At 58.9% G+C, this 115,343-nt stretch carries 107 protein-coding genes and 1 tRNA gene (1 of these 108 running past the window's edge); 57 read left to right on the forward strand and 51 right to left on the reverse strand.

All coding sequences use genetic code 11. The annotated features are described in order from the left end of the window. Positions 1-26: 26 nt before the first annotated feature. Positions 27-1,421 (forward strand): M17 family metallopeptidase, encoded by a 1,395-nt coding sequence (locus M0412_RS11935; RefSeq protein ID WP_269700376.1) that lies wholly within the window; start codon positions 27-29, stop codon positions 1,419-1,421. A gap of 43 nt (positions 1,422-1,464) precedes the next feature. Here the strand turns inward: M0412_RS11935 and pncB are convergent, their stop codons facing one another. The 8 genes from pncB to M0412_RS11975 form a co-directional block, all read right to left on the reverse strand. Further along, positions 1,465-2,769, reverse strand: a complete 1,305-nt coding sequence (gene pncB / locus M0412_RS11940; protein WP_046799208.1) for a nicotinate phosphoribosyltransferase — start codon at positions 2,767-2,769, stop codon at positions 1,465-1,467. A 200-nt stretch (positions 2,770-2,969) separates the two neighbouring features. Next, positions 2,970-3,329, reverse strand: a complete 360-nt coding sequence (locus M0412_RS11945; RefSeq protein WP_142840823.1) for a hypothetical protein — start codon at positions 3,327-3,329, stop codon at positions 2,970-2,972. A 95-nt stretch (positions 3,330-3,424) separates the two neighbouring features. After that, a complete protein-coding gene (locus M0412_RS11950) occupies positions 3,425-4,276 on the reverse strand; it encodes a C40 family peptidase (protein ID WP_269700380.1) in 852 nt (283 codons plus the stop codon). 17 nt (positions 4,277-4,293) lie between these two features. Continuing rightward, entirely contained in the window at positions 4,294-4,638 is a 345-nt protein-coding gene (locus M0412_RS11955) for a helix-turn-helix domain-containing protein (protein WP_269700382.1), read from the reverse strand. A gap of 384 nt (positions 4,639-5,022) precedes the next feature. After that, the gene (locus M0412_RS11960; protein ID WP_269700384.1) at positions 5,023-6,129 is read right to left on the reverse strand and encodes a DUF475 domain-containing protein; all 1,107 of its coding nucleotides are present in this window, start codon (positions 6,127-6,129) and stop codon (positions 5,023-5,025) included. A 292-nt stretch (positions 6,130-6,421) separates the two neighbouring features. Further along, on the reverse strand, positions 6,422-7,339 hold the full coding sequence (locus tag M0412_RS11965; RefSeq protein WP_269700647.1) for a DMT family transporter: 918 nt from the start codon (positions 7,337-7,339) through the stop codon (positions 6,422-6,424). 124 nt (positions 7,340-7,463) lie between these two features. Continuing rightward, complete coding sequence (locus M0412_RS11970; RefSeq protein WP_269700386.1) at positions 7,464-8,345, reverse strand: LysR family transcriptional regulator; 882 nt, start codon at positions 8,343-8,345, stop codon at positions 7,464-7,466. Beyond that, positions 8,342-8,659, reverse strand: coding sequence for a putative quinol monooxygenase (locus tag M0412_RS11975; protein ID WP_269700650.1), 318 nt, complete (start codon positions 8,657-8,659; stop codon positions 8,342-8,344). Before M0412_RS11975 ends, M0412_RS11970 begins: the two co-directional genes overlap by 4 nt. 167 nt (positions 8,660-8,826) lie before the next feature. Between M0412_RS11975 and M0412_RS11980 the strand changes: the two genes are divergently transcribed. The 3 genes from M0412_RS11980 to M0412_RS11990 all read left to right on the forward strand — a co-directional run bounded on the left by M0412_RS11980 (position 8,827) and on the right by M0412_RS11990 (position 12,680). Beyond that, positions 8,827-10,323, forward strand: coding sequence for a CoA-acylating methylmalonate-semialdehyde dehydrogenase (locus M0412_RS11980; protein WP_269700388.1), 1,497 nt, complete (start codon positions 8,827-8,829; stop codon positions 10,321-10,323). A gap of 226 nt (positions 10,324-10,549) precedes the next feature. Next, positions 10,550-11,620, forward strand: coding sequence for a YjgN family protein (locus tag M0412_RS11985; RefSeq protein WP_269700390.1), 1,071 nt, complete (start codon positions 10,550-10,552; stop codon positions 11,618-11,620). After that, on the forward strand, positions 11,610-12,680 hold the full coding sequence (locus tag M0412_RS11990; RefSeq protein ID WP_269700392.1) for a M48 family metallopeptidase: 1,071 nt from the start codon (positions 11,610-11,612) through the stop codon (positions 12,678-12,680). Before M0412_RS11985 ends, M0412_RS11990 begins: the two co-directional genes overlap by 11 nt. Positions 12,681-12,726: 46 nt before the next feature. Here the strand turns inward: M0412_RS11990 and M0412_RS11995 are convergent, their stop codons facing one another. After that, on the reverse strand, positions 12,727-13,776 hold the full coding sequence (locus M0412_RS11995) for a Fe(3+) ABC transporter substrate-binding protein (protein WP_237681389.1): 1,050 nt from the start codon (positions 13,774-13,776) through the stop codon (positions 12,727-12,729). Positions 13,777-13,949: 173 nt separating this feature from the next. On the opposite strand from M0412_RS11995, the gene rirA reads away from it, so the two are divergent. The 7 genes from rirA (at position 13,950) to M0412_RS12030 (ending at position 20,199) form a co-directional block, all read left to right on the forward strand. Continuing rightward, entirely contained in the window at positions 13,950-14,420 is a 471-nt protein-coding gene (gene rirA, locus M0412_RS12000) for an iron-responsive transcriptional regulator RirA (RefSeq protein WP_142840815.1), read from the forward strand. A gap of 169 nt (positions 14,421-14,589) precedes the next feature. Then, positions 14,590-15,636, forward strand: coding sequence for an AbrB family transcriptional regulator (locus M0412_RS12005; RefSeq protein WP_269700396.1), 1,047 nt, complete (start codon positions 14,590-14,592; stop codon positions 15,634-15,636). 127 nt (positions 15,637-15,763) lie between these two features. Continuing rightward, on the forward strand, positions 15,764-16,675 hold the full coding sequence (locus M0412_RS12010) for an ABC transporter substrate-binding protein (RefSeq protein WP_142840813.1): 912 nt from the start codon (positions 15,764-15,766) through the stop codon (positions 16,673-16,675). 88 nt (positions 16,676-16,763) lie between these two features. Further along, complete coding sequence (locus tag M0412_RS12015) at positions 16,764-17,930, forward strand: ABC transporter permease (RefSeq protein WP_269700398.1); 1,167 nt, start codon at positions 16,764-16,766, stop codon at positions 17,928-17,930. Next, the gene (locus M0412_RS12020; protein ID WP_269700400.1) at positions 17,927-18,865 is read left to right on the forward strand and encodes an ABC transporter ATP-binding protein; all 939 of its coding nucleotides are present in this window, start codon (positions 17,927-17,929) and stop codon (positions 18,863-18,865) included. Before M0412_RS12015 ends, M0412_RS12020 begins: the two co-directional genes overlap by 4 nt. After that, a complete protein-coding gene (locus M0412_RS12025) occupies positions 18,862-19,602 on the forward strand; it encodes an ABC transporter permease (RefSeq protein ID WP_142855168.1) in 741 nt (246 codons plus the stop codon). Before M0412_RS12020 ends, M0412_RS12025 begins: the two co-directional genes overlap by 4 nt. A 108-nt stretch (positions 19,603-19,710) precedes the next feature. Further along, positions 19,711-20,199: a gluconokinase gene (locus tag M0412_RS12030; protein WP_065114584.1), complete on the forward strand. Its 489-nt coding sequence runs from the start codon at positions 19,711-19,713 to the stop codon at positions 20,197-20,199. Positions 20,200-20,258: 59 nt separating this feature from the next. Here M0412_RS12030 and M0412_RS12035 read toward each other — a convergent pair whose 3' ends face one another. From M0412_RS12035 to M0412_RS12065, 7 genes are all read right to left on the reverse strand, one after another. Next, complete coding sequence (locus M0412_RS12035) at positions 20,259-21,560, reverse strand: FAD-binding oxidoreductase (protein ID WP_269700404.1); 1,302 nt, start codon at positions 21,558-21,560, stop codon at positions 20,259-20,261. 3 nt (positions 21,561-21,563) lie between these two features. After that, positions 21,564-22,925: a glutamine synthetase family protein gene (locus M0412_RS12040; protein WP_161991293.1), complete on the reverse strand. Its 1,362-nt coding sequence runs from the start codon at positions 22,923-22,925 to the stop codon at positions 21,564-21,566. Between the two features lie 172 nt (positions 22,926-23,097). Further along, the gene (locus M0412_RS12045) at positions 23,098-24,345 is read right to left on the reverse strand and encodes an FAD-binding oxidoreductase (RefSeq protein WP_269700407.1); all 1,248 of its coding nucleotides are present in this window, start codon (positions 24,343-24,345) and stop codon (positions 23,098-23,100) included. A 100-nt stretch (positions 24,346-24,445) separates the two neighbouring features. Further along, on the reverse strand, positions 24,446-26,086 hold the full coding sequence (locus M0412_RS12050; protein WP_269700409.1) for an ABC transporter ATP-binding protein: 1,641 nt from the start codon (positions 26,084-26,086) through the stop codon (positions 24,446-24,448). 5 nt (positions 26,087-26,091) lie between these two features. Next, complete coding sequence (locus M0412_RS12055; protein ID WP_142840807.1) at positions 26,092-27,237, reverse strand: ABC transporter permease; 1,146 nt, start codon at positions 27,235-27,237, stop codon at positions 26,092-26,094. Then, the gene (locus M0412_RS12060) at positions 27,237-28,331 is read right to left on the reverse strand and encodes a microcin C ABC transporter permease YejB (protein ID WP_046799187.1); all 1,095 of its coding nucleotides are present in this window, start codon (positions 28,329-28,331) and stop codon (positions 27,237-27,239) included. The genes M0412_RS12055 and M0412_RS12060 overlap by 1 nt, the downstream gene beginning before the upstream one ends. A gap of 141 nt (positions 28,332-28,472) precedes the next feature. Next, positions 28,473-30,317 (reverse strand): extracellular solute-binding protein, encoded by a 1,845-nt coding sequence (locus tag M0412_RS12065; protein ID WP_269700413.1) that lies wholly within the window; start codon positions 30,315-30,317, stop codon positions 28,473-28,475. Positions 30,318-30,520: 203 nt separating this feature from the next. Here M0412_RS12065 and mepA point away from each other — a divergent pair, with 203 nt between their 5' ends. From mepA to dapB, 4 genes are all read left to right on the forward strand, one after another. Next, a complete protein-coding gene (mepA, locus tag M0412_RS12070) occupies positions 30,521-31,570 on the forward strand; it encodes a penicillin-insensitive murein endopeptidase (protein WP_269700415.1) in 1,050 nt (349 codons plus the stop codon). Positions 31,571-31,670: 100 nt separating this feature from the next. Beyond that, on the forward strand, positions 31,671-32,054 hold the full coding sequence (locus tag M0412_RS12075) for a methylglyoxal synthase (protein WP_092770187.1): 384 nt from the start codon (positions 31,671-31,673) through the stop codon (positions 32,052-32,054). A gap of 27 nt (positions 32,055-32,081) precedes the next feature. Further along, on the forward strand, positions 32,082-33,104 hold the full coding sequence (locus M0412_RS12080) for a glucokinase (protein ID WP_142840804.1): 1,023 nt from the start codon (positions 32,082-32,084) through the stop codon (positions 33,102-33,104). Between the two features lie 140 nt (positions 33,105-33,244). After that, the gene (gene dapB, locus M0412_RS12085) at positions 33,245-34,072 is read left to right on the forward strand and encodes a 4-hydroxy-tetrahydrodipicolinate reductase (protein WP_269700420.1); all 828 of its coding nucleotides are present in this window, start codon (positions 33,245-33,247) and stop codon (positions 34,070-34,072) included. Positions 34,073-34,081: 9 nt separating this feature from the next. On the opposite strand, the gene phnF is transcribed toward dapB, so the two are convergent. After that, positions 34,082-34,819: a phosphonate metabolism transcriptional regulator PhnF gene (gene phnF, locus M0412_RS12090; RefSeq protein ID WP_269700421.1), complete on the reverse strand. Its 738-nt coding sequence runs from the start codon at positions 34,817-34,819 to the stop codon at positions 34,082-34,084. A gap of 82 nt (positions 34,820-34,901) precedes the next feature. Here phnF and phnG point away from each other — a divergent pair, with 82 nt between their 5' ends. The 16 genes from phnG to M0412_RS12170 all read left to right on the forward strand — a co-directional run bounded on the left by phnG (position 34,902) and on the right by M0412_RS12170 (position 49,271). Continuing rightward, on the forward strand, positions 34,902-35,363 hold the full coding sequence (gene phnG, locus M0412_RS12095; RefSeq protein WP_269700423.1) for a phosphonate C-P lyase system protein PhnG: 462 nt from the start codon (positions 34,902-34,904) through the stop codon (positions 35,361-35,363). Beyond that, positions 35,363-35,971 (forward strand): phosphonate C-P lyase system protein PhnH, encoded by a 609-nt coding sequence (phnH, locus tag M0412_RS12100; RefSeq protein WP_269700425.1) that lies wholly within the window; start codon positions 35,363-35,365, stop codon positions 35,969-35,971. Before phnG ends, phnH begins: the two co-directional genes overlap by 1 nt. 1 nt (position 35,972) lies before the next feature. Further along, positions 35,973-37,082, forward strand: a complete 1,110-nt coding sequence (locus M0412_RS12105) for a carbon-phosphorus lyase complex subunit PhnI (RefSeq protein WP_269700427.1) — start codon at positions 35,973-35,975, stop codon at positions 37,080-37,082. A 133-nt stretch (positions 37,083-37,215) separates the two neighbouring features. Further along, positions 37,216-38,118 (forward strand): alpha-D-ribose 1-methylphosphonate 5-phosphate C-P-lyase PhnJ, encoded by a 903-nt coding sequence (locus M0412_RS12110; protein ID WP_065114568.1) that lies wholly within the window; start codon positions 37,216-37,218, stop codon positions 38,116-38,118. Then, on the forward strand, positions 38,115-38,891 hold the full coding sequence (gene phnK, locus M0412_RS12115) for a phosphonate C-P lyase system protein PhnK (RefSeq protein ID WP_269700431.1): 777 nt from the start codon (positions 38,115-38,117) through the stop codon (positions 38,889-38,891). Before M0412_RS12110 ends, phnK begins: the two co-directional genes overlap by 4 nt. A 4-nt stretch (positions 38,892-38,895) precedes the next feature. Continuing rightward, positions 38,896-39,603: a phosphonate C-P lyase system protein PhnL gene (gene phnL, locus M0412_RS12120; RefSeq protein WP_269700432.1), complete on the forward strand. Its 708-nt coding sequence runs from the start codon at positions 38,896-38,898 to the stop codon at positions 39,601-39,603. Then, entirely contained in the window at positions 39,600-40,217 is a 618-nt protein-coding gene (locus M0412_RS12125) for a DapH/DapD/GlmU-related protein (protein WP_142840797.1), read from the forward strand. The genes phnL and M0412_RS12125 overlap by 4 nt, the downstream gene beginning before the upstream one ends. Before the next feature lie 237 nt (positions 40,218-40,454). Continuing rightward, positions 40,455-41,315, forward strand: coding sequence for a phosphonate ABC transporter ATP-binding protein (gene phnC / locus M0412_RS12130; RefSeq protein ID WP_142840796.1), 861 nt, complete (start codon positions 40,455-40,457; stop codon positions 41,313-41,315). 85 nt (positions 41,316-41,400) lie between these two features. Then, positions 41,401-42,306, forward strand: coding sequence for a phosphonate ABC transporter substrate-binding protein (gene phnD / locus M0412_RS12135; protein WP_142840795.1), 906 nt, complete (start codon positions 41,401-41,403; stop codon positions 42,304-42,306). A 70-nt stretch (positions 42,307-42,376) separates the two neighbouring features. After that, positions 42,377-43,363: a phosphonate ABC transporter, permease protein PhnE gene (gene phnE, locus M0412_RS12140; RefSeq protein WP_142840794.1), complete on the forward strand. Its 987-nt coding sequence runs from the start codon at positions 42,377-42,379 to the stop codon at positions 43,361-43,363. Next, the gene (gene phnE, locus M0412_RS12145; RefSeq protein WP_269700437.1) at positions 43,363-44,712 is read left to right on the forward strand and encodes a phosphonate ABC transporter, permease protein PhnE; all 1,350 of its coding nucleotides are present in this window, start codon (positions 43,363-43,365) and stop codon (positions 44,710-44,712) included. Before phnE (M0412_RS12140) ends, phnE (M0412_RS12145) begins: the two co-directional genes overlap by 1 nt. A 289-nt stretch (positions 44,713-45,001) precedes the next feature. Beyond that, positions 45,002-45,700, forward strand: coding sequence for a DUF1045 domain-containing protein (locus tag M0412_RS12150; protein ID WP_269700439.1), 699 nt, complete (start codon positions 45,002-45,004; stop codon positions 45,698-45,700). After that, the gene (locus M0412_RS12155; RefSeq protein WP_269700441.1) at positions 45,697-46,833 is read left to right on the forward strand and encodes an alpha-D-ribose 1-methylphosphonate 5-triphosphate diphosphatase; all 1,137 of its coding nucleotides are present in this window, start codon (positions 45,697-45,699) and stop codon (positions 46,831-46,833) included. Before M0412_RS12150 ends, M0412_RS12155 begins: the two co-directional genes overlap by 4 nt. Next, positions 46,830-47,423 carry a phosphonate metabolism protein/1,5-bisphosphokinase (PRPP-forming) PhnN gene (gene phnN / locus M0412_RS12160; protein WP_269700443.1) on the forward strand — a complete coding sequence of 198 codons (594 nt, stop codon included), beginning with the start codon at positions 46,830-46,832 and terminating at the stop codon, positions 47,421-47,423. Before M0412_RS12155 ends, phnN begins: the two co-directional genes overlap by 4 nt. A gap of 93 nt (positions 47,424-47,516) precedes the next feature. Beyond that, positions 47,517-48,557, forward strand: a complete 1,041-nt coding sequence (locus M0412_RS12165) for an AraC family transcriptional regulator (protein WP_269700445.1) — start codon at positions 47,517-47,519, stop codon at positions 48,555-48,557. 468 nt (positions 48,558-49,025) lie between these two features. Next, positions 49,026-49,271, forward strand: coding sequence for a transcriptional regulator (locus M0412_RS12170; RefSeq protein WP_269700447.1), 246 nt, complete (start codon positions 49,026-49,028; stop codon positions 49,269-49,271). A gap of 222 nt (positions 49,272-49,493) precedes the next feature. Here M0412_RS12170 and M0412_RS12175 read toward each other — a convergent pair whose 3' ends face one another. The 8 genes from M0412_RS12175 to M0412_RS12210 form a co-directional block, all read right to left on the reverse strand. Then, a complete protein-coding gene (locus M0412_RS12175) occupies positions 49,494-50,483 on the reverse strand; it encodes an Ldh family oxidoreductase (protein WP_142840788.1) in 990 nt (329 codons plus the stop codon). Positions 50,484-50,612: 129 nt separating this feature from the next. Next, positions 50,613-51,539 (reverse strand): TonB family protein, encoded by a 927-nt coding sequence (locus tag M0412_RS12180; protein ID WP_142840787.1) that lies wholly within the window; start codon positions 51,537-51,539, stop codon positions 50,613-50,615. Beyond that, complete coding sequence (gene exbD / locus M0412_RS12185) at positions 51,536-52,021, reverse strand: TonB system transport protein ExbD (protein WP_046799164.1); 486 nt, start codon at positions 52,019-52,021, stop codon at positions 51,536-51,538. Before exbD ends, M0412_RS12180 begins: the two co-directional genes overlap by 4 nt. A gap of 6 nt (positions 52,022-52,027) precedes the next feature. Further along, positions 52,028-53,236, reverse strand: coding sequence for a tonB-system energizer ExbB (exbB, locus tag M0412_RS12190; protein WP_142840786.1), 1,209 nt, complete (start codon positions 53,234-53,236; stop codon positions 52,028-52,030). 192 nt (positions 53,237-53,428) lie between these two features. After that, the gene (hutC, locus tag M0412_RS12195; protein WP_142840785.1) at positions 53,429-54,166 is read right to left on the reverse strand and encodes a histidine utilization repressor; all 738 of its coding nucleotides are present in this window, start codon (positions 54,164-54,166) and stop codon (positions 53,429-53,431) included. A 35-nt stretch (positions 54,167-54,201) separates the two neighbouring features. Beyond that, positions 54,202-54,987 (reverse strand): ABC transporter ATP-binding protein, encoded by a 786-nt coding sequence (locus M0412_RS12200; RefSeq protein WP_142840784.1) that lies wholly within the window; start codon positions 54,985-54,987, stop codon positions 54,202-54,204. After that, positions 54,987-55,760 (reverse strand): ABC transporter permease, encoded by a 774-nt coding sequence (locus tag M0412_RS12205; RefSeq protein WP_142840783.1) that lies wholly within the window; start codon positions 55,758-55,760, stop codon positions 54,987-54,989. The genes M0412_RS12200 and M0412_RS12205 overlap by 1 nt, the downstream gene beginning before the upstream one ends. A gap of 141 nt (positions 55,761-55,901) precedes the next feature. Beyond that, positions 55,902-56,843, reverse strand: a complete 942-nt coding sequence (locus M0412_RS12210; RefSeq protein ID WP_142840782.1) for an ABC transporter substrate-binding protein — start codon at positions 56,841-56,843, stop codon at positions 55,902-55,904. A 201-nt stretch (positions 56,844-57,044) separates the two neighbouring features. Here M0412_RS12210 and M0412_RS12215 point away from each other — a divergent pair, with 201 nt between their 5' ends. Beyond that, positions 57,045-57,755 (forward strand): YoaK family protein, encoded by a 711-nt coding sequence (locus tag M0412_RS12215; RefSeq protein WP_269700449.1) that lies wholly within the window; start codon positions 57,045-57,047, stop codon positions 57,753-57,755. A gap of 12 nt (positions 57,756-57,767) precedes the next feature. On the opposite strand, the gene M0412_RS12220 is transcribed toward M0412_RS12215, so the two are convergent. Continuing rightward, complete coding sequence (locus tag M0412_RS12220) at positions 57,768-58,286, reverse strand: hypothetical protein (RefSeq protein WP_142840780.1); 519 nt, start codon at positions 58,284-58,286, stop codon at positions 57,768-57,770. Positions 58,287-58,363: 77 nt separating this feature from the next. Between M0412_RS12220 and M0412_RS12225 the strand changes: the two genes are divergently transcribed. After that, positions 58,364-59,002, forward strand: a complete 639-nt coding sequence (locus M0412_RS12225) for a trimeric intracellular cation channel family protein (RefSeq protein WP_269700451.1) — start codon at positions 58,364-58,366, stop codon at positions 59,000-59,002. Between the two features lie 70 nt (positions 59,003-59,072). Here M0412_RS12225 and irrA read toward each other — a convergent pair whose 3' ends face one another. Beyond that, complete coding sequence (gene irrA, locus M0412_RS12230) at positions 59,073-59,492, reverse strand: iron response transcriptional regulator IrrA (protein WP_046799156.1); 420 nt, start codon at positions 59,490-59,492, stop codon at positions 59,073-59,075. Between the two features lie 317 nt (positions 59,493-59,809). Here irrA and fabA point away from each other — a divergent pair, with 317 nt between their 5' ends. The 5 genes from fabA to M0412_RS12255 all read left to right on the forward strand — a co-directional run bounded on the left by fabA (position 59,810) and on the right by M0412_RS12255 (position 63,809). Then, positions 59,810-60,325 (forward strand): 3-hydroxyacyl-[acyl-carrier-protein] dehydratase FabA, encoded by a 516-nt coding sequence (fabA, locus tag M0412_RS12235; RefSeq protein WP_035219583.1) that lies wholly within the window; start codon positions 59,810-59,812, stop codon positions 60,323-60,325. A 75-nt stretch (positions 60,326-60,400) separates the two neighbouring features. Continuing rightward, positions 60,401-61,624: a beta-ketoacyl-ACP synthase I gene (gene fabB / locus M0412_RS12240; RefSeq protein WP_142840778.1), complete on the forward strand. Its 1,224-nt coding sequence runs from the start codon at positions 60,401-60,403 to the stop codon at positions 61,622-61,624. Between the two features lie 6 nt (positions 61,625-61,630). After that, positions 61,631-62,437 carry an enoyl-ACP reductase FabI gene (gene fabI, locus M0412_RS12245; RefSeq protein ID WP_142840777.1) on the forward strand — a complete coding sequence of 269 codons (807 nt, stop codon included), beginning with the start codon at positions 61,631-61,633 and terminating at the stop codon, positions 62,435-62,437. 185 nt (positions 62,438-62,622) lie between these two features. After that, entirely contained in the window at positions 62,623-63,219 is a 597-nt protein-coding gene (locus tag M0412_RS12250; RefSeq protein ID WP_142840776.1) for a TadE/TadG family type IV pilus assembly protein, read from the forward strand. Beyond that, on the forward strand, positions 63,216-63,809 hold the full coding sequence (locus M0412_RS12255; protein ID WP_142840775.1) for a TadE/TadG family type IV pilus assembly protein: 594 nt from the start codon (positions 63,216-63,218) through the stop codon (positions 63,807-63,809). The genes M0412_RS12250 and M0412_RS12255 overlap by 4 nt, the downstream gene beginning before the upstream one ends. Positions 63,810-63,849: 40 nt before the next feature. Here M0412_RS12255 and M0412_RS12260 read toward each other — a convergent pair whose 3' ends face one another. From M0412_RS12260 to M0412_RS12270, 3 genes are all read right to left on the reverse strand, one after another. Next, positions 63,850-65,616, reverse strand: a complete 1,767-nt coding sequence (locus M0412_RS12260) for a sulfite reductase flavoprotein subunit alpha (protein WP_269700457.1) — start codon at positions 65,614-65,616, stop codon at positions 63,850-63,852. Continuing rightward, the gene (locus tag M0412_RS12265) at positions 65,613-71,117 is read right to left on the reverse strand and encodes a glutamate synthase-related protein (RefSeq protein ID WP_305765253.1); all 5,505 of its coding nucleotides are present in this window, start codon (positions 71,115-71,117) and stop codon (positions 65,613-65,615) included. The genes M0412_RS12260 and M0412_RS12265 overlap by 4 nt, the downstream gene beginning before the upstream one ends. Positions 71,118-71,523: 406 nt before the next feature. Beyond that, positions 71,524-72,852 carry an MFS transporter gene (locus M0412_RS12270; RefSeq protein ID WP_269700459.1) on the reverse strand — a complete coding sequence of 443 codons (1,329 nt, stop codon included), beginning with the start codon at positions 72,850-72,852 and terminating at the stop codon, positions 71,524-71,526. 305 nt (positions 72,853-73,157) lie between these two features. Here M0412_RS12270 and cyoA point away from each other — a divergent pair, with 305 nt between their 5' ends. The 9 genes from cyoA (at position 73,158) to M0412_RS12315 (ending at position 81,961) form a co-directional block, all read left to right on the forward strand. Beyond that, a complete protein-coding gene (gene cyoA / locus M0412_RS12275; protein ID WP_142840771.1) occupies positions 73,158-74,231 on the forward strand; it encodes a ubiquinol oxidase subunit II in 1,074 nt (357 codons plus the stop codon). A 73-nt stretch (positions 74,232-74,304) separates the two neighbouring features. After that, positions 74,305-76,308, forward strand: coding sequence for a cytochrome o ubiquinol oxidase subunit I (gene cyoB, locus M0412_RS12280; protein WP_142840770.1), 2,004 nt, complete (start codon positions 74,305-74,307; stop codon positions 76,306-76,308). Positions 76,309-76,313: 5 nt separating this feature from the next. Continuing rightward, a complete protein-coding gene (gene cyoC / locus M0412_RS12285) occupies positions 76,314-76,940 on the forward strand; it encodes a cytochrome o ubiquinol oxidase subunit III (RefSeq protein WP_142840769.1) in 627 nt (208 codons plus the stop codon). After that, a complete protein-coding gene (gene cyoD, locus M0412_RS12290; protein ID WP_035219607.1) occupies positions 76,940-77,332 on the forward strand; it encodes a cytochrome o ubiquinol oxidase subunit IV in 393 nt (130 codons plus the stop codon). Before cyoC ends, cyoD begins: the two co-directional genes overlap by 1 nt. A gap of 176 nt (positions 77,333-77,508) precedes the next feature. After that, positions 77,509-78,270 carry an SURF1 family protein gene (locus M0412_RS12295; RefSeq protein ID WP_269700655.1) on the forward strand — a complete coding sequence of 254 codons (762 nt, stop codon included), beginning with the start codon at positions 77,509-77,511 and terminating at the stop codon, positions 78,268-78,270. Positions 78,271-78,383: 113 nt separating this feature from the next. Beyond that, the gene (locus M0412_RS12300; RefSeq protein ID WP_269700462.1) at positions 78,384-79,604 is read left to right on the forward strand and encodes a phosphopentomutase; all 1,221 of its coding nucleotides are present in this window, start codon (positions 78,384-78,386) and stop codon (positions 79,602-79,604) included. After that, complete coding sequence (locus M0412_RS12305) at positions 79,601-80,590, forward strand: adenosine deaminase (RefSeq protein WP_269700464.1); 990 nt, start codon at positions 79,601-79,603, stop codon at positions 80,588-80,590. Before M0412_RS12300 ends, M0412_RS12305 begins: the two co-directional genes overlap by 4 nt. Positions 80,591-80,675: 85 nt before the next feature. Further along, positions 80,676-81,305: a uracil phosphoribosyltransferase gene (gene upp, locus M0412_RS12310; protein WP_004439188.1), complete on the forward strand. Its 630-nt coding sequence runs from the start codon at positions 80,676-80,678 to the stop codon at positions 81,303-81,305. A 134-nt stretch (positions 81,306-81,439) separates the two neighbouring features. Further along, positions 81,440-81,961 (forward strand): TIGR02281 family clan AA aspartic protease, encoded by a 522-nt coding sequence (locus M0412_RS12315; protein ID WP_161991288.1) that lies wholly within the window; start codon positions 81,440-81,442, stop codon positions 81,959-81,961. Here the strand turns inward: M0412_RS12315 and deoA are convergent. The 10 genes from deoA to M0412_RS12365 all read right to left on the reverse strand — a co-directional run bounded on the left by deoA (position 81,954) and on the right by M0412_RS12365 (position 91,177). Next, positions 81,954-83,270 carry a thymidine phosphorylase gene (gene deoA / locus M0412_RS12320; protein ID WP_269700484.1) on the reverse strand — a complete coding sequence of 439 codons (1,317 nt, stop codon included), beginning with the start codon at positions 83,268-83,270 and terminating at the stop codon, positions 81,954-81,956. The genes M0412_RS12315 and deoA overlap by 8 nt on opposite strands. Further along, on the reverse strand, positions 83,267-84,040 hold the full coding sequence (gene deoC / locus M0412_RS12325) for a deoxyribose-phosphate aldolase (protein WP_269700486.1): 774 nt from the start codon (positions 84,038-84,040) through the stop codon (positions 83,267-83,269). Before deoC ends, deoA begins: the two co-directional genes overlap by 4 nt. Positions 84,041-84,042: 2 nt before the next feature. After that, positions 84,043-84,843: a purine-nucleoside phosphorylase gene (locus M0412_RS12330; RefSeq protein WP_269700488.1), complete on the reverse strand. Its 801-nt coding sequence runs from the start codon at positions 84,841-84,843 to the stop codon at positions 84,043-84,045. Beyond that, positions 84,843-85,244, reverse strand: a complete 402-nt coding sequence (locus M0412_RS12335; RefSeq protein WP_269700490.1) for a cytidine deaminase — start codon at positions 85,242-85,244, stop codon at positions 84,843-84,845. The genes M0412_RS12330 and M0412_RS12335 overlap by 1 nt, the downstream gene beginning before the upstream one ends. A gap of 4 nt (positions 85,245-85,248) precedes the next feature. Then, positions 85,249-86,220, reverse strand: a complete 972-nt coding sequence (locus tag M0412_RS12340) for an ABC transporter permease (RefSeq protein WP_046799138.1) — start codon at positions 86,218-86,220, stop codon at positions 85,249-85,251. Positions 86,221-86,226: 6 nt separating this feature from the next. Further along, entirely contained in the window at positions 86,227-87,330 is a 1,104-nt protein-coding gene (locus tag M0412_RS12345) for an ABC transporter permease (protein ID WP_269700506.1), read from the reverse strand. A 7-nt stretch (positions 87,331-87,337) separates the two neighbouring features. Further along, positions 87,338-88,843 (reverse strand): ABC transporter ATP-binding protein, encoded by a 1,506-nt coding sequence (locus M0412_RS12350; protein WP_269700657.1) that lies wholly within the window; start codon positions 88,841-88,843, stop codon positions 87,338-87,340. A gap of 82 nt (positions 88,844-88,925) precedes the next feature. Beyond that, positions 88,926-89,918, reverse strand: coding sequence for a BMP family protein (locus tag M0412_RS12355; RefSeq protein WP_142840759.1), 993 nt, complete (start codon positions 89,916-89,918; stop codon positions 88,926-88,928). 214 nt (positions 89,919-90,132) lie between these two features. After that, on the reverse strand, positions 90,133-90,783 hold the full coding sequence (gene msrA / locus M0412_RS12360; RefSeq protein ID WP_269700508.1) for a peptide-methionine (S)-S-oxide reductase MsrA: 651 nt from the start codon (positions 90,781-90,783) through the stop codon (positions 90,133-90,135). A gap of 76 nt (positions 90,784-90,859) precedes the next feature. Then, positions 90,860-91,177, reverse strand: coding sequence for a hypothetical protein (locus M0412_RS12365; protein WP_142841240.1), 318 nt, complete (start codon positions 91,175-91,177; stop codon positions 90,860-90,862). A 220-nt stretch (positions 91,178-91,397) separates the two neighbouring features. On the opposite strand from M0412_RS12365, the gene M0412_RS12370 reads away from it, so the two are divergent. The 5 genes from M0412_RS12370 to dnaJ all read left to right on the forward strand — a co-directional run bounded on the left by M0412_RS12370 (position 91,398) and on the right by dnaJ (position 96,804). After that, positions 91,398-91,487: transfer RNA gene (locus M0412_RS12370), tRNA-Ser, on the forward strand. 234 nt (positions 91,488-91,721) lie between these two features. Next, positions 91,722-92,363: a DUF2239 family protein gene (locus M0412_RS12375; RefSeq protein WP_269700511.1), complete on the forward strand. Its 642-nt coding sequence runs from the start codon at positions 91,722-91,724 to the stop codon at positions 92,361-92,363. Between the two features lie 76 nt (positions 92,364-92,439). Beyond that, the gene (locus tag M0412_RS12380) at positions 92,440-93,357 is read left to right on the forward strand and encodes an alpha/beta fold hydrolase (protein ID WP_269700513.1); all 918 of its coding nucleotides are present in this window, start codon (positions 92,440-92,442) and stop codon (positions 93,355-93,357) included. 321 nt (positions 93,358-93,678) lie between these two features. Next, positions 93,679-95,580 (forward strand): molecular chaperone DnaK, encoded by a 1,902-nt coding sequence (gene dnaK, locus M0412_RS12385; RefSeq protein ID WP_269700515.1) that lies wholly within the window; start codon positions 93,679-93,681, stop codon positions 95,578-95,580. Between the two features lie 90 nt (positions 95,581-95,670). Continuing rightward, positions 95,671-96,804, forward strand: a complete 1,134-nt coding sequence (gene dnaJ, locus M0412_RS12390) for a molecular chaperone DnaJ (protein ID WP_035219642.1) — start codon at positions 95,671-95,673, stop codon at positions 96,802-96,804. Positions 96,805-96,874: 70 nt separating this feature from the next. Here the strand turns inward: dnaJ and M0412_RS12395 are convergent, their stop codons facing one another. The 10 genes from M0412_RS12395 to polA form a co-directional block, all read right to left on the reverse strand. Next, positions 96,875-97,426 carry a DUF924 family protein gene (locus M0412_RS12395; RefSeq protein WP_142840754.1) on the reverse strand — a complete coding sequence of 184 codons (552 nt, stop codon included), beginning with the start codon at positions 97,424-97,426 and terminating at the stop codon, positions 96,875-96,877. A gap of 13 nt (positions 97,427-97,439) precedes the next feature. Then, positions 97,440-97,652 carry a SlyX family protein gene (locus M0412_RS12400; RefSeq protein ID WP_013635242.1) on the reverse strand — a complete coding sequence of 71 codons (213 nt, stop codon included), beginning with the start codon at positions 97,650-97,652 and terminating at the stop codon, positions 97,440-97,442. A 148-nt stretch (positions 97,653-97,800) separates the two neighbouring features. Beyond that, the gene (locus M0412_RS12405) at positions 97,801-99,306 is read right to left on the reverse strand and encodes a tripartite tricarboxylate transporter permease (RefSeq protein WP_142840753.1); all 1,506 of its coding nucleotides are present in this window, start codon (positions 99,304-99,306) and stop codon (positions 97,801-97,803) included. 9 nt (positions 99,307-99,315) lie between these two features. Continuing rightward, positions 99,316-99,777 (reverse strand): tripartite tricarboxylate transporter TctB family protein, encoded by a 462-nt coding sequence (locus M0412_RS12410; RefSeq protein ID WP_046799131.1) that lies wholly within the window; start codon positions 99,775-99,777, stop codon positions 99,316-99,318. 100 nt (positions 99,778-99,877) lie between these two features. Beyond that, positions 99,878-100,861 carry a tripartite tricarboxylate transporter substrate-binding protein gene (locus M0412_RS12415; RefSeq protein ID WP_142840752.1) on the reverse strand — a complete coding sequence of 328 codons (984 nt, stop codon included), beginning with the start codon at positions 100,859-100,861 and terminating at the stop codon, positions 99,878-99,880. Between the two features lie 197 nt (positions 100,862-101,058). Further along, positions 101,059-102,405, reverse strand: a complete 1,347-nt coding sequence (locus M0412_RS12420; protein WP_142840751.1) for a sigma-54 dependent transcriptional regulator — start codon at positions 102,403-102,405, stop codon at positions 101,059-101,061. Beyond that, positions 102,402-104,228 (reverse strand): sensor histidine kinase, encoded by a 1,827-nt coding sequence (locus tag M0412_RS12425; RefSeq protein ID WP_142840750.1) that lies wholly within the window; start codon positions 104,226-104,228, stop codon positions 102,402-102,404. The genes M0412_RS12420 and M0412_RS12425 overlap by 4 nt, the downstream gene beginning before the upstream one ends. A gap of 160 nt (positions 104,229-104,388) precedes the next feature. Continuing rightward, complete coding sequence (rpmF, locus tag M0412_RS12430; protein ID WP_003507205.1) at positions 104,389-104,574, reverse strand: 50S ribosomal protein L32; 186 nt, start codon at positions 104,572-104,574, stop codon at positions 104,389-104,391. A gap of 192 nt (positions 104,575-104,766) precedes the next feature. After that, the gene (locus M0412_RS12435) at positions 104,767-105,486 is read right to left on the reverse strand and encodes a DUF1868 domain-containing protein (protein WP_269700564.1); all 720 of its coding nucleotides are present in this window, start codon (positions 105,484-105,486) and stop codon (positions 104,767-104,769) included. Positions 105,487-105,563: 77 nt separating this feature from the next. Continuing rightward, positions 105,564-108,563, reverse strand: coding sequence for a DNA polymerase I (gene polA / locus M0412_RS12440; protein WP_269700567.1), 3,000 nt, complete (start codon positions 108,561-108,563; stop codon positions 105,564-105,566). Positions 108,564-108,977: 414 nt separating this feature from the next. On the opposite strand from polA, the gene M0412_RS12445 reads away from it, so the two are divergent. Both M0412_RS12445 and M0412_RS12450 read left to right on the forward strand, forming a co-directional pair. Further along, positions 108,978-109,412, forward strand: a complete 435-nt coding sequence (locus tag M0412_RS12445) for a MarR family winged helix-turn-helix transcriptional regulator (RefSeq protein ID WP_046799126.1) — start codon at positions 108,978-108,980, stop codon at positions 109,410-109,412. 241 nt (positions 109,413-109,653) lie between these two features. Beyond that, positions 109,654-111,045 carry a dipeptidase gene (locus M0412_RS12450; protein ID WP_269700569.1) on the forward strand — a complete coding sequence of 464 codons (1,392 nt, stop codon included), beginning with the start codon at positions 109,654-109,656 and terminating at the stop codon, positions 111,043-111,045. Positions 111,046-111,453: 408 nt separating this feature from the next. Here the strand turns inward: M0412_RS12450 and M0412_RS12455 are convergent, their stop codons facing one another. Then, positions 111,454-111,663: a cold-shock protein gene (locus M0412_RS12455; RefSeq protein WP_046799124.1), complete on the reverse strand. Its 210-nt coding sequence runs from the start codon at positions 111,661-111,663 to the stop codon at positions 111,454-111,456. A 478-nt stretch (positions 111,664-112,141) separates the two neighbouring features. Between M0412_RS12455 and M0412_RS12460 the strand changes: the two genes are divergently transcribed. From M0412_RS12460 to M0412_RS12470, 3 genes are all read left to right on the forward strand, one after another. After that, positions 112,142-112,600 (forward strand): YbaK/EbsC family protein, encoded by a 459-nt coding sequence (locus tag M0412_RS12460; RefSeq protein ID WP_269700571.1) that lies wholly within the window; start codon positions 112,142-112,144, stop codon positions 112,598-112,600. A 145-nt stretch (positions 112,601-112,745) separates the two neighbouring features. Further along, on the forward strand, positions 112,746-115,049 hold the full coding sequence (locus tag M0412_RS12465; RefSeq protein WP_269700573.1) for a transglycosylase domain-containing protein: 2,304 nt from the start codon (positions 112,746-112,748) through the stop codon (positions 115,047-115,049). Positions 115,050-115,338: 289 nt separating this feature from the next. Then, on the forward strand, positions 115,339-115,343 hold the beginning of the coding sequence (locus tag M0412_RS12470; RefSeq protein WP_269700575.1) for a sugar transferase. 724 nt of this gene lie beyond the right edge of the window; 5 of the gene's 729 nt are visible here — the first part of the coding sequence; it begins with the start codon at positions 115,339-115,341; its stop codon lies off the right edge, out of view.

Here is a 115,343-nt window from a genome sequence, read left to right on the forward strand (position 1 = left end):
GGCCGATGCACCAACGGAAGCATACAATGGCGCCCTATCAGTTCATCGAACGCCCCACCCCTTTCAGCTCGAAGGCCGGCAGCACCTTACCGGTTTTTGCCGTCACGCCAGCCCATATCGAACAGGGCGCCATCGATCCTGTCGCTCTGGACTGGGCGAAAAAGGCCGGGTTCAAGGCAGAAGCAGGCGCCATCCTGCTCGTGCCTTCGGCCGACGGTTCGCTGGGTGGCGCGCTTCTCGGGCTTGGCGGCAATCCCTCCGAAATTCCCTTCATAACCGGCAAACTCGCCCGTGAACTGCCGGAAGGCGAGTGGCACATCGAAACGGCGCCCCTGACCGCCAACCGCCTGGCGCTCGGCTTCGGCCTCGGCAGCTATCGCTTCGACAAATACAGAACCACCAAGACCAACGGGGCAAAGCTTCTCATTCCGCAGGATGCGGAAGACGGCGAGATCAAGCGCATTCTGGCCGGCGTTTTCCTTGCCCGCGATCTCATCAATATACCGGCCAATGACATGGGGCCGGACGAGCTTGAAATCGCCTTCCGTGCCCTTGCCGCTCATTATAAGGCAAAGGTCAGCGTCACCACCGGCGACGATCTGTTGAAGGAAAACTTCCCGCTGATCCACGCCGTTGGCCGCGCCAGCGAAAGCGCCCCGCGCCTCCTTGAGATGAACTGGGGCAAGAAGGGCAATCCGCGTCTCACCCTCGTCGGCAAGGGCGTCTGCTTTGATACAGGCGGTCTCGATATCAAACCAGCTGCCTCCATGGCTTTGATGAAGAAGGATATGGGCGGAGCGGCCAATGTTCTTGGCCTTGCACTGATGATCATGGACGCGAAGCTGCCGATCGACCTTCGCGTGCTTGTACCGGCCGTCGAAAATTCCATCTCTTCCAATGCCTTCCGCCCCGGCGACATCTACAAAAGCCGCAAGGGCCTGACGGTGCAGATCGACAATACTGACGCCGAGGGACGTCTCGTTCTGGCGGATGCACTGGCCTATGCCGATGAGGATGCGCCGGACCTGATGATCGACATGGCGACGCTGACGGGCGCCGCCCGCGTTGCCCTTGGCCCGGATCTGCCGCCTTTTTATACCGATGACGAAGATCTGGCCCACGACATCGCGGAAGCCAGCATCGATATCGACGACCCGCTGTGGCGGATGCCGCTCTATATGGGATATGACAAGGATATCCGCTCGCGGGCAGCCGATATCACCAACGCCCCGTCAGGCGGCATGGCCGGCTCGATCACCGCAGCCCTGTTTCTCAAGCGTTTCGTGACAAACACCAAGCGCTGGGCGCATTTCGACATTTACGGCTGGTCGCTGAGCGAGAGGCATCACTCGTCGATTGGCGGCGAGGCGCAGGGTATCCGTGCGCTCTTCCATTACATCGCACATCAATTCGCGAAGTAATCACTTCCACGGGCGCTTCGTTGACCGGAGCGCCCGGTCTTTCTCAAACCAGAACCTTCTGTTCCTTGTGGTCTTCCTCGCCGAAGAACTTCAGGTAGCGCTCCACTTCGGCCGGCTCGCCCGTCGCCTTTTGCGGATTGTCCGAGAGCTTGACCGCAGGCCGGCCATTGGCATCGCTGACCTTGCAGACGATCGAGATCGGCTTGAGGCTGGCGATGGTCTTCGGCGCACAGCCGGCAAAGTCGTTGGTCAGATTGGTGCCCCAGCCGAAGCTCATGCGAACCCGGCCTTCGAAATGCCGGTAGGTGTCGATGATCGCGTTGACATCGAGGCCATCGGAAAAGATCAGCATTTTCTTGCGCGGGTCGCGCCCCATCTTCTGCCACCACTCGATGATCTTTTCGCCGCCTTCGATCGGCGGCGCGCTGTCTGGACGAAAGCCAGTCCAGTCCGCCACCCATTCCGGCGCGTTGCGCAGAAACGCTGCCGTGCCGAAGGCATCAGGCAGCACGATCAGCAGGTTACCGCCATAAAGCCGGTTCCAGTCCTTCAGAACCTGATAGGGGGCGGCCGCCAGTTCCTCGTTCGTCTGCGCGAGTGCTGCAACGACCATCGGCAATTCATGCGCGTTGGTACCCACGGCTTCGAGATCGGAATCCATGGCGAGCAGAACATTGCTGGTGCCCGTGAAAGCCGGTCCAATGCCTTCCTTCAGCGCCTCGACGCACCAGCGTTGCCACAGGAAGCTGTGGCGACGGCGCGTGCCGAAATCGGAAATGCGCAGGCCCGGCAGTTCCCGCAGCCGTTCGACCTTTTCCCACATCTTGGCCTTCGCCCGGGCATAAAGGACATCCAGTGTGAAATAACCGAGCGAACGCATGGCGCTGCGCGAGCGCAACTCGTTGATGATTGCCAGCGCCGGAATTTCCCAGAGCGTCGTATCCATCCAACGGCCATGGAAGTTCAGTTCATACTGCCCGTCACGCTTGAAAAGCTCATATTCCGGCAATTGATAACTCGAAAGCCAGGAGAGGAACTCCGGCTCGAAAATCTGCGAGCGACCGTAAAAGGAGTTACCCGCGAGCCAGATGTTCTCCTTCTTGGAGAGACGCAGGGTGCGCGCGTGATCAAGCTGCTCGCGCAGTTCCATCTCGTCAATTTCCTCGGCCAGCCGCACCGTCTTGGTACGGTTGATCAGGGAAAATGTCGCGTCGACTTCCGGATAGAGCTTCCAGATCATCTGCAACATCAAGAGCTTGTAAAAATCCGTATCGATCAGGCTGCGAACGATCGGATCGAGCTTCCAGGTGTGATTGTGGACACGGGTCGCTATATCGGTCTTCGTCATGCTCGCATTCCCCAACATCGGCCGAGACCCGACGTCACCCCGCACCTCGGCAGGTCTCGACCTGTCATGGCAAAGACTTATCTGAAAAAGCGACAACAAGTCCAGAGCACCGACAGCAGAGGGCCTTAGTTTTGCGCACGCATCGGATTTTTCGAAAAGCGTACCGCACCTTTCGGGCAGAGGCACTCAGTGCCTTTGCCTCAGAAGGTCGGGTCGACGGGATTGATGCCGGGATACCAGTCCTTCGAGACCGGATTTCTGCCACCGAAGCTGGAAATGCCGTTTTCATCCGTGCAGCGATAACCCTGAACGGGAAGTCCCCGGCTGCCAAAAACGTTGCGGTAGGCACCTCTGGAATATCCGGTTCTTCCCAGTTCGCTGTGGCAGGTATAACGCACCTTGGGCTGCAGCGTGCGCGGATCCTTGACACCAGGCAGGTTCGCATAGGCATCGGGTGCCGGGGCAAAGCCATTCTGGAAAACGGTCTGCGCCTGAGCCGAGGCGCTCAATAGAACCGCCGTCAGGAATGCTGCCAATTTTGTCGCGGTTTTTGTCTTCATCGATGCCGGTCCCGTACCATCCTTCCTCAGATGTAGGCCGTTGACGACCGTCCTACAAAGGGTGGCGCGGGCACGATTTCGTGAAAACGGCTTTCTCAGCCCTCCAGACGACGAAAAGCCGTCGGCTTTTCATAAAGCCAGCCGATACGCTCGATGGCCGCATCGAGATTTTCGCGAGCGACATTCATCGTATGCCCATTGGCGTGAAGCAGCGTTTCCTCGTTTTCCATGAGGCCGACATGGCCCTTCCAGAAAACAAGGTCACCGCGGCGCAATTCGTCGCGCTCTATCTCCACGCCGAGCGACTTTACCTGCATATCGGTATCACGCAGAACCCGCCGACCCGCCATTGCCATGGAAAGCTGCACGAGGCCGGAACAATCGATGCCATGGCCGGAGCGTCCGCCCCACAGATAGGGTGTCTCGATAAAGCGCAGTGCTATCGCCACATAATCCTCTTCGAGAGTATCACCGACTGCACGGCAATGGGCGGCGATGATGCCCTCGCCTTTTTCAGTCATGAGATAGCGGGTACCACGCGTCTCGGCCTCGCCGACGATGCGAACAAGGCTGCCCATGGAAAGGGCCGCGACCGGCGGCTTGCGCAATTCAGCGGCAGGATAGAGAAAGGTGCGCGGCGCGACGACACGATGGGTGGCGGCAACGACATCGCCGATAGCGGTTTCCGGCACGTAACCGGCGTAACCATCGGCATCCGCCTGCACCCATGCCCAGCCGTTCGCTCTGTCGAAAACACGAACAGTTTCGCCAAACAAAAGCTCCGTATCGATACCGGAGGCTAAGTCTGGTGTCGGTCGCAGGCCAATGACGGGAACGGCGACTTGCGCGGGCGAACCACTGACGAAGCGGTCGGCCTGCACCACGCCTTGCAGTTTTTCATCGGCGAGGTCAGAGCGGAAGACATTCAGGCGGCGGTCGAGCATCATAGGTTTCACGTCCAGAGTTAGATCTTACGCGCCTGATCAATAATCAGATCGCCGAATTTTTCCAGATAGAGCGCACCTGTGACGGTGCGTTTTATCACAACATTGCGCCTGTCCCGTTCATCCCGCACCCTGTCGACCAGCCCCAGCGCCCCCAGACTGTCGAGTGCGCGGGTGATGACCGGCTTGGTCACGCCGAGCATTGCGGCGAGACCACGAACGGTGTGCGGTGGCGGCACGAGATAAATCTGCAGCAGGATGGCCGTCTGGCGCAAGGTCAAATCCGGCGCGTCGGCAATAACCTGCTCGATCGCGACGCGATGCCAGAGCCCCAAGGCTTCCGTGGGCGAAAGTTCTGCAGGCACGCCGATAAACCTTCCAGTCGTTATCGTGCCTTTTTCAGGCAACGAAAGGCAAAACTCAAGAACCATGGCGCACAAACAAAACCGCCGCGCTGTTGCAGACCGGATAGGTCAAACAGCGCGGCGGCGTTTCTGGACCCGTTTTCCGGGCTTCCAACGTCCCCTCTGGACTTAAAGCAAGAGAAGCAGGAAGCGTGCCAACTTTATTGCAGCGCACAAATATGAGAAAAAACAACCATTTGTCGTGCGATCCTGGCGCCACGGCCAGATTTTCTGCAAACTCAGATGAGCAATAAAAATAAGCAGACAGAAATTCAGTGCTTAAAAACTGCCTTCCGCCGCAGAGGCGGAAGGCAAGGATCGTTGTGGATCAGATTTCCGCGTTGCTCAGATTTCTGCACCGCGGGCCGTATCAGCGGCATTGGCGCCTTGCTGCCGGTTATGCCGGATCGACGACCAGAGCGAAATACCGATCAGGGTCGCACCGCCAAGACCGGTGATGACCTCCGGTATATGGAACATGGTCTGCACATACATGATGACCGACAGGATAAGGATCGCGTAAAATGCGCCGTGTTCCAGATAGCGGTATTCGGCAAGCGTTCCCTTCTCAACCAGCATGATCGTCATCGAGCGCACATACATGGCGCCGATGCCGAGGCCGATGGCGATGATGAAGAGGTTCTGGGTCAGTGCGAAAGCACCGATCACGCCGTCGAAGGAGAAGCTGGCATCCAGCACTTCGAGGTAAAGAAACGCACCGAAGCCACCTTTGGCCGCGCCTTCCAGCATTTCCTGGCTGCGATCGAGAATACCGCCGACGACTTCCACCAGCAGGAAGGTCAAAAGACCCCAGATCGCCGAATGGAAGAAGGTGTTGGCAGCGACCGGGCCGAGTTCCGGGTTGTCACTGGCACCGATGATACGGGAAAACACCAGCATGACGACAAGCACGAAGGCGATCTCGATGCCCTTGACGGAGGAATAGGTCGCAGCTTTTTCCTCGATCCAGCGCACCCAGTGCACGTCCTTTTCATGGTCGAAGAAGAAATTGAGACCGACCATCATCAGGAAGGTGCCGCCAAAAGCCGCAATCGGCAGATGGGCGTCACGCATGATTTCCGAATAACGTTCTGGCTGCGTTGCCGCCATGACGATTGCCGTCCAGGGGCCGACATTTGCGGCAACGACGACGATGAGCAGCGGGAAGACGATACGCATGCCGAAAACGGCAATCAGGATACCCCAGGTCAGGAAGCGGTGCTGCCAGACCGGCGTCATATCCTTGAGCTTGTTGGCGTTGACGATGGCGTTGTCGAAGGAAAGCGAGATTTCCAGCACCGCTAGAACGACGCAGATGAAGAAGATCGTCACCGTGCCGCCCACCGTTCCGGTCATTTCCCAGCCGAGATAACCGCCGAGGATCAGACCGACGATGGTGACGATAAATGCCCACTTGAAGTAGGAAAGCGTGGTTTTCTGGGCGGGGCTCATGTCCGGTCGCCTCCGATAACGAGGACGTTCACGGACCGACGCGGAGCGTCAGGCCGCACGCAGAAAGCACGCGCGCGAAGCACATTCAGGTTTTTCATAGTTTTTAATCCGCCGGCCAATTTTTGCAGGCGGTACCGACATCGCGAGAGCGCCGTAAAACTCTCGCCAGAGGGGCCCGGCACCTTTGTTTCCTCTGCCCATGCGAGACATATGATCGCAGGGCCTTCTCTTACTCCCTGAAGATCACGCCTTCGTCAAGTCCCGTGATTGTATCGACAGTGGTCAGGAAAGATCAAACCTGTTCTTCGACCAGTCCTTCCGCCGTTTCGCGGCGCCGCTTGAGCGTATTTTCGCGGAAGAAAATATAGAGGCCGGATAGAACAATCAGGCCCGCACCAATGACGATGCTGATATGCGGCACATCCCCGAAGAATGCCCAGCCGAAGATCACCGCCCACAGCAGCAGCGTATATTGCAGCGGCGCGACGGTCGCAGCATCGGCAAGCTTCAGAGCCCGATTGACCAGCACATGCGCCGCCATGGCGACCACGCCAAGCAGGCTGAGGAACGCCAGATCGAAGCTGGACTGGACCGGCAGCCAGCCGGATGGGGTCAGAAACACCGCAACGATGCCCGCAACACCGGCACCGATGATCTGCCAGAAGGCAAGCACCGTATCCGGCGTATTGCGCAGCTGGCGTCCGGACAACATCATGAAGGCGAAGGCAGCACTGCCGAGAATGGAAAACAGCGCAGCGGAAGTGAGGCTTGCCGAACTTGGTTTCAAGGCGATGAGAACGCCGACGAAACCGATGGCGATGGCTGTCCACCGACGCCAGCCGACCTTTTCTCCGAGCAGAAACGGCGCCAGAGCCGCCACATAAATGGGCGCTGCCAGCCAGTAGGTCATGACATCTGCCAGTGGCAGGCTCGCAACCGCGAAGTAGAAACAGAAAAGCTCGGCAGTGGAGAAGAAGACACGCGCCGCCTGCAATCCGGGCCGCTCGACCTTCACTAGACCGGAAAGGCCGGCTCGCCAGACGATGGGGACAAGGATGACGAGGGCCGCAGCACTTCGGATCAGGATAACCTGCCCCTGGCTATAGGTCGATACGAGCCATTTTCCCATGGCATCGTTCAACGCGAAAAGCAGCATTCCAAGCAGCATGACGGCCACGCCGAGGCCAGTCGGCGAAAGCTTTCGTATCATAGTCGACATGTCAGTTCCGATCTCTCCCAATGGCTGCATTGGTCGTTCAGCCAGCCACCCCTTGTCAAGCCCGGAGCGGGCTAACTTGTGCAATTAATATTACTAATGGATCGACCTATCGACCTCAGGCGAAGATTCGCCGCTCTTCGGCAACAAGTTCCTGAAGAAAATCAACTACGGTGCGGACACGGACCAATTGGCGGGCGGACTCGTGATAAGCCGTCCAGTAAGACCTGATGATGCTGATATGCGGCATGATCCGCAGAAGTTCAGGATATTGCCCGGCGATGTAATTGTGCAGAATGCCGATGCCCGCCCCCGACCGCACCGCCTCCGTCTGGCCGGTGGCACTGGAGATTTCAAAGGCGGCGTCCCAGTCGCGCATGATCTCGCCCGTAAAGTTCAGGGAGGGCGAGAAGATCAGGTCCTCCACATAACCGATGCGACGATGGCGCTTGAGCGCTTCGACATCCGCCGGCGTTCCATATTCGGCCAGATAGTCCGCTGAGGCATAAAGCCCGAGCGAATAATCAGTGAGCTTTGAGAACATCAGCCTGCCCTGCTCCGGCCGTTCGATGGTGATGGCGATATCGGCCTCGCGTTGCGACAAAGAGAAGGAACGCGGCACCGGCACGAGCTGGATTTTGAGATCAGGATAACGGGCCGTCAGCCGGCCGAGCCGTGGTGCGAGAAAGGAAACGCCAAGACCGTCCGGCGCGCCGATGCGCACCGTTCCCGCCACCGCCGTATCGACGCGGCCGAGATTGGCCTGGGCATTCAGCATTTCGGTTTCCATGCGCTCGGCGGCACCCAAAAACCGCTGACCTTCCTCGGTCATTTCGCAGCCATTCGTCCGGCGGATGAAAAGCTGGGTCTTCAGTGCCTGCTCCAGCAGCGTCAATCGCCGCGAAAGCGTTGCATGGTTCAGACCGAGCCGTTTCGAAGCGGCGAGAATCTGCCCGGAGCGGGCAACGGCAAGGAATATGCGGACGTCATCCCAATTCATGGCTTGCCACGCATCATTACGGGTTCAACTTCGATCAAAGTAAGCGATGTCACCATTCCCGCCACACGCTGTTTATATTTCAGGAAATGCGGCGTTTGCAGATGCGCCTCATATGCCGCCTGGTTCGCATAAACTTCGAGGATGCGAATCTTTTCCGGGCTGCCTTTGATCGCCACCGCATTTAATGCAAGCACGCCATTTTCAAGACGGACAGAAGCCTCGATCTCCTCTGCAAGCAATCTGCGATAGGCTTCCAGATGGGTCGGATCGATTTCTATTTCAGCCATCCTCACGACAGTTTCATCGCTTGCCATCTTTTGACTTTCTTTTTGAATGGCGAACTCGCCGTGCCGGATCAGGAAACGCCTAAGAATGCTCATCGTGCTTTAATTTACGCACAACGGTTTCTTATCCGAGTTCATTGCTTTGTACAAATTCAAGTGCAATGCTGCACCCATCAAAAAATCGCGGAGGATTACCCATGAAGGAAATCGGTCATTTCATTAACGGCAAGCATGTGCAGGGCACCAGCGGCCGCACATCGAATGTCTATAACCCGGCGACCGGCGAAGTGCAGGCAGCCGTTGCGCTTGCGAGCGACGCCGAACTGCGCGCCGCCGTTGAAAGCGCCAAGGCGGCACAGCCGAAATGGGCTGCCACCAACCCGCAGCGCCGCGCCCGCGTCTTTTTCAAATTCGTCGAACTTCTGAACCGCGACCTCAACGAGCTGGCAGTGCTGCTTTCCAGCGAGCACGGCAAGACTGTTGAGGATTCCAAGGGTGATATCATCCGTGGCCTCGAAGTCTGCGAATTCGTCTGCGGCATTCCGCATCTGCAGAAGGGTGAGTTCACCGAGGGCGCTGGCCCGGCCATCGACATGTATTCGATCCGTCAGCCGGTCGGCATCGGTGCCGGCATCACGCCGTTCAACTTCCCCGGCATGATCCCGATGTGGATGTTTGCGCCGGCGATCGCCTGCGGCAACGCCTTCATCCTCAAGCCTTCCGAGCGCGATCCGTCGCTGCCGATCCGTCTTGCCGAACTGATGATCGAAGCCGGTCTTCCGGCCGGTATCCTCAATGTCGTCAATGGTGACAAGGGCGCTGTCGACGCCATCCTGACCGATCCCGATATCGGCGCGGTCTCCTTCGTTGGCTCGACGCCGATCGCCCGCTACGTCTACGGCACTGCCGCCATGAACGGCAAGCGCGCGCAGTGCTTCGGCGGCGCGAAGAACCACATGATCATCATGCCGGATGCCGATCTCGATCAGGCGGTGAATGCACTGATGGGTGCGGGTTACGGTTCGGCCGGCGAGCGCTGCATGGCTGTTTCCGTTGCGGTTCCGGTTGGCGAAGAAACGGCCAATCGTCTCGTGGAAAAGCTCATCCCGCAGATCGAAAGCCTGAGAATCGGCCCCTATACCGATGACAAGGCCGATATGGGCCCGCTCGTCACCAAGGAAGCCCAGACACGCGTCAAGGGTCTGATCGACAGCGGTGTTGAACAGGGCGCAAAACTGCTGGTCGATGGCCGCGATTTCAAGCTGCAGGGTTACGAGGACGGTTATTTTGTCGGCGGCTGCCTGTTCGACCACGTCACACCTGACATGGACATCTACAAGACGGAAATCTTCGGACCGGTTCTGTCGGTCGTTCGCGCCAAGAACTACGAAGATGCGCTGGAACTGCCGATGAAGCATGAGTACGGCAACGGCGTTGCGATCTACACCCGTGACGGCGATGCCGCACGCGACTTCGCAAGCCGCATCAACATCGGCATGATCGGCGTCAACGTTCCGATCCCGGTTCCGCTTGCCTACCACTCCTTCGGCGGCTGGAAGGCCTCGAGCTTCGGTGACCTTAACCAGCACGGCACGGATTCGATCAAGTTCTGGACCAAGACCAAGACGATCACCTCGCGCTGGCCGTCCGGCATCAAGTCGGGTGCCGAATTCGTCATGCCGACGATGAAATAAGCCGAAAAACCGGCAACCAAAACAAAAAGCCCCGCTGCGAAAACAGCGGGGCTTTTTTGACTAAAAAGACTACTATAAAAATCAAGTTTTTTCGTCAAAATAATTCCACTTAAAGCTGTTATCGCGTAAGAGAGCCGTTGCGGCGTGGGGACGCTGCCAATCGACGATTACGGGGAAGCCTGCAAACTCAATCTGCCCGGAGAGGGGCATGTCATGAGGGACTATCATGAGTGAAATCTCAGTCAGCGCGGATCAGCGCGCGCTCGAACGTGGCTCGTTCAGTGGAAATGCCAAGGAATATTTTGGCATCTGGATCGTCAATATTCTGCTGACGATCGTCACGATCGGCATCTATTCCGCCTGGGCAAAGGTGCGCCGCAAGCGTTACTTCAATGGCAACACCGTGCTGGCCGGCCGCGCTTTCGGTTATCACGCCACCGGCGGGCAAATCTTCAAGGGTCGGCTGATTGCATTTGCATTCATCGTCGTCTCGCAGCTTGTTGGCCTCATCCATCCGTTTCTGGTCTTCGTGCCGGCGATCCTGCTGATGATCTTCTTTCCCTGGCTCATCACGCGCAGCATTCGTTTCAATGCGCGGGTGACGAGCTATCGCAATGTCCGTTTCGATTTCGTCGGCACTGCGGGAGGCGCCTTCGTCTCCATTCTGCTTGGCAGCCTCGTCGCGCTTTTCTCCTTCGGCATTCTGGCGCCACTGTCCAGCCGCTGGGCAAACCGCTACATTTTCAGCAACCTGCGTTACGGTGACCGGCCTTTCAGTGCCGACCCGAAGATCAGCGCGCTTTACCGGGTCTGGATCATTCCTGCGATCATGGTGGTGATCGGCAGCACCGTGGTCGGTTTCTTCGGCATTGCCGCCTTTGCGGCCAATAGCGCTATCCTCGAAGACGAGACGGCCGCCATGGTTACCGCGCTTGCCTCCCTCTATGTCGGCCTTTTCGGCGCATTTCTGGTTTATGGCCTCGCGGGCGTCGTTTATCGCACGGGCGTTCGCAACGTCGTTATTTCGTCCATGCTGCTGGATGGAAAGCACGACCTGCACAGCGACCTGCATCGCGGGCGCTACCTTTGGATCGTCATCTCCAACCTTGTTGTCACCGTTTTCACACTCGGCCTGATGCGGCCATGGGCAGCGGTGCGCGAGGCGCGTTATACCGTGGAACGCACGGCGATCCGCTTCAACGGCGATGTGGGCGAGGTCCTTTCTTCGATGGAAGCAACGGGTGCTGCCGTCAGCGCCGAATATATGGATATGGAAGGCTTCGAATTTGGTTTCTGATATTGGAGAAACCGTTTCGGGCGAGTGGCATGCCGCTCGCTCCAGCCTTTCCAGCGCCGCCAGGCTGAAGCTTGGCGGCACGGTCCTTCTCGTGCTCGACGCGAAGGACAACCATGTCAGAACCCAGGCCGAGATAAAAACGGTCGAGATCAGCCACCGGGTGGGCGCCATTCCCCGGGAGTTGCATTTTCCCGATGGTTCGCTGTTCGAAACACGTGACAATGACGGCGTGGACAGATTGCTGCACGCTCATATCGCCAGACGCACCGGCGTCGTGCACTGGCTGGAACAGTTCCGTCCACGATTGATCGGCATCACCGCGGCAGCCGTTCTTCTGGCCTATGGCACCTACAAGCTGGCGCTTCCCGCGCTCGTCGAACTGGCCGTCGCTGTCACGCCGCCGATCGTTCCGCAGATCATGTCGGCCAGTACCATGCAGGCCTTCGACCAGACAGTCTTCTCCGCAAGCGAACTACCACAGGAGGAGCAGGATGCCATCCGCGCGGAATTTGCCCGGATCGCCGCACATGCGGAAGGTTCGCCTGAGGACTACAAGCTGAATTTCCGCAAGGGCGGTTACATCGGCCCCAATGCCTTCGCGCTGCCGGATGGAACGCTGGTACTGACGGATGAGCTGGTGGAGCTGGCAGGTGACGACAGGCAGATGATCACCGGCGTTCTCGCGCATGAAATCGGCCATGTGGAATATGAGCACAGCCTGCGACAGCTTTATCGCGCCGCCGGTGTCGCCGGTCTCGTCATGCTGATTGCCGGTGATGTCGGTTCGGCCATGGAAGATATTCTCACCCAGGGCGGCGGTCTTCTGGCGCTATCACATTCGCGCGATGCCGAGCGGCAGGCGGACGAGCGCTCCGTGGTACTGATGCGCAAGGCTGGGCTCGACCCCACCGCCATCGAGCGCTTCTTCGCGTTGCTTGAGGAAAAGCTCGGCGACAAGGGCGGCACCAGCATCGTCTCCACCCATCCGGGAACACCAGAAAGGCGTAAAGCAATCCTCGATTACAACGCTTCACTCGATAACAAACCGGCGGGCAACTGACCCGCCGATAATCCCGGCACTCGAGTTGCAAGCCTTGAGAACGGCGTCAGTTGGTCGGACCGTCGTTGAAACCCACTTCGTCCACCAGTTCGGACGCCTGCTTGCGATGAGCGGCAATATCCGTCAACGGTAGCTTATCCGGATTGATGGGCCCGAAACCCTTGACGACATCGGACGGCTCGGCACCCGGCAGTACCGGATATTCAAAGACCTGCTTGGCGTAGATTTCCTGCGCCTCGCGGGACGCAAGGAATTCCATCAGCTTCAGCGCATTGTCCTTGTTGGGCGCATATTTCGTCAGTGCCATGCCGGAAATATTCACATGCGTGCCGCGGTCGCCGGCATTGGGGAAGATCACCCGCACCGATCCCGCCCACACTTTTTCTTCCGGTTCCTGGTCATTGGTCAGCATCAGGCCGACATAATAGGTATTGCCGAGCGCGATGTCACATTCGCCGGAAAAGATCGATTTCGCCTGGCTGCGGTCGGTCCCATCCGGCTTGCGGGCAAGATTGTTCTTCAGACCGGTCAGCCATGTGCGGGTGTAATCGACGCCATGATGAGCGATCATCGAGGCGATCAGGGCAATATTGTAGGAATGCTGGCCATCACGAATGCAGATCTTGCCCTTCCATTTCGGGTCGGCAAGCTCCTCATAGGTAATGTCCTTCTGGGTTACCCGCTCCTTCGAGGCATAGACCACCCGGCCGCGCGTCGTCAGGCCGAACCACTCGCCCTGCGGATCGCGCAGATTGGCGGGGATGTCCTTCTCGATCACTGGATCGTTCAGAACCGGCTGCGTGACGCCGCCTTCCTTCGCCTCAACGAGACGGGCGATATCAACTGTCAGCAGCAGATCGGCGGGCGAGTTGACGCCCTCGGCCTGAATGCGCTCCACCAGCCCCTTGTCGAGGAAAAGAACGTTGGCTTCTATGCCCGTTTCTTTCGTGAAGGCATCGAGCAGCGGCTGGATCAGCTCGGGCTGGCGATAGGAATAGACATTCACCTCGCCTTCCGCAAAAGCCGCGGGCGCGCCGGAAAGGATCGTCAGCCCTGAAAAAACGGCAGCGGAAAAATACGATTTCAAGCTTGCCATTACGAATGCCTCCATTACATTCAGATTCTTGACTTGTTTGTTCATGAATCATTGAAGCGGTCAACAAGGCTGTTCGAGAAATATCGAATGGCCGCCAGTTTTTTCGGTTTCTGGAATTGTTCTAAACTGAAAAAGAGACTATATAACTCCACATTGAGAGTTAGGAGACCAGCATGCGTTTGACCAAACAGACCAACTATGCCGTTCGCATGTTGATGTATTGCGCTGCGAATGAAGGCAAGCTGAGCCGCATTCCGGAGATCGCCAGGGCTTACGGCGTATCTGAGCTATTCCTTTTCAAAATCCTGCAGCCGCTCAACAAGGCGGGCCTCGTAGAAACCGTGCGCGGCCGCAATGGTGGCGTGCGGCTTGGCAAGCCTGCCGAAAAGATCAGCCTGTTCGACGTGGTGCGCGTGACCGAAGACAGCTTTGCCATGGCAGAATGCTTCGAGGACGGTGCCGTGGAGTGTCCGCTTGTGGACAGCTGCGGCTTGAACTCGGCGCTGCGCAAGGCGCTCAATGCCTTCTTTGATGTTCTTGCGGAATATTCGATCGACGATCTGGTCAAGGCGCGCCCGCAGATCAACTTCCTGCTCGGGATCGATACGGAAATGCCGAAGGCCATGACCCTTCCCGCCGCCTGATCTCGCGGATACCAGAACAGCGAAAGCCAAAGCCCGCGCCCACAGGTTGCGGGTTTTTCTTTTATAAAATACTCATGAAATACAATATTTTTGGCGATGCAGGTTGACGCCGCCTGACGAAGCGGCGCATTTGGTCACGAGCTTTTTCAAGCAACCAATCAGCGTCGCAATGATCATCAAGCCTGAATTCCATACATTTGCGCTTACCGCCCTTGTCGGCAGCATGGGCGCACTGCTCGCCAGCCTGCTGCATGTCCCCGCCCCCTTCCTTTCCGGGCCGGCGGTTGCCGTAACGATCACCGGACTGGCGGGCGTCAAGCTTGGAATTCCCGCCTTCATCCGCAATGCCTGTTTCGTCGTCGTCGGCATATCGATGGGAACGAGCGTAACGCCCTCGGTCATCGATGCGGCAAAGACATGGCCGCTGAGCTTCGTCGTGGTGCTCGTCGCCGTCGTCATCATGCTCTATGTCGCCTATTGGATCCTGCACTACGGTTTCGGATACGACCGGACGACGGCGATGCTGGGCGCTTCCCCCGGCCACCTCAGCTATATCATCAGCCTTGGGGCAGAGACGAAAAGCGACCTCGCGACCGTTAGCATCGTGCAGAGCGTCAGGGTACTGGCGCTGACGCTGTCCGTGCCGCTGATCGTTGAATATTTCGATCTGGTCAGCACCGAACCGCTGATAACCAACCCGCCAATGGGCCTGCTAACCCTGGCGCTAACCATCGCCGCCTCGCTTCTGACCGGCTGGCTTTTCCTGCGCTGGAGATTTCCGGCAGCCCTGCTGCTTGGCGGCGTGGCAATTTCCATCGGCACCCATATTACCGGCCTCACAGAGGGCGGCGTTCCCACCTGGCTCAGCCTGCCGGTCTATGTATTGATCGGCTGTCTCATTGGCACGCGTTTTTCCAACGTATCGCTGATGGAAGTGCGCAAGGGTTTTCTGGCCGGCTTCGTCGTCACCATCGCCGTGATGGTGATTGCCGGCAGCATTGCCTGGATGATTTCCAGCGTCACCGGCGTTCCGCTCAATGCCGTGATGATCGCCTATGCGCCGGGCGGTCTTGAAACCATGGCGGCCATGGCGGTGATGATGCATGCCGATACTGCCTATGTCGGCTCCCATCATGTCATAAGGCTTCTGTTCCTCTCCGTCCTCATGCCGCTCGTCATGGGCAAGGACGCCCGCAAGCCGAACGGCGAGACCTGACGGAAACGCCAGCGCTAAAAATCTGACTGGCGTGCAACCATTTTTCCTCCCACCCGTTGATATTCAGCCGCAACTGCGGCGGCGATCTCTCGCCTGTTCAGCAGGCTGACCCACCGGAGGACCATTCATGAACCGCTTGATGACGTTAACGGGCGCCGGGCTTGCGCTTGCCTTTTCTGTTTCCATCGCTCAGGCGCAGGTGGTTGTGTCGTCGAAGATCGACACTGAGGGCGGCGTTCTCGGCAACATCATCCTTGCCGTGCTGAACAAGAATAATATCGAGACGACGGACCGCATCCAGCTTGGCGCCACCCCGGTGGTGCGGAAAGCGATCACGGCGGGCGAAATCGACATCTACCCGGAATATACCGGCAATGCCGCCTTCTTTTTCTCCAAGGCCGATGATCCGCTCTGGAAGGATGCCGCCAAGGGCTACGAAGAGGCAAAAACGCTCGATTACGACGCCAACAAGATCGTCTGGCTGACGCCATCCCCGGCAAACAACACCTGGGCTATCGCGTTACGCAAGGATGTTGCCGACAAGAACAATCTGAAGTCGCTTTCGGACTTCGGTAAATATGTCGCCGATGGCGGTGAGGTGGTTCTTGCCGCATCCTCCGAATTCGTCAATTCCGCCGCCGCCTTGCCGGCGTTTCAGACGACCTATGGCTTTACCTTGAAACCGGAGCAGCTGATCACGCTGTCCGGCGGTGACACGGCGGCCACGATCGCAGCTGCCGCCAATCAGACCAACAATGCCAATGCCGCCATGGTTTACGGCACAGATGGCGGCATCGCGCCTTCGGGGCTTGTCGTGCTGGAAGACGACAAACATGTTCAGCCGGTCTATCAGCCTGCGCCGGTCATTCGCGAAGAGGTTCTGAAAAAGAACCCCAATATCGAGGAACTGTTGAAACCCGTGTTCGAAAAACTTGATCTGGCGACGCTGCAGGATCTGAATGCTCGCGTACAGGTGGGTGGCGAACAGGCCAAGACCGTGGCACTCGACTTCCTGACAAAGAACGGTTTCGTCAAATAATCACCTATGAGACAATGATGCGGGATGGCGAAAAGCAGGTGCGGTTTTCAACATCCCGCCCCAGCTTGGCGTCCAGGGGGAGCGCAATTTGACGAAATGGCCTGACAAGGTGGGTGTGCTGATTTCGTGCCTGCTGCTCTATGCACTCTCCGCCTCGCCCTTCATGATATTCCGCGCCAATCGGATTGTTCAGGGTGAAGCACGAACGATTTTCGAAGCCCTTCCCGAAATGGCCGCAGCCTTGCTTGTCGCCATTATCCTGATTGCCGCCTTCATCGCCTTCTTTCGCTTCCCGGCGCGGCTAAAACTGGTGGTGGCGCTGGGGGGGCTGGCGGCACTGGCAATCTTCGTCGGACAGGCGGCCACCGCCCTGATACCGGAGGGTAACAGTTTTGCCCGCGTTTCGCCTGCCAACGGGTTCTGGCTGATGTTTGCCGGACTGTCATTGCTTGCGACGGACTGCATTGCGCGTCTCCAGCCGAAGCCCGCCATGCGTATTTTTCTGCTGCTGCTAGCCATCGCTACCCTCGCAGCGGTCTTGACCAGCGGCCTGTGGAATGACCTCTCCATCATCAAGGAATATGACGGCCGGGCGGATATATTCTGGACCGAGGCCCTGCGGCATGTGGAGCTGGCCATCGGTTCGCTGATCGCGGCGACCGTCGTGGGTATTCCGCTGGGGATACTCTGTTACAAGGTCGAGCGGTTGCGTGCCGGCCTGCTGAACAGCCTCAACATCATTCAGACCATCCCGTCCATCGCCCTTTTTGGCCTTCTGATCGCGCCGCTCGGATGGATCGCCGCCACTGTGCCGGGCGCGGCAAAGATCGGCATTGCCGGCATCGGCATGGCGCCCGCATTCGTGGCGCTGTTTCTCTATTCGCTGCTGCCGGTCGTTTCCAACACGGTTGTCGGCCTTTCCGGCGTCTCGCAGGCGGTTCGGGAAGCGGCGCGCGGGCTCGGCATGACACCGGTGCAAAGGCTGCTGCGGGTGGAATTTCCACTGGCCATGCCGGTCATCCTCACTGGTATCCGTATCGTGCTGGTGCAGAATATCGGGCTGGCGACCATCGCCGCGCTGATCGGCGGCGGCGGTTTCGGCGTTTTCGTGTTTCAGGGCATCGGGCAGACGGCGATGGACCTCGTACTGCTCGGCACCGTGCCGACCGTTCTCCTCGGTTTTGCCGCTGCGATCACACTCGATGCCCTCATCGACAGCAATCTCTTCAGCGCAGGCGGAAGGCAACAGGCATGATCGAGATCGACACCATCACAAAACGATATGGCGATGCGGCCGTGGTGAATCAAGTGTCGCTGACCGTCGCACCGCGCACCGTGACCGTCATCGTCGGCACGTCAGGATCGGGGAAAACCACGTTGCTGCGGATGATAAACCGGCTGGTGGAACCGACCTCCGGCACAATCCGGATCGACGGCGAGGATGTCAGCACGATGCCGGGTTACAAACTGCGCCGACAGATCGGTTATGCCATTCAGGGCCATGGCCTGTTTCCACACAGGACGGTGGCGGAGAATATCGCCACCGTTCCGCAGTTGGTCGGCTGGGACCGCAAGCGTATCGAGGCGAAAATCGATGCGTTGATGCACCTCTTCCAGCTTGATCCCGCGCTTTATGCGGATCGTTTTCCGCATGAGCTTTCCGGCGGCCAGCAGCAGCGTGTCGGCGTGGCGCGGGCACTTGCCGCAGAGCCTAATATCTTGCTGATGGATGAACCCTTCGGCGCGCTGGACCCGGTGATCCGCGCCAAGGCGCAGAACGATCTTCTCGATATTCAAAAAAAGCTCGGCGTGACCATCGTCCTCGTGACGCACGATATGGACGAGGCCTTTCATCTGGCGGATCGCATTGCGGTGATGGACAAGGGCCGCATCGTGCAGGATTGCCCGCCGGCCGAACTGGTGCTGAAACCGGCAACCGATTTCGTACGCACCATGATCGGCGAAAACGAGCGCGCGCTGAAACTGCTGTCTGTTCTCTCGATTGCTGACATAGTGGAGCCGGGAAGCGCCGAGGGTGAACCGCTCACCGAACATACAAGCCAGCGCGATGCCCTGTCAGCGATGTTATGGGCGGGCTGCGATGTCCTGCCGGTCGTCAAAGATGACGGCCAGCTCGCCGGCCGGGTGCGGCGGGACGTTCTCCTCCAGCGTGCTGCCGGAGCCTCATGAAAAACGCGGCCTCTTTCCTTGCAATCGGCTTTCTGGTGCTGGTGCTGATCGTCTTTCTTGCAGCGCCGCAAATCTTCGCGCCGATATTCCGCCCTCTCGTGCAGGCCAATGCACCGGCGATCTACACGCAGGCCAATCTGCTCTCCCTCACCCTCTCGCATCTGACCACCGTGGCGATCGCCACGGGGCTGGCCACGCTGGTAGCGGGCGCGCTCGCAGTTCTCGTCACCCGGCCTTTCGGGGCGGATTTCCTGCCGCTGTCGCGCAGCATCGTCAATATCGGCCAGACCTTCCCGCCCGTGGCGGTGCTGGCGCTTGCGGTGCCGATGATCGGTTTCGGGGAGAAACCGACGCTTATTGCGCTGTTCTTATACGCGTTGCTGCCGGTATTCGAAAATACGCTGACGGGGCTTACCACCCTGCCCGCCACGGTGATGGATGCCGCCAGAGGCAGCGGCATGACCGGCTGGCAGCGGCTTGTCAAAGTGGAACTGCCGCTTGCCCTGCCCGCCATTCTTGCAGGTATCCGGTTATCGGCGGTCATCAGCCTTTCAACAGCCACAATCGGCTCCACGGTAGCGGCGCGCACGCTTGGCGAAGTGATCATCGCCGGGCTGCAATCCAACAATCTCGCCTTCATCCTGCAGGGCGGCTTGATCGTCGCCGCACTGGCAATTCTGATCCACTCTGCCTTTTCCGCGCTGGAAAGAACCGCAGCCCGCAAAACCGGGCACTGACACGGGCTGGCGCCGCATTTTTATATTCCCGATACCTGCCGCACATGTTAGGGGCTGACCGTCGAAACAGAAACATCAGAGGTTCGGGTGACACAGGCAATCGTCGTGATGGGAGTGAGCGGCTCTGGCAAGTCCACGGTCGCAGAGGAGCTTGCGGAAAAACTGGGCATCGCCTTTATTGAAGGCGACAAGCTTCACCCGAAAGCCAATGTCGATAAAATGTCCGAGGGCATTCCGCTGACGGACGAAGATCGCTGGCCCTGGCTTGACCTGATCGGCGCGGAACTGCGCAAGGGCAGCGAAGGCAACGGTGTCGTCGTCTCCTGCTCGGCACTCAAGAAAATCTACCGTGACCGGCTTCGCACGGCTACCGGCAGCCCGCTTGCTTTCGTTTATCTGGATGGCAGCCTGGAGCTTCTCAGCCGGCGCATGGGTGAACGCAAGGGCCATTTCATGCCGCTCTCGCTGCTTCAGACCCAGCTTGCGACGCTGGAAGTGCCGACCGGCGAACCGGGCGTCGTCACCGTCAGCATCGACACCACACCGGAAGAAATCGCGAAAAATGCGCTTTCCGGCCTTAAAACAGTGACGTTCTAACTCCCTGTTTCATTGCATTTCTGGACGCGAAACCGCTTCGCGCTTTTGCTGGAAATGCTCTAAAAGCCGAGCCTGTCCCGCATGCCGTACCACCAGGCGCCAAGCACGGTCAGCGGCACGCGGAAGGTCTTGCCGCCGGGGAACGGATAGTTCGGCAGCGAGCTCCAGACATCGAAACGTTCGGCGTGGCCGGCAACGGCCTCGCCCAGTATCTTGCCGAGCAGATGTGTGGTCGTGACGCCATGGCCGCTGTCGCCATGCGAAAAATAGATATTGTCCGAAAGCCTGCCCATATGCGGGATGCGCGTTAGCGTCAGCGCAAAATTGCCGCTCCAGGCGAAGTCGATCCTGGTCTTTTCCAGTTGCGGAAAAGTCTTCAGCATGTTCGGGCGGATAACGCCCGTCAGGTCGGCCGGGTCGCTGCCACCATAACCGATGCCGCCGCCGTAAAGCAGGCGGTTATCCGAGGTGCGGCGGTAATAATCGAGAATGTAATTGGCATCCTCGACGCAATAATCCGCGGGCAAAAGCGCCTCTATCAGATCGGCATCGAGCGGTTCCGTCGCCATGACCTGACTTGAGACCGGCATCATCCGCTCGCCGATTTCTGGCAGCAATGTGCCCAGATAGGCATTACCGCAGACGAGCACATATTTGGCCTTCACACTGCCCGTTGCCGTGCGCACCACGGGGCTTGCACCCTGTTCTACCGAGATCACCCGCGAATTTTCGAATATGCGGGCGCCGAGACTTTCGGCCGCCGCCGCCTCGCCCTGCACCAGATTGAGTGGATGGATGTGGCCGCCGAGGCGGTCGATCATGCCGCCGGCATAACGGTCGGACTTTACATAAGTATCGACATCCGCCCTGGAGACCATTTCCAGCCCGCCATGGCCGTGCTTTTCCCAATGGGCCTTGTGAGCTTCCATCTCGCGGATCTGTTTCGGCGTGAAGGCGGCGAAGAAGCCACCATCGACGAGATCACAGTCGATGTCATATTTGGCGATGCGCTCACGGATAATTGCGCCGCCTTCCAGCGACATTTCCCCGAGTTTAACTGCCTTGTCGTTACCATAACGGCCGGCGATGGTTTCGAGATCACGGCTGTAACCATTGACGATCTGGCCGCCATTGCGGCCCGAGGCGCCGAAGCCGACACGCACGCCTTCCAGCACGATGACGGCATAACCGCGTTCACTGAGTTCAAGCGCTGCGGAAATGCCGGTGAAACCGCCACCGATGATGCAGACATCGGCTTCCAGCGCGCCTTCGAGCGTTGGTCGCACGGATTTGACATTGGCGGAGGCCGCATACCACGAGGATGTGTGGCCAGGATTGGGGATCGTCGTTACCTCAGCCATTTCTCACACCGTCCTGATATAGGCGTCATATTCGACGTCGGTTACGCGCAGGGAAAATTCGGAAAGCTCCTGCTGTTTGCAGGCGGAAAATAAGGTGCGGTACTTCTGGCCGAGCGTCGCATAGGCAAAGCTCGATCGCGTGAAGCGCTGCAGGGCGTAATCCCAGTTGGTGGGCAGCGGTTCGTGATTGATCGCATGGCTGTCACCGGCGATCGCGCCGCCCGGCTGGCGCTTTTCCTTCATGCCGGCAAGTGCGGCACTCAGGATCATCGCCACAACCAGATAGGGGTTGGTATCGGCACCGGCCACGCGATGTTCGATGCGCGTCGCGGCCTTGCTGGCAACGATGACGCGCACCGCCGCCGAGCGGTTGTCGATGCCCCAGGAGGCGTAGGTCGGCGCATGTTCGCTCGGCGTCAGGCGACGATAAGAATTGGCGTGGGGGGCGAAGATCGCCATGCTTTCCCCCATGTTTTCCAACAGGCCGCCAACCGAATGCATCAGCGCATCCGACGGGCCGTTTTCTCCGGCGTAAATATTCCTGCCGTCCTTATCGAGAACGGAAAAATGCACATGCATGCCGTTGCCCGCCTGCAAGCCGTAAGGCTTGGCCATGAAGGTGGCGTCGAGTTCATGCCGCCGCGCCACGCCCTTGACGATACGTTTCAGGAAGACGGCGAAATCGGCGGCCTGCAAGGCGTCCGGCACATGGTTGAGGTTGATCTCATATTGCCCCGGCCCGTTTTCGCGCAGGGTCGTATCGGCAAGCACGCCCTGTGCCCGGCAGGCTGTGGCTATATCGTGGAAGACATCCTCGAAATCCTGCAATTCGGAAATCGACAGAACCTGGGTCTGGCCCGTGTGCCAGCGCCCCTCGCGGCTGTGCGGCGGGCGCACGGGATCCAGTGCGGAGCGGACTGGATCGATCAGGTAAAATTCAAGTTCGGTCGCCACGACCGGCGTGAGGCCAGCCTTTTTATAGGCGCTGAGAACCTGCGAGAGAACATGGCGCGGATCGCCATAAAAGCCGGTTCCATCCGGGTTTCTCATCGCCAGCAGAACCTGCGCTGTTGGACGGCCAAGCCATGTCACACGCGACAGTGTACCGGGAACGGGGAAACAAAAACCGTCGGGATCGCCCGTGCCTTCGGCAAGGCCTGCGGCGTGCACATCCCGACCCCAGATATCCAGCGCATAAACGGAGCGGGGAATGGCCATTCCCTTTTCGAGAACGTCGATCGCCCTCTCACGTGGAATCCATTTGCCGCGCGGAACGCCGTTCGCGTCTATGACGAAGGCTTCGAGAATTTCGATATCGGGGTTATCGGCGAAAAATTTCTTTGCTTTTTCAATATCATCCATCATGCACCAGCAGGCCGTTTCTCTTCTGTTTCGCGCGCGGAAGCGCTTCGCTAACGAAAATCATCCTGCTGCTGATAGATGAGAAACCTCGCCACCATGATGACGTTTGCCCCTTTTCCCCTTTGATAAGCCTATGTTACGTGGCCCGCCGCAGGAAGGCCAGCGGATTCGGCCATCAGGGATTGAACCTTTCCGGGCGATAGGCGTCGATGGCGATAACAGGCGTTTCGCCGGCCATGGTTTCCGCCAGCACTCGACCGGTGATCGGCCCAAGTGTGAGGCCGTGATGAGCGTGGCCGAAGGCAAACCACAAGGTTCTGTGGCGCGGTGCCCTGCCGATAATCGGCATCATGTCAGGCGTGCAGGGGCGTGCGCCCATCCACGGCTCCGCATCCAGCCGGCCGCCAAGGGGAAAGACGGTACGGGCCACCCGCTCCGCCCGCTCGATCTGCACGGGGGATTTCGGCGCGTCGCGTTCGGCAAATTCAGCACCCGTCGTCAGACGGATGCCCTTGCGCATCGGCGCCAGGAAATAACCGCGCTCGGCATCGATCAGCCAGTTGTTGAGCTTTGTTCCCTCCTGCGGCGCATAATGCATGTGGTAGCCGCGTTTCACCCCGAGCGGGAAGCGATAGCCAAGCCTTTCCGTCACGGTATCGGCCCATGGGCCAAGCGCCACGACGGCATGCTCGGCCTCAACTGCGCCGGTTTCGGTACGCACCGTCCAGCCACTTACCGTCTGGCTAAGCGTCGACGCATCGCCCCGGACAAAGGTTCCGCCGTAGCTCTCAAACAGTTTGAGATAGGCGAGCGTCAGCGCGTGCGGATCGAGCACCGACCAGGGGTCGTTCCATTTCAGGCCGCCGACGAAATCCCGGCTGAGATGCGGTTCGGCGGAGGCAAGCTCTTGCGCATCGAGTTTCGTGTGGGAAATGCCGTGGTCACGCACCAGACGTTCGGCGAAGGCATAGTCGGCATCCCGCCTTGCGGCTGTCCTGTAAGCCTCCATCCAGCCATTCTTCACGATCAGATCGCCAGCCTTCGCCTCATCGATCAAAATGCTGTGTTCAGAGACGGAATGTTCGATCAGCGGCGCATAGGCACGGGCAATCGCCGCGTGGCGCGTGGCTGCGGAATTATACCAGTAGCGGCCAAGAAAAGGTGCGATCTTCGGCAGAGCCGAGAGATGATAACGGGCATCGATGCTGTTATTCAGGGAATAACGTAGCAGCAGCGCCAGATCCTGCGGAAAGGCGTAAGGTACGACACCTTCTCTCTGGATCAGCCCGGCATTACCGAAGGAGGTCTCCTCGCCCGGTCCGCGCCGATCGACCAGCACTACCGATTTTCCCCTTCGGGCCAGTTGCAGGGCGACCGACACCCCGATGATCCCCGCTCCCAGAACAATCACATCCGCTGCCATGGTAATCAATCCGTTTCCGCATCACGTCTCTCGCAACATGGGTCGGCATTTTTCGCAAAGCAACAGAAAAATCATTGCCTTAATAGAAACAGTGATGCGTCTACTGGCTCACTGCTTTGGTTTCGACAGCCTCGATATTAAAGGCGGCCGCCAGCAGTGCCCTGGTATAATCCTCCTGCGGATTGGCGAAAATCTCCGCCGCCGGGCCGCTCTCCACCACCTTGCCGTGGCGCATGACGATCAGGTCATTGGCCAGCGCTTTCACCACCTTAAGATCGTGGCTGATGAAGAGGTAGGCAAGTTCGTGCTTGGCCTGGAGATCACGCAGCAGATCGACGACCTGCGCCTGCACGCTCATGTCGAGCGCCGATGTCGGCTCGTCCAGCATGACGAAACGGGGTTTAAGCACCATGGCGCGGGCGATGGCGATGCGCTGGCGCTGACCGCCGGAAAATTCATGCGGATACCGCCAGCGGGTGGCCTGATCGAGGCCGACCTCTTCCAGCGCGGTGGCGACACGCGTATCGCGCTCATCGGCGGACAGGGACCGCTCGTGCACCTTCAGGCCCTCGGCGACGATTTCACCCACAGACATGCGCGGGCTGAGGGACCCATAGGGATCCTGAAACACCACCTGCAACCGGTTTCTGAGCGGCTTCATCATCTCATAGGAATAATGATCGATCGACTGGCCGATGAAGCTGATGCGGCCTTTCGAGGCAATCAGCCGCGAGAGCGCTAAACCAAGCGTCGTCTTGCCGGAGCCGGATTCGCCCACCACACCCACCGTCTGGCCGGCGCGCAGGGTGATATCGATGCCATCAACCGCCTTCACATGGTCGACAACCCGGCGCATCAGCCCGGCCTTGATCGGGAACCAGACCTTGATGTCGTCACCCTGCATGACCACCGGTTTGCTGGCATCGGAATGCGGTGGCTCGCCTTTGGGTTCGGCTGCAAGGAGATGGCGCGTATAGGCATGCTGCGGATCGGTAAACACCTGCTCCACGGTGCCGGTCTCGACGATCTTGCCCTTGGTCATGACACAGACGCGATCGGCAAATTTGCGAACGATGCCGAGGTCGTGGGTGATGAACAGCATGGACATGCCGTGCTTGGTCTTCAGATCACTCAGAAGCTCGAGGATCTGCGCCTGTACTGTCACGTCGAGCGCCGTGGTCGGCTCATCGGCGATCAGCAGTTTCGGCCGGTTGGCAAGCGCCATGGCGATCATCACGCGTTGCCGCTGGCCGCCGGACAATTCATGCGGATAGGCTTTCAGGCGTTTTTCCGGCTCGCGGATGCCGACCTGCAGCAACAGTTCCAGCGTGCGTGCCCGCGCCTCAGCCCCGGTGATTGCCTGGTGCAGCTCGAGAATCTCGCCGATCTGCCGCTCGATGGTGTGGAGCGGATTGAGCGATGTCATCGGCTCCTGGAAAATCATGGTGATGTCGTTGCCCCGCACCGCGCGCAACGCCCGCTCCGGCAGGGTCAGCATGTCCTTGCCGTCAAACAGGATTTTGCCCGACGGGTGGCTTGCCGCCGGATAGGGCAGCAATTTGAGAATGGAGTTCGCGGTCACGGATTTTCCGGAGCCGGATTCGCCAACGAGGGCAACGACTTCGCCCGGCATCAGGTCGAAGGACACGTGATCGACGGCAACGCTGGTCGCGCCACCCTGATGGAAAGCGACCGAAAGGTCACGGACGGATAGAAGTGGTTGGATGGTTTTTTCCGTCATGGCGATCACCGGAACGTCTTGCGTGGATCGAAGGCGTCGCGCACCGCTTCACCGACGAAAATCAACAGTGAAAGCATGATGGACATGGTGAAAAACGCAGTGAGGCCAAGCCACGGGGCCTGAAGGTTGTTCTTGCCCTGCGCGATCATCTCGCCCAGCGACGGCGATCCCGGCGGCATGCCGAAACCGAGGAAATCGAGCGAGGTGAGCGTCGTGATCGAACCGGAAAGGATGAACGGCAGGAAGGTTAGCGTTGCCACCATGGCGTTGGGCAAAAGATGCCGGAACATGATCGTCCAGTTGCCGACGCCGAGTGCACGGGCCGCGCGGACATATTCGAAGTTTCTGGCGCGCAGGAATTCCGCACGCACAATGCCGACAAAGCCGACCCATGAGAACAGCAGCATGATGCCGAGCAACACGAAGAAGCCGGGTGGAAGAATGGCCGCGATGATGAGCAGGATATAGAGCACCGGCATGGACGACCAGATTTCGATGAAACGCTGCAAAAGCAAATCCGTCCAGCCACCAAAATAACCCTGAATGGCACCGGCGGTGACGCCGACCAGTGCCGACGCGATGGTCAGCGTCAGGCCGAACAGCACGGAGATGCGGAAACCATAGATCATCCGCGCCGTGACATCGCGTGCCTGATTGTCGGTTCCGAGCCAGTTGAGATTGCCAAGCGTGCAGCCGGGGTCGGCATTGCCCTGCGGGTAGGCCGAGCAACGGTCTTTTTCATCCATCAGCCAGAAGGGCGCGGTGGGCGCGGAATGCGGAATATTGGAATTGACCGTCTGGTAGGAATAGCGGATCGGCGGCCAGATCATCCAGCCATTGGCGTTGATCTCATCCTGGATGAAGGAGGATTTGTAATCGGTCTGGGCCAGGAAGCCGCCGAATTTCTCCTCGGGATAATCGACCATGACCGGCACCAGAATCTCACCCTTGTAGGAAGCGAGAATGGGTTTGTCATTGGCGATGAATTCCGCGATCAGGCTCAGGAAAAACAGGACCAGAAACAGCCAGAAGGACCAGTAACCGCGCCGGTTTGCCTTGAAATTCTGCCAGCGGCGCTTGGTGGTCGGCGAAAACCACGGGCGCTTCGGCTTTACCAGTGTTTCGGCAGCGGCGGTGTGGGCAAGCGTCATCACACGTCCCTCCGCTCGAAATCGATGCGCGGATCGATCCATGTATAGATGAGGTCTGATATGAGGCCGACAACGAGGCCCATCAGCGAGAAGATGAAGAGCGTGCCGAACACGATCGGGTAATCACGATTGACGACCGAGAGATAACCGAGACGGCCGAGACCATCCAGCGAGAAGATGTTCTCGATCAGCAGCGAACCAGTGAAGAAAGCCGAGATGAAGGCGCCCGGAAAACCGGCAATCACGATCAGCATCGCGTTGCGGAAGACGTGGCCATAGAGAACCTTGCGTTCGGTGAGACCCTTGGCGCGGGCGGTGACGACATATTGCTTCTTGATCTCGTCGATGAAGGAGTTTTTCGTCAGGAGCGTCGTCGTTGCGAAGGCCGAGAGCGACAGCGCGATCAAAGGCAGCGTCAGGTGCCAGAAGTAGTCGATGATCTTCTGCCACCAGTTCAGCTGGTCAAAATTATCCGATACCAGGCCACGCAGCGGGAACCAGTCGAAGAACGATCCGCCGGCGAAAAGCACGATGAGCAGGATACCGAACAGGAAGCTCGGCACCGCATACCCGATGATGATGATGCCGGAGGTCCAGACATCGAAAGTCGAGCCATCGGAGACGGCTTTCTTGATGCCGAGGGGAATGGAGATGATGTAGGATATGATCAGGATCCAGAAACCAAGCGACATCGACACCGGCAGCTTGTCGATGATGAGATCGATGACCGAGGAATTGCGGAAGAAGCTGTCGCCGAAGTCGAAGCGGATGTAATTCCACATCATTTCGAGAAAACGGGTGAGCGGCGGCTTGTCGAAACCGAACTGTTTTTCGAGCTTGGCGATCAGCTCCGGATCGAGACCCTGCGCACCGCGATATTTCGAGCCGCTTTCATCAAACCCGCCGGACTGGCCCATAAGATCGCCGCCGCCAGAAAGCCGGTCGGAGGCGCTGTCGCCCTGCCCCGTCAGCTGCGCGACGACCTGCTCCACCGGCCCGCCCGGCGCAAACTGGATGACGAGAAACGAAATGCCCATGATGCCGATGATGGTCGGGATCATCAGCGCCAGACGTCTGAGGATATAGGCGCCCATCAGTCTCTGCTCCCGGCCGATACATCAGCGGTTTTCGTTTCAGTCAAACCCGGTCCTTTCATGAAAGCGCGGCCCGCGCGCTCCAAGCGATTCGTTTCGCCCTATGTGAATCAAGCCTTCGCCGCGAAAGCAAGGCCGGCGTCAGTTTGCGGCCTGGCTGGACCACCATGCGTCTGGAAAACCAATGCCATATTCGGGCAGGTTTTCCGGGCGAATAAGTGTGTTCCAGTAGGCGATGAACATCTCGCCGCGGTAAAATTGCGGAATGACGTAGCTGTTTGCCAGGAGCACCCGGTCGAGCGCCCGCGCCGCGGCCACCTGTTCATCCCGGTTGGGCGCAAATATGACCTTTCTGACCAGCGCATCGACGGCGGGGTTCTTGATGCCGGCAAAGTTGTTGGACCCCTGCCGATCGGCGGCAGCCGAGCCCCAGAAATCCGCCTGTTCATTGCCGGGATTGGCCGATGTCGCCCAGAGCTTGACTGCGATGTCGAAATCGAAGCTGCGGGTGCGGTTGGTATATTGCGAGGCATCAACCGTACGGATCGTGGCATTGATGCCGATCTTCTTGAGGTTCTGGACATAGGGCAGGATGGTTCTTTCCATACCCGAGGAATCGATCAGGAATTCAATGTCCAGCTGCTGCCCCGTTGCCGCATTGACCATGCGGTTGCCACGCAGCTCGTAACCGGCCTCCTTCATCAGCTTCACCGCCTCGCGCAGATTGTCGCGCTGCTTGGCGGGATCGCCTGCCACCGGGTTGCGGTATTCGGTGGTGAAGACTTCCGGCGGAACCTGATCCTTCAACTCCTGCAAGAGTTCCAGCTCTCGTCCGGTCGGCAGGCCGGAAGAGGCGAGCTCGCTGCCCATGAAGAAGCTGTTGATGCGCTGGAACTGGCCGTAAGCCAATGTGCGGTTCAGCTCCTCGAAATCGAAGGCGTAATTGAGTGCCTTGCGCAGGCTGGGGTTCTGGAACTTTTCGCGGCGCATGTTCGGCACGAAGGCCTGCATGATGCCGACGGAGCGATAGATATTCGGCAGTTCCTCTTTCTTGACGCGGCCTTCCTTGACGGCCGGAAAATCATAACCCGTGACCCAGCGGCTGGATGAGGCTTCCTGGCGAAAATCGACGGTACCGGATTTGAAGGCCTGGAATTCCACATCCTGATCGGAAAAGAAGCTGTAGGTGATGGTTTTGAAATTGTTCATCCCGACATTCACATTGACGTCCTTGCCCCAATAGTCGTCACGACGCTCATAGGTCATCGTGGAACCTGGAGACAGCGAGGCGATCTTATAGGGGCCGGAGCCCATCACCGGCTCCAGCGTGCCACGGGAGATATCACGCGGCTTGCCGTCCGGGCCGGCGGCTTCCCACCAGTGCTTGGGAACGATCAGCAATTGCCCGACGATCTGCGGCAGTTCGCGATTGTTCTTTTCATCGAAAGTGAAGGTGATCTCCCTCTCGCCGCTCACTTCCGCCTTGGTGACGTGGGTATAATAAGTGGCAAGCTGCGGACTCAGGTCCTTGGCTTTTTCGAAGCTGAAAACCACATCCTCCGGCGTCACCGGCTTGCCATCCGCCCATTTGGCCTCCGCCCGCAGCCGGAAGGTGGCTTTCGAAATATCGTCGGGATAGCTGACCCCCTCTGCCAGAAGCCCGTAGGAGGCCGACAGCTCCTCTTCCGTCGATTTCATCAGCGTATCGAAAACCAGCGAAAGGCCAGTCGCCGCCTCGCCCTTGGCGAGCAGCGGATTGAGCGTATCGAAGGTTCCCGTCGTCGACATGCGCAACGCACCGCCTTTCGGCGCCTTTGTGTTCACATAGTCAAAATGATCGAAACCATCCGGATGTTTTAGTTCCCCGACCGTCGAAATCCCCTTTCGCCAGACATCGCCCGACTGGGCAAAGGCCGCCGCCGGTATCAGCATGGCGGATGCCGCAAGGGCGATCACAAGGCGGGATTTCAGTGGAGCCAATATCATGCGGGGCGGTTCCTGTTTTCGTGTTTGTTGAAGAGAGCATAAAACAAACATGGGCAAAAAACAGATGCTTCGGCTCACAAGCTCTTTATCGGCACCGTTAATTTCCTGCTTTGCACAAACGGGGCGAAACATGGTTTCAACAAAATCCCGTTCCAGTTTATTCTGCGGGGAAGAGAATCATCTGATCGGACGGACACGGCTATATGACGGCGGGATCATCGAGAGTTTTCAAGGCGGCCATGCTGGCAATTTCGGTCGTTTCCGCGCTGCAGTTGCAGATGGAAACCGCATCGGCCGAGGACCGGCCTGCGAAAGAAGTTTTCGGCCATATGGCCCTGCCCTCCGCAGCAACCTCCCAGCCGATCGGCTCCTATGCCAAGGGCTGCCAGTCCGGCGCCATCGCCATGCCGACCGATGGTCCCGGCTGGCAGGCCATGCGGCTTTCGCGCAACCGGCGCTGGGGCCAGCCGCAGCTGATTTCCTTCCTCGAGCGCTTTTCGCAGGATGCCCAGAAAATCGGCTGGCCGGGATTGCTGCTCGGCGATATTTCCCAGCCGCGCGGCGGGCCGATGCTGACCGGCCATGCCTCGCACCAGATCGGCCTCGATGTGGATGTCTGGTGGCGGCCGATGCCTAACCCTCGGCTGAGCGTGGAGCAGCGCGAAACGGTGCCGTTCATTTCCATGCTGGACAAGAGCAAGTTTCTGACGGTCGATGATCGCAAATGGTCGCCGCTGAATGCCCGGCTGGTGATGATGGCGGCGAGCTATCCGCAGGTGGAACGCGTTTTCGTCAACCCGGCCATCAAGCAGAAGCTTTGCCAGACATGGACCGGCGACCGCACCTTCATGGGCAAGATCAGGCCGATCTATGGGCATGACGAGCATTTCCACATCCGTCTCGAATGCCCGCCCGGCGCGCCCAATTGCAAACCGCAGGCGGCCGTGGGCAAAGGCGACGGCTGCGACAAGTCGCTTGCCTGGTGGTTCAGCAAGGAACCATGGGCGCCGCCGAAAAAGGACCCCAATGCCAAGCCGGTGAAACCGCGCCCGGTTATGGTTTCCGATCTGCCCTCGGCCTGCGCCGCCGTGGCTGCCGCCCCTTCCACTAACCCCGAGGGACTTGCAGCTCAGGCCTATTCGCCTGCTCCAGCAACGCGCCAGCAAAGCGTGGAACAGGTCATTCAGGCAGCCCCCGCCCTGCAGCCGCCTTCGGATATTCCGCTTCCCACCCAGCGCCCGACATTGAACTGAAACAGAAATGAGGCATTCAACAGCTTCCCTTTTCAAATGGCGGCAAGCTGTTATAGAAGGCTTCAAATCGATTTAATTCTTGATGGAACGGGCTGGGACCATGGAAGGACAACGCTGTATCGCGCTCATCGCTCACGACGAGAAAAAGGACGATATGGCGGATTTCGCCCGTCATCACCAGAAAGCGCTTGCCGGTTTCAGGATCGTCGCCACCGGCACGACGGGTGGGCGCGTGCAGGAAGCCTGTCCGGGTCTTGAAGTCATTCGTCTGAAAAGCGGGCCGCTTGGCGGCGACCAGCAGATCGGAGCGATGATCGCCACCGGCGAGGTGGATATGCTGATCTTCTTCACCGACCCGCTGACGGCCATGCCGCATGATGTGGATGTGAAAGCGTTGACCCGGCTTGCCACGGTTTACGACATTCCCATGGCGCTCAACCGCGCCACCGCAGAAAACCTGATCGACTTCAACTCCGCCGACTGACCCGCACCCACCAATATGGAACAGGCAATGCCGAAGACGTCCGATACCGAATATCTGTCCTTTCCGATCCTTCTTGGCGACATCGGCGGCACCAATGCCCGCTTTTCCATTCTGATCGATTCCTTTGCAGACCCCGTGCACCTGACCACGGTAAAGACTGCAGAATATCCGACGATCGACGACGCCATCCAGCAGGCGGTTCTGGACAAGACATCACTTCAGCCAGTCTCGACCATTCTTGCGATTGCCGGCCCTATCGAAGGCGACGAGATACCGCTCACCAACTGCCACTGGGTCGTCAAGCCGAAGGGCATGCTGGCTAATCTCGGCCTGAAGGACGTCATCGTCATCAATGATTTCGAAGCGCAGGCTCTGGCGATTGCAGCGCTTGACGACGACAACCGCGAGCCTATCGGCTCCGGCAAGAAAGACATGCTGGCGTCGCGCGTCGTTCTCGGACCGGGCACGGGCCTCGGGGTTGCCGGTCTGGTTTACGCCCGCCATATGTGGTTCCCGGTACCCGGTGAGGGCGGCCATATCGACGTCGGCCCAAGAAGCGCGCGTGATTATGCGGTTTTCCCGCATATCGAAACCATTGAGGGCCGTGTTGCCGGCGAGCAGATCCTGTGCGGACGCGGACTGGTCAATCTCTACCGCGCCGTCTGCAAGACCGATGGCATCGAACCGGTCTTTTCCGACCCGGCCGATATCACCTCGCAGGGGCTTTCGGGCCAGAATGCGCAGGCAAAAGAAACGCTTTCGCTTTTCAGCACCTATCTCGGCCGTGTGGCTGGCGATCTCGCGCTGATTTTCATGGCCAAGGGCGGCGTTTATCTCGCCGGCGGCATTTCTCAGAAGATCATCCCGGCGCTGAAGAGCCCGGAATTCCGGGCCGCGTTCGAAGACAAGGCGCCACACAGCGCGCTGATGCGGACCATTCCGACCTTCGTGGTCACCCATCCGCAGGCGGCGCTTTCCGGCCTCGCCACCTATGCCAGAACGCCTTCCGATTTCGGCCTGGCGCTGGACGGGCGGCGCTGGAGAGCCTGATCGCTCTCCTCTCAAAGGGAACTACCCTTCCCATGTGGCGCTTGCGAAGCGAGCGGCTGGTCTTTAACGTCACCGCTGCAAATATCAAACGTCCGATGCCGGCGGGTTTCGATCCGCCCGAGATGAAAAGTGAGTGAAACATGAGCAGCAGCGGCATGAAACTGGTGGTGGTCGGCGCAGCGGGCCGCATGGGACAGGCACTGATCCGCCTCATTCACCAGACACCAGGCGTCCAGCTGCATGCCGCCGTCGCGCGCGAAGGCTCGGCCTTTGTCGGCCGCGATGCCGGCGAGATTGCCGGTCTCGGCCCGATCGGCGTCGAAATCACCAGCGATCCGTTACAAGCCTTCCTCCATGCCGAAGGGGTGATCGACTTCACCTCACCGGCAACCAGTGTCACCTTCGCGGGCCTCGCCGCGCAGGCACGCATCGTGCATGTCATCGGCACCACGGGCTGCTCCCCCGAAGACGAGGAAAAATTCAAGGCGGCGTCGCGCCATGCCCGCATCGTCAAGTCGGGCAATATGAGCCTCGGCGTCAACCTGCTCAGCGTTTTGACGCAGCAGGCGGCGCAGGCACTGGATGCGCAGAACTGGGACATCGAAGTTCTGGAAATGCACCACAAGCACAAGGTGGATGCGCCGTCCGGTACGGCACTTCTGCTTGGCGAAGCGGCGGCGGCCGGCCGCAGGGTCGATCTCACCACCTCCTCGGTGCGCGTACGAGACGGACATACGGGTGCTCGGGAGACCGGCACCATCGGTTTCGCCACGCTGCGCGGCGGTTCGGTGATCGGTGAACATTCGGTGATCTTTGCCGGTGAAGGTGAGCGCGTCGAGCTTTCCCACTATGCCGGCGACCGCTCCATTTTCGCGCGTGGCGCGATTACGGCGGCTGTCTGGGCCTTCGACAAGAAGCCGGGCTTCTATTCCATGCTGGATGTGCTCGGTCTTTCGCAGGTGGAGTAAGCCCGTACCCTAATTTTCGACCGTGAATTCGACGGTATCGGCCGAAAATCGGCTGACGGCATATTGCACCGGCACGCCATCCATATCGGCATTCAGCGCCTGCGTGACGAGCAGGATGGCACCCGGCGACAATTCGAGATCGGCCAGATCCCGCGTATCGGCGTGGCTGGCTGAAATAACGGTCGAGATGCGCACGTAGTCCGCCACACCGAGCGCCTTGAAAGCGGCCGTGATCGAGCCGCTTTTCTGATAGGCCTCGCCTATTCCGGCAAAACGATCCGCCGGAAACCATGTGGTCGAACGGGACACCGGCCGGGTGTCGGCCTTGCGCAGGGTCTCCAGACGCACGAGCGGAGCGCCGGTCTGAAGTTGCAGCCGCGCTGCCAGATCGGCAGTTGCAGGCTCGGTCGTGTGGGAAAGAAGCAGCGCCTCCATTTCCTTCACCTGATCGCCGATGCCTGCCGTGAACCGTGTGCGCAGTGAAATCGGAAAACTCAGCCGTTCCTTGCGGGCAATCATCGTGCCGCGCCCCTGCATCGGCTCAAGAATACCTTCGCTCGCCAATGCGGCAATGGCGCTTCTGACGGTATGGCGGTTGACGCCGAATTTTTCCGCCAGTGTCATCTCAGGCGGCAACATGCCGGTTTCATCGTGATCACCAGCCGCAATCTCACCTCGGATTCGGTCGGCGATCTGCCGCCAGAGTGCGACGCCGTTCTTTCTTTTCATTGCTGCTGCAGGGCTCATGTCACACGCTTGTCATTCATCGACGTTAATTGTAGCTTATATTGTATAGTTGTCTATATCAATAGACATTAGAGGTCAAGCGATGAATAACGAAGCTGCGAATGTACTTAGCGAAAGGAAGCGGGTGGCGGCACTTCTTGCCCGCGCTACCGTTCAGGAACTTGAGGCGGTCTGGAACCGGCAGGACGCCAGCCCGCAGACGGAAAACGTGCGCGGGCCGGAAACCGGCCTCGTCATGGTCAAGGGCCGTATCGGCGGCGGCGGCGCGCCTTTCAACCTGGGTGAAACCACCGTTACCCGCGCGACGATCAAGCTTGCTTCCGGCACTGTCGGCCATGCGCATGTTCTCGGCACCGGCCGCAAGAAAGCCTGGTACGCAGCCGTTTTCGACGCGCTCTGGCAGGAAAATCCGACGCGTAACTTCATTGAAACCGAGCTTCTCTCACCGGTCGAAAAAAGACTGACCGAAGAAAAGCAGCGGAAAACGAAAGAGACCGCCGCCACGCGGGTCGATTTCTTCACCATGGTTCGAGGAGAAGACTAATGGGTGTCAAAGCCGAAGCATTGACGGGCGGCTTTTCCGACGCCGTCTTCGATTCCCAACGGGTTTTTAAAAAGCTGATGGACGGCATGGCCCGTCCGGGCACACCGCAGACGATCGAAACCGCAGTCGCCCCGCCGGCACCGCTTGCCACGGCGACGGGTGCGGTTCTGCTGGCGCTTTGCGACCACGACACGCCCCTCTGGCTAAGCAGCACGTTGCGGAAAACCGCCGTGCCGGGTTGGGTTGGGTTTCACACCGGCGCGATTGCGACGGAAGAAAAGGGTGCTGCGCAGTTCGCCGTCATTGAGGCGGGCAGCACCATTGCCTCCTTCGGCCTCTTCGCTCAGGGAAGCCAGGAATATCCCGACCGTTCGACGACGGTCATCATCGAATTGCCCGACCTTGATGGCGGACAGGAGTTGTCCCTGTCCGGCCCAGGCATCCGCCACATCAATATCATCAGCCCTTCCGGCCTGCCGGAGATATTCCCGCGGCTCTGGGCGGAGAACAACGCCATTTTCCCGCGCGGCGTCGATGTCATTTTGACCTGCGCCGACAAATTCGTCTGCCTGCCGCGCACGACGCGCATTAAATCCGTGGAGGCATAAGATGTATGTTGCTGTCAAAGGCGGGGAAACCGCCATCGCCAACGCTCACCGGCTTCTGGCAGACAAGCGGCGCGGCGACCGCAACCTGCCGGCGATGACGGTCGCGCAGATCGTTTCGCAGCTTTCACTCGCCGTCGACCGTGTCATGGCGGAAGCCTCACTTTATGATCAGTCGCTTGCAGCCCTTGCCGTCAAGCAGGCGCGCGGCGACATGATCGAGGCCATCTTCCTGCTGCGCGCCTACCGCACCACGTTGCCGCGCTTCGGCTATTCTCTGCCGGTCAATACCGCTGACATGACGGTGCAGCGACGCGTTTCGGCAACCTACAAGGACTTGCCGGGCGGGCAATTGCTGGGACCGACCTTCGATTATACCCATCGCCTGCTCGACCCCTCGCTGCTCGAAGACGAGGCTGTCGAAACCGCTGCGATTCGTGAAGGCGAACCGGATTATGTCATGCGGGTTTCCGATATTCTCGCCGAAGAAGGGCTGATCGAAAGCGATGGCGATATGCCTGACGATCATATTGCCGGCGATCTGACGCGCGAGCCGATGGAGTTTCCGATGTCACGCGACCTGCGCCTGCAATCGCTGGCGCGCGGCGACGAGGGCTTCCTTCTTGCACTCGCCTATTCGACGCAGCGCGGTTACGGCCGCACGCATCCTTTCGTCGGGGAAATCCGCATCGGAGATGTGGAAGTGGAACTGGAGGTTCCCGAACTCGGCTTTGCCGTCTCGCTTGGCGACATCCAGGTTACCGAATGCCAGATGGTCAACCAGTTCAAGGGTTCGGCCAAGGCGCCGCCACAGTTCACCCGCGGTTACGGGCTCGTGTTCGGCCAGAGCGAACGCAAGGCAATGGCCATGTCGCTGGTCGACAGGGCACTGCGGGCCGGTGAATTCGGCGAAGATGTCGTTGCCCCGGCGCAGGATGAGGAATTCGTCATCTCACACGCCGACAATGTGCAGGCGACAGGTTTTGTCGAACATCTGAAGCTGCCGCATTACGTGGATTTCCAGGCCGAACTCGGTCTGGTCAGGAAAATGCGCGCCGATTTCGAGGCGATCAATGCTGATGGCGCGGAATGGATGGGCGATGCGGCCGAATAGCTCAGCGGCTGTGCTGCTCACCAAACCAGTAAGCGCAAAAGACGGTCGATGCTGCAAACACAGCAAAGAACACGGCTGCAAGAATTCCAATCTCCATGAGCTTGTACTCCTTTTTTCGCAAGGTTAACGCGCAATGCTTGAAGAAGTTTCATTTGACGACGGGCTGGCTGCCTACAACTTCGCCTATCTGGACGAACAGACCAAGCGGATGATCCGCCGCGCGATCCTGAAGGCCATCGCCATTCCCGGTTATCAGGTCCCCTTCGCCTCCCGTGAAATGCCCATGCCCTATGGCTGGGGCACCGGCGGCGTGCAGCTCACCGCTTCCATCGTCGGCCCCGACGATGTGCTGAAGGTGATCGACCAGGGTGCCGACGACACCACCAACGCGGTATCCATTCGTGCCTTTTTCCAGAAAGTGGCGAATGTCGCCGTCACCACCCGCACCAGGGATGCAACCATCATCCAGACGCGGCACCGCATTCCGGAAGAAGAACTGCATTCCGGACAGGTTCTGGTCTATCAGGTTCCCATTCCCGAACCCTTGCGCTTCCTCGAGCCACGCGAGACCGAAACCCGCGTCATGCACGCGCTGGAGGAATACGGCCTGATGCACGTCAAGCTCTACGAGGACATCGCCCGCAACGGCCGCATTTCCACCACCTATGCCTATCCGGTGAAGGTTGCCGGACGTTATGTGATGGACCCCTCGCCGACGCCGAAATTCGACAATCCGAAAATGAATATGTCAGACGCCCTGCAACTGTTCGGCGCCGGGCGCGAAAAGCGCATTTACGCCGTACCGCCCTATACCGACGTCGTCAGCCTCGATTTCGAAGACCATCCGTTTGAAATCCAGCGCTTCGACAAGCCCTGCGCACTGTGTGGTGCGGAGAATGTCTATCTGGACGAGGTGGTGCTTGATGATAAGGGCGGGCGGATGTTCGTCTGCTCCGATACCGACCATTGCGAAGACCGCCGCGCCCATGGCCACAAGGGCCATATGCTGGCGGATGTGAAGGAGGCCGCAGAATGAGCGACGCACCGCTTTTGAAAGTCCGGGACGTTTCCAAATATTACGGCGACCGCGCCGGTTGCCGCAATGTCTCCTTCGAGCTTTATCCGGGCGAGGTGCTGGCGATCGTGGGTGAATCCGGTTCCGGCAAGACCACGCTTCTCAACTGCATTTCCACCCGGCTGATGCCAACGGCGGGCAGCGTGGAATATCGCATGCGCGACGGTTCGGTTCGTGACCTCTACCACATGGGTGAGGCTGAACGACGTTTCCTGATGCGCACCGACTGGGGTTTCGTGCACCAGAACCCGGCGGACGGGCTGCGGATGGCGGTTTCGGCCGGCGCCAATGTCGGTGAGCGGCTGATGGCCGTGGGCAACCGGCATTACGGCAATATAAGGCAATTGGCCAGCGAATGGCTGGAGCGGGTGGAAATCGGCACCGACCGCATCGACGACCAGCCGCGCGCCTTCTCCGGCGGCATGCGCCAGCGCCTGCAGATTGCCCGCAATCTCGTCACCTCGCCGCGCCTCGTCTTCATGGACGAACCGACGGGCGGCCTCGATGTCTCCGTGCAGGCGCGCCTGCTCGATCTGGTTCGCGGTCTCGTCAATGATCTCGGCCTTGCCGTCGTCGTCGTCACCCATGATCTGGCCGTGGCACGACTGCTGTCTCATCGCATGATGGTGATGAAGGGCGGCGACGTCATCGAGCATGGTCTCACCGACCGGGTGCTGGATGATCCGCGCGAGCCCTACACGCAATTGCTTGTTTCCTCCATTTTGCAGGTTTGACGCCATGGCGACGCCCCTTATCGTTTCGGAAGTCTTCAAAAGCTTCACCATGCATCTTCGCGACGGCATCGAGCTGCCCGTTGTCCGCGATGTCAATTTCTCCGTTTCGGGCCGCGAATGCGTCGTTCTCGGCGGCCCCTCGGGTATCGGCAAAAGCTCGATCCTGAAAATGCTCTATGGCAACTACGCCATCGACAGCGGGCAGATCCTCATCCGTCATGAGGATCAGGTCGTTGATATCGGCAATGCCTCGCCGCGTACGATCCTCGAAATTCGCCATCGCACCATCGGTTATGTCAGTCAGTTCCTGCGCACCGTGCCGCGTGTTCCGGCAATCGACGTCGTTGCCGAACCGCTCTTCGCGCGCAAAGTGGCCGCCGAGGAGGCGCGTGAGCAGGCTGCTATGCTGTTGTCGAAACTCAACCTGCCGCGCGAACTGTGGTCCCTGCCGCCGGCGACCTTTTCGGGCGGCGAGCAGCAGCGCGTCAACATAGCGCGCGGCTTCATCACCGATCATGCGATCCTGCTTCTCGATGAGCCGACCGCATCGCTGGATGCCGCCAACCGGCGGGTGGTCGTCGACATGATCATCGAGAAAAAAGCCAAAGGCACGGCGCTGCTGGGCATTTTCCACGACGAGGAAGTGCGCGAAGCCGTTGCCGACCGCATTCTCGACGTCTCGCAATTCTCTCCCCGGAAGGCAGCGGCATGAGTGTCAAGGTCGGTCTCGAACCCGTCATTCACGACACCGCCCGCGTCACCAATTCCTCGATCGGCCGCTATACCGAAATTTCGGAGCGCTGCCGCCTCGAGGAGGTTGAGATGGGCGACTACTCCTACGTCATGCAGGATGGCGCGATCTGGTGCGCCACCATCGGCAAATTCGTCAATATCGCCGCTTCCGTCCGCATCAATGCCACCAATCACCCGATGCAGCGGGCGACATTGCACCATTTCACCTACCGCGCCCGCAGCTACTGGGACGACGCCGAGGATGAAACGGATTTCTTTGCCGCACGCCGCGCCAAGCGGGTGGTGATCGGCCACGATGTCTGGATCGGCCATGGTGCGACCCTCCTGCCCGGCGTGACGGTGGGGAACGGTGCGGTGATCGGCGCTGGCGCAGTGGTATCGAAAGATGTCGCACCCTATACCATCGTCGGCGGCGTGCCCGCCCGGCTGATCCGCGAGCGTTTTTCAGCGGAGCTCGGCCGGCGAATGGATAATCTGAATTGGTGGGATTGGGACCATGCAAGGCTACGCGGTGCGCTCGATGATTTCCGCGCGCTCGCCGCCGAGGATTTCGTGGCGAAATATGGCGGATGAATTCCGCTCAGGGCGAAGCAATTGCAGTCCCGGGACCATGTCCCGGGATTTCTGTTTGTCGCCTCCAGACATGCCCGTCGGGATTTCCTGCTCATGACTTGCCTGACGAAAGGTTTGTCGGCGAACCCCTCGGCGTCGTATCTGCGAATTCTGTAATATTTTCTTCATTAAACTGACACGCGCAATTCATGGACCGCTGTTAGGTCGAACCCCGTCATAAGAAGATTGGACGGGGAAATGAGCTTTCACCTGAAGCAAGTCACGCGCCGTTTCGGCAACCACACCGCGGTCGATGCCGTAAATGTCGAGATACCGCAGGGTCAGATGGTCGGCGTGATCGGACGCTCCGGCGCCGGCAAATCGACGCTGCTGCGCATGATCAATCGCCTCGTCGATCCCTCCTCGGGTTCCATTCACTTCAACGACATGGAAGTTTCGTCGCTGAAGGGTGCGGCGCTGCGCAACTGGCAGCGCGACTGCGCCATGATTTTCCAGCAGTTCAATCTGGTGCCGCGTCTCGATGTGCTCACCAATGTCATGCTTGGCCGTCTCAACCACCGTTCGACGGCGCTCAGCCTGTTCAACATTTTCACCAATGATGAGCGCCTGATGGCAATCGCCGCCCTTGAGCGGCTCGGCATCGAACATGTGGCCATGCAGGCTGCCGGCACGCTTTCCGGCGGCCAGCAGCAGCGCGTCGCCATCGCCCGCGCCCTGATGCAGTCTCCGAAGATGGTTCTGGCCGATGAGCCGATCGCATCGCTCGACCCGCTCAATGCCAAGATCGTGATGGACGCGCTGCGCGACATCAACGAGCGCGAAGGCATCACCGTCATCACCAACCTGCACACGCTGGATACGGCGCGCAATTATTGCGAACGCATCATCGGCATGTCGCAGGGCCGTGTTGTCTTCGACGGAACGCCGGCGGAGCTGACCGCCGCGGCCGTCACGGAGATTTACGGGACCGATTCACAAGGGTCCGGCATCGACGAGACCATGACGTCGACCAGCATCAACATTCCCGGCGCGCAGCTTCCCGCACGGCCGATACAGCAATCTGCCGGTCCCGAACCGCTCGCTCTCGCCGGGCTCTGAGGAACCGCTCAGCATCGTTTGTGCCCGCGTCAAGGGCCGATATTTCACAACAAACTCCGGCTCGCCGGGAAACAGGAGAAAGTCCATGTTGAAGAAAATCCTTCTTTCGGCAGTCGCCCTTGGCGTTCTGGCCGGTTCCGCCATGGCTCAGGACGTCAAGGTCCTGCGTATCGGTCTCGACGGTTCTGAAAACGAAGCCGACCAGATCCGCAACACGAAGTGCGTTGCCGACGGCCTCAAGGCTGCGACCGGCGTTTCCGAAGTTCAGGTTTTCCCGTCGCCGGACTATAACGGCGTCATCCAGGGCCTGCTCGGCGGCACCATCGACATCGCTTCCATGGGCGCTTCCTCCTACGCCAAGATCGCTCTTGCCGATCCGAAGGCCGTCGATCCGATCCTGACCACCGCTGGCGCCGATGGTTCGACCGGCTATTACACGATCATGGTTGCCCGCAAGGACAGCGGTATCAAGACGCTGGCTGACGCCAAGGGCAAGAAGATCGGTTTTGCCGACCCTGACTCCACCTCCGGCTTCCTCGTCCCGAACGTGGCTATCCCGAAGGAAACCGGCGTTCCGGTGAAGGAATACTTCTCCGAGACCGGCTTCGGTGGCGGCCATGAGAACCTCGTTCTCGCCGTTCTCGACAAGAAGTTCGACGTTGGCACGACCTTCGGTTCGGGCGTTGGCAAGTGGGAAGAAGGCTACACGGCCGGCAACCTCTACCAGATGGTCAAGAAGGGCAACCTCGACATGGACGATATCGTCGAAGTCTGGAAGTCGCCGCTGATCCCGAACGGCCCGCTGATGGTTACCAACAAGCTCGGCGACGCCATGAAGCAGAAGGTCGAAGACTTCTTCATGGAACTGCCGAAGAAGGACCTCGCCTGCTTCCAGGGTTTCACCCAGGGCAAGAACACCGCCTACATCAAGGTCGACCCGTCCTTCTACCAGACGATCATCGACGCCCGTAAGTCCGTTATCGGCGGCTGATCCTGCGATCATACCCGGAAGCGGCGGTGCCTTGCGGCGCCGCCGCTTTTGCCAATAAAGGAAAAGCGGCATGACGACCACACTGCATCATGGCACCCTCTCCCCCAAGGGATTGAGCGCATCGTCCCAGACGGTGATGCGTCATTATCAACAGCAGCTTGCGACAAGACGGATTTATACCGTTATTTCGCTTGTGATCTTCCTCGTCATCCTCGCCGCTTCACTGAATTTTGCCAACGCGGCCAATTCAGGCAAATTCTTCGAGCGCCTGCCCTATTTCTTCGACTTCATGAAAACCTTCGTGCCGGACAGCCCGCTTGAAATTTTCCGGGCGATGTTCGACCTGCCGTCACCCTATGCGGACGGTTCGCTGAAATATAATTACGTCGCGGATCGTGTTTACATCACCGACAGCTTCTACATCCCGCATTTCATCTATCAGCTGATCATCACGCTCAACATCGCGCTGGTTTCGACAATCATCGGCACCAGCTTTGCCTTCGTGCTCTGCTTCTTTGCCTCCACCAATCTCGTCGGTGCCGGGATTGTGCGCTGGGTCGTGCGCCGGGTAATGGAAGTTTTGCGCGCCTTTCCGGAAATCGTCGTTGCCGGCTTGCTGACCGCCATTCTCTCGATCGGCCCGATTGCCGCGATCATCGCGATTTCAGTCCACACGATCGGCGCTCTGGGCAAGCTGTTCTTCGAAGTGGTGGAAAATGCCGACATGAAGCCGGATGAAGGCCTTCGCGCGTCCGGCGCAAACTGGCTGGAACGCGTTCGCTTCGCCATCGTGCCGCAGGTTCTGCCCAACTTCGTGTCCTACGCGCTGCTACGCGCCGAAATCAACGTGCGCGCCTCCACCATCATCGGTGCTGTCGGTGGCGGCGGCATCGGCGAGGTGTTCCGGCTGTCGATCGGCAACGATCATGCTTCCAAGACCTATGCCATCATCATCCTGCTGCTGATCACCATCATCGCCGTCGACCAGTTTTCCAGCTGGCTGCGCCGCAGACTGATCGGCCATCAATCCTTCGAATTCGGACGGGGAGCAGCCTGATGTCCTCCAGCTTCATTCTCAACACTGCCGAGCGCGAAAGGCTGACCGCCGCGCATCCCGCGATTTTCAAACGCGGCTTCATGAAGCGTTACGGTCTGCTGATCGGTATTCTCGCCACCGTCATCTATCTCATCAGCTGCTTTTTCTTCTTTAATGTCGGGCCGGCTTTCATGCAGGGCCGCTGGGATCGTGCCTCGAGCTATATTCAGGACTGGTATTCCTGGCGTGCCCAGCCGCGCCTGCGCTTCGAAGATGGCAAGGTGGCGCCGCAATGGTCGAGCCGCGGGCAATATCCCGTCGACTCAAAGATCGACTGGTTGCAGCCCTTGCCCGATGGCGGCTACAGCGTGATCTATGCTGGCATGGAAAACCGCCTCGACGTGACGCCGACCCGGGTGGACGTTTATGTCGACGGCAAGAACTACCCCGTCATCATCAACGGTGAGCAGGCGCGGGCGCCTGAGGGACTGCCGGAAGAAATCCAGCAGGACGGCAACAAGGTTCTCGTGCATTACGGTTTTGCCGGCCAGGCGGAAATCCGCACCAGCCAAGTCTATGTACAGCGCCGCTTCCTTGGATGGGCAAACTTCCTGTTTGACACCAGGTCGGAATTCTGGGGCAAAGGCTATGGCGAACTCGCGGCTCTGGCGCTGTGGGGAGAAAGGCTCGATCCCGAGCGCTCCAATCTCAGCCATATGGTGGATGATTTCCTCGACAACAGCGTCTGGCAGCATGCCGATATTCTTTCCAAGCTGATGCAGACGCTGGTCATGGCCTTTGTCGGCACGTTGTTCGGCACGCTCGTTGCCCTGCCGCTCGCCTTCATCGCCGCCCGCAACATCACCGCCAACAGGGCTGCCAACTGGGGCATGAAGCGTCTGTTTGACTTCCTGCGTTCGATCGACATGCTGATCTGGGCGCTGTTCTTCACCCGCAGTTTCGGTCCCGGACCGATCCCCGGCATTGCCGCGATCTTCTTCACCGATACCGGAGCGCTCGGCAAGGTCTATGCCGAGGCGCTGGAGAATGTCGATGACAAGCAGCGCGAGGGCGTCAAATCGGTCGGTGCTTCCGCGATTGCCGTCAATCGTTTCGGCGTGCTTCCGCAGGTGCTGCCGGTCTTCATTTCCCAGTCGCTCTATTTCTGGGAAAGCAATACTCGCTCCGCCACGATCATCGGTGCTGTGGGTGCGGGCGGTATCGGCCTGAAGCTGCTGGAAGCGATGGGCACCAACGCCGACTGGGACAAGGTTGCCTATATGGTCCTGCTTATCCTCTTCGTTGTTTTCCTGTTCGACCATATCTCCAATTCGCTGCGTTCGCGTCTGATTGGAAAAACGCAGCACTAGGCCATGAAAGATAAGGGCGGGATGTATGCGAAGGCCGTAGCAGCTTCCCTATCCCGCCCTGCTAAAACCACGGGTCCAAAGACGGATTTTTATCCCTGACGCATTCGTCCTGATGTCCGGGCGCCCCCCAAGGGGCATTCCGGGGCTTAACCGCATTTCGAATGTGCTTTTTTCCATCTGCATCATCATTCTGTCACGGAAAGCGATTACCTCGCACTCCTGACCTTGCGGGAAGCGGGCGAGTCACGCCAAATAGCTTCTCATCCCTGGTTTTCCATGACACTGAAGAGTGCTTGCCGTGCGCTACGCCATCTATTTTTCTCCGGCTAAAGATCATCCGCTGACTGAAGCAGCGTCGCGCTGGCTTGGGCGCAATGCATTTTCCGGTACGCTGCATGATGACCATGACGCCTATGCGGACATGACGGAAGAACCCCGCCGTTACGGTTTCCACGCGACCCTGAAGGCTCCCTTCGAGCTTGCCGAAAAATACAGCGAGGCCGAGCTTCTTGCCGCTGTCGAAGGTTTTGCCGCAAGCCAGCCGGCCTTCGATATTCCGCGTGTCGTCGTTGGCGCGCTCGGGCCGTTTTTCGCGCTGGTTCCGGACCGGACCTACCAGCCGCTGCAGGATTTTGCCGCCGAGATCGTCGACCATTTTGACCGGTTTCGCGCGCCTCTGTCGGAGACCGATATTGCCCGCCGGCGGCCACAGATGCTGACGGAAAGCCAGCGGCAAAATCTGTCGCTCTGGGGTTATCCGCATGTCATGGACGACTTCCGTTTTCACATGACGCTGACCGGTCGTATCGACGAAGACGACCAGCCCGCCATGCAGGAGGTGCTTTCGGCGCGGTTTGCCGAATTCGTCGACCAGCCTCTCACCATTTCCGGCCTCGCTTTGTTCATCGAAGAAACGCGCGGCGCGCCCTTTACCGTTCATCGCTGGCACCCGCTTGGCCAGCAGCCAAAGAAAGATGCGAACCCATGACCGAGCACGCCCTCTCCAATGCCCGTATCGTTTTGGAAGACGATATCATTCTGGGATCCGTTCTGATCCGCGACGGCAAGATTGCGGATATCACCGAAGGCGCCTCCAAAACCGGAGAAGACCTCGAAGGCGACTTCCTGATCCCGGGTCTGGTGGAACTGCATACCGACCATCTGGAACAGCACTATTCACCGCGCCCCGGCGTGATCTGGGACAAGATCGCCGCCATTCAGGCCCATGATGCACAGGTTGCGTCATCAGGCATCACCACCGTGTTCGATTGCCTGCGGCTCGGCTCGGATGAGGATGGCGGCTTCAAAAAGGGCGAAATGCGGGAAATGGCTGATGCCATCGAAGCGGCAGCGGATCAGAACCGCCTGCGCGCAGATCACCTGCTGCATCTGCGCTGTGAGGTCGCCTCCGCCGATGTGCTGGAACATTTCGAAGATTTCGAAACCGATCCGCGTGTGCGGCTGATTTCGCTGATGGACCACTCCCCGGGCCAGCGCCAGTTCCAGTCGATGGACCAGTACATCTTCTATTACCAGAAGAAGCGCGGGCTGAGCGACGAGGCTTTTGGCGAGTTCGTCCGCCGGCGGCAGGCCGCATCGGCCGAATATTCCGCCAAGCACCGGGATTATCTGGCCGCCACCTGCGCCAAGCGCGGCATCACCGTCGCAAGCCATGACGACGCCACCGAAGCGCATGTGGGCGAAGCCATCGGCCACGGCGTTAAACTGGCGGAATTTCCCACCAGCGTCGAGGCTGCAAAAGCCTCGCATAGCGCTGGCATGAGTGTCTTGATGGGCGCTCCGAATATCGTTCGCGGCAAGTCCCATTCCGGCAACATCGCCGCCCGCGATCTCGCCGAGATCGGTGTGCTGGATGTTCTTTCTTCCGACTATGTGCCGTTCAGCCTGCTTTTCGCACCGTTCCTGCTCGCCGATCAGGTGGAAGCCATCACCCTGCCTGAAGCGCTCCGTATGGTCACCGCCACACCGGCTCGCACCGTTGGTCTTCTTGACCGCGGCCGTATCGCCACGGGATTGCGGGCCGATCTGGTTCGGGTTCACCGCGAAGATGGCGTACCGGTCACCCGCTCGGTCTGGCGTCAGGGCAAGCGCGTGGCATGACCGGCAACGGAGAAGTCAGCCGGCGCGAGAAAACGCCCGGCACGATGATTGTGGTTGTCGGCCCGAGCGGGGCCGGCAAGGATACGCTAATGGACTATGCGGCAACGCAATTGTCCGGACGGCCCGGCTTCCACTTCACCCGCCGGGTGATTACCCGCAGTGGTGATGCGGGTGGCGAAAATCACGATGCCGTTTCGATGCAGGAGTTCAACCGGCTGCAGGATGAGGGCGCATTCGCCGTCTCCTGGCAGGCGCATGGGCTGAAATATGGTATTCCGGCTGCGGTCTACCGCCAGCTTGAGGCGGGGGACGTGGTGATCGCCAACGGTTCCCGCTCGGCCTTGCCTGAATTCAGCTCCGCCTTTTCCCGCCTGAGGGTGGTGAACATCGTCGCCCGGCCGGAAGTGCTGGCGCGGCGGCTGGAACAGCGCGGGCGGGAAAGCCGCGAGGATATTCTACGGCGGCTGGAACGCAGCTCGCTTGCGGTCGTCGGAGATTTTGACGTGACGACGGTGGATAATAGCGGCGCGATCGAAGATGCGGGCAAGACCATCATGCAGGTATTGGAACAAAGCGCCGGCCGCGACTGATCTTGATATCTGAGGCCCTGACCGCTCGACAAAAGGTCACGCAAAGCTTACCATCAGGCGACAAATTCCAAACATGGTACGCCAAGGCGAGGGATGCCCGAAAAGAGGGTCAGTGACGAGATAACTGTGGTGGCTGGTCTGGCCGCCGGCGTTAGCAATTATGCGCGGTCGCGGGGGATTGATATCGTCCCCATTTGCAAGGCTCTCAATATTGATCCCGCCACTTTCGACAGTCTGACGGAGCGCATAAGTCTCGACAGATTATGCCGATTGCTCGAAACCTGCGCCTTGATTTCCGGTGACGACGCCTTCGGTCTGCAATGCGCCTCCGCATTTCCGGCCGGCGCATCCGGTGCATTTGGTTACGGTTTGATCAGCGCGCCGACGGTGCGGGCTTTCCTGCGGTTTCTTCAGGATCACGTTTATTACGCGACCAACAACAGCAATTTCACCATGGTTGCGGATACCACGCATGTAACGCTTTCCTGGTCCTTCGCGCCTGTTATTGCCAAGCGTGATCAATATGTGGATCTTTCCCTGACAGTGCTGATCCAGCGCCTTCGCGATATTCTGGGCGAGCGGATCAATCAGGTCGAAATAGGTCTGGAGCGACAGAAACCGAATAATATTCAGCTATTTAAAGAAAGAATGACCAAACGGATCAGCTTCTCCCAGGCGATCCACACGATGCGTATTCCTGTCTCGCTCCTCGACGTGGCCAATCCGAACGCAGATGAGCGGCTGTTCGAACTGATGAACCTGCAATGCCGGATGCTGCGACCGGAAACATCGGCGGATGCAACACATTTCATCGATCAGGTAAAACGGTATATGCAGATGCGGCTGTCGGATGCGGAGCTTTCGCTTGGCGAAATCGCCCCCTACTTCAATCTTTCCGAACGGAGTTTTCAGCGGCGGCTTGCCGAACTTGGCACCAATCTCAACGAGATAAAAGACGCCATACGCAAAAATGCCGGCTTCAAGCTTCTGGTGGAAAGCGACCTTTCGGTGTCCGACATAAGCTATCGACTGGGCTATTCAACGCCCGGTGCGTTTTCGCGCTCCGTTTCCCGCTGGTTTGGGGCAACGCCGACGGATATTCGCAAGAAACATGCGCATCATTCCGCCGGATAAGACAGATTTGCAGCATCAATATTTCGAAAATACACATTAAAATTCAGAATTATGTCGGATTTTTCCGGCTCCTGTGCCGAAACATAACAATAAAAACGTAAAACTTGGCGCGAGATGTTATTCTATCGGTGCAGTATATCGCTTATTAGAGCGCCGCGTGGCCCTTAGGGTTTGACGGAAAACATTCCAAAGCTTTGAATCTGCACATTGTTCTGATCCAGAACCGATTCTGGTTTTGCGAATGTCGGTGTGGCAGCACTCCCTGTGCCTAGGAACAACGTCAATGCGGGGCCGGCTAGCTGCGAAAGCGGCCACTGTTGGATATTCCTGGTGCCAGATGAAACCTATTGGCGAAATTGACGTTTCCGTTCGCGTGCAGACAGAACGTTCGCGGGCGGGCCTCGGGGAATGAAATTATTACCTGATCGCACCGCCGGGCAGGTCAATCTCTTTTGAGGCAGAAAGAACATGTCTTTAAAAACGCCGCATGAACATCGCCAGACGCGCGAGATCGCCCTGTCGGACCGGGAACGGCACTATCTGGGACTGGTGGCGCGGGGTAAACACCCCTCCCACATCGCCCTTGTGACGGGTGCGACCGAGGCAGAGGTGAAGGACACGCTGGAAGTGGTGCGTAACCAGCTGGGTGCCACCAATCTGCTGAATGCCGTCAGCATTGCCCTGCTGCGTGGCCTGATCGAGCAGGATATCTGAGGCTTTTTCGCTCCAGCGGCTTATGTGGACGCGTCCCCTTCCCGTAAGCCCAAACCGGATGAGCGGCTTTCTGCGTCAAAATCCCCTCATTTTGATGGCGGGATGGCGGACCAAAAGCGGGCCGGAAATGATTTCCGGTCCATATCGACGCAAATGCAAAGCGGCCATAAACGGTTTGCCCGGCGGATCATCAGGTCCGCCGGGTTTTCATTTTACAACTGTTTAAAGCGACTGGATTTCAGCAAGGATATCGCTTTCGACGACGATGCCGCTTTCCAGCGCCTGCCGGCGAACGCCCTGGCTACGGCGGCCGGGCAAACGCACATTCTCCTGCTTTTCTATCTCACCGGCGATGAGCGCCAGTCGTTCAGTAAAGACTGCACCACCCGAGGACACGGGATCGATGACGATAATCGTGTGGCCGAGTGACGGTGGCGCGCCCTTGTCATCCAGAAGGGAAGAGGCTTCGAACGCGAAATTTCCTCCGGTCAGCGCGGCGGCCATGATTTCCACCATCAGCGCCAGTGCGGCACCTTTCGCCTCGCCGGCGGGCACCATGGTTCCCTCGATGGCTTCTTCAGGATCGGTGGTTGGCCGGCCGTTTCTGTCGAGCGCCCAGTCCCCCGGAATAGTTTCGCCCTTCTGACGGGCCGCCATGATCTTTCCGCGTGCTACCTTGGAAAGCGCCAGATCGATCACCAGAGGATCAACGTCGCCAACCGGGGTCGCGAATGCGATTGGATTGGTGCCATAAAGGGGTTTGTTGCCACCCCACGGGGCCATGGATGCCGGCGCATTGGCGAACATCAGCGCGACAAGACCCATCTCGGCAAAACGTTCGACAGTTAATGCCATGACGCCGGCGTGATGGGAGCGATGGATGGCGGCAAGCGCAATGCCCTGCTGCCGGGCCATTTCAGGCAACTGCTCCAGCGCGCAATCAATCGCCGGATAGGCATAACCGTGGTTGGCGTCGATCGACAGCACACCCGGCTTCACGCGCGTCGCCACCGGCCGCGCCTTGCCATCGACTTTTCCCACCCGCGCCTGGCGGACATAAACGGGGATACGGCGAAAACCGTGACCGCTCTGGCCTGCCGCTTCGGATGCGACGAGCGCCTTCGCCACTGAGCGGGCGTTCTGCGGCAGAACGCCGTTGCGCTCAAAGATAGAGGAGACGAGATCCTCCGCCTCTGCGATTGAGAATTTCATTCCGGAATGCCTCTGCTTGGTAAAGTCGACAAAGACCTACACCATCGAAAACATTCGCGAAATCTTATTCACGCGCAAACGGATGTGCGCGTGAGGAATAGTGGACATGCCCGTTAATTTAAACGGGTTCTAGCGGATGCTGATCGGCAGCGTGATCGTCTTGCTTGCTTCCGGAGGCGGAGCAGGCACGGGTGACGCGCTCTGGATCCAGGCCGCAATCTGCTGGTCGATTGAGGAATCGCCGGTGGACTGGACCACGCTGACCCCACTGATCGCGCCTGCGTCATTGACCCTGAACCGCACCGTTGCCGTCATTGCATCACTGCGAAGCGAACGTGGCTTGCGCCGCTGGATATGGGAACGAACCTTCGATCCCCACTTTGCCGGTGAGGCAGACGACGATGAGAAGAAACCGGCATTGTTGCGCGATGCCGCTGTCCTGTCGGACTGCTGTGCCTCGGCCTTGGCCGTTTCGCGCAATTCCGATGCCTGCTGCGGTTTGGGGCGCTGGCGCTCGACCTTCTTCTTTTCTTCCGGTTCTTTCTTCTCGACCTTCTTTTCAACGGGCGGCGGTGGCGGCCGAATGACAGGCAAGGGAACCTCGATATTTTCGAGTTCCGCCATCATCTGTTCCTGCACGGGGTCGATCTGCTCTACCGGCTCAGGAATTTCCTGTGGCTCGACAATCTCCTCAACCGGCGGTTCCGGCGGCTGCACAGGCTCCGGCGGCGGCGTTTCCGCAACCGGTTCCGGTGGCGGCGGCTCTTCCGGTGGAGGTTCCTCCATCGGCTGGCTGTTGTCGCTCTTTACCTCTTCGGCGTCCTCGACATCCTGCGCCGGTGTCGTTTCTTCAGTGTTGACGGCTTCCGGTATCGCCGCCATCTCAATCATGATCGCGGCTGGCGGTGGCCCGCCAGCATCGAGTTCTTCCGGTTCCTGCATCAGATAATAGGCAAAACCGGCATGAACGCTCAGCATGAGCAGCGCCGCGGCGGACCACAGCGTCACTTCCCCCAGACGGGAATGTCGGGACTGCGGGTAGCCGTTTTCAGTCATGGCGCCGTTCCCGGCGCCGTCGGCGCGGCGGGTTGGGCGGCATTGGCGGGCGGCGATGCCGCACCGACATTTTCCAGACCCACCAGGGCGATCTTCAGGTAACCGGCATCCCTGAGCAGGTTCATGATTTCCATGAAGTGACCGTAGTCGACGGCCTTGTCGGCGCGCAGGAAAATGCGCGTATCCTTCTTGCCGCCCGTCTGCCTGTCAATCGACGCCGCCAGTGCTTCCCGGGCAACGACATCATTGCCGAGGTTAAGCGAGAGATCGTCCTTGACCGTCAGATAAAGCGGTTCTTCCGGACGCTCCGCCGGCTTGGCGGTGGATGCGGGGAGATCGACATTCACATCCACCGTGGCCAACGGCGCAGCCACCATGAAGATGATGAGCAGAACCAGCATCACGTCGATGAAGGGCGTGACGTTGATCTCGTGGTTTTCGGAGAGATCGTCTCCGCTATTTTCGCGAATACCGCCAGCCATGACCGATCACCGTCCAACCAGCGACACTGCGGGCTTGCTGGTGCTGCCCGGCGGAATGCGGCGGAAATCGAGATCGCGGCTCACGAGACGCTCCACGCCGGCGGCGGCATCCGCCAGCAGATGACGGTAACCGGTGATGGAGCGGGCAAAGACGTTGTAGATCACCACCGCCGGAATAGCGGCAACGAGGCCGATCGCGGTGGCGAGCAGCGCCTCGGCAATACCCGGCGCCACGACGGCAAGGTTGGTGGTCTGCGATTCCGAAATGCTGATGAAGGAATTCATGATGCCCCAGACCGTGCCGAACAGGCCGACGAAGGGAGCGGTGGAACCGATAGTCGCGAGAGCACCGGTTCCGCGCGACATGCGGCGACCCGCATGGGTCTCAATACGCGACAGCGCCGAGGAGACACGCTCCTTGATGCCACCGCCGTCCGTGTGTTCGACCACCGCATCGGAAAGCTGCATTTCATGGGTTGCCATGCGCAGCATGAGTGCCGCCGGTCCGCCCTTGTTTTCGACGGCATCAGTCGCTTCAGTCAGGGTTTTCGCCCGGCGAATGACCTTGAGTGTTGCACCGGCACGCACCCGCGCACCCGCGAGCTCGATAGACTTCGCCACCCAGACCGTCCAGGTGACGAGCGACGCGAAAGCAAGGCCGATCATCACGCCCTTCACGACCCAGTCCGCAGCCATGAACATGCCCCATGGCGACAGGTTATGCGGGATATCAGCACGATGTTCGGCACTTGTGGGTTCGGCGCTAGTAGGCTGGGCGCTGGTGGGCTCGGGATTGGCGGGCTCTACCGGAGTAGAGACTTCGTTCGGCGCAAGTGTTCCGTTCGCCTGAGGCGGCTGCTCGGTCTGCGTCGGCTGCGGCGCAGCACCTTCAGATGTGGACTGAGCGGGTGCAGGCTGGTTCGATGGCGGCTGGGCGGGTGTGGCAGCCGGCTGTTCCGGTGTGGTTGCGGAAGGCGGGGTGACAGGCTGGAGCGCCGGAGCGCTTGGCGTTGCGGGCGTTTCCACCGGCGGCTGGGCAGGCTGAACCGTTTCCGCCTGAGGTGCAGGTTGGGCCTGGGGCTCGGATGCTGTCTGAGCCAAAACCGCGCCGGCACTCAGCCCGGCCAGCAGGGTAACTGCCGCAGCAAGGGAAACGTGCCGTGTTTTGTTTGCCCTGTTGAAGGATGCGGAAGAAGTGGAGGTCTCAGCTGACATAATTTTTATCCCGGATTCCGTCGATGAACTCATCCGCAGATTGGCCGGTTTCTGAAAGCCGGGGTCATGAACGGATGCCGTCGTGAAAGCTTGACGTTCCGATAATAAACCTGAGTTCTTTTGACAACTATTATATTATTAAAAGACGACGCGTAAACTCTTCTTTACAAAAAAGTGACTGTCCGAGTGGCTTCAGGTGTTTTGCGAAGGCGAAAATTGCGCCACGAGGGCGTGCCGGTCGCCGGGATAGGTCACACGAACGCTCGTGACATAGTCCGTCCCGTGCCAGGTGCGGCGATCTATGACCAGACAGGCCGCACCGGATGCGATGCCCAGCGCCGCCGCATTCTTGCGATCGGCGGAGACGGCGCTGATGCGATGTTCGGCTGCACTCCAGGGCACCATCTTCAACAGCCAGGTGCCCGGACCGGTCTGCGAAAAATCCGCAACTTCCGCTTCCGGGACGGCAGTGACATTTATAATGCGTTCTTCAAGGCAAAAGGGAACGCCGCCGGCAAAATGCGTGCAGGTGAGCTCCAGCACCCGCGCGTCGGCGGCAAGCGCCATTGCCGCACTGTCTTTTTCACCCGCGGGGCGCAGACGCCGCTTGTCGAGACGGTATCCGTAAACGAGGCCGAGCGCCTGAACCTCCCGCTCGATATCATGGATTTCCAGCACGGCCGATTGCGCATGGGGCTGGCGAACGAAGGTGCCGAGCCGCCGGCGTCTTTCAATCAGGCCGCGCTGTACCAATTCGCCCAACGCCTTGTTCACCGTCATGCGCGAGCAGGCATATTGCCGGGTCATCTCGTGTTCGAAAGGAATACGGTATCCCGGCGGCCATTCGCCCGACATGATATGGCGCTCGACATCGTTGCGGATGCGCTCGTGCAGTGATTTCTCCTGAAGATCGGCACCTGTACTCCTCATCCCGATGCTTCTCTCCTCCCGGTTCGCTGGATCAACTAGCCATGGGCAGCGGCGGCAATCGCCTCACTGCGAATTTCCTCCGTCAGCTTCGCGCGCAGCTGTGAAAACTCCGGGCTGGCCTTGACGGTGTAGTGACGCGGATGCGGCAGGTCGACCGGCGTGATCGACTTGATGCGCCCCGGCCTTGCCGACATGGTCACCACACGCGACGCCATGAAGACTGCCTCCTCGATGTCATGGGTGACAAAAATGACGGTCTTCTGCTCCCGCTCCCAGATGCCGAGCAGCAATTCCTGCATCAGCCCGCGCGTCTGGTTGTCGAGCGCGCCGAAAGGCTCATCAAGCAGCAGGATTTTCGGACCGTTCGCCAAAGCGCGGGCAATGGCGGTTCTCTGCTGCATGCCGCCGGACAGCTGTTTCGGCCAATGGTTTTCAAAACCGCGAAGGCCGACCTTGTCGATATAGCTATCAACGATCTCCCATTTTTCCTTCTCGGCGACGCCGCGTTCGCGAAGGCCGAAGGCGACGTTTTCCCGGATCGTCAGCCAGGGAAACAGCGTGTAGGACTGGAATACCATACCGCGATCCGCACCCGGTCCCGTCACCGCCCGGCCGGACAGCAGGACCTCGCCGGTCGTCGGACGGTCAAGCCCGGCGATGATGCGCAGCAGGGTCGATTTTCCGCAGCCCGACGGGCCGAGGATGGTAACAAAATCATTGCGTGGTATTTCCAGATTGGTCGGCTGGAGGGCCAGCGTCGGCTGCCCGCCCTGCACGCCCGGAAAGGTGCGGCTGACGCCCTTGATAATAAGTTCACTCATCAGGCAAGCCTCCAGGCGAAAAGCTTCCGGTTCAGCGATTTAAATGCGAAATCGGAAATGAGGCCGATAACACCGATGACGATGATGCCGAAAATGATCTGTCCGGTTGCCATCAGCGCCTGGCTGTTGATGATCATATAACCGATGCCCGAGGAAGCGCCGATCAGTTCGGCGACGATGACATAGGTCCAGGCCCAGCCCAGAACGAGGCGGAGGATTTCGGCAATATCGGGCGCATTGGCGGGAATGAGAACACGGCGCACCACGCCTCTGTCTTTTGCGCCGAGGGTATAGGCGGCCTCCACAAGGTCCCGTCGCGTGCCGGCAACCGCTACGGCCACCATCAGGATGATCTGGAAAACCGCGCCGATGAAGATAACCAGCAGTTTCTGCATCTCACCAATGCCGGCCCAGAGAATGAGCAGCGGCACGAAGGCGGATGCCGGAAGGTAGCGGGCGAAGGAGACGAAGGGCTCCAGCAACGCTTCGATGGGCTTATATGCCCCCATGGCGATACCGAGCGGCACTGCGACCACGGATGCCAGCACGAAACCGCCCACCACGCGCCAGATGGTCATGCCGATATCGCCGGCAAAGCCCTGATCGGTCAGCAGATAGATGCCGTCCTTCAGCATGGTGATGGGGTCCGCCAGAAAGGTCGGCGATACGAAGCCGCCAAGCGTGGCGAGGCCCCAGGCGGAGAAAAACAGCACGAAGAACAGAATGCCGAGGGCAATTCTCGTGCTGTTCCTGATAGGTTGAAGTGGTTGCATTCTGTCGCCTGTCTGGGAGAACCGGCGCGGCAGCTACACCGCGCCCTCAGAGCGCTTCCACACCATTCCCGGCGCGGAAGACGCTTTCCTGCATGTCATTGTCGGCAACATTCCGGCAAGGGATGCAGCCGCCTGTGCGCGTTACTTGATGAAGGACGTATCTGCGAGCGTCGAAAGATCGGGCTTCGACTTGATCACGCCGATTTCGAGAAGCAGATCGGCCGACTTTTCGGAGAAGGTCTTGAATTCGCCCTCGAAGAACTTCTGGTTGGCGGCCTTGTCCTGCCATTCCAGGAACTTTGCAGAAGCTGCAAAGGCCTCTCCCGCCTGCTTCACATCCGCGCCCATCGTCGCATAGGACTTCTCAGGGTCCTTCTTGATGAGGTCGAGTGCTTGGAAATAGCTGTCCGCCAGAGCCTTCGCCGCCTGCGGATTGTCCTTGAGGAAATCTGGCGTGCAGCCGAACGTGTCCATGACGGCGGGATAATCCAGCGTCGTTGCGAGGATTTTACCCTTGTCGGGGGCGGCGCGCACGGTGGAGAGATAAGGCTCATAGGTCATGGCCGCATCATTCTGGCCGGCGACGAATGCCTGCGCGGCCGGTCCCGGCTCAAGGTTGACGACCTTGACATCCTTCAGGGTCATGCCGTTTTCCTTGAGGATCCAGGCAAGGAAGAAATAGGGGGAGGTGCCCGGCGCGGAAGCGGCAATCGTTTTCCCCTTGAGATCAGCGACGCTTGAGACATCGCCGCGCACCGCGATACCATCAGCACCATGGGATTTGTCCATCTGGAAAATCTGCGTGGACTTCACGCCATTGGCGTTCCAGGCGATCCATGTTTCCACCGTGGTGGCAGCACACTGGATATCACCCGACGCAAGGGCCAGATGCCGGCTGGCCTGCGGTATCTTCTTGATATCGACCTTCAGGCCGTTCTTTTCAAAAATACCCGCCTGCTTGGCAAGTGTCAGCGGCGCAAAACCGGTCCAGCCGGACATGCCGATGGTGACCGATGTTTCAGCATAGGCAGAAGCGGATGAGAAAAGCGCTGCAATTGTGGCGAGAACCCACGTTTTTTTCATGATCTGAACCCCTTTTGATTTATTTTTGTGCGACATTTTTTATCGCTTTATTTGAGGCATCGTAGGCAGGGTTTTTAGATTTGTCTAGACAAAGTAGAGGCATTTGAGCGCTGCCGGAAAGATTGCAAATCGGTCGCCTACCGTCCTACACATAGAGTGACAGGGACCTGCACAGGTCTGCCGTTTTTCCATCGGGCTGCCATGACCAGACAGAGACGTCGCAACATCATAAAGGCAAGGCGCACCGCAACCGGCATTGCGCTGGTTGCCGCCATTTCCTTCATCGCCGGCATGACGGATGCGGTGGGTCTTTACGTTTCCGGAGATTTCGTCTCCTTCATGACCGGCAACACGACGCGCGCCGCAGTCTCCATGGAGTCAGGCATATACTCCCACGCTGCCAAACTGCTTTTCGCGATCGTCGCCTTCGTGGCGGGCAATGCCGGCGGCATCGTGGTGGCGCATAAATTCGACCGGCGCATCTTCGCAGTTCTTATGGCGGTGGGCGGGCTGGTGGCGATTGCAGCGCTGCTGCGCGACGAGGCCTCCGGTCTCCTGCAATTTTATCTCGTCGTTTTTGCGATGGGCATGGTCAATGCCGCCGTGGAGCATATTGAGGGGCTGCCGATCGGCCTCACCTATGTGACCGGCGCTCTTTCCCGTTTCGGCCGCGGCATCGGTCGCTTTCTTCTCGGCGAACGCAGCCTCGACTGGGGCATCCAGATCGTGCCATGGCTTGGCATGCTCACCGGCGCAATCTGCGGTGCGGTGTTGGGCGCGACGCTGCATTCGGATGCGCTGTGGGTGGTTGCGGCTTCGGTTTTCGCCATAGCCTTCGCAACCCTCGTCATTCCGCGCTCGCTCCGCCAGCGATACAATCAGCGGGTCAAAATCCGGCGAATTGCGCCGTAACGGCTGCCGCCGTCACTTTCGCGAAATGGTGACGAATTTCGTGCCGCGCACCCGCACCGTCATCAGGCAGGGCTCCTTGTCGGTGCGTTCGCAATAACGCGGATGCATTTTCAGCACGAAGACCATGTTGCCGAAACGCTTGATGAAATCGTAGCCGTAAATCCGGGCTGTGGCGATCATCAGATAACCACCCTCTTTTACCTGGACGTAGAAATTATAGGGGCATCCCTCATCATCACAGGCGCGGCCTTTTTCGCCGTCGCAATCCAGAACACCGTGATTAACGACGGCATCCATCAGGCCGTCATTATTGATATCCAGCCGTGTAACGAAATCGTCACCAAACGCCGCCACCTTGCACTCGTTGCGAAAATGGTCCTTTTCATAAATCTCGGGATCGTTCACCAGTTGCTGCTGTGCCGCCAGCGCCACCGGAAACATCAGAAGAACCAGTGTCTGAAGAGCGACAACGATAGCGATTCGCACGGCATTTTCCTTTGCATCCGTTTCGGTTATGGATGTTGCGATCATCCGGGCGGCCAGCCTAGAGTTTAGTGCTTGCGCGACACTGACGTGTTCGCGGCCCATGTTTCGGGGGGAACCTTTTCATGACACTGCTGGGTTTTCTCGACTATGCCGGTGTCGCCATCTTTGCTGCAACCGGTGCTCTGGCTGCCTCACGCAAGCAACTGGACCTGATCGGCTTCCTGTTTTTCGCAGCCGCGACAGGGATCGGCGGCGGCACGGTGCGTGACCTCGTGCTGGGCAGGGCGCCAGTCTTCTGGGTGGTAAACCCGACCTATATTCTTGTCTGCGTATCGGTCGCGGTTTTGCTCTTCTTTACAGCACATCTTTTCGAATCCCGTTACCGGCTGCTGTTATGGCTTGATGCCCTTGGCCTCTCCGCTTATTGCGTGATGGGGGCAGCCAAGGGCCTTGCCGCGAGCGGCTCTGCGACCGTTGCCATCGTCACCGGTGTTCTGACGGCCACATTCGGCGGCGTGCTGCGCGATATTCTCGCCGGCGAACCTTCCGTCCTCCTGCGACCGGAAATCTACATTACCTGCGCGCTTTTGGGCTCTTCCACCTTCATTATCGTCTATTTCCTCGGCGCGCCGCTTTATGCGGCATCAGCCGTCGGCGTGTTGACGGCTTTCGGCGTCCGCTCTGGAGCGCTGATCTTCGGATGGACTTTTCCGCCCTACAAGGCCAAGCCCGGCAGGCGCCCCGAAGATATAATGAAGTGAGCGATAAAGCCGCCTGAAACAGAAATGGCGCCCGAGGGCGCCATTTTCATTTCCAGTCTCTGCCGAAACCTCAGCCGCGCTTGCGACGAAGGCGGATGACCACATCCACATGGGCGATTTCCATGCCTTCCGGCGCTTCCGGCAGGTTGCCGATGTGGAGATTATTGACGGGAATATCGAGAACCTCGTTCTCGCCCTCGACGAAGAAATGGTGGTGATCCGACACGTTGGTATCGAAATAGGTGCGGGCACCCTCGACAGCCAGAACGCGGATCAGGCCAGCTTCGGTAAACTGATGCAGCGTGTTATAAACCGTGGCGAGAGAAACAGGCACGCCGGCGGTAACCGCCTCATCGTGCAGTTCCTCGACCGTCAGGTGGCGATCACCCTTTGCGAAAAGAAGATCGCCCAAAGCCACACGCTGACGCGTGGGGCGCAGCCCCGAGCGCCGCAGCCTCGTTCCGATATCCAAAGTGGCGTCAAATGCCATGCAATCCCATTCCAAGCACAGGGGTGAAATTCACCAATTGCATTAGCATATATCTTTTGCAGCGAATGCTTTCAATAGTTTCAGCGTCGCCGAGTGTCGCAAATGGCTGCAAACCGGCCATTCTTGCAAATTTCCTCTGGTTCCTTCCCGATGGTTCCTGTATGCGGACGGCACATTGAGGTAATGACTTCTGCAAAGAAGGTTCTGAAGACAAAGAATGGGGGCGAAACGGCCTTTGCCCTTGCAGCGCTTCATTTTGAACCTAACTTGCTCTAGTGAAGTCAATCAACACCAGTAACTGGGGAAGTGAAAGCGGTATGGCAACGAGGCAATCAAGTTACAATTACGAGGAGATCCTGTCCTGCGGTCGCGGCGAATTGTTCGGCCCGGGAAATGCCCAGCTCCCATTGCCCCCCATGCTGATGGTTCACCGCATCACCGAAATTTCCGAAACCGGCGGCGCGTTCGACAAGGGTTTCATCCGCGCCGAATACGATGTCAGCCCCGATGACTGGTATTTTCCCTGCCATTTCCAGGGCAACCCGATCATGCCGGGGTGCCTCGGCCTTGACGGCATGTGGCAGCTGACCGGTTTCTTCCTCGGCTGGCTGGGTGAAGAAGGCCGCGGCATGGCGCTTTCCACCGGCGAAGTCAAATTCAAGGGCATGGTTCGCCCGAACACCAAGCTCCTGCAATACGGTATCGATTTCAAGCGTGTGATGCGCGGCCGTCTGGTGCTTGGAACCGCCGACGGCTGGCTGAAGGCCGACGGAGAAACCATTTATCAGGCGACGGACCTTCGTGTAGGGCTGTCGAAAGAAAAGACCGCCTGAAGCAGACGGAATAAGTCTTGGCAAGGCCGGGCGGCGTCGGTCGTCCAGCCGAAATCTTAAGAAAAGGTCCCTTTCATGAGACGAGTTGTTGTCACCGGCCTCGGTATTGTTTCTTCCATCGGCGGTGATGCCGCTGAAGTCACCGCATCGTTGCGCGATGCCAAATCCGGCATTTCATTTTCGCCGGATTTTGCCGAACACGGTTTCAAGTGCCAGGTCTGGGGCAAGCCGTCTCTTGACCCGACCGATCTGGTCGACCGCCGCGCCATGCGCTTCCTGTCGCAGGGCGGCGCGTGGAACCATGTCGCCATGAAACAGGCGATCGCCGATTCCGGTCTCGAAGAGAGCGACATCAGCGGCAATGAACGCACCGGCATCATCATGGGTTCGGGCGGTCCGTCCACCCGCACCATCGTTGAAGCAGCCGATATTACGCTGAAGAACAACAGCCCGAAGCGTATCGGCCCCTTCGCCGTGCCAAAGGCCATGTCATCCACCGCGTCGGCAACGCTCGCCACCTGGTTCAAGATCCACGGCGTCAACTATTCGATCTCGTCTGCCTGCTCCACCTCGGCGCATTGCATCGGCAACGCCGCCGAGATGATCCAGTGGGGCAAGCAGGATGTGATGTTTGCAGGCGGCCACGAAGACCTCGACTGGTCGATGTCCAACCTCTTCGATGCCATGGGCGCGATGTCGTCCAAATATAACGAAACTCCGTCTCTCGCTTCACGGGCCTATGACGTCAATCGCGACGGCTTCGTCATCGCTGGCGGCGCTGGCGTGCTGGTTCTCGAAGAACTGGAACATGCAAGGGCGCGCGGCGCCAAGATTTACGCCGAGATCGTCGGATACGGCGCAACCTCCGACGGTTACGACATGGTGGCCCCGTCAGGCGAAGGCGCAATCCGCTGCATGCGGCAGGCGCTCGCCACCGTCAAGGGCGACATCGACTACATCAATACCCACGGCACCTCGACGCCGGTTGGCGACAGCAAGGAAATCGGTGCGATCCGCGAAGTCTTCGGCGACAGGATTCCGCATATCCAGTCGACAAAGTCCCTCACCGGCCATTCGCTGGGTGCAGCCGGCGTGCAGGAATCGATCTACGGTCTGCTGATGATGCAGGAACGCTTCATCGGCGAAAGCGCGCATATTTCCGAACTCGACCCGGAATTTGCGGGCGTTCCGATCGTTCGCAGCCGCATCGACAACGCCAAGATCGACACCATCCTTTCCAATTCCTTCGGCTTCGGCGGCACCAACGCCACGCTGGTCTTCCAGCGTCATAACGGATAATTGCCAATGAACGGCATCATGCAGGGTAAACGCGGCCTCATCATGGGCGTCGCGAACAATCACTCCATCGCCTGGGGTATTTCAAAGGCACTTGCGGCGCAGGGTGCGGAACTGGCCTTCACCTATCAGGGTGAAGCGCTTGGTAAACGCGTAAAACCGCTTGCCGCAGAACTCGGTTCTGACTTCATCGTGCCGTGCGATGTCGAGGATATCGCCTCTGTCGACGCACTTTTTGCGGCGATCCGCGAAAAATGGGGCTCGCTGGATTTTGTCGTGCACGCCATCGGGTTTTCCGACAAGAATGAGCTGAAGGGTCTTTACGCGAACACGACCCGCGACAATTTCAGCCGCACCATGGTCATTTCCTGCTTCTCATTCACGGAAATTGCCAAGCGCGCCGCCGAACTGATGACGAATGGTGGTTCGATGCTGACGCTGACCTATAATGGTTCGCAACGCGTCATCCCGAACTACAACGTCATGGGCGTCGCCAAGGCGGCACTTGAAGCATCCGTGCGTTATCTCGCTGCAGATTACGGGCCGCGCGATATTCGCGTCAACGCCATCTCGGCTGGTCCGGTCCGCACGCTGGCGGGTGCCGGCATTTCCGACGCACGTGCTATTTACGCATGGAACCAGAAGAACGCGCCGCTGAGGCGCACGGCGGATATCGAGGATATTGGCGGATCGGCGCTGTACCTGCTGTCCAACCTGTCGCGCGGTGTAACCGGCGAGTGCCACTATGTGGATTGCGGTTACAATATCACCTCGACCCCTACACTCGAGGTTCTGTCAAAAGCGGACGCGGAATAATAACCCGTTTCTTCCCTTCGAAAAAGCCCGGCAATATGCCGGGCTTTTTGCATTTGGAGCCTGTGTCATTTTCGTGAATCGCTAAAGTAGAAGCCGTTGGGGTAACTGAATTTAAACACCAGCTGGTTATGGTCTGCAACAAATTCATCGGTTGCGCTTGCCGCATATTCTAGAGATCGACACATATGCGACTGGCCAGACTGACGCCATTGCTACGAAAATTCGGGGTTTCGCGTGACGGCACAGCGGCCATTGAATTCGCGATACTCGCCATTCCCTATTTCCTCGTTGTTTTTGCGATCATTGAGACCTTCATCGCCATGATGGCGGAACAGGTTGTCGTAAATGCCACGGAAACCATGGCGCGGCGTCTGCGCACCGGACAAATCAGCAGTTCGATTTCGAAAGAGGATTTTCGCAAGAACTTCTGCAACGAAGTCTCGGTGATGATCACCTGCTCTGCGGATGAGATAAAAACCGAACAGAAACTCTATATCGACCTTCGTTCCTTTCCGGCCTTCAAGGATATTCCGACCACGGTACCCCTGAAGGCTTACGGCGAATATTACGATCTCGATACGGCGCAATTCGGCTTCAAGCCGGGCGGACCGGAAACAATCAATATGCTGCGCGTCTATTATCGCTGGCGTGTCATCGCCGATATCATCCGTCCATATCTTACCAAAATACGTCCAGCTGACGGGTCTATGCCCTCGCATTTCCTTATTGTCGCGACCGACGCTTTCATGAACGAGAAATATACAACAAGCGGGGGCTCATGATGGCAGGCCTGATAGCCGCCGTCGCGAACGGCAGACTTCGTTTTACAACACTCGTCACACGCTTCGTAAAGGATCGCCGTGGCGTGGGCGCTGTGGAATTCGCAATTCTCTTCCCGATATTGCTCGCCCTTTATGTGACATCCTTCGAGCTCACCATCGGTTACAATACCTATAAGCGGGCAAGCAGCGCTTCAGCGACGATCAACGACCTGATCTCCAAAACGGGCTCCGTCGACAAGGCCTATCTCAAAAACATGCAGAATGTTGCGGCGGCTGTCTTTGCGCCTTACAGCACGAAGGGTTTGAAGCTGAAGATCAGTGGCATAGCGATCGACAAGCAGAAACAGGCGAAAATAACCTGGTCCTGGGATGAGAAGGATCAGAGACCATATGCGGTGGGATCGGCAGTCACGGTTCCAACCCGCCTGCTCATCGAAAACAGCTTTCTCATTCACGTCGAACTTTCCATTCCACATGAATTGCTGATGTTCATGCCCGACATCGCTTCATCGGGAGTAAGATCGATCACCATCGGCCGTGATTACTTCTTCAAGCAGCGCGATGCGGAGGTCACCTGCACCAATTGCTGAGCCAGAAGGCGCAGCAAGGGTGACCCCGTACGATCCGTTTCTAATAGACGTCGCGCAGATAGCGCTTTTCGCGCTTCAGCCGGTTCACATACTCGCTTGCCGCTTCAGCAGAAATGCTGGCTTCGTCGGCGACGATCTGATGCAGGGCGTCATCGACATCCTTGGCCATGCGGGTTGCATCACCGCAGACGTAGAAATATCCGCCCTCTTCAAGCCATTGATAAAGCGCCTTGCCGTTCTGGCGCATGCGGGTCTGGACATAGATCTTCTCCGCCTGATCCCGCGAGAAGGCAAGGTCGAGTCGGGTCAGCACGCCATCACGGCTCATGTCGCCAAGCTCGTTTTCGTAGATGAAGTCCGACTGGCGGTGCTGGTCACCAAAGAATAACCAGTTCTTACCGGCAGCACCCCTCGCCTGCCGCTCCTGCAGAAAGGCCCGGAAAGGCGCGATGCCGGTGCCCGGTCCGACCATGATGACAGGCGCGCCGTTATCCCGCGGCACGCGGAATGCCTTGTTGGGCGACACGAAAATCCCGGCATTCTGGTCGGCCTCAACCCGGTCCGCCAGATAGGTGGAGCATACGCCGCCACGCTCGCGGCCATCGGCACGATAACGCACGCTGGCGATCGTCAGATGCACGCTGTTTTCCGCAACCAGCGGGCTGGAGGAGATGGAATAAGCGCGATGCTGCAGCGGCTTCAGGAAGGTCACGAATTCGGCAAGATCGAATACGGGCTTTCCGCCGAGATTGAGCAGATCGAGAATATCCTTGCTCCAGAGAAAGGCGGCCAGCTGCTCCCTGTCCCCATTGGCAAGGATATGGCTCAACTCCTCATGTCCTGCGCGCTTGCCAATTTCAGCCACCAGCTCACGCGAAGGCGTCGATATCTCGAACATGTTCAGAAGCGCATCACCGATCGGTCGGTCGAGGCCGGTGACCTCGCCATCCGCACTCGCTCCAAAGCATTCGAGCAGAGCGGCGACCAGTTTCGGGTCGTTGAGGGGGACGACACCAAGGGCGTCCCCGGCCTCATATTCAAGGCCGCTTGCCCCAAGATCAAATTCGTAATGACGAATCTCCTTGGACGAGGCCGGGCCGGAAAGAAGGCGATTGACGCTCACCCGTGACGAATAAGGGTTCTTGCGACCCCAGCCCTGTTTTGCCCGCGCGGGCGGCTCGGCGACCACAGGTGTGATCGCGGCGGCATTGTCACCACCGATGGCGAGGGCAAGCGTCAGCGTCTCGCCGATCCAGGCGGCAGCCGCATCCTCGAAATCGATATCGCAGTCGATACGCGTCTTCATGCGCCTGCCGCCGAGCTGTTCGAAACGCGTATCGATAAGCTTGCCCGCCTGGCAGAAGCCGTCATAACCGGTATCGCCGAGTGCAAGAACGGCGAAACTCATCTCATCCAGTCGTGGCGCGCCATCGGCGGCAAGCGCCTCCCAGAACAGCTGGGCATTGTCAGGCATCTCGCCTTCACCGTAGGTCGAGGTGACAACGATGACACGCTTCATGGAGCCGAGACTGTCCATGGAAACGTCGTCCAGCGCCGTCACAACCGGCTGCATGCCCTGCGTGCGGGCAGCGGCGGCGATATCCATCGCCAATGCCTCGGCGTTGCCGGTCTGGGTGCCGACAAGGATGTTCAGCAGGCTGGCCGTCGCCTTGGGGGCAGCAGAGGCCACCGATGTCTCGAGGCCGATGGCGGTGCGTGAGTGGAGCCCGGCCAGAAAACCGGCGAGCCAGGCGCGCTGGTCGCCATTAAACGGCGCATCCTGTGGAATGTAAGGTATCTTCATCATGCTGCCCTGTTCTGGCTGGATGCGGTGGCAAGGTCCGGGATGGCGCGAGCGGCGAAAAGCTCCTCGAAGCCCGGCAGGCGGCCGATCTTCTCGATGTTTTTCCGGTTCTGCTGAATGATCCAGCCATAGGTACCGGGGCTGTCCACCGACCAGATGTTCCGGCGCGCCAGCGCCTGCTTGTAATCGTCTAGCCGCTTGGCCGCGATCATCACCGCGAGCTGTTCGTCGCTATGGTCGGAAAGTGCTTCACGGGCATATTTCAGCAGGCGCTGCATCAGCGCGTAATCTTCCGTGAGGATGAGATTACGCACAGCCTTTTCGATGGCGGGATCAGAAGGGCCGGATGCCATCGGCAACCGTTGCAGGGCGATGGCCTGCGCCATGCTCAACACGGTGTAGTTATTGAGAAGCGCATACATGTCTTCCGTATCCGTCTCGCCATAACCCGGCACCGTTCCGTTCAAGACAGCCTTACGGTCCCGATAAGCGAGCTTGAACTTGCGCAGCTGATGGGCGGCAAGTGCCGACGCCAGCTCCTCCAGCAGCTCCTTGCGGGGCTTGGCTTTGAGGATCTCATCGCTGTCCTGATAAAGCAGCAGGGCGCGCGGCATGCCATAGACGAAATTATGCTGCTCACTCTCCCAGTTTTCCAGAAGCCATGCCGCCTTGGCCGAGCCGGTTTCTGCGACATGAAGACTCAGAAGCTGGTGGACTGCCTGATTGTGGATCGCTGCCTGTTCATCCTCACCGGTGATCGAGCCGAGCAGGATGGAGTCGTGGCTGACCTTCTTCGGCAGATCGCCATAGGGATCATACTGATAGACGAAGCCGCCGCTCATGCCGTTGCCAAAACCCTTGCCGAAACTGCCAAGGTTGAGAACCGCGCCGTTGGTCATATACTCGCAGGCGAAATCGCCAACGCCTTCGACCACCGCGGTGGCGCCAGAATTACGCACCGCGAAACGGTCGCCCGCCTGTCCTTCCACGAAGGTGCGGCCGCCGGTGGCGCCGAACAGCGCGAAATTGCCGACCAGCACATTGCCGCCCGCCTCTTGCGAACCGCCGCCGGGGGAGCGCACGACGATGGTACCGCCGCAGGCGCTTTTGCCGACACCGTCATTGCAGGTGCCGGTATGCACCATGACCATGCCGTCATTGCAGAAAGCGCCGAAGGACTGACCGGCCGAACCTGACGTATCGATGCGCACCGAACCCGCTTCCAGAAAACGGCGGCCACGGCCATCCCGCTTGACGGCCGGAAGCGCGTCCAGCTGCTCATCGGAAAGTTCGTGGTTCAACATGCGTTCGATATCGACGGCGAGCTGGCCGCCGACGCTCTTGTTGCAATTGTTGAGGAAGCGATTGCCGCCAAGCTCGATGTTCTCGCGCTTGCTGTCGACCAGCGCTGAACGCACGAGATCGATGAAGGCATCGTCGAGTGCGAAGTCTTTTTCCATATAGACCGGGCTGTCGATCTTCACCTCTTCGACCACGGCAAGCATTGCCCGGAGGTCAAGCTGGCCGACGCTTGCCGGATGATCGAGGAGGTGAAGAAGGTCGGAACGACCACGGGCTTCCCGCAGCGAGGCAACCCCAAGCCCGGCCAAAATCTCGCGCGTTTCATGGGCGATGTTCATGAGATATTGCGCCAGCGCCCTCGGATCGCCGTTGAAGGCTTCCTGATTGGTGGTGAGACCGGCCGGGCACTTGATGTTGCAGTTCTTCGCCATGACGCATTTCAGCATCATCAGCGCCGTGGTGCCGAATTCGAAGCTGTCGCCGCCAAGAAGGGCTGATTTCACCACGTCGCTCGCCGTCTGGTGCGCGCCGGAACAACGCAGCAGCACCTTGGTACGCAGGCCGGTGGCGCAGAGCGCCTGATGCACCTCGGCTATGCCGATTTCCGCCGCACGGCCGGTATATTTCAGGCTGGTGACGGCCGCCGCACCAGTGCCGCCGGTATTGCCGGCAACGTTGATGACATCCGCACCCGCCTTGGCGACGCCGACCGCAATCGTGCCGATGCCTTCCGACGATACGAGCTTGACGATGACACGCACGCGCGCCGCCTTGGCGTCGTGTATGAGCTGCGCCAGGTCCTCGATCGAATAGGTATCATGATGCGGTGGCGGCGAGACCAGCTCGACGCCCGGCGTGCCACCGCGCGCCGCCGCGATCTCAACCGTCACCTTGGGAGATGGCAGCTGCCCGCCCTCGCCCGGCTTTGCGCCCTGGCCGATCTTGATCTCGATCTCTTCCAGCATTGGATCGGCAAGATAACCGGCCCAGACACCGAAGCGGCCGGAGGCGAACTGCTTGATGCGCGAGGCACGGATGGTGCCGTAACGGGAGATATGCTCGCCGCCCTCGCCCGAATTGGACATGCCGCCAACCATGTTGGTGCCGTGGGCCACCGCCTCATGCGCAGCAGCAACCAGCGCGCCGTGGCTCATGGCACCCGATGCGAGGGTCTTGGTGATCTCGCTTGCCTTTTGCACGGTCTCAAGCGGAATACTCTCCGGTGCGGTGCGGATAAGCGACAGATAGGCGGAGGCCTCACCCTTTGCCTGAACCATGAGTGCGCCACCTTCCAGCCAATGGCCGGCGATGTCGTCACCAAAACGGTCGAGCAGCGACTGGCCGAGTGCGGCGAGGCGGGCAAGTTCATGACCCTGTGAGCCGATCAGCTGTAGCCGGAACGCGCCGTCTCCTGCCTCTTCGCAGCGCATTCCGCGCACCATGAAACTGTTATTGCCCTGCCGGGAAAACCGCCCCATTTCCCGGCGGAATTCTTCGGCCGAACCGGCAAAGGTCACATCGGCCGGCAGTTCCAGAACATCGCGCAGGGCGGCCGGGCGGCGCGCTCTTTCTTCAGCCATCATGCGGGCAAAGGAGCGGTAACCGGGCGTCACCTCGAATGCGTCGATGGCCTCCGGGGTCAGCCGGTCGAAGCTGTTGTGATAATAGGCAGCGTCGCTGAGACCGAAGGCATCCTCCAGCCGGTTAAGCGGCAGGAGGCGCAGCGCCTCCTCGTTTTCGGTTCCCTTGTCGAAACCGATCTTCTCCTCCGTCATATCAACGAAGCCGCGAACCGCCGTGGTGCCATAAGAATGGCCGGCACCTTCAGCGCGCTCCTTGAAGAGACCGAGGAGCGGAATGTCGTTTTCACCCTTCACCGACAATGCTTTTCGATGCCAGTCGGCCACCGCCTGCGCGATAACGGCGAAGGTGACGCCGCCGACGGGGGTCTTCACATTGGGGAAATAACGCTTCAGGACGGGATCGTTGGTATCGAGGAAATTCGGCTCGAAGAACTCACCGCCGATGTAGCTTTCCGCCGTGCAAAGGCCGACTTTGCCCATGGTCTTCATCAGCGACTTTTCCGCCGCCTTGGCGAAGCGCTTGAACGCCTTGTCGGCCTCGGCGCCGAATTTCTCTTCCGCACGGAACTGCACGCCGAGCGGATAGACAGCCGAAGCACCGAAACCGAGGCCGGCTGCGATATGATGGGAGGACGAAAACTGCCCGCTTTCGACGATCAGGGAAACGCGCAGCCGCAGACCTTCCTCGATCAGCCGCTGATTGATGGCGGAAACGACCATGATCATCGGCAAGGCCGCGCGGCCCGCCGAGACATGCCGGTCGGTGATGACGGCAATCCCGCCCTGCTCGGCTGCGAAAGCCGCAACCTCATCGCAAAGGCCGTCGATCGCCTGCCGGAGGGCCGCTTCATTGGCGTCAGCAGCATCGAAGACCGGCGTATAGAGCATTTCGAAACGACGGACGGGTGTCTCGGGCTGCTCGCGAATGCGCAGCATATCGAGGTGGGTGAGGATTGGTGAGCGAACGACGATCTGGCGGGCCTTGGCCGCACCGCTGTTCGGCTTTGCGCCCAACGCCACACGCAGCGTCATACCATCGGCCTCACGAATGCTGTCGAGCGGCGGATTGGTGACCTGCGCGAAACGCTGTGAGAAATATTTGGCCACCCCGCCTTCCTGATCGGAAAGCGCATTGATGGCATTGCCATAACCCATGGCCGAGATTTTTTCCGCACCGGAGGCCAGCATCGGGTCCATCAGGAACTTGAAGCTTTCCTGATTGTGCGAATAGGCGACATAACGCTGATGCCGTTCCAGATCACCATTGTAGCGAAGCGGCGAACCCTGCTTGTCGGCCGGCACCTCTGGCAGATCACCAAGCATTACGCGCGCTTCAGATAGCAGCGACGAATAGTCCCGCTGTGAGGCCAGAAGCTCCAGCGCCTCGACGGTTGAAAAGGCGCGACGCTCGGCGTGGTCGTAATAAAGCATGCCACCCGCTTCGATGCGGCCACGGCGGATGACACTTTCCGCCGGGAACGCAATCTGCCCCGCCTCAGACATGACACAGAGATAGTCCTCCGTCTCGACGGTGCGCAGCGGGCGCAGGCCAAGGCGGTCGAGGCGTGCACCGATGATCGTGCCGTCGCCGAAGATCAGCGCGGCCGGGCCGTCGTTCTTTTCCTCATAGAGCGAGAAATATTCCAGCATCGCCTTCACACCGGGCGAGAGCGTGTCGTCGTTTTCCCAGGCAGGCGGCATCATCGAGACCACGGCGGTGACGAGGTCGAGACCATCCTCCATCACCCGCGCCTGCAATGTCTGGTCCAGACGGCAGCTATCCGACTGGCCCTTGGGTCTGACGATGCTGGCATTCTTCGCCAGCGCCACGGCCGCTTCCGATAGCCGGTTTTTCTTGTCGGTGTTGAGTTCGCCATTATGCGCCATCAGGCGGAAGGGCTGCGCCATGGAGGGATGCGGATCGGTATTGGTGGAGAAGCGCGTGTGGAAATACATCGTATGCACTTCATGGCGCGGATCTGTCAGATCGCAGAAATAGGGCATGACCTCCTGGGAGTTCAGGCGCCCCTTGAGCACCTGCGTGCGCGCGCTGAGCGACAGCGGGTAAAAACCGGCAAGCTCCGGCACGGTGTAAGCAAGTGCCTCGATGGCCAGCAGCGCCTTGTGGATGCGCCAGTCGAACTCAGCAAGCGTCGCGCATTCCGCTGGTGCCGAAAAGACCCATTGGCGGATCGGTAACTGGTAGGGGATTGCGGCGGGACGGATGGCCGCATCATTCACCGGCACATCGCGCACCAGCAGAACCGAAAAGCCCTGCTCTTTCAGAGCGCTGCCGATGATACCGACGGCCTCACCGTGGAAAGCCTCATTCTGCGGCAGGAAAAAATTGCCGACACCGAACCGGCCGGCCTTGAGGGAACCTTGTCCCGTCAACTCACGAAAAAAGGAGAGCGACAGGTCCAGTGACACGCCCGCGCCATCACCAACACCTTCCGCCGACATGCCGCCGCGATGCGGCACAGCACAGAGCGCCTCATGGCCGCGCTTCAGCACATCATGCGTCTGCACGCCATCCTTGCGGGTGATGAAACCGACGCCACAGCTGCTTTTTTCAAAAGCCGCATCATAAAGGCCGAATTTTTGCTCCGTCACACTCAAGGCACTCTCCTCTCGTTGCGCATTTCGCGCGGCATCACCCTCTTTTCCCGAAACCCGGCGCGTCAGCCGGCACTCTGCGGGCGGAGCCGCAGGCGACCTGGCTGCTCCTCTTTTTCTGCTATCGGCGTTTAATGGCGCGAACGGTCGTTTTGCGGCCGGCAAACGGCGTGGCGGCAATGGCCGCTTTTTCGCAAATAATGATCGTCGTCGTTCGCATCGCGTTCCCTGGTGGCCGGCATTTCCGGCAATGAGACACACTGAATTACGTCAGTATTGCTTACATAATATTTCATGATGGACCGAGTCAAGATTAAAATCGGCCTCGCGCAATAAAAAAACAAAAATGCCGCGAAATCCGACAGGATTCCGCGGCGCGATGGCTGCAGGGATTGTTAAATTGCCCAGATCAGTCCGAAGGCATTTCCAGCGTTCGACTGAACCAGAGGGCAACCAGCGTACAGACGGCACCCGACATCAGGTAAATTCCGACGGCAAACAGTCCAAATTTGGACGAAAATCCGAGTGCGACGAGCGGTGCGAAACCGGCGCCGATCAACCAGGAAATATCCGAGGTCAGCGACGCGCCGGTATAGCGATATTCACGGCTGAAACGGGATGCGAGCGCGCCGCCCGCCTGGCCGAAAGACAGACCAAGCAGCGAGAAGCCGATCAGAACGAAGAGATAGCGGCCAATATCGCCTGAAGCGAGAAGGACCGGTGCAACAAGGCTGAATAGACCAATGAGTACAGCCGCAATGGCCAGAAGCTTCCGCCTGCCGATCCTGTCGGCCAGAATGCCGGACACCACGATCATGCCGCCGGCGATGATGGCGCTGACGAATTGCACGAACAGGAAGTCCGAGACGCGCTGGGTGGTGTTGAGGGAAACCCAGCTCAGCGGGAATACCGTGACGAGGTGGAAGAGTGCAAAGCTTGCCAGCGGCACGAAGGCACCCGTGACGACGACCGGGAACTGCGAGCGCAGCATCTTGAACATCGGGCGCGGTTCCAGCTCATGCTGCTCCAGCATGGCCTGGAATTCCGGCGTGACGATCATGCGCAGGCGGGCAAAAAGCGCGAGAACATTGAGCGCCAGCGCCACGAAGAAGGGGAAACGCCAGCCCCAGGCGAGGAATTCCGCATTGGAAAGCTGCGTGACGAAAACGATGAAAAAGGCGCTGGCGAGACCGAAGCCCATGGCCGCACCGATCTGCGGCATCATGGCGTACCAGCCGCGCTGTTTCTGCGGTGCATTCATGGCAAGCAGCGAGACGAGACCATCCCAGGCGCCGCCGAGACCGAGACCCTGGCCGATGCGGAACACTGCCAGAAGACAGGGAGCAAGCATGCCGGCTTCCGCATAGGACGGAAGGAAACTGATCGCCATCGTGGAGCCACAGAGCGTGAACAGTGCCGCCATCAGCTTGACGGCACGACCGAACTTGCGGTCGATCTGGAGGAAGATCAGCGAGCCGATCGGCCTTGCGATAAAGGCCAAAGAGAACACCGCGAAGGAATAAAGCGTAGCCGTCAGCGGATCGACGAAAGAAAAGAAGACGTGCGGAAAAACGAGAGCGGAGGCGATGGCGTAGATGAAAAAGTCGAAAAACTCCGTCATTCTGGCAAGAATGACCGCAATCGTGATGCGATCCGGATCGACCTTGACCGGATCTGTTCCATGACCATTGGCTTCCGGCGCCTGCCCAAATGATGGAGCAGCATTGCTATAACTCATAATATCCCTCCTGCGTCATGGACGAACCATTCCCTGTAACGCTCGGGCTCCTCTTCCGTTGCGTTACGATGCGACGGATTGTCACACGCACCCTCCGTAACGTCAATTGAAGTTTGATAAGAAAGGCTTGCCCCGCAAGCTCGCTATGCGATAATGCAGCCGCTCCGCCTTCAAACGCAGCTCTGCCCGCACATGGTGCATCGCGAAGGTTTCGCTGCACCGCGACAATATACCTCATTCTAAAAATGATGTTCGGCAATTATTCGCGGCATAATCCAAACTGTACGAGTTCAGAGAACGTGCGCATGATCAAAAAAATCCCATCCGCCCTTCTGGCTATTCCGGTACTGCTGCTGCTCAGCGGCTGTAACCTCGTGGTCATGAATCCCTCGGGCGACGTCGCCATCCAGCAGCGCGATCTCATCATCACGTCCACGGTTCTGATGCTGCTGATCATCGTCCCGGTCATCGTGCTGACGCTGTTCTTCGCGTGGAAATATCGCGAGTCGGCAAAAGCCGAGGATTACGATCCCGAATGGCACCACTCGACGCGCCTTGAAATGGTGATCTGGTCGGCCCCTGTTGCGATCATCCTGATGCTCGGCACGGTAACCTGGATTTCCACCCACCGTCTCGACCCCTACCGTCCGCTGGAGCGCATCGACGAAAACCGTCAGGTCACCGCCGATATCAAGCCGATCACGGTGGAAGTGGTTGCCATGGACTGGAAGTGGCTGTTCTTCTATCCCGAACTCGGTATTGGCAGCGTCAACGAATTCGCCGCTCCGGTCGATGTTCCGATCAACTTCAAGATCACCGGCACGACCGCGATGAACTCCTTCTTCGTTCCCGCACTCGCCGGCCAGATCTATGCCATGGGCGGCATGCAGACCAAGCTGCACGCCGTCATCAACAAGGAAGGCGTTTATGACGGCTTCTCGGCCAACTTCTCCGGCCCCGGCTTCTCCCACATGCGCTTCAAGTTCCATGGCCTCAGCCAGCAGGGCTTCGACGAGTGGGTTGCCAAGGCGAAAGAAGGCGGCAAGGGCTTCGGCCGACAGGAATATCTGGAATTCGCCAAGCCTTCGGAGCGCGAGCCGGTGCAATATTTCGCCTCGGTCGATCCGGAACTTTACAGCGCCATCCTCAACCGCTGTGTCGAACCCAACAAGCTCTGCATGCGCGACATGATGCATATCGACGCCAAGGGCGGCGGCGGCAAGGAAGGCATCGACATCACCAAGGCGCTGAACTCCGTCGTCTGCACGCCGCTTGCGCCTTACGGCGTCGCCAGCGGTCCCCAATCCACTCCGGCTGCGATCAAGGGTCAGACTTTCGAGCCTGCAGCGCTGCCGGAAACCAAACAAGTCGCTGGCTGACGATACGTCCCGGCATTCTTCGGCGCGGCCTGGCTGCGCCGACCTTACGTCTTAGAATCGCAAGAGGCTGAAAATGATCGTCAATTCCGATCAAACGTCGTTCCTGTTCGGGAAGCTGACATGGGAGTCCATCCCGCTTCACGAGCCCATTCTTGTCGCCACCTTCGCGGCCGTGGCGCTGGGCGGCATCGCCGTCGTTGGCGCCCTCACCTATTTCCGGCTGTGGGGTTATCTCTGGAACGAATGGTTCACGAGCATCGATCACAAGAAGATCGGTATCATGTACATCATTCTGGCGCTGGTCATGTTGTTGCGCGGCTTTGCCGACGCCATCATGATGCGTGTCCAGCAGGCGATCGCCTCCGGCGGCTCGGAAGGTTATCTTCCGCCACACCATTACGACCAGATTTTCACGGCCCATGGCGTCATCATGATCTTCTTCATGGCCATGCCGATGATCACCGGTCTGATGAACTTCGTCGTGCCGCTGCAGATCGGCGCCCGCGACGTTTCGTTCCCCTTCCTCAACAACTTCTCCTTCTGGATGACCACGGCCGGCGCCGTCATCACCATGATCTCGCTGTTCGTGGGTGAATATGCGCAGACCGGCTGGCTCGCCTATCCGCCGCTTTCCGGCATCGATGGCAGTCCGGGCGTCGGGGTGGATTATTACATCTGGGGTCTGCAGATCGCCGGTGTGGGAACGACACTCTCAGGCATCAACCTGATCGTGACGATCATCAAGATGCGCGCACCTGGCATGACCATGATGCGCCTGCCGATCTTCGTCTGGACATCGCTGTGTTCGAACATCCTGATCGTGGCTTCGTTCCCGATCCTGACCGGCACGCTCGCGCTTCTCACCCTCGACCGTTACGTTGGTACCAATTTCTTCACCAACGATCTCGGCGGCAACCCGATGATGTACGTCAACCTCATCTGGATCTGGGGCCATCCCGAAGTTTACATTCTGGTCCTACCGGCATTCGGCGTCTTCTCGGAAATCGTTGCGACGTTCTCCCGCAAGCGTCTCTTCGGTTATGCCTCGATGGTTTATGCAACGGGTGTCATCACCATCCTTGCCTACATCGTGTGGCTGCACCACTTCTTCACCATGGGTTCCGGCGCGAGCGTCAACGCTTTCTTCGGCATCACCACGATGATTATCTCGATCCCGACGGGCGCGAAAATCTTCAACTGGCTCTTCACCATGTATAAGGGCCGCATCAATTTCGACGTTCCGATGCTCTGGACGATCGGGTTCATGATCACCTTCGTCATCGGCGGCATGACCGGCGTTCTTCTTGCCGTTCCGCCAGCGGATTTCGTGCTGCACAACTCGCTGTTCCTGATCGCCCACTTCCACAACACCATCATCGGTGGTGTGGTGTTCGGTGTGCTTGCAGGTATCGTCTACTGGTTCCCGAAAGCCTTCGGTTACCGTCTCGATCCGTTTTGGGGCAAGCTGTCCTTCTGGTTCTGGTTCATCGGCTTCTACTTCGCCTTCATGCCGCTCTATATTCTCGGCCTGATGGGGATTACTCGCCGTATCAGCCAGTTCGAGGACAATTCGCTACAGATCTGGTTCCTGATCGCCGCCTTCGGCGCCTTCCTGATCGCACTCGGCATCGCCTCCTTCGTCATCCAGCTCATCGTCAGCTACCTGAAGCGCGATCAGCTGCGCGACGTGACGGGCGACCCCTATAATGGCCGCACGCTGGAATGGTCGACGTCGTCGCCACCGCCCGCCTACAACTTCGCCTTCACGCCGGTCATTCATGACGTGGATGCCTGGGCGGACATGAAGAAGCGTGGCTACGACCGTCCGCAGGAAGGGTTCATCCCGATCCATATGCCGAAGAATACCGGCGCGGGCGTCATCATCAGCGCCATCAGCGTCGTCCTCGGCTTCGCCCTGGTGTGGCATATCTGGTGGCTTGCGGCTCTTTCGATGCTCGCCATCATCGCAGTCTCGATTGCCCACACCTTCAACTACAACCGCGAATACTACATTCCGGCTTCCGACGTTTCGACCGTCGAGGCTGAGCGTACAAAGCTGCTTGCGGAACAGGCGTAACGAATATGGCTCATGCACCTGCACAAAGCGCCGCCGGCGCTGAACCACCGGTCTTCTACCTGAAGGAAGACCACCACCCGGAGAACGGCACTTCGCTGGGCTTCTGGCTTTATCTGATGAGCGACTGCCTCATCTTCGCGACGCTGTTTGCCACCTATGCCGTTGTCGGCCGTAACTATGCGGCCGGCCCTTCGGGTGCGGACCTGTTTGACCTGAAGCTGGTCGCCATCAATACCGGCTTCCTGCTCTTCTCCTCCATCACCTATGGCTTTGCCATGCTGGAAATGGAAAAGAAGAAGGTGAAAACGACGTTGATATGGCTCGGTGTCACCGGCCTCTTCGGTCTCGCCTTCCTTGCGGTCGAAATCTACGAGTTCCATCATCTGATCGCGGAAGGCGCCGGCCCACAGCGTTCGGCCTTCCTTTCGGCCTTCTTCGCGCTGGTCGGCACGCACGGTCTGCACGTCACCTTCGGCGTCATCTGGCTCGTCACGCTGATGGTCCAGGTCGGCAAACACGGCCTCATCCCGGCGAACAAGCGTCGCCTGATGTGCCTGTCGATGTTCTGGCACTTCCTTGACGTCATCTGGATCGGCGTCTTCTCCTTCGTTTATCTCATGGGAGTTCTTTGATGAGTTCCGAAGCACACGCACATCACGACGCGCATGGCGACGACCATCACCATGATGGCGCAAGCCACGGCACGTTCAAAAGCTATATGATCGGCTTTGTCCTGTCGGTCATTTTGACGGCGATCCCCTTCTGGCTGGTCATGGGCGACGTTCTGGAAAACAAGACGCTGCTGGTCATCGCGATCATGGGTCTCGGCGTCATCCAGATCTTCGTGCACATGATCTACTTCCTGCACATGGACACCAAGTCCGAGGGCGGCTGGACCTTCATGGCGCTGATCTTCACCGTTGTGGTGTTGCTGATCACGCTCTCGGGTTCGCTCTGGGTCATGTACAACATGAACAAGAACATGATGCCGCTGCACATCGAAGATGTGAAAAACCTGCCCTGAGCAGCCATAAATCAACGGCCTGCCGGACCTCCGGCCGGCCGCTCCGCGCCAACACATAACCCCATGAATCCTGGCGCGATTTATGGGGTTATTTGCTGGAGGAAGCGCATGCGGGTGCCAAGGGCCCGCCGGAGCAGACGATCCTGCTGCCAGAGGCGCTTCGCAAGGACCATGAGATGAGCGAAATCGCACCCCAAAACCGGCGTATCCGCCCTGCGGCAATCGTCGTCCTGTTTTTGACCATTATCCTGACGGGCTGCCTGCTGGCGCTTGGAACATGGCAGGTCCAGCGCCTGTTCTGGAAGCTGGATTTGATTGAGCGTGTCGAGGCCCGCGCCCATGCCGCGCCTGTCGATGCGCCTGCCCCCGGTGAATGGCCGGCCCTCACCGATTCCGCCGATTATGAATATCGCCGTGTGAAACTGTCCGGTACCCTGCTCAACGACAAGGAGGTTCAGGTCTACACGGTCACGGATCTCGGCCCCGGTTACTGGGTCATGACACCGCTGCGGCGGGACGATGGCTCAAGCGTGATCGTCAATCGCGGCTTCGTGCCCTCCGACAAACGCGATCCGTCTACCCGCCGTGAAGGGGAAGCGGCCGGAAACGTCGAAATCGTCGGGCTGATGCGCGCGCCGGAAACCGGCGGACTTTTCCTTCGAACCAACGATCCGGCAAATGGCCGCTGGTATTCCCGCAACATTCCCCAGATCACGCAGGCATCCGGCCTCTCCGACGTGGCGCCGTTTTACGTCGATGCGGATGCGACGGCCAATCCGGGCGGCCTGCCGGTTGGCGGCAAAACCATGCTCACCTTCCCCAACAGCCACCTCTCCTACGCCGTCACCTGGTATATTCTCGCGGCCATGGTGGTTGCGGCCGGCTGGTACGTGCTGCGCAACCTCAACACACCGAAATCGAAACGGGATGCTGATTGAACAGCTGGTTTTACCGGATGGTTCATAAAAGCACTTCCTTCTTCACGTTTTGCTGATCTATAACGACAGTTCGGCCTGACATTGCCCGTCGGCGCATTTTGTTTCGGTGAGTTATGGCAAGAGCATTTCTTCTCGTTCTGGATTCCTTCGGTGTCGGCGGTGCACCTGACGCAGAGCACTATGGTGATCTAGGCGCGAATACCCTCGGCCACATCGCCGAGTTCTGTGCCGCGGGTGCAGCCGACAGGCCGGGGCTTCGATCCGGCCCGCTGAAGCTGCCGAACATGTGCTCGCTTGGCCTTCTGGAGATCGCGCGCCAGGCAAGTGGCGATATTCCCGCCGGCATGGAGCCGCCGGAACGTATTTTCGGCCTGCATGGCTCAGCCAGCGAAGTTTCAAAAGGCAAGGATACGCCATCCGGCCACTGGGAAATCGCCGGAACGCCTGTCACCTTCGACTGGGGTTATTTCCCGACGGAAGGCGACGCCTTTTCCCCGGAGCTGGTGGAGGCCATCTGCAAAGAGGCGGATATTCCCGGCATTCTCGGCAATTGCCATGCGTCCGGCACTGACATCATCGCGCAATTCGGCGAAGAACATATCAGGAGCGGCAAGCCGATCTGCTACACCTCTTCCGATTCCGTGTTCCAGATCGCCGCGCATGAAAGCCATTTCGGGCTGGCCAGGCTGATCGCGCTCTGCGAGACGGTGCGCAAACTGCTTGATCCCTTGAATATCGGCCGCGTTATCGCCCGTCCTTTCGTCGGCGAGACGGTCGCCACCTTCGAACGTACCGGCAACCGCCGCGACTTTTCCGTGCCGCCGCCCGAACCGACGCTTCTCGACCGGCTGGTGGAGGCGGAGCGCAAAGTGCACGCCATCGGCAAGATCGGCGATATCTATGCCCATCAGGGTATCTCACGCGTCATCAAGGCAAATGGCAACGCCGCCCTGATGGATGTGACACTGCAGGCCATAGACGAGGCCGAAAATGGCGACCTCGTCTTTACCAATTTCGTCGATTTCGACATGCTTTATGGCCACCGTCGTGACGTTGCCGGTTATGCGGCTGCGCTTGAGGCTTTCGATGCGCGCATCCCGGAAATTCATCGCAAGATGAAGCCGGGAGACATCGCCATTCTTACCGCCGACCATGGTTGCGACCCCACCTGGCGCGGCACCGACCATACACGCGAACGGGTGCCAATCATGGCATTCGGGCCGGGCATCCGCTCCCGTGATGTCGGAATTCGTTCAAGCTACGCCGATATCGGCGAAAGCATCGCCCATCATCTTGGTATCGACGCCGGTTCACACGGCAGGAGCTTCATTTGACATCGCATTTGCTGAAAGCAGAAATCCACTGCCACATCGAAGGTGCGGCACCGCCTGCCCTCGTCGCAAAACAGGCAGAGAAATACGGCATAGACACCAGCGGTTTCCTGCGTGACGGCCAATATGTCTGGTCGGATTTTGCCGAGTTCATCCAGTGCTACGATGCGGTGGCGCAGGTGTTCAAGACGGATGAGGACTATGCCGTCCTGACCGAGACCTATCTGACCGAACTGGCGCAAGCCAACACGATCTATAGCGAGCTGATCATTTCACCCGACCATGGCGACCGTATCGGACTTGGCGCTGACGCCTATCTCGCCGGTATCGCCGAAGGCATCCGGATCGCGAAGGAAAAGACCGGCATCGAAACCCGTATCCTCGTTACCGGCGAACGGCATTTCGGTCCTGAACGGGTGATTGCAGCGGCCGAATATGCGGCACGTGCCCGGCATCCGCTGGTGACCGGTTTCAACATGGCCGGCGAGGAACGCATGGGCCGGGTTGCCGATTATGCGCACGCCTTCGATATTGCCCGCGATGCGGGTCTCGGACTGACCATCCACGCCGGCGAGGTCTGCGGACCGGAAAGCGTTGCCGATGCACTCGATCTCATCAAACCAGCACGCATCGGCCATGGCGTGCGCGCCATCGAAGATGCCGGTCTCGTCTCCCGGCTTGTCGAGACGGGAACGGTTTTGGAAGTCTGCCCCGGGTCGAATATCGCACTCAAAGTTTATCCGGATTTCGCCAGCCATCCGCTGAAGGCGTTGCGCGATGCCGGAGTGCGTGTATGCATCAATTCCGACGATCCGCCATTCTTCTTCACCTCGCTTGCCCGGGAATATGAGCTGGCCGCCGGCGTGTTCGGCTTCAGCGACACCGAGATCAACGGCATGACCCGTACCGCACTGGAATGCGCCTTCGTGGACGAGGCGACGCGCGGGCAGCTGCTTGCGAGACTGGATCGCGCCCGAGACGACGGTTGACGGGGTAAAACCGCGAAGAAGGCTTGCGAAAAGCCCGCTTTCGGTGAATGACAGGGGCATAAGATCAAAAAGGAAGGCCAGTTTCATGGACGGCGTCACAGTCATTGAACATCCGCTGGTGCGGCACAAACTCACCATCATGCGCAAGAAGGAAACTTCCACGGCCGGCTTCCGTCGCCTGCTGAGGGAAATTTCGACGCTGCTTTGCTATGAAGTGACGCGCGACCTTGAAATGACGATGGAAACCATCGACACGCCGCTCGAAACCATTCAGGCTCCGGTTCTGGAAGGCAAGAAACTGGTTTTCGCCTCCATCCTGCGCGCCGGCAACGGCCTTCTGGAAGGCATGCTCGAACTGGTGCCGTCGGCGCGCGTTGCCCATGTCGGCGTGTATCGTGACCATGATACGCTGGAGGCCGTCGAATATTATTTCAAGGCTCCCGAAAGCCTCGATGCCCGTCTGGTCATCGTTGTCGACCCGATGCTGGCAACCGGCAACTCCTCCATCGCCGCTGTCGAAAAGCTGAAAGAACGGGGTGCAAAGAACATCCGCTTCCTGTGTCTGCTGGCAGCACCGGAAGGCATCAAGAATTTCCGCGAGGCGCATCCCGATGTGCCGATCTATACCGCCGCAATCGACAGACATCTGAACGAGAAGGGTTATATCGTCCCCGGCCTCGGTGACGCTGGCGACCGCATGTACGGCACCAAATAACGCCGTTTATCTTCGCTTAACCGTTTGAGCCATTCGCCGTCCGATACGCGGCGAATGGCTTTTTCTTTTAAGATTTCAGCATGTTTTGCGCTTATCCTGTCCAGGAATAACCTTGGGCTTTGAGGAGCAACGACTTGCTGGCGCGCACGATTTTTCTGCTTATCGGCCTTTCGGTCAGCGCCACGCAAATTCCGGCGCTGGTGGAGAAATTCCAGCAACGCCCTGAAACAGACGTCGAAAAGCCGGTGGCCGCACCCGAGGTCGCCAAGCCGCAAACGGCTTCGTTAGGCGGCATCAATCTGAAAGCAGATGCCCGCGGCCATTTCAACGCCACCTTCCGCATCAATGGCAAGTCCTTCGACGGGCTTGTTGATACCGGCGCTTCGATGGTCGCGATCAACGAGACGATTGCGCGCCGACTTGGTTACGGCGTCAACAGTCTGGACTACAAATATGCGATCTCGACAGCCAATGGCCAAACCATGGCGGCCTATGTGAAGCTTGACCGGGTGGAGATTGGTCCGATCCGCGTTCAGAATGTCGATGCCATGGTGCTGAAGGACAATGCGCTGAGCAACATGCTGATCGGCATGAGCTTTTTGAAACAACTGTCATCCTTCAAAGTCTCGGGCGGTGAAATGCGGCTGGTCAGGTGATCCGCTCGAGGATGGGATCAACGATCTCCAGTGCATTGTCGGCGATCGCGTAACAGGCCGTTATCCTTTTGACGGCACGTTCCGCCTCATCCGTCGAAGCCGCATGGACAATGGCGATCGGCTCGCCCTTTTCCACCTTTACGCCAAGCGGCAGGATATCTGAAATACCGACCGCCGGATCGATGATGTCCGACGGCGTTCTCCTGCCCCCACCAAGTTCGACGACGACCATGCCAAGATCACGCGTTTCGCAGGATGTTAGCCAGCCACTTCGCTCAGCCTGCACCGGAAGAACAACCGGCGCGGACGGTAGATAACGGGTCGGGTCCTCAACGAAATCCGAGGGTCCGCCCAGTGCTGAAACCATCCGCGCAAAGATTTCCATGGCCCGACCGGAGGACAGAGCGGCCGCGGCCAGCGCCTCGCCTTCCTCCAGCGTGGCAGCCTTTTGAGCCTGCACCAGCATTTCCGCGGCGAAGGACAAGACCACCTTCTCCAGACGGGTTCCAGCCTTGCGACCAGCCAGAAAATCCAGGCAATTGACGATTTCGACGGCATTGCCGGCTGCATCACCAAGTGGCTGGTTCATGTCGGTTATAAGCGCCGTCGTCGGAAGACCCGCACCATTCGCCACATCGACCAGCGCACGGGCCAGATTGCGGGCATCCTCCACGCTCTGCATGAAAGCACCGTTGCCGACCTTCACGTCGAGAACCAGCGTCTCAAGCCCGGCTGCAAGCTTCTTCGACAGGATGGAGGCGGTGATCAGCGGTACGGAATCAACCGTCGCGGTCACATCCCTGATAGCGTAAAGGCGTTTGTCGGCTGGGGCGAGATCGCCTGTCTGGCCGATGATGGCGCAGCCGACCGCCTTCACCGTTTGGCGGAACAAAGCCTCGTCCGGCATGACATTGTAACCCGGGATGGCTTCCAGCTTGTCAAGCGTGCCGCCGGTGTGGCCAAGGCCCCTGCCGGAAATCATCGGCACGGCGAGACCGCAGGCGGCAACGATGGGAGCGAGCATCAGGGAAACGTTGTCACCGACGCCACCGGTCGAGTGCTTATCTGCCACCGGCCTGCCAATATCGCTCCATGAGAGGACATCGCCACTATCGCGCATGGCGAGCGTCAGCGCCACCATCTCGTCGCGGTTCATGCCACGAAAAAACACCGCCATGGCAAAGGCGGCCGCCTGCCCTTCCGATATGCCATCTTTCGACAGCGCGCCGATGAAAGCGGCAATCTCCTGCGGCTCAAGAGACAGGCCATCGCGTTTGCGGCGGATGATTTCCTGCGGGATCAAGCTCAATACCCGCTGGCGGCCTTGGCCGGTTCGCCGCCGGCCAGCACGTTCAGCACATCGTCGAGAACGCCCGAAGCACCGAAGCGGAAAGTGGACGGCATGGCCCAGTTGGGTGCCATGATGGTTTCCGCCAGCCGCAGGTAAAGCGTCGCATCCTCCACCGTGCCGATGCCACCGGCAGGTTTGAAACCAACTTTCTGCCGGCTGTCGCGGATCGCCTGCAACATGATGTCTGCCGCCTCCAGCGTGGCATTGATGGCGACCTTGCCTGTGGAGGTCTTGATGAAGTCAGCGCCTTCGGCGATGGCGAGTTCGGAGGCGCGGCGGATCAGAGCCTTGTCCTTCAACTCGCCGGTTTCGAGAATGACCTTGAGCAGCACGGGTGCGACACAAGCCTTGCGCACGGCCGCTACCATTTCGCTAACCGCCGCTTCATCGCCTGCTATGAATTTACGATAGGGGATGACGAGGTCGATTTCATCGGCACCATCACGGATCGCTGCTTCCGTTTCCGCCACGACAGTCGCGATATCAAGATCGCCCGAGGGGAAATTGACGACGGTGGCGATGCGGATCACATGCTCTTTGCCGAAAGCCGCACGCGCCTGCGCCACGAAACGCGGCCAGATGCAGATGGCGGCAGTGTTGCCATAATCCGTATGCGCGCGCTGGCACAAAGCGGCGATCTGCTGCGGCGTGCAGTCTTCCTTGAGATTGGTCAGGTCCAGCAAGGACAGAGTGAGGGCAGCCGCTTCGCGCGGACGCTGGAGTTCCATGGTCACGCTCCTCCTGAGATCATTTCCTTCAGAATGGCGGCAAGTCGCTTGCCGCCCACGGGAGCCATGTCCTTGGTTTCCTCATGGCTCAGTTCCGCACCAGTCATGCCGGCACCGTAATTGGTAATAACCGATGCGGCGGCAACGCGCATCCCGAAAAAGCGCGCGAGGATGACTTCCGGCACGGTGGACATGCCAACGGCATCCGCGCCGAGAAGCCGCGCCATGCGAATTTCCGCCGGCGTTTCGAAGCTTGGCCCGGAAAACCACATATAGACGCCGCCGAACAAAGGCACCGTCGCGCGGATCGCGGCGTTACGCATTGCCAGCATCAGGTCCGGATCATAAGCCGTGGTCATGCCGACGAAGCGGCGGTCGCTTTCCTCGCCGATCAGCGGATTCATGCCGGAATAATTGATGTGATCGGTGATCTGCATGACGGAGCCGGGCGGCATATCCTGCCTTACCGAACCAGCCGAATTGGTGAGGATGAGCGATTGCACGCCGAGACCGGCCAACGCCTCGATGACCGGGCGCATCGCCGCCGGATCGCCCTTTTCGTAGAAATGCACCCGACCGGACAGCATCATGACGGGCTCGCCGCCGAGATAACCGGCCACCAGCTCGCCCGCATGGCCGGAAACGCCACCGGCGGGAAACCCGGGAAGATCGGCATAGGGCACACGGATCGGGTCGCTGACTTCTTCCACCAGCGACCCCAGGCCAGAGCCGAGAACAATGGCGACGCGCGGCATCAGGCCGTTCAGGCGCTCCACCAGAATATCGATCAAGCCATCCGTCATCAGGGCAACTCGGTCTTGAAGACGGAGGGCAGAAGCTCTTCCATGGTCATGACCTTCTGGACGCCGGTTTCGTCGCAAAGATAGATCTTCGTCTGCGGTGTGGCGAATTCGGCAATCTTCTGGCGACAACCACCGCAAGGCGTGCAGAGCGGCAGCTTTTCGGCAAAGACGGCGACTTCGCTGATCTTTTTTGCCCCGCCCATGATCATGGCGCTGATAGCGGACGGTTCCGCGCACCAACCCTGCGGGAAGGAAATGTTCTCGATATTGGCACCCTTGTAGATTTTGCCGTCATCAGCGCGGATCGCCGCGCCGACGGGAAATTTCGAATAAGGCGCATAAGCGAAGGCCATGGCCTCCACCGCCGCCTCGAACAGGGCATGGGATGTCGGGTCAGACATGGGTTTAACGCTCCTTCGCATAGGCAACGCCACCGGCCTTGGGGGGCTTGGCAACGCCAATGAAACCGGCAAGCAGGATGCAGGTCAAAATATAGGGCATTGCCTGGAAAATCTGCACCGGCACCTCGCCGATGCCAGGCACGGATTTGCCCTGCATGAAATTGGCGAAGGCATCGAGAAAACCGAACAGCAGGCAGGCGAACATGACCGGCACCGGCTTCCATTTCGCGAAGATCAAGGCGGCAAGCGCGATATAGCCCTTGCCGGCCGACATGTTGGCGATGAAGGCCGCCGATTGTGCTACGGCGAGATAGGCGCCTGAGAAACCGCAGAGGAAACCGGCGACGATAACCGCGCGGTAACGCATCCACGTCACCGAAATGCCCGCCGTATCGACAGCGCCCGGATTTTCACCGACGGCGCGCAGGCGCAGGCCGAAACGGGTGCGGTAAAGCACCCACCAGGAGAGCGGTACAGCCAGGAAGGCGAGATAGGTGAGGATATTGTTGCCGGAAATGACATTGGCATAGAGCGGGCCGATGAAGGGGACTTCGCGCATCGCATCCGCGCCGGGCAGGATGATTGGCGCAAAACGCCCCTCCCCGGGCAATTGCGGCGTGCGGCCACCTTGCCCAAACCATGCCTGGCCCAGAACCACCGTCAGACCGGCAGCGATGAAGTTGAGCGCCACACCTGAAACGATCTGGTTGCCGCGATTGGTAATCACGGCAAAGCCATGGATCAGCGAGAACGCGATGGAGACGCCAATGCCGGCCAGAAGACCGGCCCACGGGTTTGCGGTAAGATAGGCGACACAGGCGGAAGCAAAGGCCGCCGCCAGCATCTTGCCTTCAAGGCCGATATCGAACACGCCGGCGCGTTCGGAAAACAGCCCGGCCAGTGCGGTGAACAGAAGCGGGATGGTGAGACGGACGGTCGAGCCGAGAATGCTGACCAGCATATCGAAAAAATCCATGTCAGCTCACCCCTTTGCCAAACGCTGGTAGATGTGGACGATCGTCGGCCGGTACATATATTCCAGCGCGCCGGCGAACAGGATCACCAGACCCTGGATAACCACGATCATCTCGCGGGTAATGTTGGGCATCTCGAAGGAAAGATCCGCGCCGCCCTGATAGAGAATGCCGAACAGCAATGCCGAGAAAATGATGCCGAGCGGATGGCTTCGCCCCATCAGCGATACGGCGATGCCGACGAAACCCGCACCGCCGACGAATTCCACCTGCAGGCGCGCTGAAGCGCCCATGACCGGGTTCAGCGCCATCATGCCCGCCAGACCGCCAGAAATGAGCATGGCGATGATGACGGTGCGTGCATAGGGAATGCCGGCATAGATGGCAGCGGAAGGGCTGACACCGAGCGTGCGCATCTCATAACCAAGCTTGGTGCGCCAGATCAGCACCCAGACGAGGAAACACATTACCAGAGCGATAAGGAAGGAGACGTTGAACGGCGCCGGCCCGAGCTTGAGGCCGAACCACGCCATCAGCCAGTCCAGCTTCGGCAATTGTCCACCGGGCAGGAAGGTGCGCGTTTCCGGCGCCATCTTGCCCGGCACGATCAGCACATTCACCAGCAGGTAAACCATCAAGGCCGCAGCGATGAAGTTGAACATGATGGTGGTGATGACGACGTGGCTGCCGCGTTTGGCCTGAAGCCAGGCCGGAATAAAGGCCCAGGCGGCACCAAAAACCGCAGCGCCGATGACGGCGAAGGGCATCGTCACATACCATGGCACGTAACGGTCAAGTGCCAGCGCCACCAGCGCCGCACCCAGCCCGCCAACGTAGGCCTGACCTTCGGAGCCGATGTTGAACAGGCCGGCATGAAAAGCCACGGCGACGGAGAGGCCGGTGAAGATGAAGCTCGTCGTATAAAACAGCGTGAAGCCGATGGCGTCGCCACGGCCGAGCGCACCTTCAATCAGCAGGCGAAGTGCTGCCAGCGGATTTTCGCCGATGGACCAGACGACGAGCCCGGAAATCAGAAAGGCGGTGATGACGTTCAGCAATGGCAACAGGCCATAGCTGATCCAGTTTGGTAGGGGTGCGGAAGCGGTGCTCATTCATGCCTCATGCGGCGATGCCGGCCATCATCAGGCCCAGCGTCTGTTCTTCGGCTTCCGCCGTTTTTTCTCCAACGACACGGCCGGCGAACATGACCATGATCCGGTCCGAAAGGGAGCGGATTTCATCGAGTTCGACCGAAACCAGTAAAATCGCCTTGCCGGCATCACGCATTTCGATGATGCGGCGGTGGATGAATTCGATGGCGCCGATATCCACGCCGCGTGTCGGCTGGCCGATGATCAGCATCTTCGGGTCGCGTTCGATTTCGCGGGCAACGACGATCTTCTGCTGATTGCCGCCGGAAAAATTGGCGGTCTTCAAATGCGGGTTCGGCGGCCGGATATCGTATTTCTCGATCTTTTCGACGGCATCCTTGCGGATGGCCTCGGGATTCAGGAAAGGCCCCTTTCCGTAACGCTCGTCATGGTGATAACCAAGGATGGAGTTTTCATATTCCTCGAATTTCAGCACCAGCCCCATATGATGGCGGTCTTCCGGGATATGCGCCAGACCAAGTTTGCGCAGGATCGCAGGATCGGGACGATCCACCTTCTGACCATCCACCCATATCTCGCCCGAAGAGGGCTTGCGTATGCCGGCGATGGCTTCCAGCAGTTCCGATTGACCATTGCCGGCGACCCCGGCGATGCCGACGATTTCACCGGCGCGGACATCCAGCGAGACATCGTCGACCATGGTGACGCCACGGCTGTCCTTGACGGTGAGATTACGGATGGAGAGAAGAACCTCGCCCGGCGTCGTCTCGCCCTTTTCCACCCGCAGCAGCACACGGCGGCCGACCATCAGTTCGGCCAGTTCCTCGACGCTGGTTTCGGAGGTCTTGCGGGTCGCCACCATTTCGCCGCGGCGCATGACGGAGACGGAGTCCGTGATCGCCATGATTTCGCGCAGCTTGTGGGTGATGAGGATGATGGTCTTGCCCTGCTCACGCAGGACACCGAGAATCTTGAAAAGGTGATCGGCCTCAGCCGGCGTCAGAACGCCGGTCGGCTCGTCGAGAATCAGGATTTCGGCACCACGATACATGGCTTTGAGGATTTCGACGCGCTGTTGCAGACCAACAGGCAATTCCTCGATTACCGCATCCGGATCGACTTCCAGTCCGTAATCATCCTCGAGACGCTTCAGCTCCTTGCGCGCTCCGGCCCGGCCTTTGGCCAGCAATGCGCCGCCCTCCGCACCCAGCATGACGTTTTCCAGAACGGTGAAATTTTCCACCAGCATGAAATGCTGATGCACCATGCCGATACCGGCATTGATCGCGGCCTGACTGTCACGGATCGCAACGGGTGCGCCGTTTACCCTGACTTCACCGGCATCTGCCTGGTAAAAACCATAGAGTATCGACATCAAAGTCGATTTTCCGGCGCCATTTTCCCCGATGATGCCGTGGATCGTGCCCTTGGCGACGGTCAGATTGATATTCTTGTTGGCGTGAACGGCACCGAATTTCTTGTCGATGCCCACGAGCTCGATTGCAGGATCCATACGCAAACCTAACCTCTCCGAAGGCTGGATATGAAAAGGGCGCAAGATGAAAATTCATCATGCGCCCCAGTTACATATCATATCATTTCGGGCAGGAGTTGTCCGCCATATAGTCATGGACCTTGACGGTACCGGCAATGATGTCGGCCTTCGCCTTGTCCACGGCGGCAATCATCTCAGGCGTGATCAGGGCCTTGTTGTTGTCATCAAGCGCATAGGCCACGCCGTCTTCCTTGACGCCGAGCGCCACGATGCCGGGGGTGAACTTGTCGTCCTTGGCATCCTTATAGGCGTTGTAAACGGCCAGATCGACGCGCTTGACCATGGAGGTCAGGACCGAACCCGGATGCAGGTGGTTCTGGTTGGAATCGACGCCGATCGAGAACTTCTTGTTGTCGGCGGCGGTCTGCAGCACACCGATACCGGTCGCACCGGCTGCCGCATAGATCACGTCCGCACCCTGGTCGATCTGGTTCTTGGTGAGTTCGCCACCGCGCACCGGATCGTTCCAGGCAGCACCCGTGGTGCCGGTCATGTTCTGGAAGACTTCGATCTTGTCGTTGGCCGCCTTGGCGCCCTGGGCATAACCACAGGCAAACTTACGGATCAGCGGAATATCCATGCCGCCGATGAAGCCGACCTTGCCGGTCTTGGAAGCCATGCCCGCCAGAAGACCGACGAGGTAGGAACCTTCATGCTCCTTGTAGACGACGGAGCGGACATTCGGCAGTTCGACAACGGAATCGACAATCACGAATTTGGTGTCGGGAAATTCGGCTGCAACCTTTTCCATGGCCGAGGTCCAGGCGAAGGACACGGCAATGACGGGGTTGAAGCCCTTGCTGGCGAAGTTGCGGATGGCCTGTTCGCCCTGCGTGTCGCTGGTCGGCTCAAAGTCACGGTACTCGATACCCGTTTCCGCCTTGAACTTTTCAGCGCCGGCCGCAGCGGCTTCGTTGAACGACTTGTCGAACTTACCGCCCGTGCCATAGACCAGCGCCGGCTTGACATCCGCAGCGAGCGCGGAAGCCGACATTGCGGCAAGCGCAAAAAGCGTCAGAAGGGATTTTTTCATTGTGCAGCCCTGTTGTTGCAATTGATATTATAAGGGTCCTCCCGCAATCCCGTTTGCCGGGAATGTCTGCGGAACCGCCAACCGTTATACCGGCTGTGCTTGCCTCATATCCTTGCATGGCTCAATGAAAAATTCATCCGGTTTTTTTGACCCGGTGGAAAAACTTTTATCTGGCGCTTTTTTGGTCTTTCCACCGGGGCGACCTGCAAAAAATCTAGTCGATATTGCAGCTTACGCCGGTTCCCCGCAAGCCGCAGTAGCCACCCGGGTTCTTGGCAAGATATTGCTGATGATAGTCCTCAGCGTAATAAAAGGTTTCAAGCGGGCCGATTTCGGTGGTGATTGCCCGTCCATGGCCTGCCGCCTCCAGAGCCTGCTGAAAAGTATCGCGCGCCTTTTGCGCCTGCTGCAGCTGGCCTTCGGTCGTGGCATATATGGTCGAACGATAGGTCGTACCCACATCGTTGCCCTGCCGCATACCCTGGGTCGGATCATGCTCCTCGAAGAATATCCTGAGCAGGCCCGACAACGGGATCACAGCCGGATCATAGACGACCTTCACCACTTCTGCATGGCCCGTCTGACCGGTCGTCGTTTCCTGATAGGTCGGATTCTCAGTAAAGCCGCCGGCATAACCAACCGCCGTCACCCAAACGCCCGGCGTCTGCCAGAACAACCGTTCCGCGCCCCAGAAACAACCCATGCCGAGGTAGATGATTTCCAAACCGTCTGGATAAGGCCCCTTCAACGGCCGACCATTGACGAAATGGTTCTCCGGCACCACAAGCGCCTCTTCACGGCCCGGCAAAGCCGTCTCTTCGGTCGGCATCGTCGTCTTTTTTGAAAGCGTATCGAACAGGAACATCGGGACCTCCGTGCGGCCAATATTGCCGCTTCTCATGGTTCACAACTGCGGGCGCAAGGTCATTCAGGCTGAAAAATCAGACTGGCAGGCGCCTCATCGCCTTGTGCTTCCTGTAACCAGCCATCCAGCAAAGCAGGGACAGGGCGAGGAAAAAAGCAAATGCGGGCAGCGCCGACAGCGCGTTTTCAATAAAGCGCCACGCTTCAGGGTGAATATAGTGACCCACGGCGGCTTCCACCATGGTGCGTGAGGCAGGAAGAAGATAATTCCAGACGGAAAGGATGCCGGTAATATTGACCGAGGACGTGGAAACCGAGCGGATCGAATCAAGCACACCCAGAAAAACCGCTGCCAGAAGGAGAAGAAAGCTCAAAAAACGCAAAAAAGCTTTCATCAGGACACCTCGGTTATGGTCCATCTCTTCAACGGACATGCTTTGATACATATAGCGCATCGATAAAGGCGGTAAAACCCGTTTGCAACCGCATCGAAATGCAGGAAATTGCCGACATTTCAAAAAACTGTCAGATTCGTGTTGATCCCTGCGAATTCATCGGTATATATCGCGCCGTTCCAGTGATTTGCATTCTTCAAAACATGCAGATTTGAAAAAAGGACAGGTGGCCGAGTGGTTTAAGGCGCACGCCTGGAACGCGTGTGTGCGTGAAAGCGTACCGTGGGTTCGAATCCCACCCTGTCCGCCATTTTTCCCAAACAGTCAGATAAGCTCACGACTTAGCGTCGATTGTGGCTTTCTCCTTCGACACGCCTTTTCTTTCCCGCATGCCGTATGGATTTGCAGACTACAGGGTTGCCGCACACAGCAGCGCTCGCGTGACGGACCAATCCTGGCATCACATTTCCTTTTTACCCGGGTGTAATTGACGAAATTGTTTTACCCGGATATTAATTGCGACATTCATTGTGGCGAGTGTGACATGTCGAATCCCCCCAGCAGGCCATGCACAGCCTTTTCCGGCGACCGATTACTGCTCAGCGGTCTTCTGGCCGAAGTGGCCATCGCGATCCGCCGATTGGGCGAGACGGACAAAACGATCCTCGTATTCGACGATGCCACAGGTCGTGTCGTCGATCTCGATCTGCGTGGCACCGATACGGAAATCGTTGAACGGCTCTCCCACCTGCCAAAGGCAATTGTGCGAAGCGATCGACCGGAGGCCGATACAACGTCCGGCCCGACGGTTTCGGAGGAAGGACAGAATCCGAAGAGCCGCGGACGACCGAAACTGGGGGTCGTCGCCCGCGAAGTGACCCTGCTGCCGCGACAGTGGGAGTGGCTTGCCGCCCAGCCCGGCGGCGCTTCAGCGGCATTAAGGCGTCTGGTGGACGAGGCCAGAAAGGCTGGGCATCCGCATCAGGAAAAGCGGGCGGCACAGGAGGCCGCGTATCAGTTCATGCAAGCGATCGCGGGAAACCTCCCCGGCTATGAGGAAGCGATACGAGCTCTTTTTGCAGACGACCGCCCCGCGCTGGAAGAACGGACCACATCATGGCCCGCAGATATCAGGGCCTATGCCCTGCGCCTCGCATTCAGGTCGCACGACCGGCGGCATTCTTGACGCGCCGGGAAACAGAACACCACGAGCAGAGCAGAGCCCATGCCCTGTTTCCAATGATTTCCGCTGGAGAGCAGCCATGAATATTGCAAGATCCAATGGCATCGAACTCGCCTGGGACAGTTTCGGTGATGTAACCGATGAGGCGATCCTGCTGATTTCCGGTCTGGGGACGCAGATGATCCGCTGGACGATACCTTTTTGCGAGCATCTGGCCGCAGCGGGTTATCGCGTAATCCGCTTCGACAATCGCGATACCGGCTGCTCCACCCACTTCAGCAGTTCGCCCCCACCGGATTTCGGCGCACTTGCATCCGCATTGATGGCAGGACGTCGGCCCCAGGTGCCCTATACACTTGGCGATATGGCGGCCGACGCCGTCAGCCTCCTCGACACACTCGGTATCGCAAAGGCGCATGTCGTTGGACGCTCGATGGGAGGAATGATCGCACAGGTCCTTGCGAGTGATCATCCAGACCGCGTCCTTTCCTTAACTTCGATCATGTCCAGCACCGGTAATCCCGCCCTGCCGCAGGCGGCACCCGATGTCATGGCAATGATGATGGCGCCCGCGCCTGACCCCGCCATCGATCAGCAGGGGTTTCTGGCTGCGCGCCTCGCTTTCGCCCGCCGGATTGCCAGTATCGGTTATCCGTTCAACGAAGATGCCCATCGTACCCTCCTGCTGGAAGAGGTGCGTCGAAACCATGATCCCGATGGCGTGGCACGGCAGATCGCAGGCATGGCGGTGGCAGGAGACCGACGCTCGCGTCTGGCGACGATTACAGCACTGACGCTCGTCATTCACGGAACCGACGATCCATTGATCCCGTCAGCCTGCGGTCAGGATACGGCGCTTTCGATTCCAAATGCGATTTATCTGCCGATCGAAGGGATGGGGCACGACCTTCCAGGCGAACTCGAGCAGACGGTTATCAAGGCCATTTGCAGCATGACCAAAAGGAAAAACTTCGCGGGAGCACCACACCCCACGTAACCCGCCATGGCCCCTGCCGTGCGCAATAGCCGCCAAAATTGAACTTCGCACGTCTCCGTCCGCCAGCACATCTGATGGTGGGACAGCATAGCGTCAAAGTCGCGTTTTCCCGTTTCCGCAAGCGTTGATGGCTATGCTTCCGCACAGACTGAGGTTTCCTGCGCTTTTTGCTGCGCTTACCCCTCTCTTGCGCCTTGCAGCAGGAAAAATCGCTCCTTATATACGCCGCAGAACTGCAGCGAATGTTGCAAATCCAAGTCAAGGAGTTGCCACAAGAATGCCTCACGGGGTTCCGGCAGCTCGCTTCAAGGAGAGAAGAGCATGGCAAAAGTAATCGGTATCGACCTTGGCACGACCAATTCCTGCGTCGCAGTGATGGACGGCAAGGACACGAAAGTAATTGAAAACGCGGAAGGTGCACGCACCACGCCGTCCATGGTGGCATTTTCCGACGATGGCGAACGCCTTGTCGGCCAGCCGGCCAAGCGCCAGGCCGTCACCAACCCGACCAACACCCTGTTTGCGGTCAAGCGCCTCATCGGCCGTCGTTATGAAGACCCGACCGTTGAAAAGGACAAGCACCTCGTCCCCTTCGAGATCGTCAATGGCGACAATGGTGACGCCTGGGTGAAGGCGCAGGACAAGAACTATTCCCCTTCGCAGATTTCCGCGATGATCCTTCAGAAGATGAAGGAAACGGCTGAATCCTATCTCGGCGAAAAGGTCGAGAAGGCCGTCATCACCGTTCCGGCCTACTTCAACGACGCGCAGCGCCAGGCAACCAAGGATGCCGGCCGCATCGCCGGTCTTGATGTTCTGCGTATCATCAACGAGCCGACTGCAGCTGCACTCGCTTACGGCCTCGACAAGAAGGACGGCAAGACGATCGCCGTTTATGACCTTGGCGGCGGTACCTTCGATATTTCCGTTCTGGAAATCGGCGACGGCGTCTTCGAAGTGAAGTCGACCAACGGCGATACCTTCCTCGGTGGTGAAGACTTCGACATGCGTCTGGTCGAATATCTGGCCGGCGAGTTCAAGAAGGATCAGGGCATCGACCTGAAGAACGACAAGCTCGCTCTGCAGCGCCTCAAGGAAGCTGCCGAAAAGGCAAAGATCGAACTTTCGTCTTCGCAGCAGACCGAAATCAACCTGCCCTTCATCACGGCTGACGCTTCCGGTCCGAAGCATCTGACGCTGAAGCTCACCCGCGCCAAGTTCGAAAGCCTGGTTGACGATCTGGTGCAGCGCACCGTCGCACCTTGCAAGGCGGCGCTGAAGGATGCCGGCGTTACCGCAGCCGAGATCGACGAAGTCGTTCTCGTTGGTGGTATGAGCCGCATGCCGAAGGTGCAGGAAGTCGTCAAGCAGCTGTTCGGCAAGGAGCCGCACAAGGGCGTGAACCCGGATGAAGTGGTTGCCATGGGCGCCGCCATTCAGGCCGGCGTTCTGCAGGGTGACGTCAAGGATGTTCTGCTGCTCGACGTGACCCCGCTGTCTCTCGGCATCGAAACGCTGGGTGGCGTCTTCACCCGTCTGATCGATCGCAACACGACGATCCCGACGAAGAAGAGCCAGACCTTCTCGACCGCCGAAGACAACCAGTCGGCCGTGACCATCCGCGTTTCGCAGGGCGAGCGTGAAATGGCGCAGGACAACAAGCTGCTCGGCCAGTTCGACCTCGTTGGTCTGCCGCCGTCGCCGCGTGGCGTTCCGCAGATCGAAGTTACCTTCGATATCGACGCCAACGGCATCGTGCAGGTATCCGCCAAGGACAAGGGCACCGGCAAGGAACAGCAGATCCGCATCCAGGCCTCCGGTGGTCTGTCCGACGCCGACATCGAAAAGATGGTCAAGGACGCTGAGGCCAATGCCGAAACCGACAAGAAGCGTCGTGCGGGTGTCGAAGCCAAGAACCAGGCAGAAAGCCTTATTCACTCCACCGAAAAGTCGGTGAAGGAATATGGCGACAAGGTTTCCGAGACCGACCGCAAGGCGATCGAAGACGCCATTGCCAGCCTGAAGACGGCGGTTGAAGCTTCCGAGCCTGACGCCGACGACATTCAGGCGAAGACCCAGACCCTCATGGAAGTTTCCATGAAACTCGGTCAGGCCATCTATGAAGCACAGCAGGCCGAGGCCGGCGATGCTTCTGAAGGCGGCAAGGATGACGTCGTCGATGCCGACTATGAAGAAATCAAGGACGACAAGAAGTCCGCATAATCGCGTGGCTTCCCTACTCCTCACACCATATGCAAGACATCCGGCTGCCGACGTGCAGCCGGAAATCCATTTGCGGGGCTTGTTAACTTAATGGCGAAAGCAGACTTTTACGAAACACTCGGCGTCAGCAAGACCGCGGACGAAAAAGAGCTGAAAAGCGCCTTCCGCAAACTCGCGATGAAATACCATCCGGACAAGAACCCGGATAACGCCGAATCCGAGCAGAAATTCAAGGAAATCAACGAAGCATACGAAACGCTGAAGGACCCGCAGAAGCGCGCGGCCTATGACCGTTTCGGCCACGCCGCGTTTGAAAATGGCGGCATGGGTGGTGGCGGCATGGGCGGTGGCGGTTTCGCCAATGGCGGCTTCTCCGACATCTTCGAAGACATTTTCGGTGAGATGATGGGTGGTGGTCGTGCGCGCCGCTCTTCCGGCGGGCGCGAGCGCGGGGCCGATCTTCGCTACAATATGGAAATCACGCTGGAGGAAGCCTTCGCCGGCAAAACGGCGCAGATCAGGGTTCCGACCTCGATTACCTGTGACGTCTGTTCCGGCTCTGGCGCCAAACCCGGCACCCAGCCCAAGACCTGCGCCACCTGTCAGGGTTCCGGCCGCGTGCGCGCCGCACAGGGCTTCTTCTCGGTGGAGCGCACCTGCCCGACCTGCCATGGTCGCGGCCAGACGATTTCCGATCCGTGCGGCAAGTGCCACGGTCAGGGTCGTGTGACGGAAGAGCGTTCGCTCTCGGTCAACATTCCCTCGGGCATCGAGGATGGCACGCGCATTCGTCTACAGGGCGAAGGCGAAGCCGGCATGCGTGGCGGCCCAGCGGGTGATCTTTATATCTTCCTGTCCGTGCGACCGCATGAATTCTTCCAGCGCGATGGTGCCGACCTTTATTGCACGGTGCCAATTTCAATGACGACGGCAGCGCTTGGCGGCACCTTCGATGTCACGACACTCGATGGTACCAAGTCGCGCGTCACGGTTCCGGAAGGCACCCAACCGGGCAAGCAGTTCCGTCTGAAGGGCAAGGGCATGCCGGTGCTGCGTTCGGCGCAGACTGGTGATCTCTACATCCAGATTCAGATCGAGACGCCGCAGAAGCTCAGCAAGCGTCAGCGCGAGCTGTTGCAGGAATTCGAACAGCTCTCCTCCAAGGAGAACAATCCGGAATCGACCGGCTTCTTTGCCCGGATGAAAGAATTCTTCGACGGCTGATTGTCGACGGCTACGTTCATTAATAATAACGCCGCCATCCTTCGGGACTGGCGGCGTTTTCATTTCTGGCTCAGCCGGAAAAGCCACCTTCATCAAGATATTGCCGTTCCTCCGGCGTCGTTTCCCGCAGCAATATGTCGTTGCGATGCGGAAAGCGACCGAAACGCTCGACAATATCGCGATGTTCTTCGGCATGGTGCAGATAAAGCCCGCCAAGCGGCTGGTTCAAGTCACAGGCGCGCTGCTGGGCCGCAATATCCTCGGCATGGGAAAAGGGCAGATAGAAGAAAACGCGCAGATCCTCGCTCACTGCCTGATCGTGACCACGGCGTATGGCCTCATCGGCAAACAGACGTGCCAGCGGATCGGTGGCGTACATATGGGCGGTGCCACGAAAGCAGTTGCGCGGGAACTGGTCGAGAAGAAGCATCAGGGCAAGACTGCTTTCTGCACCGGCGAGCCAGCCATCCAGTTCACGCCGTGCAGCAGCGAAATGGGCATCGCGGAAGCGGTCGTGAAAGTGATTGTCGAAGGCGGTATCCTTGTCGAACCATTTGTCCGGCCCGGCCTTTTTCCAGAAATTGGTGATTTCGGCGGCAAGTGCGGCTGTGTCGTTTTTCATCGGGTGCTCCCTGTCAGTAATGCGGTGGCCGGGTGATGGCTGGCGCGTCCAGCGATTGCTCCTCAAGGCTCAGGAACCGTTCCGTCAAGCGGTCGAGCTTGGCGCGGGTCTGCTCCACCACCTTCCACTGTTCCGTCAGCTGATCGGACAGTTCCTCGATGGTCTTTGCCTGATGCGCGATCGTTTCCTCAAGCGCAATGATCCGTTTTTCGGTTTCCGACGTCATATCGACCTCTCTTTCCCGCCCTTCCTTGGGCTTAAAAGCGCGGGAGTCAACCATATGTCGCTTTCGTGAAGCGAATTCGTCACAACCGATCCAGACACAAAAAAGCCGGCGATGCTTCCATCGCCGGCGTCTCAGGGTTTGATATTGCTCAGTCTTCTTCCACAAAAACCTCTTCACGTTTCTTCTTCACGCTGGGCAGGAAGACGATGATCAGGACGGCCAGAGCGATGAAAAGCAGGGTGGCGCTGATCGGGCGAGTGACGAAGGTCGTCGGATCGCCACGCGACAGGATCATGGCGCGACGCAGATTTTCCTCCAGCAGCGGTCCGAGCACGAAGCCCAAAAGCAGTGGGGCAGGCTCGCAGCGCAGTTTCACCAATACATAGCCGATGAAACCGAAGAAGGCGACGGCATAGAGATCGAAGACGTTGGAATTGACGCTGTAGACCCCGATGGCGCAGAAGGCCATGATGATGGGGAACAGCACGTAATAAGGCACCGTCAAGAGCTTCACCCACAGCCCGATCAGCGGCAGGTTGAGGATGACGAGCATCAGGTTGCCGATCCACATGGAGGCGATGATGCCCCAGAACAGCGCCGGCTGTTCGGTTGCAACGTTCGGACCCGGCACGATGCCCTGAATGATCATCGCACCAATCATCAACGCCATGACCGGGTTGGCTGGAATGCCAAGCGTCAGCAGCGGGATGAAGGAAGTCTGCGCGCCGGCATTATTGGCCGATTCCGGACCGGCAACACCGGCAACCGCGCCATGCCCGAATTCTTCCGGGTTCTTGGAGACGCGTTTTTCCACCGTGTAAGAGGCAAAGGCCGCAAGAATTGCCCCACCGCCCGGCAGGATGCCGAGAGCCGAGCCGATAACTGTGCCGCGCAGCACCGGGCCGATCATGGCCTTGAAATCTTCCTTCGACGGCATCAGGCTACTGACCTTGGCGATCAGCACTGACCGGGTGCGTTCGTTCTCGAGATTGCGCAGGATTTCCGCAATACCGAAGACGCCCACGGCGACCGCAACGAAGTTCAGGCCATCGGCATATTCGCGGATGCCGAGGGTGAAGCGCGGCGTACCACTATAGATATCCGTACCAACCAGACCAAGCAACAGACCGAGCACGACCATGGCCAGCGCCTTGACGATGGAGCCATGGGCAAGTGCGATGGACGAGACAAGGCCGACGACCATCAGCGAGAAATATTCAGCGGCACCGAATTCCAGCGCGATCGCCGTCAGAGGCGGCGCGAAGATTGCCACGAGGAAGGTGGAAACCGTACCCGCGAAAAACGAGCCGATGGCGGCGATTGCAAGTGCAGCACCCGCCTTGCCTTTGCGTGCCATCTGGTAACCATCAATGGCGGTCACGGCGGAGGAAGACTCCCCCGGCATATTGATGAGAATGGCCGTGGTGGAACCGCCATATTGCGCGCCGTAATAAATGCCGGCGAGCATGATCAGCGAGGAGACGGGCTCAAGCTGAAAGGTGATCGGCAGCAGCATGGCGATGGTCGCCGTTGCGCCGATGCCCGGCAACACGCCGATGAGGGTGCCGAGCAATACGCCGATCAGGCAGAAAAACAGGTTTGCCAGCGACGAAGCGGTGACGAAACCGAGAGCGAGATTATTGAGCAAATCCATCGGGGCGCCTCAAAATTTAAGCCAGGGGCCGAAGCGCTGGAATGGCAGGCCGAGACCATAATTGAACACAGCAACGGAGAAGACCGTGATGGCGGCGGAAATAACGACGGCCATCAGCGGGCTCATCTTGTGCGAGGCGAAGGCTGCGATAAGCGCGCTGAAAAACAGTGCTGGCACGAAACCCAATCCGCGGACCGTGAAGCCGAAAAAGATCGGCGCGGGCAGGATGAAAAAAATCCCCCGCCAGGCGATGGCGCCGATGACATCACCCTGCACGCGGGTGGCGCGGAAGAATATGACGCTGCCGAGCAGGATCAGCACGATTGCCAGAACAAGCGGGAAATAACCCGGCCCCATGCGAAAGGCGGTTCCGATTTCCAGCCCGAAGGATTGCAGGGCAAAAAAAGCGCCAAAACCGATGAATATGGCCCCGCAGGCTGCTTCGGCAGGGTCAATGAAAAACGACTTCATGAAAGATGCCCCTCCACTGCGGCCGGCAATACACCGTTCCGCGCGTTAAAAATGACGGCAGAAAACCGGCGGCGAAACGCCGCCGGTCACTTCCTGATCATCAATCGGCATATTGGCCGGCGGACTCGATAACCGGCTTCCAACGAGCGATTTCGCTTTCAAGCTTGGCCTTGAGTGCCGCAGGCGTCGCATCGCTTTCAGGGGAAGGCGTGGTGCCGAGTTCGGCAAAACGAGCCGCGACGTTCTTGTCCTTCAGCGCGACCTGCAGCGACTTGGAGAGCTTTTCGTTGATTTCGGCAGGCGTGCCCTTGGGCGTATAGATGCCGTGCCAGATACCGACTTCGAGTTTCGGCAGACCTTCTTCGGCGACCGTCGGCACATCCGGAAGCACGTCGAGCCGCTTGGCCGTGGTTACGGCATAGGCCTTCACGGTTCCGCCCTGGATCTGCTTGGTGGTGTTGGTGGTCTGGTCGCACATGATATCGACCTGGCCGCCGAGCAGGTCGGTCATGGCCGGGCCTGTGCCCTTGTAGGGAACGGTGACCAGCGGCGTCTCAATGGCGCTCATGAACAACATGCCGCACAGATGCGATGCGGCGCCGATGCCGGCATTGGCGACGGTGACCTTGTCCTTGTTCGCCTTGGCGTAGTCGATCAGACCCTTGAGGTCCTTCGTCTCGAGGTTCTTGCGCGACAGAATGGTCATCGGCACTTCGGTGACCAGACCGACATATTCGAAAGCGTTTGTCGTGTCATAGGCGAGCTTGCGATAGAGCGTGGCGCTGGTTGCCATGCCGATATGGTGCAAGAGAACCGTGTAACCGTCCGGATCTGCCGAAGCCACACGGCCAGCGCCGAGCGTGCCGCCCGCGCCGCCGACATTTTCGACGATGATCTGCTGGCCAAGATCCTTCGACATGGATTCGGCAACAAGGCGCGCTACCGTATCCGTCGGGCCACCGGCAGCAAAAGGCACGACCATGGTGATGTTACGCTCGGGATAATTCTGAGCGGATGCGGACAGCGCAAAAAGGGAAACGGCAGCGGCGGCAGCAAGGCCGGTGACTGTCTTCAGTATTTTCATCGATTCCTCCCGGATGAAAATTTTCGCCACTTCAGCCGCGCATACTCCTCTATGGCGGCCGGGGTGAGCTATTTGCGATCCGGGATTGTCGTTCAGCAACGGCGGTCTTGCCAAGAGATGCGCTTTTATCGTCGTCACAAACAGCAATGGGTGGATTTCTACCCATAGGGGTTCATCCGTGGGTGGAAATCCACCCATCACACCTCTGTCATATGACGGTGTAGCTCGTATTTCTGCATTTTTTCGTAAAGCGTTTTGCGGGAAATGCCGAGGCTCTCATAGACGGATTTCAGATTGCCGCCATGGACGGCAATCGCGCGTGCAATCAGGCTTTTTTCATAAGCTGCAACCCTTGTGGCAAGCCCTTCCCTACCATCGTCCTGAAACGACGGCGAGGCTTCGGAAGCATCACTTTCCAGACCAAGGACGAAGCGGTCCGCCGCATTGCGCAATTCACGGACGTTGCCAGGCCACTCGCGAAGGGAAACGACTGAAAGCAGTTGTTGCGGCACGTCCACATCCTCCCGCCCGTAACGGGCGGCAGCCTCCCGCACCAGATGCAGGAAGAGCAGCGGTATGTCGGCACTGCGTTGCGACAAAGAGGGCACGAGGATTGTCGCGACATTCAGGCGATAAAGAAGATCGGCGCGGAACCGGCCCGCGGCGACTTCCTGTTCCAGATCGACCTTGCTGGTGGCAATGAAACGGACGTCGAGTTCGACGATTTCATTGGAGCCGAGGCGGGTAATCACCCGCTCCTGCAAGACACGCAGGAACCGGCCCTGCAATTCGAACGGCATGGAGCCGATTTCATCCAGCAGGATGGTGCCGCCACGGGCGTGCTCGAACTTGCCGTAACGCGGGCGCAGCGCACCCGGAAAAGCGCCGGCCTCATGGCCGAAGAGTTCGCTTTCGATCAGCGTCTGCGGGAGGGCAGCGCAATTGATCGCGACGAAGGGCCGGTTGGCTCTGGCGCTGATATCATGCAGCGCCCGCGCCACCACCTCCTTGCCCGCACCGGTATCGCCGACGATCAGCGTATCGGCGTCCGTCGCGCCGATGGCACGGATGCGATACCGCAGATCGACCATGACCTGGGTTCGGCCCGGCAAACGTGTTTCGAGATCGTCATGTTTGCCGGCCACCGCCTTCAGGCGGCGGTTTTCCAGCACCAGCGCCCGCCGGTCATTGGCTCTCTTGATGATGCCGGCGAGATATTGCGGCGTGAACGGCTTTTCGATGAAGTCATAGGCGCCATTGCGCATGGCATTGACCGCCAGCTGCACATCGCCGTGTCCGGTCATGAGGATGACAGGTATTTCCGGGTCAAGCTCCCGCACCTTCTGTAAAAGCGTCATGCCATCCATGCCCGGCATGCGGATATCGCTGACCACGACGCCGTCGAAGCTGTAACCGATGAGTTCGAGCGCATGTTCGGCGCTCGCCAGCATGGTCACGGCGAAACCGGAAAGCTCCAGCGCCTGTGCGGTGGAGAAACGCAGCTCCTCCTCGTCATCGATCAACAGAACCCTCGACATGGTCATTCGGCGGCCACCTCCATACGATAGACGGCGGCCGGTAATTCGATCTCGAACTCTGCGCCGCCATCGGCATGGTTTCGCACACGCAACTGGCCGCCGAAATCCTTGATGATGTTGTAGGAGATGGAGAGGCCAAGGCCGAGACCGCGCCCTACACCCTTGGTGGTGAAGAAGGGATCGAAGATGCGTTCAGAAATCGCCGGCGGCACGCCGGGGCCGCGATCGCGAATGAAAATCGACACTGTCTGGTCATGCTGCACAGCCTGCAGGGAAATGCGGCGATCCTCGCGCCCTTCCACGGCATCGGCAGCATTGGAAATGATGTTGACGAGCACCTGCTGCAGCCGCACTGAGCCGGCCTTCACCGCAAGCGGCACCGGGCCAAGATCGACATCCAGCACCGCATTGGCAGCCTTCAATCGCGCACCGACGATTTCCAGCGTATCGCGAAGCACGGCCTCCAGACCGACCGCCGCCATTTTTTCGTTGGGCTTGCGGGCGAAATTCCTCAAGTGTTTGCTGATGGACGCCATACGATCGATGAGGCCCGAAATGCGTCTGAGATTTTCCGTCACATCGTCCAGACGCCCGCGCTCCACCAGAAGGGAGGCGTTTTCTGCATAGTTCTTGGCGGCGGCAAGCGGCTGGTTAAACTCGTGCGACAGAGCCGCCGACATCTGACCGAGTGCGGCAAGTTTACCCGCCTGTACCAGATCATTCTGCATCTTGCGCAATTGCTTCTCGGTCTGACGGCGTTCGGCGATCTCGTGCTTGATCTCCTGGTTGACCCGGGCGAGATCGGCGGTGCGTTCCTCTACCCGGCGCTCCAGCTCCGCCTGCGCCTCGGCCTGATGCGTCAGGCGCTCACGCAGACGCCGTCGCCTCTGCAGGATCGCGGCGATGAGAGCGGCGGCAAGGCAAAGGCACAGGATGATGGCGATCATCGCCGTCTTGACCTGTGTTCTGACTGAACCCGTATCCATCAGCACGCTGACGGTCCAGCCGGCATCCGGCATCGGCTGGGAAAGGACCATATATTCCCTCTCCCCGTCATTCTGGGTGATCGTCATCAGTTGATGGGAGCCGAAATTGCCGTTTTTCAGCGGCAGCTCCTTCAGTGCAGCATTTGCGTATCGACGGGAGGCCTCCGTGCGCGCCAACCTTTCGGGTGTCAGCGGCATCAAGCCGGAATAGAGCCATTGCGGCGTTCCGGTCATGAAAATGATGCCTTCCGGATCGGAAACGAGAATACGGTTCTCGCCATCACCGAAGGAGGCCTCTATGCCTTCGATATCGACCTTGAAGACGATGACGCCCTTGATCTCCTCATTAAAGAGAATGGGGGCGGAAAAATAATAACCGCGCTTGAAGGAGGTCGTGCCAAGCGCGAAGAATCGCGACTGGAAGCCCTTGGCAGCATCCTGAAAATAGGGGCGATAGCTGAAATTCTCGCCAACGAAGCTGGTCGGTCCATCATAATTGCTGGCCGCGACGGTCTCGCCGTCCAGCGTGATGATGTAGATATCGGAGGATTCCAGCAGGGTGTTGATGGATTTGAGATAGACATTGGCACGCTGGCGCAGCGCCTCATCCTTCGGATGCGCGACCAGTTCCTCAATGTCGTCGTGGTCGGCAATCAGGGCTGGCAGCGGCTCGTAACGGCTCAAGAGCCCGCCGAGGGCCGACACCGCCAGCCGCAGAGTGGTACGCCCCTGATCGGAGACTTCGCCGAAATAGCTTTCCGCGATAATGCCGCCACCCCTTGTCACGGCACCATAACCGAGGCCGAGGCTGAGAAATATCAGCAAAATCCAGCGATATTTCACCGAAGCTCCTCTCCCACATCAGGCTCCCGCTAACTCCCACAGGGAGTGTAGGAGGTGTTATCTTATTTTCCAAGTGACCCGCCTTTGACTGACATCACCTTCAGAAAACAAAAAACCGGCCACGAGGGCCGGTTTTTTGCAAATAAGATTTCAGAAAAGCTTATGCGCTTTCCTTCGGCGTCAGAACCTGACGGCCACGATACATACCGGTCTTCAGATCGATATGGTGCGGGCGGCGCAGTTCGCCGGAGTTCTTGTCTTCAACGTAGGTTGCAGACTTGAGACCGTCAGCCGAGCGGCGCATGCCGCGCTTGGACGGGCTTGTTTTTCTTTTTGGTACAGCCATTTTTGTTACTCCACTTTAGCGGCGAAACAACGGAACCGGCCAGAACCAAAGGCCGAATGTCGGGTGTCTCGATATCGGAAATTTGGCGCGCTTATACATGCCCAAACGGGCTTTGACCAGCCCTGACGCGCATTTTTTCCGATTCAGCGGAATTGGTGCAACGGGCCGCCGTCAGGCGTAGCAAATCATGCCTCACCTCTTATCAAAAACGACAAGCTCCTTGAAGTGGTTCATATCCTTGAATTCACAGAAAGCCGGTGGGCGCATCTCGATGACCGGCGCTGCCGCACGCAGTTCTTCCAGTTCCTCATCGAGCATCGCCTGCCAGCGCGGCAGGCATTCCGGATCGAACCAGCGCGTGATGTAAGACAGCGTAATATGGAACTCATAACTTTCATGGTTGGGATGCCGGTAACCGAAGGCTTCGGCAAACGCATCGCGCCACAACGCAACGATCCGGTTGTCTTGCGCGGTCACACCCTGCATCACCAGTCCTGTGGGCTTGAGGCCAGTCACCTGCATCCTGAAAACCGGAAGGGTGGGAAAGGCCGAAAGACGGTCGCGATAATAGTCCGTCATTGTGTCAATCGGCGTATCGAGCGGCATGTTCTCCGGCCAATAGGGCAGAGCGCGCCGAAATTCGATGATGCCCTGAAACACCGTCATATGCAGGCTGGAAACCGGTGTGAAGGCGAGCTGCGATGCTTCCGGCATATCCAGAAAGCGCTGGCGCGTCCTGATGATCGCGCTTTCGCCCTGCGATCCCTCGACGAGATGGCAAACCACCGTGTTGCCCGGCTCGGGCAGAAATTCGCCGTCCAAATTATAACGGCTGCCAAGATGACGCGGTGGCATATCGTGGCTGTTGACGGAGAAATATTCCAGATCTTTCGAGACGAGCGGGGCGTGCATCGGGGAACTCCTTGTGAGAGGCTTCCCCTAATCTGCGCACGCAACAAACCAATGACATTGACCGATCAGATGGCCGGTCAATGCGCCTCGTCCCAATTCTCCGCAGCACGCGCATCCACCTGCAACGGCACCTTCATGGAAATGGCCGGCATGGCCGCGTTTTCCATGACCGAGACGACGACGGGCAGCGTCTTTTCGATTTCCGCTTCTTCGACTTCGAAGATGAGTTCGTCATGCACCTGCAAAAGCATGCGGGCAGAGAGCTTCTCCGCTTCCAGTGCCGGCTCTATACGGACCATCGCGCGGCGAATGATATCGGCGGCAGAACCCTGGATCGGGGCATTGATGGCCGCCCGTTCGTTGAAGGCTTTCACCGAAGGGTTGGAAGAGCGGATTTCCGGATAATGCGCCCGGCGGCCGAAAATCGTTTCGACATAGCCGTTTTCGCGGGCGAAAGCCTTGGTCGCTTCCATGTAATCGCGAATGCCGGGAAACCGCTCGAAATATTTCTTGATATATTCGCCCGCCTCCGAGCGAGCGATGCTCAGCTGGTTGGCGAGACCGAAAGCCGAAATACCGTAGATGATGCCGAAATTGATGGCCTTGGCGCGGCGGCGCACTTCCGACGGCATGCCTTCCACCGGCACGCCAAACATTTCCGATGCGGTCATTGCATGGATGTCGATGCCGTTTTCAAAGGCGTTGCGCAGTTGCGGAATATCGGCGACGTGAGCCAGCACGCGCAGCTCGATCTGGCTATAGTCAGCGGACAGAAGCCTGTGACCGGGCGTGGAGATGAAGGCCGTGCGAATCTTGCGACCCTCCGCCGTGCGCACCGGGATATTCTGAAGGTTCGGCTCCGAGGACGACAGACGCCCCGTGGTGGTGGAAGCGAGCGCGTAGGAGGTATGCACCCGTTTCGTCTCGGGATGGATGTATCCCGGCAGCGCATCCGTATAGGTCGATTTCAGCTTCGTCAGCTGCCGCCAGTCAACGATCTTGCGTGGCAGCTCTGCACCTTCCGCTGCCAGATCTTCCAGAACCTGCGCCGATGTCGACCATTGGCCGGTCTTGGTCTTGGAGCCGCCGGGCAAGCCCATCTTGCCGAACAGAATATCGCCGAGCTGCTTTGGTGATCCGACGTTGAAACGCTCGCCCGCCAGCTCGTAGATTTCCTCTTCGAAGGCGGCAGCCTTCTGCGCCAGTTCACCGGAAAGGCGCGACAGGATCTGCCGGTCAACGGTGATGCCGCGTTCCTCCATATGCGCCAGAACCGGCACCAGAGGGCGCTCCAGCCGCTCGTAAACACTGGTCAGCCGCTCGGCGGCGAGCCGGGGTTTCAGGGCCATCCAGAGGCGCAGGGTGACATCCGCGTCTTCCCCGGCGTAAGCCGTCGCCTTGTCGATGTCGACGAAATCGAAGGTGACGCTCGACTTGCCCGATCCCGCTACATCCTTGTAGGCAATCGGCGTGTGGCCGAGCCAGCGTTCGGACAGCGAATCCATGCCATGCGTGGCCTTGCCAGCCTCGAGAACATAAGAAATCAGCATGGTATCGTCAAAGCTCTGCATCACGACGCCATGGCGTTTCATCAGCAGATAGTCATATTTGAGGTTCTGGGCGATTTTCAGAACCGCCGGGTCCTCAAGCAGGCTTTTCAAACGCGCCAGCGCCTCGGCAAATGGCACCTGCCCTTCGGCAAGCTTGATACCATCGCTGAAAAGATCGCCGCCGGAGCCGGTCTTGTGCGTCAAAGGAACATAGGCAGCGCGGATGTCGGTGCCCGAGGCGTCCTTGCCATTGTCGGCGATGGCCAGCGAAAAACCGACAAGTTCCGCCTGCATCGGATCAAGCGAAGTCGTTTCCGTGTCGAAGGCGACGACGCCGGTCTCACGGGCTGCAGCAATCCAGCGGTCCAGTTCTGCAAGGTCTCTGATCGTCGTGTAAGCGGTCGTATCGATCTTGGCGGCTGAAAAAAGCACTTGGCGCGCGGCGGCGAGATCGGCAGGCGCGCTGCCTTCTCCGGTCAGCTTTCTCGCCGAAACAGAGGGCGAAGCCGAGGCGGCAGTTGCGCCGGCGGCCACGTCACCAATGGCGACTGCCGAAGCAGGCGCATCGAGATCGGGACCATGGGCATCCGCCCCCCACTGAACCGGCACATTGGCGGGGTCGATGGCAGAGGCGTCGCTGTCGGTCGCTTCGGCAACGCGGCGGGTCAGCGTCGTGAATTCCATCGCCTTCAGGAAGGCGATGAGCTTCGGGCCGTTCTGCGGTTCAAGCACCAGCGCCTCGAGAGACTGCTCCAGCGGCACATCGGTTCTAAGTGCCACGAGCTGCCTGGAAAGACGGGCAAGATCGGCGTTGGCAATGATGTTTTCCCGGCGCTTCTGCTGCTTGATTTCGCCCGCCCGCGCCAGCAGCGTATCGAGATCGCCATATTCCTCCAGCAATTGCGCCGCCGTCTTCGGCCCGATGCCGGGAATGCCGGGCACATTGTCGGTGGAATCGCCGGTCATCGCCTGCAGGTCGATCATCTTTTCCGGGCCAACGCCCCATTTTTCGAAGACGTCAGGGATGCCGATCTGCTTGTCCTTCATGGCATCGTACATATGCACATTGGCCGTGACGAGCTGCATCAGATCCTTGTCGGAAGAGATGATCGTGACATCGGCGCCGATCGCCTCCGCCTGGCGGGCATAGGTGGCGATGATGTCATCCGCCTCGAAGCCTTCGGTCTCGATGCAGGGAAGGTTGAAGGCGCGTGTCGCCTCGCGGATCAGGCCGAATTGCGGAACCAGATCTTCAGGCGGCGCGGAACGGTTGGCTTTGTAGAGATCATAAAGTTCATTGCGGAAGGTTTTCGACGAATAGTCGAAAATAACGGCGAAGTGTGTTGGCGTCACGCCGACATCGGTGTTGCGCGCATCCTTCAAGAGCTTCCACAACATGTTGCAGAAGCCGGAGACGGCGTTGACCGGCAGCCCGTCCGACTTGCGGTTCAGCGGCGGAATGGCATGGAACGCCCGGAAAATGAAACCGGAACCGTCAACGAGGAAGAGATGATCGCCTTTTTTCATGGCGATATGGATAGCGCGGGGCCGTTTTGGCGTCCACCGAAACTTCGCACAACACACCGCAAAGCACTGGAAACGAGACCGCCCGAAAAGCGCTGAGAATTCACCCGAACGTTACCGATTTGTAATCAGCTCCTCCCTTGAAAAGCCGTATTTGGAGACACATTTCATAAGGGACGGCGCCTGATCACGCCGTAGTCTGATAGCTGGCTCGTCCCCCGCCGCGTCAGACCGGACAAAGGCCTTTCCCCCTCTCCGGGCCTTTGTCCTCCAATATGACCGCCATGGCCGATCCCTCCCGGCCATGGCGGTTTTATTTTGTGCCGGATTCCGGGCTGGCGCAAACATATCATACGATATATATCGCGCTATCTAATTGCCGGAATGTGCCGGCGGAAATGCTCTATGGACGGAAGAATGGGATTTTCCCGGGACGAATCGGCAATTTATCTCGCCACGAAAATGGCGCGGGAATTCACCATGGCGCTGCAAAAAAGAGCCGCTGCCCTTGGTTTTTCCCCCGGGCAATTCCCCATCCTGATCGAGCTATGGCATGAGGAAGGCCTGACGCAGCGGCAATTGCTCGATAGAATCGACGTCGAGCAGGCAACGCTTGCCAATACGCTCTCACGTATGGAGCGCGACGGGCTGATCATCCGCAAATCCCATCCCAGCGACCGCCGCGCCCAGATCATCGAGCTGACCCAGCGCGGCAGGGATCTGGAGGCGAATGCCATTGCGGCCTCCGAGGCCACCGAAGAGACGCTGCTTAAGGATTTCCGCCGCTTCGAAAGACAGCTTCTGCTGGAATATATGCGCCGGGCGATCGAAAGCGCAAAAAAAGCGAAATAGCATTCGCAACTTGAAACCGCTGCTCATCTGCTCTGAGACCTGTCATCGCTGAGGGTCCGGGGTTTTGTTTATGCGTAATTTCGGATGTAAAACCGCTTCGCAGTTTTCCTGAACTGCTCTATCGTTCCGGCGGCTGCACGTTTGGCGATTCACGACACGTCAGCCCCTTGTTCCCACGCGATGCGCGATGCCCGGATGCCTCGTCCATCGCCGGGTCACGACAGACATGACAGGATCAGCGATGACAGACGTTTCCCCCATTCTTTCCACCGCCGACGACAATCTTACATCCAGCCTCGAGCGGCTGTTCGAACTGGTGCGCATTCCGTCGATTTCCACGGACCCCGCCTATAAGGCGGAATGCCGCAAAGCGGCGGAATGGCTGGTCAGAACGCTTTCCTCACTGGGCTTTGAGGCTTCCGTTCGCGATACGGCCGGTCATCCGATGGTGGTGGCGCATCACGATGCAGCCACCAAAGACGCACCACATGTGCTTTTTTACGGGCATTACGATGTACAGCCGGTCGATCCGCTCAATCTCTGGGAAAATGACCCATTCGAGCCGGCGATCAAGGATATCGGCGCTGGCCGTCAGGTGATTACCGGCCGCGGAACGGCTGACGACAAGGGCCAGCTGATGACCTTCGTGGAAGCTTGCCGGGCCTATAAGGCCGTCAATGGTGGCCTGCCGGTCCGCGTCACCATCCTCTTTGAGGGCGAAGAGGAATCCGGCTCGCCCTCGCTGAAGCCGTTCCTCGAAGCCAATGCAGATGAGCTGAAGGCCGATTATGCGCTGGTCTGCGATACCAGCATGTGGGACCGCGATACGCCCGCCATTGCCGCCGCCCTTCGCGGCCTCGTCGGTGAAGAAATCGTCATCACCGCGGCTGACCGTGATCTGCATTCCGGCCTGTTCGGCGGTGCGGCGGCAAATCCGATCCACATTCTCACCGATATTTTGGCCGGTCTGCATGACGAAACCGGCCGTGTCACACTTTCCGGCTTCTATGACGGCGTGGAGGAAACGCCTGCCAACATCAAGGCCTCCTGGGAAACGCTGGGGCGCACGGCGGAAGCCTTCCTCGGTGAAGTCGGCCTTTCGGTTCCCTCGGGCGAAAAAGGCCGCACCGTGCTGGAGCAGACCTGGGCGCGGCCGACGGCGGAAGTCAACGGCATTATCGGCGGCTATACCGGCGACGGCTTCAAAACCGTGATCGCCGCAAAAGCTTCCGCCAAGGTGTCTTTCCGTCTGGTTGGTGAACAGAACCCCGCAGCCATTCGCGAGAGCTTCCGGGCTTATGTACGCTCGAAAATCCCGGCGGATTGCTCGGTGGAGTTTCATGAGCATGGCGCATCACCAGCCATCCAGCTTTCCTACGATTCACCCGTGCTGACCAAGGCCAAAAACGCCCTTTCGGACGAGTGGCCAAATCCCGCCGTCGTCATCGGCATGGGCGGCTCGATCCCGATCGTCGGTGATTTCCAGAAGATGCTGGGCATGGATTCGCTGCTTGTCGGCTTCGGCCTCACCGACGACCGCATTCATTCGCCCAATGAAAAATACGACCTGCAGTCCTTCCACAAGGGCATCCGCTCCTGGGTCCGGATTCTCGACGCGCTGGCGGCAAAATAACCAAGAAAAGAGGAGGCGTCGGCTACCCGGCTCCTCCTTTTCCTGCTTTTGGCGCTCAAAACAAAAAGGCCGGGCAAGCCCGACCTTTCCATCCGTTTTTCGTCAATGCCAGTACATCCGTGGTCAAAGCGTTCAACGGTCTGATGCTTCAGAGCGCGTCGATCATGTCGACGCTGCTTTCACGGTCAGGATCAGCTGTTTCGGTTAATCTTTGGTTAACGCGATCACAGCGGCATTATCAAAATGCCCGCCCGACAGTTTTCATCCGAAACACTGTTGAACCCTATATTGGTATGCGATCCGTTCTTTTCAAGGCCAGCCCGTTCAGGACCGTCTTCCAAAAGAAAAAGGCCGGAAAAATCCGGCCTTTCCATTCATGTCAATGACCCGTGAGGGCCAGAGCGCTTATCAGGAAACGACGAGTTCGCCTGCGGACATCTTGCCCGAGCGGCGATCCTGCATCAGCTCGTAGGAGAGCTTCTGACCGTCGTTGAGGGCGGTCAAACCAGCGCGCTCAACAGCGGAGATGTGCACGAATACGTCCTGCGAACCGTCGTCAGGCTGAATGAAGCCGTAGCCCTTGGTTGCGTTGAACCACTTTACTGTACCAGTCGCCATAACGATTTCCTTCCGTTGGCAAATTGTATTTGCACTGCGCGCAGTGCGGTCTTGGGTCGAATTTGAAGGAAAGATCGTCGTGTGCACCCAAAAAGGCGCCGAAGCTCTGGTCGTCAAACAAATATCGATGGGCGAACACCTAGGTTGGCAGGGGCCAAAAGTCAAGTTTCTTTGAAAAACGGTGTGATCTTTGTGAAGCGCTGCCAAACCGAAGCCGCTGAAAACAGGGCTTTAAACAGCAAAAACCCGGCGCGGGAGGAGGTGCGCCGGGTTCTTGAAACTGACTGACAATTGGGAGGAGGAGTATTGTCAGTCCAATCGGGCGACGCTGGGAGGAGGAGTGCGTCGCTTCGATGGTTTGAACATACAGGATATCAGCTCAAAAAACAGACACTTCATCGCAGCGCAGCATTGCACAAAATGCATAGCTATCTCCTGGCGTCTTGAAGCTCCCTCGCTTACCGCCTAATAAATACGCATGACTATCGAATCCGTGAGAGCCTTCTTCACCGAGAAATTGCCGGAAGTGACCGTTATCGAAACGGAAGCCAGTTCGGCGACCGTCGCGCTGGCTGCCGAAGCGCATGGCGTCGAGCCGGACCAGATTGCCAAAACAATCTGCCTGAAGGCCGGCGACACCATTCTTCTCGTCGTCACCGCCGGTACGAAGCGGCTCGACAACCGGAAATTCCGTGATCATTTCGGCGCCAAGCCGCGCATGCTGGGGCCGGAAGACGTGGTTGCAGTGACCAGCCATCCCATCGGTGGCGTGTGCCCTTTCGGGCTGCCCTCACCTCTGCCGGTGTTCTGCGACATATCGCTGAAAAACTATGACGAGGTGGTGCCGGCGGCCGGCGCCACCAATGCGGCGGTGCGGATTTCGCCCGATGCCATGGCTGAATTGACGGGAGCGGAATGGGTCGACGTCTGCCAATGACGGCGATTTGATCCCGTCTGGGCTTAACCCCGCCTTAAATTGCCGCATTTAAACTCTTCATCCTGGATTAAGGATCGCGCTGGCATAGAAGCCTGAAGGTCATATGGATGCGCGGTCTCGTGAATTAAGGAGCAATTTCGGCTGGATGGCAGGCAAGGGCAAATCACGCGATCGGGTAGAACCTTCCTTCGGGGATTTCCACGAGTCCGGCGATGACCTGCGCCTCGACGCCAGCGAACGCATCAGCGGAACCGCAAAGCAGCCCGCCAGAAAGCCGAAGGCCACCACCGGTCGCGCCAAATCGCAGAAAAAAGAAAAACGCTCCCGCAATTCCTCCGGCCGCGGCGCGACGGGCATTGTCCGCTCCCTCTTTTACTGGTGCATCGTGCTCGGTATCTGGGGCGGTATCGGCGTTGCCGGCCTTGTCCTTTATTATGGCGCACGCATGCCAAGCGCCAGCAGCTGGTCCATTCCCGAACGCCCGCCGAATGTGAAGATCGTTTCGGTCAATGGCAGCGTGCTTGCCAATCGCGGCACGACAGGCGGCGAGGCGCTCGCGCTGGAAGACATGTCGCCTTATATTCCCCAGGCCGTCATGGCGATCGAGGACCGGCGGTTTTATTCGCATTTCGGTATCGATCCGCTGGGTCTCGGCCGTGCAATCGTGACGAATGTGCTGACGGGGCGAACAGTGCAAGGCGGCTCGACGCTGACGCAGCAGCTGGCGAAAAACCTGTTCCTCTCTCCCGACCGGACGCTGGAGCGCAAGGTTCAGGAAGTGCTTTTGTCGTTCTGGCTGGAGCATGAATTTACCAAGGACCAGATTCTCGCGATGTATCTCAATCGCGTCTATTTCGGGTCCAATGCCTATGGCGTCGAGGCGGCTTCCCGGCGCTACTTCAACAAATCCGCGCGCGACGTCAATCTGGGCGAAGCGGCAATGCTTGCCGGGCTTCTGAAGGCCCCGTCGCGCCTTTCACCCGCACGTGATCCGCAGGCAGCGGAAGAGCGGGCGCAGGTCGTGCTGCAATCCATGCGCGATGTCGGCTTCATCACGGACGATGAAATCAAGACTGCCATGTCGCAGCCGCCAACCAAGGCGAAACGTTTCTGGTCCGGCGCCGAACATTACGCCGCCGATATGGTTCTGGAGGAAGTGCGCAGCCTGGTTGGCGAGGTCAAGCAGGACATCGTCGTCGATACGACCATCGACCCCAATCTTGAACGCGACGCCGAAAAGGCGCTGACCCAAATATTGCAGGGTGATGGCAAGAAGCAGGGCGCTTCGCAGGCGGCGCTGGTCTCCATCGATGGCACGGGCGCGATCCGGGCCGTCGTCGGCGGGGCTGATTATGCCGAAAGCCAGTTCAACCGTGCCGCCAAGGCGAAACGCCAACCCGGTTCGGCCTTCAAACCCTTTGTTTATGTGGCCGCGCTCGAATCGGGGCTTACCCCTTACACCATTCGCAACGACGCACCGGTCCGCATCGGCAACTGGACCCCGGAAAATTACGAGAAGAAATTCCGTGGCGAAGTGACACTCGCCACAGCACTCGCCAATTCGCTGAACACGATAGCCGCACAGCTGGTGATGGAAGTTGGCCCTGACCGGGTGACGCAGGTGGCGCATCGCATGGGCATCGAATCGGAGCTGCAGAACAATGCCTCCATCGCACTCGGCACTTCGGAAGTGTCACTGATGGAGCTGACCGCTTCCTACGCACCTTTCATGAATGGCGGCTACAAGGCGACTCCGCATATCGTCAAGCGTATCACCGATGCCGATGGCAAGGTGCTTTACGAAAACAAATACGACAACCCGCCGCGTGTACTGAGCGAGGAAATCGCCGCAACCATGAACAGTATGCTGTCGCGCGTCATTACCGAAGGCACAGGCAAGGCTGCACGCCTGCAAGGCTGGCAGGCAGCGGGAAAATCCGGCACCACTCAATCCTTTCGCGACGCACTTTTTGTCGGCTACACAAGCAATCTGACCACGGGCGTCTGGTTTGGCAATGACGACGGCACCTCGATGAAAAAGGTTACCGGTGGCGGTCTTCCGGCAAGAGCCTGGAAGGATTTCATGACCGCCGCCCATTCCGGGCTTTCGCCTTCGCCACTCTTCGGCCTTGGCGCAGGTGCCGTGCCGCCGCTTGGGGAAATGCAGCAACCGGCGCCCGAAAACGCGCCCTCTTCCATCGGCGACATCATTTCCAATGCGCTGGGCGGCGGAACAACGGACCCCCGCGCCTATCCCGATGCACCCGCTTCGCCGAACCCGAATCAGCCGGGCATGGCCATGCCGCCGGCGAACATCCCCTCCCGCGACATCGAACCCGGCTATCAGGCCGGCAATGGACCTGTGCCGCCAGCGGATATAGGCGGTCAATCCCCTGCGACATCCGGGCCGAAACAGACGACCCTGCTCGACATTCTGATGGGAAATTGACCCCGCATCGGGTATGAGCCGGCCGGTTTAATGACCGATAGTAGGTTCGGCAGCCATAGGCTCACTTTCCGCAAAGTCCCCGTTTTTCCAGAGGCTTGGTGCTTCAAATCCGCATCCATGAGCGGAGACGCCCTAAAGCCGCAACATATGCGTGCACCAGCATTAACCCTAGATTGCCTTTTGCGCCGAGGCGGCTACATTTCGGGTGACTTTTTACGGTAAATGAATTATTAATTGTTCATATAAATTAATTTTCTTGTTTCAAAATAACTTTTCAGGGTTCCATATTATGCT

Origin of the sequence: Agrobacterium sp. O3.4, from assembly GCF_041414895.1 — a bacterium.
Lineage (GTDB): Bacteria > Pseudomonadota > Alphaproteobacteria > Rhizobiales > Rhizobiaceae > Agrobacterium > Agrobacterium cucumeris.

Bases quoted from the DNA above. Each gene is read 5' to 3' on its own strand.
- M0412_RS11935 (WP_269700376.1), top strand. From the start codon at position 27: ATGGCGCCCTATCAGTTCATCGAACGCCCCACCCCTTTCAGCTCGAAG.
- pncB (WP_046799208.1), bottom strand. From the start codon at position 2,769: ATGACGAAGACCGATATAGCGACCCGTGTCCACAATCACACCTGGAAG.
- M0412_RS11945 (WP_142840823.1), bottom strand. From the start codon at position 3,329: ATGAAGACAAAAACCGCGACAAAATTGGCAGCATTCCTGACGGCGGTT.
- M0412_RS11950 (WP_269700380.1), bottom strand. From the start codon at position 4,276: ATGATGCTCGACCGCCGCCTGAATGTCTTCCGCTCTGACCTCGCCGAT.
- M0412_RS11960 (WP_269700384.1), bottom strand. From the start codon at position 6,129: ATGAGCCCCGCCCAGAAAACCACGCTTTCCTACTTCAAGTGGGCATTT.
- M0412_RS11965 (WP_269700647.1), bottom strand. From the start codon at position 7,339: ATGATACGAAAGCTTTCGCCGACTGGCCTCGGCGTGGCCGTCATGCTG.
- M0412_RS11970 (WP_269700386.1), bottom strand. From the start codon at position 8,345: ATGAATTGGGATGACGTCCGCATATTCCTTGCCGTTGCCCGCTCCGGG.
- M0412_RS11975 (WP_269700650.1), bottom strand. From the start codon at position 8,659: ATGGCAAGCGATGAAACTGTCGTGAGGATGGCTGAAATAGAAATCGAT.
- M0412_RS11980 (WP_269700388.1), top strand. From the start codon at position 8,827: ATGAAGGAAATCGGTCATTTCATTAACGGCAAGCATGTGCAGGGCACC.
- M0412_RS11985 (WP_269700390.1), top strand. From the start codon at position 10,550: ATGAGTGAAATCTCAGTCAGCGCGGATCAGCGCGCGCTCGAACGTGGC.
- M0412_RS11995 (WP_237681389.1), bottom strand. From the start codon at position 13,776: ATGGCAAGCTTGAAATCGTATTTTTCCGCTGCCGTTTTTTCAGGGCTG.
- rirA (WP_142840815.1), top strand. From the start codon at position 13,950: ATGCGTTTGACCAAACAGACCAACTATGCCGTTCGCATGTTGATGTAT.
- M0412_RS12005 (WP_269700396.1), top strand. From the start codon at position 14,590: ATGATCATCAAGCCTGAATTCCATACATTTGCGCTTACCGCCCTTGTC.
- M0412_RS12010 (WP_142840813.1), top strand. From the start codon at position 15,764: ATGAACCGCTTGATGACGTTAACGGGCGCCGGGCTTGCGCTTGCCTTT.
- M0412_RS12020 (WP_269700400.1), top strand. From the start codon at position 17,927: ATGATCGAGATCGACACCATCACAAAACGATATGGCGATGCGGCCGTG.
- M0412_RS12025 (WP_142855168.1), top strand. From the start codon at position 18,862: ATGAAAAACGCGGCCTCTTTCCTTGCAATCGGCTTTCTGGTGCTGGTG.
- M0412_RS12030 (WP_065114584.1), top strand. From the start codon at position 19,711: ATGGGAGTGAGCGGCTCTGGCAAGTCCACGGTCGCAGAGGAGCTTGCG.
- M0412_RS12035 (WP_269700404.1), bottom strand. From the start codon at position 21,560: ATGGCTGAGGTAACGACGATCCCCAATCCTGGCCACACATCCTCGTGG.
- M0412_RS12040 (WP_161991293.1), bottom strand. From the start codon at position 22,925: ATGATGGATGATATTGAAAAAGCAAAGAAATTTTTCGCCGATAACCCC.
- M0412_RS12045 (WP_269700407.1), bottom strand. From the start codon at position 24,345: ATGGCAGCGGATGTGATTGTTCTGGGAGCGGGGATCATCGGGGTGTCG.
- M0412_RS12050 (WP_269700409.1), bottom strand. From the start codon at position 26,086: ATGACGGAAAAAACCATCCAACCACTTCTATCCGTCCGTGACCTTTCG.
- M0412_RS12055 (WP_142840807.1), bottom strand. From the start codon at position 27,237: ATGACGCTTGCCCACACCGCCGCTGCCGAAACACTGGTAAAGCCGAAG.
- M0412_RS12060 (WP_046799187.1), bottom strand. From the start codon at position 28,331: ATGGGCGCCTATATCCTCAGACGTCTGGCGCTGATGATCCCGACCATC.
- M0412_RS12065 (WP_269700413.1), bottom strand. From the start codon at position 30,317: ATGATATTGGCTCCACTGAAATCCCGCCTTGTGATCGCCCTTGCGGCA.
- mepA (WP_269700415.1), top strand. From the start codon at position 30,521: ATGACGGCGGGATCATCGAGAGTTTTCAAGGCGGCCATGCTGGCAATT.
- M0412_RS12075 (WP_092770187.1), top strand. From the start codon at position 31,671: ATGGAAGGACAACGCTGTATCGCGCTCATCGCTCACGACGAGAAAAAG.
- M0412_RS12080 (WP_142840804.1), top strand. From the start codon at position 32,082: ATGCCGAAGACGTCCGATACCGAATATCTGTCCTTTCCGATCCTTCTT.
- dapB (WP_269700420.1), top strand. From the start codon at position 33,245: ATGAGCAGCAGCGGCATGAAACTGGTGGTGGTCGGCGCAGCGGGCCGC.
- phnF (WP_269700421.1), bottom strand. From the start codon at position 34,819: ATGAGCCCTGCAGCAGCAATGAAAAGAAAGAACGGCGTCGCACTCTGG.
- phnG (WP_269700423.1), top strand. From the start codon at position 34,902: ATGAATAACGAAGCTGCGAATGTACTTAGCGAAAGGAAGCGGGTGGCG.
- phnH (WP_269700425.1), top strand. From the start codon at position 35,363: ATGGGTGTCAAAGCCGAAGCATTGACGGGCGGCTTTTCCGACGCCGTC.
- M0412_RS12105 (WP_269700427.1), top strand. From the start codon at position 35,973: ATGTATGTTGCTGTCAAAGGCGGGGAAACCGCCATCGCCAACGCTCAC.
- M0412_RS12110 (WP_065114568.1), top strand. From the start codon at position 37,216: ATGCTTGAAGAAGTTTCATTTGACGACGGGCTGGCTGCCTACAACTTC.
- phnK (WP_269700431.1), top strand. From the start codon at position 38,115: ATGAGCGACGCACCGCTTTTGAAAGTCCGGGACGTTTCCAAATATTAC.
- phnL (WP_269700432.1), top strand. From the start codon at position 38,896: ATGGCGACGCCCCTTATCGTTTCGGAAGTCTTCAAAAGCTTCACCATG.
- M0412_RS12125 (WP_142840797.1), top strand. From the start codon at position 39,600: ATGAGTGTCAAGGTCGGTCTCGAACCCGTCATTCACGACACCGCCCGC.
- phnC (WP_142840796.1), top strand. From the start codon at position 40,455: ATGAGCTTTCACCTGAAGCAAGTCACGCGCCGTTTCGGCAACCACACC.
- phnD (WP_142840795.1), top strand. From the start codon at position 41,401: ATGTTGAAGAAAATCCTTCTTTCGGCAGTCGCCCTTGGCGTTCTGGCC.
- phnE (WP_142840794.1), top strand. From the start codon at position 42,377: ATGACGACCACACTGCATCATGGCACCCTCTCCCCCAAGGGATTGAGC.
- phnE (WP_269700437.1), top strand. From the start codon at position 43,363: ATGTCCTCCAGCTTCATTCTCAACACTGCCGAGCGCGAAAGGCTGACC.
- M0412_RS12155 (WP_269700441.1), top strand. From the start codon at position 45,697: ATGACCGAGCACGCCCTCTCCAATGCCCGTATCGTTTTGGAAGACGAT.
- phnN (WP_269700443.1), top strand. From the start codon at position 46,830: ATGACCGGCAACGGAGAAGTCAGCCGGCGCGAGAAAACGCCCGGCACG.
- M0412_RS12165 (WP_269700445.1), top strand. From the start codon at position 47,517: ATGCCCGAAAAGAGGGTCAGTGACGAGATAACTGTGGTGGCTGGTCTG.
- M0412_RS12170 (WP_269700447.1), top strand. From the start codon at position 49,026: ATGTCTTTAAAAACGCCGCATGAACATCGCCAGACGCGCGAGATCGCC.
- M0412_RS12175 (WP_142840788.1), bottom strand. From the start codon at position 50,483: ATGAAATTCTCAATCGCAGAGGCGGAGGATCTCGTCTCCTCTATCTTT.
- M0412_RS12180 (WP_142840787.1), bottom strand. From the start codon at position 51,539: ATGACTGAAAACGGCTACCCGCAGTCCCGACATTCCCGTCTGGGGGAA.
- exbD (WP_046799164.1), bottom strand. From the start codon at position 52,021: ATGGCTGGCGGTATTCGCGAAAATAGCGGAGACGATCTCTCCGAAAAC.
- exbB (WP_142840786.1), bottom strand. From the start codon at position 53,236: ATGTCAGCTGAGACCTCCACTTCTTCCGCATCCTTCAACAGGGCAAAC.
- hutC (WP_142840785.1), bottom strand. From the start codon at position 54,166: ATGAGGAGTACAGGTGCCGATCTTCAGGAGAAATCACTGCACGAGCGC.
- M0412_RS12200 (WP_142840784.1), bottom strand. From the start codon at position 54,987: ATGAGTGAACTTATTATCAAGGGCGTCAGCCGCACCTTTCCGGGCGTG.
- M0412_RS12205 (WP_142840783.1), bottom strand. From the start codon at position 55,760: ATGCAACCACTTCAACCTATCAGGAACAGCACGAGAATTGCCCTCGGC.
- M0412_RS12210 (WP_142840782.1), bottom strand. From the start codon at position 56,843: ATGAAAAAAACGTGGGTTCTCGCCACAATTGCAGCGCTTTTCTCATCC.
- M0412_RS12215 (WP_269700449.1), top strand. From the start codon at position 57,045: ATGACCAGACAGAGACGTCGCAACATCATAAAGGCAAGGCGCACCGCA.
- M0412_RS12220 (WP_142840780.1), bottom strand. From the start codon at position 58,286: ATGATCGCAACATCCATAACCGAAACGGATGCAAAGGAAAATGCCGTG.
- M0412_RS12225 (WP_269700451.1), top strand. From the start codon at position 58,364: ATGACACTGCTGGGTTTTCTCGACTATGCCGGTGTCGCCATCTTTGCT.
- irrA (WP_046799156.1), bottom strand. From the start codon at position 59,492: ATGGCATTTGACGCCACTTTGGATATCGGAACGAGGCTGCGGCGCTCG.
- fabA (WP_035219583.1), top strand. From the start codon at position 59,810: ATGGCAACGAGGCAATCAAGTTACAATTACGAGGAGATCCTGTCCTGC.
- fabB (WP_142840778.1), top strand. From the start codon at position 60,401: ATGAGACGAGTTGTTGTCACCGGCCTCGGTATTGTTTCTTCCATCGGC.
- fabI (WP_142840777.1), top strand. From the start codon at position 61,631: ATGAACGGCATCATGCAGGGTAAACGCGGCCTCATCATGGGCGTCGCG.
- M0412_RS12250 (WP_142840776.1), top strand. From the start codon at position 62,623: ATGCGACTGGCCAGACTGACGCCATTGCTACGAAAATTCGGGGTTTCG.
- M0412_RS12255 (WP_142840775.1), top strand. From the start codon at position 63,216: ATGATGGCAGGCCTGATAGCCGCCGTCGCGAACGGCAGACTTCGTTTT.
- M0412_RS12260 (WP_269700457.1), bottom strand. From the start codon at position 65,616: ATGATGAAGATACCTTACATTCCACAGGATGCGCCGTTTAATGGCGAC.
- M0412_RS12270 (WP_269700459.1), bottom strand. From the start codon at position 72,852: ATGAGTTATAGCAATGCTGCTCCATCATTTGGGCAGGCGCCGGAAGCC.
- cyoA (WP_142840771.1), top strand. From the start codon at position 73,158: ATGATCAAAAAAATCCCATCCGCCCTTCTGGCTATTCCGGTACTGCTG.
- cyoB (WP_142840770.1), top strand. From the start codon at position 74,305: ATGATCGTCAATTCCGATCAAACGTCGTTCCTGTTCGGGAAGCTGACA.
- cyoC (WP_142840769.1), top strand. From the start codon at position 76,314: ATGGCTCATGCACCTGCACAAAGCGCCGCCGGCGCTGAACCACCGGTC.
- cyoD (WP_035219607.1), top strand. From the start codon at position 76,940: ATGAGTTCCGAAGCACACGCACATCACGACGCGCATGGCGACGACCAT.
- M0412_RS12295 (WP_269700655.1), top strand. From the start codon at position 77,509: ATGAGCGAAATCGCACCCCAAAACCGGCGTATCCGCCCTGCGGCAATC.
- M0412_RS12300 (WP_269700462.1), top strand. From the start codon at position 78,384: ATGGCAAGAGCATTTCTTCTCGTTCTGGATTCCTTCGGTGTCGGCGGT.
- upp (WP_004439188.1), top strand. From the start codon at position 80,676: ATGGACGGCGTCACAGTCATTGAACATCCGCTGGTGCGGCACAAACTC.
- deoC (WP_269700486.1), bottom strand. From the start codon at position 84,040: ATGGAACTCCAGCGTCCGCGCGAAGCGGCTGCCCTCACTCTGTCCTTG.
- M0412_RS12330 (WP_269700488.1), bottom strand. From the start codon at position 84,843: ATGACGGATGGCTTGATCGATATTCTGGTGGAGCGCCTGAACGGCCTG.
- M0412_RS12335 (WP_269700490.1), bottom strand. From the start codon at position 85,244: ATGTCTGACCCGACATCCCATGCCCTGTTCGAGGCGGCGGTGGAGGCC.
- M0412_RS12340 (WP_046799138.1), bottom strand. From the start codon at position 86,220: ATGGATTTTTTCGATATGCTGGTCAGCATTCTCGGCTCGACCGTCCGT.
- M0412_RS12345 (WP_269700506.1), bottom strand. From the start codon at position 87,330: ATGAGCACCGCTTCCGCACCCCTACCAAACTGGATCAGCTATGGCCTG.
- M0412_RS12350 (WP_269700657.1), bottom strand. From the start codon at position 88,843: ATGGATCCTGCAATCGAGCTCGTGGGCATCGACAAGAAATTCGGTGCC.
- M0412_RS12355 (WP_142840759.1), bottom strand. From the start codon at position 89,918: ATGAAAAAATCCCTTCTGACGCTTTTTGCGCTTGCCGCAATGTCGGCT.
- msrA (WP_269700508.1), bottom strand. From the start codon at position 90,783: ATGTTCCTGTTCGATACGCTTTCAAAAAAGACGACGATGCCGACCGAA.
- M0412_RS12365 (WP_142841240.1), bottom strand. From the start codon at position 91,177: ATGAAAGCTTTTTTGCGTTTTTTGAGCTTTCTTCTCCTTCTGGCAGCG.
- M0412_RS12375 (WP_269700511.1), top strand. From the start codon at position 91,722: ATGTCGAATCCCCCCAGCAGGCCATGCACAGCCTTTTCCGGCGACCGA.
- M0412_RS12380 (WP_269700513.1), top strand. From the start codon at position 92,440: ATGAATATTGCAAGATCCAATGGCATCGAACTCGCCTGGGACAGTTTC.
- dnaK (WP_269700515.1), top strand. From the start codon at position 93,679: ATGGCAAAAGTAATCGGTATCGACCTTGGCACGACCAATTCCTGCGTC.
- dnaJ (WP_035219642.1), top strand. From the start codon at position 95,671: ATGGCGAAAGCAGACTTTTACGAAACACTCGGCGTCAGCAAGACCGCG.
- M0412_RS12395 (WP_142840754.1), bottom strand. From the start codon at position 97,426: ATGAAAAACGACACAGCCGCACTTGCCGCCGAAATCACCAATTTCTGG.
- M0412_RS12400 (WP_013635242.1), bottom strand. From the start codon at position 97,652: ATGACGTCGGAAACCGAAAAACGGATCATTGCGCTTGAGGAAACGATC.
- M0412_RS12405 (WP_142840753.1), bottom strand. From the start codon at position 99,306: ATGGATTTGCTCAATAATCTCGCTCTCGGTTTCGTCACCGCTTCGTCG.
- M0412_RS12410 (WP_046799131.1), bottom strand. From the start codon at position 99,777: ATGAAGTCGTTTTTCATTGACCCTGCCGAAGCAGCCTGCGGGGCCATA.
- M0412_RS12415 (WP_142840752.1), bottom strand. From the start codon at position 100,861: ATGAAAATACTGAAGACAGTCACCGGCCTTGCTGCCGCCGCTGCCGTT.
- M0412_RS12420 (WP_142840751.1), bottom strand. From the start codon at position 102,405: ATGACCATGTCGAGGGTTCTGTTGATCGATGACGAGGAGGAGCTGCGT.
- rpmF (WP_003507205.1), bottom strand. From the start codon at position 104,574: ATGGCTGTACCAAAAAGAAAAACAAGCCCGTCCAAGCGCGGCATGCGC.
- M0412_RS12435 (WP_269700564.1), bottom strand. From the start codon at position 105,486: ATGCACGCCCCGCTCGTCTCGAAAGATCTGGAATATTTCTCCGTCAAC.
- polA (WP_269700567.1), bottom strand. From the start codon at position 108,563: ATGAAAAAAGGCGATCATCTCTTCCTCGTTGACGGTTCCGGTTTCATT.
- M0412_RS12445 (WP_046799126.1), top strand. From the start codon at position 108,978: ATGGGATTTTCCCGGGACGAATCGGCAATTTATCTCGCCACGAAAATG.
- M0412_RS12450 (WP_269700569.1), top strand. From the start codon at position 109,654: ATGACAGACGTTTCCCCCATTCTTTCCACCGCCGACGACAATCTTACA.
- M0412_RS12455 (WP_046799124.1), bottom strand. From the start codon at position 111,663: ATGGCGACTGGTACAGTAAAGTGGTTCAACGCAACCAAGGGCTACGGC.
- M0412_RS12460 (WP_269700571.1), top strand. From the start codon at position 112,142: ATGACTATCGAATCCGTGAGAGCCTTCTTCACCGAGAAATTGCCGGAA.
- M0412_RS12465 (WP_269700573.1), top strand. From the start codon at position 112,746: ATGGCAGGCAAGGGCAAATCACGCGATCGGGTAGAACCTTCCTTCGGG.